Origin of the sequence: Dictyoglomus turgidum DSM 6724, from assembly GCF_000021645.1 — a bacterium.
Lineage (GTDB): Bacteria > Dictyoglomota > Dictyoglomia > Dictyoglomales > Dictyoglomaceae > Dictyoglomus > Dictyoglomus turgidum.
Map to the genome: position 1 here is coordinate 922,744 of NC_011661.1, position 113,011 is coordinate 1,035,754.

Annotated in this window: 128 protein-coding genes and 5 tRNA genes (2 of these 133 running past the window's edge); 108 read left to right on the forward strand and 25 right to left on the reverse strand. The window is 34.7% G+C overall.

What is annotated here, in order from left to right; all coding sequences use genetic code 11:
- The 7 genes from DTUR_RS04535 to DTUR_RS04565 all read left to right on the forward strand — a co-directional run.
- Window positions 1-1,152 carry the 3' end of a calcium-translocating P-type ATPase, PMCA-type gene (locus DTUR_RS04535; protein WP_012583257.1) on the forward strand. Its footprint begins 1,461 nt before the window's first position, so 1,152 of the gene's 2,613 nt are visible here — the last part of the coding sequence; its start codon lies beyond the left edge, outside the window; the stop codon is at window positions 1,150-1,152.
- A complete protein-coding gene (locus DTUR_RS04540) occupies window positions 1,118-1,531 on the forward strand; it encodes a LysM peptidoglycan-binding domain-containing protein (RefSeq protein ID WP_012583258.1) in 414 nt (137 codons plus the stop codon). The genes DTUR_RS04535 and DTUR_RS04540 overlap by 35 nt, the downstream gene beginning before the upstream one ends.
- 45 nt (window positions 1,532-1,576) lie before the next feature.
- Window positions 1,577-1,652, forward strand: a tRNA-Phe gene (locus DTUR_RS04545).
- 93 nt (window positions 1,653-1,745) lie between these two features.
- Window positions 1,746-1,822, forward strand: a tRNA-Arg gene (locus DTUR_RS04550).
- A gap of 144 nt (window positions 1,823-1,966) precedes the next feature.
- The gene (locus tag DTUR_RS04555) at window positions 1,967-3,079 is read left to right on the forward strand and encodes an ABC transporter ATP-binding protein (RefSeq protein ID WP_012583259.1); all 1,113 of its coding nucleotides are present in this window, start codon (window positions 1,967-1,969) and stop codon (window positions 3,077-3,079) included.
- A 105-nt stretch (window positions 3,080-3,184) separates the two neighbouring features.
- Window positions 3,185-4,747, forward strand: a complete 1,563-nt coding sequence (locus tag DTUR_RS04560) for a 1,4-alpha-glucan branching protein domain-containing protein (protein ID WP_012583260.1) — start codon at window positions 3,185-3,187, stop codon at window positions 4,745-4,747.
- A 3-nt stretch (window positions 4,748-4,750) separates the two neighbouring features.
- On the forward strand, window positions 4,751-6,811 hold the full coding sequence (locus DTUR_RS04565; protein WP_012583261.1) for an alpha-amylase/4-alpha-glucanotransferase domain-containing protein: 2,061 nt from the start codon (window positions 4,751-4,753) through the stop codon (window positions 6,809-6,811).
- A 7-nt stretch (window positions 6,812-6,818) separates the two neighbouring features.
- On the opposite strand, the gene DTUR_RS04570 is transcribed toward DTUR_RS04565, so the two are convergent.
- The 3 genes from DTUR_RS04570 to DTUR_RS04580 all read right to left on the reverse strand — a co-directional run bounded on the left by DTUR_RS04570 (window position 6,819) and on the right by DTUR_RS04580 (window position 8,165).
- Window positions 6,819-6,895 (reverse strand) — tRNA-Arg (locus tag DTUR_RS04570).
- Between the two features lie 15 nt (window positions 6,896-6,910).
- Entirely contained in the window at window positions 6,911-7,381 is a 471-nt protein-coding gene (locus tag DTUR_RS04575; protein WP_012583262.1) for a hypothetical protein, read from the reverse strand.
- Window positions 7,368-8,165, reverse strand: a complete 798-nt coding sequence (locus tag DTUR_RS04580; protein WP_012583263.1) for an inositol monophosphatase family protein — start codon at window positions 8,163-8,165, stop codon at window positions 7,368-7,370. The genes DTUR_RS04575 and DTUR_RS04580 overlap by 14 nt, the downstream gene beginning before the upstream one ends.
- A 152-nt stretch (window positions 8,166-8,317) precedes the next feature.
- Here DTUR_RS04580 and DTUR_RS04585 point away from each other — a divergent pair, with 152 nt between their 5' ends.
- From DTUR_RS04585 to DTUR_RS04595, 3 genes are read left to right on the forward strand one after another with little or no spacing between them, the layout of a single operon-like run.
- Window positions 8,318-11,002 (forward strand): ATP-dependent Clp protease ATP-binding subunit, encoded by a 2,685-nt coding sequence (locus tag DTUR_RS04585; protein WP_012583264.1) that lies wholly within the window; start codon window positions 8,318-8,320, stop codon window positions 11,000-11,002.
- A gap of 57 nt (window positions 11,003-11,059) precedes the next feature.
- The gene (locus DTUR_RS04590; protein ID WP_012583265.1) at window positions 11,060-11,542 is read left to right on the forward strand and encodes an adenosine-specific kinase; all 483 of its coding nucleotides are present in this window, start codon (window positions 11,060-11,062) and stop codon (window positions 11,540-11,542) included.
- 24 nt (window positions 11,543-11,566) lie between these two features.
- Complete coding sequence (locus DTUR_RS04595; RefSeq protein ID WP_012583266.1) at window positions 11,567-12,211, forward strand: cytidylate kinase-like family protein; 645 nt, start codon at window positions 11,567-11,569, stop codon at window positions 12,209-12,211.
- On the opposite strand, the gene DTUR_RS04600 is transcribed toward DTUR_RS04595, so the two are convergent.
- Window positions 12,203-13,357 (reverse strand): hypothetical protein, encoded by a 1,155-nt coding sequence (locus DTUR_RS04600; protein WP_012583267.1) that lies wholly within the window; start codon window positions 13,355-13,357, stop codon window positions 12,203-12,205. The two genes, DTUR_RS04595 and DTUR_RS04600, sit on opposite strands and share 9 nt — an antisense overlap.
- Before the next feature lie 10 nt (window positions 13,358-13,367).
- Window positions 13,368-14,024 (reverse strand): phosphate signaling complex protein PhoU, encoded by a 657-nt coding sequence (gene phoU / locus DTUR_RS04605; protein ID WP_012583268.1) that lies wholly within the window; start codon window positions 14,022-14,024, stop codon window positions 13,368-13,370.
- A 105-nt stretch (window positions 14,025-14,129) separates the two neighbouring features.
- On the opposite strand from phoU, the gene DTUR_RS04610 reads away from it, so the two are divergent.
- The 5 genes from DTUR_RS04610 to DTUR_RS04630 are packed head-to-tail and all read left to right on the forward strand — an operon-like array spanning window position 14,130 to window position 17,990.
- Window positions 14,130-14,738, forward strand: a complete 609-nt coding sequence (locus DTUR_RS04610; RefSeq protein ID WP_012583269.1) for a hypothetical protein — start codon at window positions 14,130-14,132, stop codon at window positions 14,736-14,738.
- Window positions 14,731-15,972, forward strand: coding sequence for an adenosylhomocysteinase (locus DTUR_RS04615; protein ID WP_012583270.1), 1,242 nt, complete (start codon window positions 14,731-14,733; stop codon window positions 15,970-15,972). The genes DTUR_RS04610 and DTUR_RS04615 overlap by 8 nt, the downstream gene beginning before the upstream one ends.
- A 38-nt stretch (window positions 15,973-16,010) precedes the next feature.
- On the forward strand, window positions 16,011-16,562 hold the full coding sequence (locus tag DTUR_RS04620) for a LemA family protein (protein WP_012583271.1): 552 nt from the start codon (window positions 16,011-16,013) through the stop codon (window positions 16,560-16,562).
- A 3-nt stretch (window positions 16,563-16,565) separates the two neighbouring features.
- Window positions 16,566-17,480, forward strand: coding sequence for a zinc metalloprotease HtpX (gene htpX / locus DTUR_RS04625; RefSeq protein ID WP_012583272.1), 915 nt, complete (start codon window positions 16,566-16,568; stop codon window positions 17,478-17,480).
- A gap of 3 nt (window positions 17,481-17,483) precedes the next feature.
- Entirely contained in the window at window positions 17,484-17,990 is a 507-nt protein-coding gene (locus DTUR_RS04630) for a nitroreductase family protein (protein WP_012583273.1), read from the forward strand.
- On the opposite strand, the gene DTUR_RS04635 is transcribed toward DTUR_RS04630, so the two are convergent.
- Entirely contained in the window at window positions 17,987-18,919 is a 933-nt protein-coding gene (locus tag DTUR_RS04635) for a patatin-like phospholipase family protein (protein ID WP_012583274.1), read from the reverse strand. The genes DTUR_RS04630 and DTUR_RS04635 overlap by 4 nt on opposite strands.
- 227 nt (window positions 18,920-19,146) lie before the next feature.
- Here DTUR_RS04635 and DTUR_RS04640 point away from each other — a divergent pair, with 227 nt between their 5' ends.
- The 13 genes from DTUR_RS04640 to lysS all read left to right on the forward strand — a co-directional run bounded on the left by DTUR_RS04640 (window position 19,147) and on the right by lysS (window position 31,040).
- Complete coding sequence (locus DTUR_RS04640; RefSeq protein ID WP_012583275.1) at window positions 19,147-19,506, forward strand: DRTGG domain-containing protein; 360 nt, start codon at window positions 19,147-19,149, stop codon at window positions 19,504-19,506.
- Entirely contained in the window at window positions 19,503-20,375 is an 873-nt protein-coding gene (locus DTUR_RS04645) for a CBS domain-containing protein (protein WP_012583276.1), read from the forward strand. The genes DTUR_RS04640 and DTUR_RS04645 overlap by 4 nt, the downstream gene beginning before the upstream one ends.
- The gene (locus DTUR_RS04650) at window positions 20,368-21,699 is read left to right on the forward strand and encodes a [Fe-Fe] hydrogenase large subunit C-terminal domain-containing protein (protein ID WP_012583277.1); all 1,332 of its coding nucleotides are present in this window, start codon (window positions 20,368-20,370) and stop codon (window positions 21,697-21,699) included. Before DTUR_RS04645 ends, DTUR_RS04650 begins: the two co-directional genes overlap by 8 nt.
- Window positions 21,686-22,036: a hypothetical protein gene (locus DTUR_RS04655; RefSeq protein WP_012583278.1), complete on the forward strand. Its 351-nt coding sequence runs from the start codon at window positions 21,686-21,688 to the stop codon at window positions 22,034-22,036. The genes DTUR_RS04650 and DTUR_RS04655 overlap by 14 nt, the downstream gene beginning before the upstream one ends.
- Entirely contained in the window at window positions 22,033-22,425 is a 393-nt protein-coding gene (locus DTUR_RS04660; protein WP_012583279.1) for a DRTGG domain-containing protein, read from the forward strand. The genes DTUR_RS04655 and DTUR_RS04660 overlap by 4 nt, the downstream gene beginning before the upstream one ends.
- Window positions 22,422-23,171, forward strand: a complete 750-nt coding sequence (locus DTUR_RS04665; protein ID WP_012583280.1) for a PHP domain-containing protein — start codon at window positions 22,422-22,424, stop codon at window positions 23,169-23,171. Before DTUR_RS04660 ends, DTUR_RS04665 begins: the two co-directional genes overlap by 4 nt.
- Window positions 23,172-23,173: 2 nt before the next feature.
- Window positions 23,174-23,662 (forward strand): NADH-quinone oxidoreductase subunit NuoE, encoded by a 489-nt coding sequence (nuoE, locus tag DTUR_RS04670; RefSeq protein WP_012583281.1) that lies wholly within the window; start codon window positions 23,174-23,176, stop codon window positions 23,660-23,662.
- Window positions 23,659-24,195 carry an ATP-binding protein gene (locus DTUR_RS04675; protein WP_012583282.1) on the forward strand — a complete coding sequence of 179 codons (537 nt, stop codon included), beginning with the start codon at window positions 23,659-23,661 and terminating at the stop codon, window positions 24,193-24,195. The genes nuoE and DTUR_RS04675 overlap by 4 nt, the downstream gene beginning before the upstream one ends.
- A gap of 2 nt (window positions 24,196-24,197) precedes the next feature.
- Window positions 24,198-24,569, forward strand: coding sequence for a (2Fe-2S) ferredoxin domain-containing protein (locus DTUR_RS04680; protein ID WP_012583283.1), 372 nt, complete (start codon window positions 24,198-24,200; stop codon window positions 24,567-24,569).
- Between the two features lie 33 nt (window positions 24,570-24,602).
- The gene (gene nuoF, locus DTUR_RS04685; RefSeq protein WP_012583284.1) at window positions 24,603-26,393 is read left to right on the forward strand and encodes an NADH-quinone oxidoreductase subunit NuoF; all 1,791 of its coding nucleotides are present in this window, start codon (window positions 24,603-24,605) and stop codon (window positions 26,391-26,393) included.
- A gap of 145 nt (window positions 26,394-26,538) precedes the next feature.
- The gene (gene xylB, locus DTUR_RS04690) at window positions 26,539-28,095 is read left to right on the forward strand and encodes a xylulokinase (protein WP_012583285.1); all 1,557 of its coding nucleotides are present in this window, start codon (window positions 26,539-26,541) and stop codon (window positions 28,093-28,095) included.
- 162 nt (window positions 28,096-28,257) lie between these two features.
- Window positions 28,258-29,472 (forward strand): methionine adenosyltransferase, encoded by a 1,215-nt coding sequence (locus DTUR_RS04695; RefSeq protein WP_012583286.1) that lies wholly within the window; start codon window positions 28,258-28,260, stop codon window positions 29,470-29,472.
- On the forward strand, window positions 29,466-31,040 hold the full coding sequence (gene lysS / locus DTUR_RS04700; protein WP_012583287.1) for a lysine--tRNA ligase: 1,575 nt from the start codon (window positions 29,466-29,468) through the stop codon (window positions 31,038-31,040). The genes DTUR_RS04695 and lysS overlap by 7 nt, the downstream gene beginning before the upstream one ends.
- Before the next feature lie 2 nt (window positions 31,041-31,042).
- On the opposite strand, the gene pyrE is transcribed toward lysS, so the two are convergent.
- Entirely contained in the window at window positions 31,043-31,612 is a 570-nt protein-coding gene (gene pyrE / locus DTUR_RS04705; protein ID WP_012583288.1) for an orotate phosphoribosyltransferase, read from the reverse strand.
- Window positions 31,613-31,629: 17 nt separating this feature from the next.
- Complete coding sequence (locus DTUR_RS04710) at window positions 31,630-32,652, reverse strand: radical SAM protein (protein ID WP_012583289.1); 1,023 nt, start codon at window positions 32,650-32,652, stop codon at window positions 31,630-31,632.
- Between the two features lie 68 nt (window positions 32,653-32,720).
- On the opposite strand from DTUR_RS04710, the gene DTUR_RS04715 reads away from it, so the two are divergent.
- The 27 genes from DTUR_RS04715 (at window position 32,721) to lgt (ending at window position 57,841) form a co-directional block, all read left to right on the forward strand.
- On the forward strand, window positions 32,721-33,368 hold the full coding sequence (locus tag DTUR_RS04715; RefSeq protein WP_012583290.1) for a cyclase family protein: 648 nt from the start codon (window positions 32,721-32,723) through the stop codon (window positions 33,366-33,368).
- Window positions 33,369-33,375: 7 nt separating this feature from the next.
- Window positions 33,376-34,470 carry a glycosyltransferase family 4 protein gene (locus DTUR_RS04720; RefSeq protein WP_012583291.1) on the forward strand — a complete coding sequence of 365 codons (1,095 nt, stop codon included), beginning with the start codon at window positions 33,376-33,378 and terminating at the stop codon, window positions 34,468-34,470.
- Window positions 34,471-34,504: 34 nt separating this feature from the next.
- On the forward strand, window positions 34,505-35,257 hold the full coding sequence (locus DTUR_RS04725) for a zinc dependent phospholipase C family protein (RefSeq protein ID WP_164931074.1): 753 nt from the start codon (window positions 34,505-34,507) through the stop codon (window positions 35,255-35,257).
- Between the two features lie 16 nt (window positions 35,258-35,273).
- Window positions 35,274-36,065 carry an S-methyl-5'-thioadenosine phosphorylase gene (gene mtnP / locus DTUR_RS04730; RefSeq protein WP_012583293.1) on the forward strand — a complete coding sequence of 264 codons (792 nt, stop codon included), beginning with the start codon at window positions 35,274-35,276 and terminating at the stop codon, window positions 36,063-36,065.
- The gene (mtnA, locus tag DTUR_RS04735; protein WP_012583294.1) at window positions 36,062-37,096 is read left to right on the forward strand and encodes an S-methyl-5-thioribose-1-phosphate isomerase; all 1,035 of its coding nucleotides are present in this window, start codon (window positions 36,062-36,064) and stop codon (window positions 37,094-37,096) included. The genes mtnP and mtnA overlap by 4 nt, the downstream gene beginning before the upstream one ends.
- Window positions 37,093-38,373, forward strand: coding sequence for an amidohydrolase (locus DTUR_RS04740; RefSeq protein ID WP_012583295.1), 1,281 nt, complete (start codon window positions 37,093-37,095; stop codon window positions 38,371-38,373). The genes mtnA and DTUR_RS04740 overlap by 4 nt, the downstream gene beginning before the upstream one ends.
- A 12-nt stretch (window positions 38,374-38,385) precedes the next feature.
- A complete protein-coding gene (asnS, locus tag DTUR_RS04745) occupies window positions 38,386-39,687 on the forward strand; it encodes an asparagine--tRNA ligase (RefSeq protein ID WP_012583296.1) in 1,302 nt (433 codons plus the stop codon).
- A gap of 120 nt (window positions 39,688-39,807) precedes the next feature.
- Window positions 39,808-40,938, forward strand: coding sequence for an ABC transporter substrate-binding protein (locus DTUR_RS04750; protein ID WP_012583297.1), 1,131 nt, complete (start codon window positions 39,808-39,810; stop codon window positions 40,936-40,938).
- A gap of 77 nt (window positions 40,939-41,015) precedes the next feature.
- On the forward strand, window positions 41,016-41,897 hold the full coding sequence (locus DTUR_RS04755; protein ID WP_012583298.1) for a branched-chain amino acid ABC transporter permease: 882 nt from the start codon (window positions 41,016-41,018) through the stop codon (window positions 41,895-41,897).
- The gene (locus DTUR_RS04760) at window positions 41,897-42,880 is read left to right on the forward strand and encodes a branched-chain amino acid ABC transporter permease (RefSeq protein ID WP_012583299.1); all 984 of its coding nucleotides are present in this window, start codon (window positions 41,897-41,899) and stop codon (window positions 42,878-42,880) included. The genes DTUR_RS04755 and DTUR_RS04760 overlap by 1 nt, the downstream gene beginning before the upstream one ends.
- Complete coding sequence (locus DTUR_RS04765; RefSeq protein WP_012583300.1) at window positions 42,877-43,656, forward strand: ABC transporter ATP-binding protein; 780 nt, start codon at window positions 42,877-42,879, stop codon at window positions 43,654-43,656. Before DTUR_RS04760 ends, DTUR_RS04765 begins: the two co-directional genes overlap by 4 nt.
- Window positions 43,643-44,347 (forward strand): ABC transporter ATP-binding protein, encoded by a 705-nt coding sequence (locus DTUR_RS04770; RefSeq protein ID WP_012583301.1) that lies wholly within the window; start codon window positions 43,643-43,645, stop codon window positions 44,345-44,347. Before DTUR_RS04765 ends, DTUR_RS04770 begins: the two co-directional genes overlap by 14 nt.
- Window positions 44,348-44,353: 6 nt before the next feature.
- Window positions 44,354-44,998, forward strand: coding sequence for a CBS and ACT domain-containing protein (locus DTUR_RS04775; protein WP_012583302.1), 645 nt, complete (start codon window positions 44,354-44,356; stop codon window positions 44,996-44,998).
- A gap of 91 nt (window positions 44,999-45,089) precedes the next feature.
- Window positions 45,090-46,307: an acetate/propionate family kinase gene (locus tag DTUR_RS04780; RefSeq protein WP_012583303.1), complete on the forward strand. Its 1,218-nt coding sequence runs from the start codon at window positions 45,090-45,092 to the stop codon at window positions 46,305-46,307.
- On the forward strand, window positions 46,307-46,846 hold the full coding sequence (locus DTUR_RS04785; protein ID WP_012583304.1) for a YceD family protein: 540 nt from the start codon (window positions 46,307-46,309) through the stop codon (window positions 46,844-46,846). Before DTUR_RS04780 ends, DTUR_RS04785 begins: the two co-directional genes overlap by 1 nt.
- On the forward strand, window positions 46,846-47,037 hold the full coding sequence (gene rpmF / locus DTUR_RS04790; RefSeq protein ID WP_012583305.1) for a 50S ribosomal protein L32: 192 nt from the start codon (window positions 46,846-46,848) through the stop codon (window positions 47,035-47,037). Before DTUR_RS04785 ends, rpmF begins: the two co-directional genes overlap by 1 nt.
- Before the next feature lie 20 nt (window positions 47,038-47,057).
- Entirely contained in the window at window positions 47,058-48,044 is a 987-nt protein-coding gene (locus DTUR_RS04795) for a beta-ketoacyl-ACP synthase III (RefSeq protein ID WP_012583306.1), read from the forward strand.
- Window positions 48,045-48,064: 20 nt separating this feature from the next.
- A complete protein-coding gene (fabD, locus tag DTUR_RS04800) occupies window positions 48,065-48,982 on the forward strand; it encodes an ACP S-malonyltransferase (RefSeq protein WP_012583307.1) in 918 nt (305 codons plus the stop codon).
- Window position 48,983: 1 nt separating this feature from the next.
- Complete coding sequence (gene fabG / locus DTUR_RS04805) at window positions 48,984-49,724, forward strand: 3-oxoacyl-[acyl-carrier-protein] reductase (protein ID WP_012583308.1); 741 nt, start codon at window positions 48,984-48,986, stop codon at window positions 49,722-49,724.
- A gap of 42 nt (window positions 49,725-49,766) precedes the next feature.
- The gene (gene acpP, locus DTUR_RS04810; RefSeq protein WP_012583309.1) at window positions 49,767-50,006 is read left to right on the forward strand and encodes an acyl carrier protein; all 240 of its coding nucleotides are present in this window, start codon (window positions 49,767-49,769) and stop codon (window positions 50,004-50,006) included.
- A 63-nt stretch (window positions 50,007-50,069) separates the two neighbouring features.
- On the forward strand, window positions 50,070-51,311 hold the full coding sequence (gene fabF / locus DTUR_RS04815; RefSeq protein WP_012583310.1) for a beta-ketoacyl-ACP synthase II: 1,242 nt from the start codon (window positions 50,070-50,072) through the stop codon (window positions 51,309-51,311).
- Window positions 51,308-52,024: a ribonuclease III gene (gene rnc, locus DTUR_RS04820; RefSeq protein WP_012583311.1), complete on the forward strand. Its 717-nt coding sequence runs from the start codon at window positions 51,308-51,310 to the stop codon at window positions 52,022-52,024. The genes fabF and rnc overlap by 4 nt, the downstream gene beginning before the upstream one ends.
- Entirely contained in the window at window positions 52,011-55,259 is a 3,249-nt protein-coding gene (locus DTUR_RS04825) for an ATP-binding protein (RefSeq protein ID WP_012583312.1), read from the forward strand. Before rnc ends, DTUR_RS04825 begins: the two co-directional genes overlap by 14 nt.
- Complete coding sequence (ftsY, locus tag DTUR_RS04830) at window positions 55,256-56,155, forward strand: signal recognition particle-docking protein FtsY (RefSeq protein ID WP_012583313.1); 900 nt, start codon at window positions 55,256-55,258, stop codon at window positions 56,153-56,155. Before DTUR_RS04825 ends, ftsY begins: the two co-directional genes overlap by 4 nt.
- Window positions 56,152-56,601 (forward strand): N-acetyltransferase, encoded by a 450-nt coding sequence (locus DTUR_RS04835; RefSeq protein WP_012583314.1) that lies wholly within the window; start codon window positions 56,152-56,154, stop codon window positions 56,599-56,601. The genes ftsY and DTUR_RS04835 overlap by 4 nt, the downstream gene beginning before the upstream one ends.
- Complete coding sequence (locus tag DTUR_RS04840) at window positions 56,598-56,990, forward strand: signal peptidase II (protein WP_012583315.1); 393 nt, start codon at window positions 56,598-56,600, stop codon at window positions 56,988-56,990. The genes DTUR_RS04835 and DTUR_RS04840 overlap by 4 nt, the downstream gene beginning before the upstream one ends.
- A gap of 20 nt (window positions 56,991-57,010) precedes the next feature.
- Complete coding sequence (gene lgt, locus DTUR_RS04845) at window positions 57,011-57,841, forward strand: prolipoprotein diacylglyceryl transferase (protein ID WP_012583316.1); 831 nt, start codon at window positions 57,011-57,013, stop codon at window positions 57,839-57,841.
- A 5-nt stretch (window positions 57,842-57,846) separates the two neighbouring features.
- Here the strand turns inward: lgt and DTUR_RS04850 are convergent, their stop codons facing one another.
- Entirely contained in the window at window positions 57,847-58,782 is a 936-nt protein-coding gene (locus DTUR_RS04850; protein WP_012583317.1) for a D-alanine--D-alanine ligase family protein, read from the reverse strand.
- A gap of 109 nt (window positions 58,783-58,891) precedes the next feature.
- Between DTUR_RS04850 and DTUR_RS04855 the strand changes: the two genes are divergently transcribed.
- The 6 genes from DTUR_RS04855 (at window position 58,892) to DTUR_RS04880 (ending at window position 61,758) form a co-directional block, all read left to right on the forward strand.
- Entirely contained in the window at window positions 58,892-59,671 is a 780-nt protein-coding gene (locus DTUR_RS04855) for a S4 domain-containing protein (protein ID WP_012583318.1), read from the forward strand.
- Between the two features lies 1 nt (window position 59,672).
- Window positions 59,673-60,572 carry a 50S ribosomal protein L11 methyltransferase gene (gene prmA, locus DTUR_RS04860; protein ID WP_012583319.1) on the forward strand — a complete coding sequence of 300 codons (900 nt, stop codon included), beginning with the start codon at window positions 59,673-59,675 and terminating at the stop codon, window positions 60,570-60,572.
- Window positions 60,562-60,774, forward strand: a complete 213-nt coding sequence (locus DTUR_RS09645) for a DUF1284 domain-containing protein (protein WP_164931008.1) — start codon at window positions 60,562-60,564, stop codon at window positions 60,772-60,774. Before prmA ends, DTUR_RS09645 begins: the two co-directional genes overlap by 11 nt.
- A gap of 36 nt (window positions 60,775-60,810) precedes the next feature.
- Window positions 60,811-61,518, forward strand: coding sequence for an arginase family protein (locus DTUR_RS04870; RefSeq protein ID WP_012583320.1), 708 nt, complete (start codon window positions 60,811-60,813; stop codon window positions 61,516-61,518).
- An 80-nt stretch (window positions 61,519-61,598) separates the two neighbouring features.
- Window positions 61,599-61,673: transfer RNA gene (locus DTUR_RS04875), tRNA-Gln, on the forward strand.
- Window positions 61,674-61,682: 9 nt separating this feature from the next.
- Window positions 61,683-61,758: transfer RNA gene (locus DTUR_RS04880), tRNA-Glu, on the forward strand.
- 65 nt (window positions 61,759-61,823) lie between these two features.
- Here the strand turns inward: DTUR_RS04880 and groL are convergent.
- The 16 genes from groL to DTUR_RS04960 form a co-directional block, all read right to left on the reverse strand.
- The gene (groL, locus tag DTUR_RS04885; protein ID WP_012583321.1) at window positions 61,824-63,440 is read right to left on the reverse strand and encodes a chaperonin GroEL; all 1,617 of its coding nucleotides are present in this window, start codon (window positions 63,438-63,440) and stop codon (window positions 61,824-61,826) included.
- 28 nt (window positions 63,441-63,468) lie between these two features.
- Window positions 63,469-63,759 carry a co-chaperone GroES gene (gene groES, locus DTUR_RS04890; RefSeq protein ID WP_012583322.1) on the reverse strand — a complete coding sequence of 97 codons (291 nt, stop codon included), beginning with the start codon at window positions 63,757-63,759 and terminating at the stop codon, window positions 63,469-63,471.
- Between the two features lie 160 nt (window positions 63,760-63,919).
- On the reverse strand, window positions 63,920-65,086 hold the full coding sequence (locus tag DTUR_RS04895) for a glycosyltransferase family 4 protein (protein ID WP_012583323.1): 1,167 nt from the start codon (window positions 65,084-65,086) through the stop codon (window positions 63,920-63,922).
- Window positions 65,083-66,120 carry a glycosyltransferase family 4 protein gene (locus tag DTUR_RS04900; RefSeq protein WP_012583324.1) on the reverse strand — a complete coding sequence of 346 codons (1,038 nt, stop codon included), beginning with the start codon at window positions 66,118-66,120 and terminating at the stop codon, window positions 65,083-65,085. The genes DTUR_RS04895 and DTUR_RS04900 overlap by 4 nt, the downstream gene beginning before the upstream one ends.
- A 12-nt stretch (window positions 66,121-66,132) precedes the next feature.
- A complete protein-coding gene (locus DTUR_RS04905; protein WP_012583325.1) occupies window positions 66,133-67,155 on the reverse strand; it encodes a lysylphosphatidylglycerol synthase transmembrane domain-containing protein in 1,023 nt (340 codons plus the stop codon).
- Window positions 67,152-68,156: a tRNA (adenosine(37)-N6)-threonylcarbamoyltransferase complex transferase subunit TsaD gene (gene tsaD, locus DTUR_RS04910; protein ID WP_012583326.1), complete on the reverse strand. Its 1,005-nt coding sequence runs from the start codon at window positions 68,154-68,156 to the stop codon at window positions 67,152-67,154. The genes DTUR_RS04905 and tsaD overlap by 4 nt, the downstream gene beginning before the upstream one ends.
- 9 nt (window positions 68,157-68,165) lie before the next feature.
- Window positions 68,166-68,639: a ribosomal protein S18-alanine N-acetyltransferase gene (gene rimI, locus DTUR_RS04915; RefSeq protein WP_012583327.1), complete on the reverse strand. Its 474-nt coding sequence runs from the start codon at window positions 68,637-68,639 to the stop codon at window positions 68,166-68,168.
- Window positions 68,614-69,312 (reverse strand): tRNA (adenosine(37)-N6)-threonylcarbamoyltransferase complex dimerization subunit type 1 TsaB, encoded by a 699-nt coding sequence (gene tsaB, locus DTUR_RS04920; RefSeq protein WP_012583328.1) that lies wholly within the window; start codon window positions 69,310-69,312, stop codon window positions 68,614-68,616. The genes rimI and tsaB overlap by 26 nt, the downstream gene beginning before the upstream one ends.
- Complete coding sequence (tsaE, locus tag DTUR_RS04925; RefSeq protein WP_012583329.1) at window positions 69,294-69,764, reverse strand: tRNA (adenosine(37)-N6)-threonylcarbamoyltransferase complex ATPase subunit type 1 TsaE; 471 nt, start codon at window positions 69,762-69,764, stop codon at window positions 69,294-69,296. The genes tsaB and tsaE overlap by 19 nt, the downstream gene beginning before the upstream one ends.
- 1 nt (window position 69,765) lies before the next feature.
- Window positions 69,766-71,064, reverse strand: coding sequence for an adenylosuccinate synthase (locus DTUR_RS04930; RefSeq protein ID WP_012583330.1), 1,299 nt, complete (start codon window positions 71,062-71,064; stop codon window positions 69,766-69,768).
- 1 nt (window position 71,065) lies between these two features.
- Window positions 71,066-72,289 carry an NAD(P)-dependent malic enzyme gene (locus DTUR_RS04935; RefSeq protein ID WP_012583331.1) on the reverse strand — a complete coding sequence of 408 codons (1,224 nt, stop codon included), beginning with the start codon at window positions 72,287-72,289 and terminating at the stop codon, window positions 71,066-71,068.
- Window positions 72,290-74,068 (reverse strand): aspartate--tRNA ligase, encoded by a 1,779-nt coding sequence (gene aspS, locus DTUR_RS04940; RefSeq protein ID WP_012583332.1) that lies wholly within the window; start codon window positions 74,066-74,068, stop codon window positions 72,290-72,292.
- Between the two features lie 51 nt (window positions 74,069-74,119).
- Entirely contained in the window at window positions 74,120-75,355 is a 1,236-nt protein-coding gene (hisS, locus tag DTUR_RS04945) for a histidine--tRNA ligase (protein WP_012583333.1), read from the reverse strand.
- Window positions 75,352-75,822 carry a D-aminoacyl-tRNA deacylase gene (dtd, locus tag DTUR_RS04950; protein WP_012583334.1) on the reverse strand — a complete coding sequence of 157 codons (471 nt, stop codon included), beginning with the start codon at window positions 75,820-75,822 and terminating at the stop codon, window positions 75,352-75,354. The genes hisS and dtd overlap by 4 nt, the downstream gene beginning before the upstream one ends.
- Complete coding sequence (locus tag DTUR_RS04955; protein ID WP_012583335.1) at window positions 75,819-78,002, reverse strand: RelA/SpoT family protein; 2,184 nt, start codon at window positions 78,000-78,002, stop codon at window positions 75,819-75,821. Before DTUR_RS04955 ends, dtd begins: the two co-directional genes overlap by 4 nt.
- Before the next feature lie 27 nt (window positions 78,003-78,029).
- On the reverse strand, window positions 78,030-79,196 hold the full coding sequence (locus DTUR_RS04960) for an MFS transporter (protein ID WP_012583336.1): 1,167 nt from the start codon (window positions 79,194-79,196) through the stop codon (window positions 78,030-78,032).
- 88 nt (window positions 79,197-79,284) lie between these two features.
- Between DTUR_RS04960 and DTUR_RS04965 the strand changes: the two genes are divergently transcribed.
- From DTUR_RS04965 to glmM, 47 genes are all read left to right on the forward strand, one after another.
- Entirely contained in the window at window positions 79,285-79,557 is a 273-nt protein-coding gene (locus tag DTUR_RS04965) for a TMEM165/GDT1 family protein (protein WP_012583337.1), read from the forward strand.
- Window positions 79,558-79,713: 156 nt separating this feature from the next.
- Complete coding sequence (rpoB, locus tag DTUR_RS04970) at window positions 79,714-82,926, forward strand: DNA-directed RNA polymerase subunit beta (protein ID WP_012583338.1); 3,213 nt, start codon at window positions 79,714-79,716, stop codon at window positions 82,924-82,926.
- Window positions 82,927-82,945: 19 nt separating this feature from the next.
- Window positions 82,946-87,229: a DNA-directed RNA polymerase subunit beta' gene (rpoC, locus tag DTUR_RS04975; protein WP_012583339.1), complete on the forward strand. Its 4,284-nt coding sequence runs from the start codon at window positions 82,946-82,948 to the stop codon at window positions 87,227-87,229.
- A gap of 101 nt (window positions 87,230-87,330) precedes the next feature.
- A complete protein-coding gene (gene rpsL / locus DTUR_RS04980) occupies window positions 87,331-87,717 on the forward strand; it encodes a 30S ribosomal protein S12 (RefSeq protein WP_012583340.1) in 387 nt (128 codons plus the stop codon).
- Window positions 87,717-88,187: a 30S ribosomal protein S7 gene (rpsG, locus tag DTUR_RS04985; RefSeq protein ID WP_012583341.1), complete on the forward strand. Its 471-nt coding sequence runs from the start codon at window positions 87,717-87,719 to the stop codon at window positions 88,185-88,187. The genes rpsL and rpsG overlap by 1 nt, the downstream gene beginning before the upstream one ends.
- A 21-nt stretch (window positions 88,188-88,208) precedes the next feature.
- A complete protein-coding gene (fusA, locus tag DTUR_RS04990) occupies window positions 88,209-90,284 on the forward strand; it encodes an elongation factor G (protein ID WP_012583342.1) in 2,076 nt (691 codons plus the stop codon).
- 18 nt (window positions 90,285-90,302) lie between these two features.
- Entirely contained in the window at window positions 90,303-91,520 is a 1,218-nt protein-coding gene (gene tuf, locus DTUR_RS04995; RefSeq protein ID WP_012583343.1) for an elongation factor Tu, read from the forward strand.
- Between the two features lie 18 nt (window positions 91,521-91,538).
- Window positions 91,539-91,859 carry a 30S ribosomal protein S10 gene (gene rpsJ / locus DTUR_RS05000; protein ID WP_012583344.1) on the forward strand — a complete coding sequence of 107 codons (321 nt, stop codon included), beginning with the start codon at window positions 91,539-91,541 and terminating at the stop codon, window positions 91,857-91,859.
- 14 nt (window positions 91,860-91,873) lie between these two features.
- Window positions 91,874-92,521 (forward strand): 50S ribosomal protein L3, encoded by a 648-nt coding sequence (gene rplC / locus DTUR_RS05005; RefSeq protein WP_012583345.1) that lies wholly within the window; start codon window positions 91,874-91,876, stop codon window positions 92,519-92,521.
- Window positions 92,522-92,536: 15 nt separating this feature from the next.
- Entirely contained in the window at window positions 92,537-93,166 is a 630-nt protein-coding gene (gene rplD / locus DTUR_RS05010) for a 50S ribosomal protein L4 (RefSeq protein ID WP_012583346.1), read from the forward strand.
- Window positions 93,163-93,450, forward strand: coding sequence for a 50S ribosomal protein L23 (gene rplW, locus DTUR_RS05015; RefSeq protein ID WP_012583347.1), 288 nt, complete (start codon window positions 93,163-93,165; stop codon window positions 93,448-93,450). The genes rplD and rplW overlap by 4 nt, the downstream gene beginning before the upstream one ends.
- 13 nt (window positions 93,451-93,463) lie before the next feature.
- On the forward strand, window positions 93,464-94,306 hold the full coding sequence (rplB, locus tag DTUR_RS05020) for a 50S ribosomal protein L2 (RefSeq protein ID WP_012583348.1): 843 nt from the start codon (window positions 93,464-93,466) through the stop codon (window positions 94,304-94,306).
- Between the two features lie 14 nt (window positions 94,307-94,320).
- Entirely contained in the window at window positions 94,321-94,605 is a 285-nt protein-coding gene (rpsS, locus tag DTUR_RS05025) for a 30S ribosomal protein S19 (protein ID WP_012583349.1), read from the forward strand.
- A 15-nt stretch (window positions 94,606-94,620) separates the two neighbouring features.
- Entirely contained in the window at window positions 94,621-94,965 is a 345-nt protein-coding gene (rplV, locus tag DTUR_RS05030) for a 50S ribosomal protein L22 (protein WP_012583350.1), read from the forward strand.
- Window position 94,966: 1 nt separating this feature from the next.
- Window positions 94,967-95,704 (forward strand): 30S ribosomal protein S3, encoded by a 738-nt coding sequence (rpsC, locus tag DTUR_RS05035; protein ID WP_012583351.1) that lies wholly within the window; start codon window positions 94,967-94,969, stop codon window positions 95,702-95,704.
- On the forward strand, window positions 95,691-96,110 hold the full coding sequence (rplP, locus tag DTUR_RS05040) for a 50S ribosomal protein L16 (RefSeq protein WP_012583352.1): 420 nt from the start codon (window positions 95,691-95,693) through the stop codon (window positions 96,108-96,110). The genes rpsC and rplP overlap by 14 nt, the downstream gene beginning before the upstream one ends.
- 1 nt (window position 96,111) lies before the next feature.
- Window positions 96,112-96,315: a 50S ribosomal protein L29 gene (rpmC, locus tag DTUR_RS05045; RefSeq protein WP_012583353.1), complete on the forward strand. Its 204-nt coding sequence runs from the start codon at window positions 96,112-96,114 to the stop codon at window positions 96,313-96,315.
- Between the two features lie 18 nt (window positions 96,316-96,333).
- On the forward strand, window positions 96,334-96,672 hold the full coding sequence (rpsQ, locus tag DTUR_RS05050; RefSeq protein ID WP_012583354.1) for a 30S ribosomal protein S17: 339 nt from the start codon (window positions 96,334-96,336) through the stop codon (window positions 96,670-96,672).
- Window positions 96,653-97,015 (forward strand): 50S ribosomal protein L14, encoded by a 363-nt coding sequence (gene rplN / locus DTUR_RS05055; RefSeq protein ID WP_012583355.1) that lies wholly within the window; start codon window positions 96,653-96,655, stop codon window positions 97,013-97,015. The genes rpsQ and rplN overlap by 20 nt, the downstream gene beginning before the upstream one ends.
- A gap of 12 nt (window positions 97,016-97,027) precedes the next feature.
- The gene (rplX, locus tag DTUR_RS05060) at window positions 97,028-97,345 is read left to right on the forward strand and encodes a 50S ribosomal protein L24 (RefSeq protein WP_012583356.1); all 318 of its coding nucleotides are present in this window, start codon (window positions 97,028-97,030) and stop codon (window positions 97,343-97,345) included.
- Between the two features lie 19 nt (window positions 97,346-97,364).
- Window positions 97,365-97,904 carry a 50S ribosomal protein L5 gene (rplE, locus tag DTUR_RS05065; protein ID WP_012583357.1) on the forward strand — a complete coding sequence of 180 codons (540 nt, stop codon included), beginning with the start codon at window positions 97,365-97,367 and terminating at the stop codon, window positions 97,902-97,904.
- 26 nt (window positions 97,905-97,930) lie between these two features.
- Window positions 97,931-98,116, forward strand: coding sequence for a type Z 30S ribosomal protein S14 (locus DTUR_RS05070; RefSeq protein ID WP_012583358.1), 186 nt, complete (start codon window positions 97,931-97,933; stop codon window positions 98,114-98,116).
- Between the two features lie 11 nt (window positions 98,117-98,127).
- Window positions 98,128-98,523: a 30S ribosomal protein S8 gene (gene rpsH, locus DTUR_RS05075; RefSeq protein ID WP_012583359.1), complete on the forward strand. Its 396-nt coding sequence runs from the start codon at window positions 98,128-98,130 to the stop codon at window positions 98,521-98,523.
- A gap of 15 nt (window positions 98,524-98,538) precedes the next feature.
- Window positions 98,539-99,081: a 50S ribosomal protein L6 gene (rplF, locus tag DTUR_RS05080; protein WP_012583360.1), complete on the forward strand. Its 543-nt coding sequence runs from the start codon at window positions 98,539-98,541 to the stop codon at window positions 99,079-99,081.
- Window positions 99,082-99,096: 15 nt separating this feature from the next.
- Window positions 99,097-99,465: a 50S ribosomal protein L18 gene (gene rplR / locus DTUR_RS05085; protein ID WP_012583361.1), complete on the forward strand. Its 369-nt coding sequence runs from the start codon at window positions 99,097-99,099 to the stop codon at window positions 99,463-99,465.
- Window positions 99,466-99,481: 16 nt separating this feature from the next.
- Window positions 99,482-100,012 carry a 30S ribosomal protein S5 gene (gene rpsE, locus DTUR_RS05090; protein ID WP_012583362.1) on the forward strand — a complete coding sequence of 177 codons (531 nt, stop codon included), beginning with the start codon at window positions 99,482-99,484 and terminating at the stop codon, window positions 100,010-100,012.
- Window positions 100,009-100,455 (forward strand): 50S ribosomal protein L15, encoded by a 447-nt coding sequence (gene rplO / locus DTUR_RS05095; RefSeq protein ID WP_012583363.1) that lies wholly within the window; start codon window positions 100,009-100,011, stop codon window positions 100,453-100,455. Before rpsE ends, rplO begins: the two co-directional genes overlap by 4 nt.
- Window positions 100,455-101,714, forward strand: coding sequence for a preprotein translocase subunit SecY (gene secY / locus DTUR_RS05100; protein WP_012583364.1), 1,260 nt, complete (start codon window positions 100,455-100,457; stop codon window positions 101,712-101,714). Before rplO ends, secY begins: the two co-directional genes overlap by 1 nt.
- Window positions 101,711-102,358: an adenylate kinase gene (locus DTUR_RS05105; protein ID WP_012583365.1), complete on the forward strand. Its 648-nt coding sequence runs from the start codon at window positions 101,711-101,713 to the stop codon at window positions 102,356-102,358. The genes secY and DTUR_RS05105 overlap by 4 nt, the downstream gene beginning before the upstream one ends.
- Complete coding sequence (gene map, locus DTUR_RS05110; protein WP_012583366.1) at window positions 102,355-103,107, forward strand: type I methionyl aminopeptidase; 753 nt, start codon at window positions 102,355-102,357, stop codon at window positions 103,105-103,107. The genes DTUR_RS05105 and map overlap by 4 nt, the downstream gene beginning before the upstream one ends.
- A 16-nt stretch (window positions 103,108-103,123) precedes the next feature.
- Window positions 103,124-103,375, forward strand: a complete 252-nt coding sequence (infA, locus tag DTUR_RS05115) for a translation initiation factor IF-1 (RefSeq protein WP_012583367.1) — start codon at window positions 103,124-103,126, stop codon at window positions 103,373-103,375.
- Window positions 103,365-103,478 (forward strand): 50S ribosomal protein L36, encoded by a 114-nt coding sequence (gene rpmJ / locus DTUR_RS05120; RefSeq protein ID WP_012548601.1) that lies wholly within the window; start codon window positions 103,365-103,367, stop codon window positions 103,476-103,478. The genes infA and rpmJ overlap by 11 nt, the downstream gene beginning before the upstream one ends.
- A gap of 14 nt (window positions 103,479-103,492) precedes the next feature.
- On the forward strand, window positions 103,493-103,867 hold the full coding sequence (rpsM, locus tag DTUR_RS05125) for a 30S ribosomal protein S13 (RefSeq protein ID WP_012583368.1): 375 nt from the start codon (window positions 103,493-103,495) through the stop codon (window positions 103,865-103,867).
- A 30-nt stretch (window positions 103,868-103,897) separates the two neighbouring features.
- Window positions 103,898-104,293, forward strand: a complete 396-nt coding sequence (gene rpsK, locus DTUR_RS05130; protein WP_012583369.1) for a 30S ribosomal protein S11 — start codon at window positions 103,898-103,900, stop codon at window positions 104,291-104,293.
- Window positions 104,294-104,313: 20 nt separating this feature from the next.
- Window positions 104,314-104,934, forward strand: a complete 621-nt coding sequence (gene rpsD / locus DTUR_RS05135) for a 30S ribosomal protein S4 (RefSeq protein ID WP_012583370.1) — start codon at window positions 104,314-104,316, stop codon at window positions 104,932-104,934.
- A 39-nt stretch (window positions 104,935-104,973) separates the two neighbouring features.
- On the forward strand, window positions 104,974-105,939 hold the full coding sequence (locus DTUR_RS05140; protein ID WP_012583371.1) for a DNA-directed RNA polymerase subunit alpha: 966 nt from the start codon (window positions 104,974-104,976) through the stop codon (window positions 105,937-105,939).
- Complete coding sequence (gene rplQ / locus DTUR_RS05145; protein WP_012583372.1) at window positions 105,936-106,286, forward strand: 50S ribosomal protein L17; 351 nt, start codon at window positions 105,936-105,938, stop codon at window positions 106,284-106,286. The genes DTUR_RS05140 and rplQ overlap by 4 nt, the downstream gene beginning before the upstream one ends.
- Complete coding sequence (locus DTUR_RS05150) at window positions 106,286-107,104, forward strand: energy-coupling factor transporter ATPase (protein WP_012583373.1); 819 nt, start codon at window positions 106,286-106,288, stop codon at window positions 107,102-107,104. Before rplQ ends, DTUR_RS05150 begins: the two co-directional genes overlap by 1 nt.
- Window positions 107,095-107,958: an energy-coupling factor transporter ATPase gene (locus DTUR_RS05155; protein ID WP_012583374.1), complete on the forward strand. Its 864-nt coding sequence runs from the start codon at window positions 107,095-107,097 to the stop codon at window positions 107,956-107,958. The genes DTUR_RS05150 and DTUR_RS05155 overlap by 10 nt, the downstream gene beginning before the upstream one ends.
- The gene (locus tag DTUR_RS05160; RefSeq protein ID WP_012583375.1) at window positions 107,946-108,749 is read left to right on the forward strand and encodes an energy-coupling factor transporter transmembrane component T family protein; all 804 of its coding nucleotides are present in this window, start codon (window positions 107,946-107,948) and stop codon (window positions 108,747-108,749) included. Before DTUR_RS05155 ends, DTUR_RS05160 begins: the two co-directional genes overlap by 13 nt.
- A gap of 2 nt (window positions 108,750-108,751) precedes the next feature.
- Window positions 108,752-109,489, forward strand: a complete 738-nt coding sequence (gene truA / locus DTUR_RS05165) for a tRNA pseudouridine(38-40) synthase TruA (protein WP_012583376.1) — start codon at window positions 108,752-108,754, stop codon at window positions 109,487-109,489.
- A 52-nt stretch (window positions 109,490-109,541) separates the two neighbouring features.
- On the forward strand, window positions 109,542-109,970 hold the full coding sequence (gene rplM, locus DTUR_RS05170) for a 50S ribosomal protein L13 (RefSeq protein WP_012583377.1): 429 nt from the start codon (window positions 109,542-109,544) through the stop codon (window positions 109,968-109,970).
- A 12-nt stretch (window positions 109,971-109,982) separates the two neighbouring features.
- On the forward strand, window positions 109,983-110,399 hold the full coding sequence (gene rpsI / locus DTUR_RS05175) for a 30S ribosomal protein S9 (RefSeq protein WP_012583378.1): 417 nt from the start codon (window positions 109,983-109,985) through the stop codon (window positions 110,397-110,399).
- Window positions 110,400-110,408: 9 nt separating this feature from the next.
- Window positions 110,409-110,933, forward strand: coding sequence for an AmmeMemoRadiSam system protein A (gene amrA, locus DTUR_RS05180; RefSeq protein ID WP_012583379.1), 525 nt, complete (start codon window positions 110,409-110,411; stop codon window positions 110,931-110,933).
- Between the two features lie 3 nt (window positions 110,934-110,936).
- Window positions 110,937-111,944 carry an AmmeMemoRadiSam system radical SAM enzyme gene (amrS, locus tag DTUR_RS05185; RefSeq protein WP_012583380.1) on the forward strand — a complete coding sequence of 336 codons (1,008 nt, stop codon included), beginning with the start codon at window positions 110,937-110,939 and terminating at the stop codon, window positions 111,942-111,944.
- Window positions 111,945-112,349, forward strand: a complete 405-nt coding sequence (locus tag DTUR_RS05190; RefSeq protein ID WP_012583381.1) for a hypothetical protein — start codon at window positions 111,945-111,947, stop codon at window positions 112,347-112,349.
- Window positions 112,346-113,011, forward strand: the 5' end (the start) of a protein-coding gene (glmM, locus tag DTUR_RS05195) for a phosphoglucosamine mutase (protein WP_012583382.1). The gene runs 678 nt beyond the window's last position; the window shows 666 of its 1,344 coding nt (coding positions 1-666); its start codon is at window positions 112,346-112,348; its stop codon lies off the right edge, out of view. The genes DTUR_RS05190 and glmM overlap by 4 nt, the downstream gene beginning before the upstream one ends.

A 113,011-nucleotide genomic window follows, 5' to 3' on the forward strand; every position in this document is an offset into this window, starting at 1 on the left:
GAAATTGATAATATTATTGATAAAGAAGAATGGGAAGAAGAATTAATCTTTTTAGGTTTTATAGCTTTTATTGATCCTTTGAGAGAGGGAGTTAAAGAGGCTATAGAGAAGTGTAAAGAAGCAGGAATAAGACCAATTATTGTAACAGGAGATTACCTCCTTACTGCTAAGAAAATTGCCGAAGATTTAGGAATAGATGTCAACAATGGTACTTTATATACTGGATTAGATTTGCAAAAACAGGATTTGAATGGACTTGATTGGAATAGTGTGGTTCTTTTTTCCAGAGTCCTCCCTGAACAGAAAATGAATATAGTAAAGGAGCTTAAAGAAAGAGGAGAGATAGTAGCCATGACCGGAGACGGAGTGAATGATGCTCCTGCACTAAAAATGGCAGATATAGGGGTGGGAATGGGACTTAGGGGAACAGATGTGGCAAGAGAGGCGTCTGATTTAGTGCTTTTAGATGATAGCTTTGCAACCATAGTTAGGGCAGTAGAGGAAGGAAGAAGAATTTTTGATAATATTAGGAAGGTTACTTATTATTTGTTGTCTTGTAATTTTAGTGAAATCTGGGTAGTCAGTTTAAGTGTGTTCTTAGGTTATCCTTTACCTTTAACTCCTATAGAGCTTTTATGGATAAATTTAGTGACCGATGGTTTTCCTGCTCTTGCTCTTGGAGTAGAACCTCCAGAGAGGGATATAATGAGTAGAAAGCCTCGTAAAATTAACGAGGGAATAATTAATAGACAAATGTGGAAGAATATTGTTATTGATGGAATATTGATGGGGGTAATAGGATTTGTACTTTTTATAATGGGAGTAAATAAAAATGTGAATACGGGGAGAACTATGGCTTTTACAGGGATTGTTTTTTCTCAAATATTTCAAGCCTTGAGATTGTCCTTAAAGAGAAGAAAAAATTTCTTTAAAGAAATTTTTTCTAACGAATATTTAAGTCTTGCAGTGTTCTTCTCTATTCTCCTACAAATTCTCGTAATATTTACCCCCTGGGGAATAAGGTTCTTCAATTTAGAAAGACTTAATATGGAAGAATTTTTGTTGGTTTTATTATTGTCTTTAATTCCTTTATATATGCTAATAGGAGAGAAAATTTATGAAAAGATTTTTAAGAGAAGTATTAATTTATAGTATAAGTTTCTTACTTATAGCTTTTTTGACAAGTCAGTTATTTTCTTTAGAGAAAAGACCTTATTTTGAAAACTCCGAGTTCGTAAGAGATAATAAATTAAACATAGAGAACAAGACTTTAACTCAAACCTTAGTATATACTGAAACTTTTAAAGCTGATGTAAACCAAAACAACGTATCTAAGACTGTAACTGTCCAAGAGATAAAGCAACCAGATAAAATAATTTATGAGGTAAAAGTTGGAGATACCATGATAGGAATAGCTCAAAAATATGGTGTAGATTGGAGAGAAATAGCTAAGGTTAATAAGTTAAAAGATCCAAACTATTTAGTGGTAGGGCAAAAATTAATCATACCTTTGAAATCTAAAAACCAATAGACACTTGTCTATAAGATAGTTATTTGATATAATTCATTTAAGAGTGCGGACGTAGCTCAGTCGGTAGAGCGAGGGACTGAAAATCCCTGCGTCGGGGGTTCGATTCCCTCCGTCCGCACCATAATATAGAGGGGAATAAGTTTATTAAAATTGAAAAGAATAAAATTTGATATAAAGTGTAGTTTTCTTTTAAATGTTTCAAAAAACTCCCGAAGCGCCCGTAGCTCAGTAGGACAGAGCAGCGGTTTCCTAAACCGCGTGTCGGGGGTTCGAATCCCTTCGGGCGCACCAACTTTGAATACTCGTATTCTCTCCTACCCTACGCTTCAATATATATACAATGGAGGTGGTATTTTATAAAAATAATCTGCAGCTTTTTGTCAAACTACGCTTTGTTTATTTCTTTTAATAGAAAAGTTTAGGGAGGTAGGAGAAATGGCAGAAGTAAAACTTGAGAATGTTACCAAGAGATTTGGGGATGTTATAGCGGTCAATAATGTAAATCTGGAGATTAAGGATAAGGAATTTATTGTATTAGTTGGTCCGTCGGGTTGTGGTAAGACTACCACATTAAGAATGATTGCAGGATTAGAGGAAGTAACATCAGGTAATATATATATTGATGGAAAAGTGGTTAATGATGTTCCTCCAAAAGATCGCGATATAGCAATGGTATTCCAAAACTATGCTCTTTATCCCCATATGACAGTTTATGACAACATGGCTTTTGGTCTCAAATTAAGAAAGTATCCAAAGAGTGAAATTGATCGTAGAGTAAAGGCAGCAGCAGAAATGCTTGGAATTGAAAATCTTTTAAAAAGGAAGCCAAAGGAACTTTCAGGTGGTCAAAGACAGCGAGTTGCTTTAGGTCGTGCTATTGTCCGTGAACCAAAGGTATTTTTGATGGATGAGCCTCTTTCTAACTTAGATGCAAAATTAAGGGTACAAATGAGAGCTGAGCTTAAAAAACTTCAGAGAACTCTTGGTGTTACTACCATTTATGTTACTCATGATCAAACAGAAGCGATGACTATGGGAGATAGAATTGTGGTAATGAAAGACGGAGTAGTGCAACAGGTAGACGATCCTCTAATAGTTTATGAAAAACCTAATAATGTATTTGTAGCAGGTTTTATAGGAAGCCCTCCAATGAACTTTATTGATGCCACCTTATCTTCTGATGCGAAAATTCTTGATTTAGGTAGCTTCAAACTTGGGATTCCCGCTGATATGCAAGGTTTTGTAGCAGAGCAAGCTAAGAACTACCTTGGCAAGAAAGTAATATTAGGAGTAAGACCTGAGCATATTTATGAGGTAAGCTTGATAAAGACCGAAGACCTTATTCCAGAAGCGGTGGCAGATATGAGAGTAGAAGTACTTGAGCCTATGGGAACAGAGGTATATTTGTATCTTATAAATGGTCCAGTAAGTGTGGTTGCAAGGGTAGGCTCTGAAACAAAAGCAAGGATGGGTGAAAACGTAAAAGTAATGTTTGATTTGAGAAAGATGCATCTTTTCGACCCTGTAAGTCAGGTTGCAATAATTTAAAAATTTAAGGAGAAAGGGGTATTAGGTATATGATTAAGAAGGGGGAAAGTAAATTCCCCCTTCTTTAATAATTGATAACTAACATGTGTTAATAAGGAGGTTATTATGATAAAAAAATATTTTAATTTAGTTCTTCATTCCCATCTTCCCTATGTTAAAAAAGCTGGAAGATGGCCCTTTGGAGAAGAATGGTTTTTTGAAGCTATGTTAGAGACCTATATACCCCTTTCTATGGTTTTTTATAGACTGGTAAATAAGGGTATAGATTTTAAATTGACTTTGGGAGTTACGCCTGTTCTTGCAGAACAAATGCTTGACCCTTATATGATATATGAGACAGAAAAATACATAGAAACCAAGATAGAATCTGCATATAAAGATTTAGAGAAGTATAATAAAGAAAATAGAAAAGAAACAGAAGTGATCAGATTTTATATTAATTATCTTAATGAGATTTTCGAATTTTTTAAAAATAAAATATCCATGGATGTTCTTGGTTTTTGGAGGAAACTACAAGATGAAGGATATTTAGATATAATCACATCCTCTGCAACCCATGCATATTTGCCACTATTAAAGAAAAAATCCTCCATATATGCTCAGCTTTATGTAGGTAAAGAAGTTTATATGAGAAACATGAAGAAAGAGCCTAAGGGAATATGGCTTCCTGAATGCGCTTATAAACCTGGAATTGAAAAATTCCTTGAAGAACTTGGAATACGTTATTTCTTTGTAGATACTCATACTATCCTTGGAGGAGAACCTTTAAGTTATCCTGATTTAAATGTAAAAAGAGAGAAACAAGATAAAAACATTTATAAGCCATATTTAGTTTCTGGAAGTAATGTGGCTGTTTTTGGCAGAGATAGCAGAACAGGTATGCAGGTGTGGTCAGCTGAGTGGGGATATCCGGGGGATGGAGTTTATAGAGAGTTTCATAAGAGATCAGAAACTTCAGGACTTCAATATTGGAGAATAACAGATAAAAGAAAAGACCTTGGAGAGAAGGATGTTTATGATCCTCAAATTGCGAAAGGTAGAGTTTATGAGCATGCAGAACATTTTGTAAGGGTTTTGGAAGATGAAATCAAATCTGATGGTATAATAACTGCCATGTACGATACAGAACTATTTGGGCACTGGTGGTTTGAAGGAGTATGGTTTTTAGAAAGAATTTTTGAATTATTAAATGAAAGTAAAAAGGTTAAGAGTATAAATTCTGTTTTGGCTCTTGAGAAATGTCCTCCTGATGAGAGAATTGAGCTTCCTGAGTCTTCTTGGGGTAGAGGAGGAAAGCATGAGGTGTGGTTAAATGATGAGACGGTAATGTTGTGGGAAAAGATTTATGAGATTGAAGAAGAAAATGAAAAATTTATTGACAAAGTTAAGATTACCCAATTGAATTTATGGAAGGAAAAAGTTATAAGGCAAGCTTGTAGGGAAAAGTTATTGCTTGAAAGTAGCGATTGGCCCTTTTTAATTACTACGGGTCAGGCAAAAGAGTATGGGTATAAGAGATTTGAGGAACATTATTCAAACTATAAAACTTTATTAAATTACTTTGATCTGAAAGAGGTTTCAGTAAAAGAATTTGAGTATTTAAAGAAACTTGAAAATAAAGATTCTCTTTTTAGCTTTATAGACTATAACATATTTGAAAGGAGGTAAAGAATGGAGAAAGGCATATATTTTTCTTTGGGGATTCACAATCATCAACCTGTAGGGAATTTTGATTTTGTAATTGAAAAGGCTTATGAGATGAGTTATAAGCCTCTTATTGATTTCTTTTTTAAATATCCTGACTTTCCTATAAATGTTCATTTTTCGGGTTTTTTATTACTTTGGCTTGAAAGGAATCATCCCGAATACTTTGAAAAATTAAAGATCATGGCAGAGAGAGGACAGGTTGAATTTGTAAGCGGGGGCTTTTATGAACCAATCTTGCCTATAATACCTGATAAAGATAAGGTGCAACAAATAATAAAGCTAAATAAATACATATATGATAAATTTGGACAAAATCCTAAAGGAATGTGGCTTGCCGAAAGGGTATGGGAACCTCATCTTGTTAAATACATTGCAGAGGCAGGTATAGAGTATGTGGTAGTAGATGATGCCCATTTCTTTTCCGTAGGATTAAAAGAAGAAGATCTTTTTGGGTATTATCTAATGGAAGAACAAGGATATAAGCTTGCTGTATTTCCTATAAGTATGAAGTTGCGTTATTTAATACCTTTTGCTAACCCTGAAGAAACCATTACTTATCTTAATAAATTTGCCTCGGAAGATAAAAGTAAAATTGCCCTTCTTTTTGATGATGGAGAGAAATTTGGATTATGGCCTGATACTTATAAGACAGTATATGAGGATGGATGGTTAGAAAGATTTGTGAATAAAATAAAAGAAAATTTTTTATTAGTAACACCTGTTAATTTGTATACCTATATGAAGAAGGTGAAGCCAAAGGGAAGAATATATCTTCCTACAGCTTCTTATAGAGAGATGATGGAATGGGTTTTATTTCCTGAAGCTCAAAAAGACCTTGAGGATCTTATGGAAAAACTTAAAAGTGAAAGCTTATGGGATAAGTTTTCTCCTTATGTAAAGGGCGGATTTTGGAGAAACTTCCTTGCTAAGTACGATGAATCTAATCATATGCAGAAGAAGATGCTCTATGTATGGAGTAAAGTTCAAAACTATCCTGATGGGGAGATTAAAGATAAGGCTGAAGAAGAAGTCTTTCAGGGACAGGCAAATGATGCATATTGGCATGGTATTTTTGGAGGGCTTTATCTTCCTCACTTAAGGACTGCCATATACGAACATTTGATTAAAGCAGAAAATTATATTGAAAATTATGACCTGCATTATAAGATTTTTGACTTGGATTGTGATGGAAATGATGAGTTAATTCTTGAATCTCCTACTTTTAATTTGTATCTCTCTCCTATGCATGGAGGATCACTCCTTGAATGGGATTTTAGACCTAAAGCTTTCAATCTAACTAATACTTTAACTAGAAGAAAAGAAGCATATCATTCTAAATTATCTCAGGTAAGCTCTGATGTTCAAGGAAAGAGTATACATGAAAGATGGAGTACAAAAGAGGAGGGCTTAGAAAAAATACTCTTTTATGATAACCATAGAAGGGTTTCTTTTATTGAGAGAATTTTTAAAAAAGAGCCTACCCTTGAAGATTTATGGAAGAATAGCTTAAAAGCCGAAGTTGACAGTTTTTATAAAGAATACGAATATGAAATAAGTAAAGATGAGAAGAAAATCGTAGTATCTTTTAAAGGAGATTATAAAGATTTTGAAATCCATAAAAGATATCTTCTTTATAAGAATGAGCCTTTTATTGATGTGGTTTATGAAATTAAAAATATCTCCAAAGAACCTATAACTTTAAACTTTGGATGGGAGATAAATATTAACTTTTTAGCACCAAATCATCCTGATTACTACTTTTTAATAAGAGATCAAAAATATCCTCTCTCTTCTTTTGGAGTTGAAAAAGTTAATAATTGGAAAGTATTTTCGGGTATAGGAATAGAATTGGAATGTTCTTTAGATATGGAAACTATTTTGTATAGATATCCTATAGAAACGGTGTCTCTTTCTGAGGAAGGATTTGAAAAAGTTTATCAAGGAAGTGCTCTCCTTCATTTTTATAAGATAGATTTGCCCATTGACTTTAACTGGAAGACCTCAATAAGATTTTTAGTTAAATAGTTTTTACTGGTGCGCCCGAGAGGATTTGAACCTCCAACCCTCGGCTCCGGAGGCCGATGCTCTATCCTTTTGAGCTACGGGCGCACCATTGTTTGTTATTTAATCAAAATAAATTAAATATACCATCAGACTTTCTATTATTAGGATTACAAAATAAAATTCCATTAGAACAGATATATCAATTTTTATTTTCCACCATTCACAATTTGGAATTAAGGTTATTTCTAACTTTGAAAGTTTAATGATTTTATTGCGAAGGTGGTGAGCCAATAATATGGAAGCGATAAAGAAGGGGACATAGAATTTAATTAGTAGGTTTGCATTGTGATCATATTTTATAGCCCAAATTATTTTTTTGTCTACAAAAATGTAAGCTAAGGTTGTTACAAGATAAAGAAGCATAAAAAAGGGTAAGTAATCTGTGAAACTTTTTAAAGTCTTAAGTAAAGAGTCTTTATCTTTAATTTTTAATAATAAAAGGGTAAAAAAGCCTGATGTCCCTAATATGTAACATATAGAGACAAAATGTAAAATTATATTAACAAAATACAAAAGATCAAAATTTTTCATTTCTAATGAATATTTTACCTAAATTTAAGATTTTTATCATCTCTTGGTGTATTTTACCGTTTGAAAACAAAATATTGTCTGTATGAATATCAATATTGTTTCCACTAAAATCTGTAACTTTACCTTTTGCCTCTTCCACTATTAGAATGCCTGCACTAATATCCCATGGTTTTAGTTTCTTTGCCCAAAATCCATCAAGTCTTCCACACCCTACATAGGCTATTTCTATTGCTGCCGAACCTGTCCTTCTTATACCATGAGTTCTAGAGGAAAAATTTATAAAAGGAATAAAATTTTTCTCCTCAAGACTTAATTCGTAAGGAAAGGCAAAACTAATGAGAGAATTTTCAAGACTTTCTGTTTTTGATACCTCTATTCTCCTATCATTTAGGTATGCACCTTCATTTTTTATGGCATAAAATAACTCGTCTCTTATGGGATCATAGATTAATCCAAGTATTATTTCTTTATTTTTTATGAGGGCAATACTAATTCCAAAAAAAGGGAAATTATGGGCATAATTTGTGGTTCCATCTAAGGGATCTACAATCCAGGTATATTCAGAATTTTTATTTATAAAGCCTGTTTCTTCTGTCAAGATTGAATGATCCGGAAAATTTTCTTCTATGGATTTTAGTATATGTCTTTCTGAGAGTTTATCTACTTGAGTGACTAAATTGGAAATTCCTTTAAGTTCTATTTCTTTTTCCTCGCCTATGTAGTTCAAAAGTATATTACCAGATTCTTTAATTGTTTTTATAGCTACTTCAAGTATTCTCTTCATAGCTTAATTATATATTTATTTTTTCTTTTTTGCTATTGACAAGGCAAATATATTAGAGTAATATATATACAGTTTTAATATATAGAACAAACATATCTTATATAAAAAAATGAAAAAGATAAGCTATAATAAAGATTAAGGAGGTGAATGTTATGAGCAGAAAATTATGTGACATCTGTGGGATCAACCCTGCGACTATTAGGGTCTACACCATAAAAAATGGACAAAAGAGAGTCCTTGATATATGTGAAGAATGTTATGCTAAGCAAAGGAGACAAGAAAGGTCATATTCTCCTTTGGAATCTTTATTCTTTGGTGATCTTTTTAGGGACTTTTTTGGAGAGGATATTGGTTTTCCCTTTGAAAGTCCTTTTGGAAGAGAAAGGGAATCTATAGATTTGAATGATTATTTGAGCAATGTATCAAAAGATCTTCTCCAACAAGCTGCCAAAAAAGCTATTGATTTTGGCAAGAAACAAGTTGGAACCGAACATTTGCTCTATGTTCTCTTGGACAATGATGTGGTAAATGAGATTTTAAAACAATTTAAAGTTTCACCACAAGAGATCAAAGCCTATATAGATAATAATGCTCCTAAGGGTGGGTTTAAGCCTGAAGGAGAAGAGGTGGAGGTAGACATATCTCCAAGGCTAAAAAGTGCTTTAGAGAGAGCTTTTATGGCTGCAAGAGACTTAGAGCATAACTACATAGGTCCAGAACATCTCTTGATAGGGCTTGCAGAAGAAGAGGAAGGATTTGCTGCAAATGTTTTAAGAAAGTATGGACTAAATCCCCAGGCATTGAGACAAGCAACTATTAGAGTAGTAGGAAGAGGTAAAGAGGCTGGCAAAGGAGTTAGAAGATCTAATACCCCTACTCTTGATAAATTTTCTCGTGATTTAACGGAATTAGCGAGACAAGGTAAATTAGATCCTGTCATAGGAAGGGCAAAAGAGATAGAAACTGTTATTGAGGTACTTGCAAGAAGAAAGAAGAATAACCCTGTGCTCATAGGAGAGCCAGGTGTAGGTAAGACTGCTATTGTAGAGGGTCTTGCTCAAAGGATTGTTAAAGGAGAAGTACCAGAAGTTTTAAGAGATAAGAGATTAGTAGAATTAAACATAAATACCCTTGTGGCAGGGACAAAATATAGAGGAGAGTTAGAGGAAAGAGTAAAGCAGATTTTAGATGAGATAATAGCTAATCAGGATAATTTGATCATCTTTATTGATGAGATTCACACTATTGTGGGAGCAGGTGCTGCTGGAGAAGGAAATTTAGATATTGCTAATGCTTTTAAACCAGCATTAGCAAGGGGAGAACTCCATTTAATTGGCGCTACCACTTTGAATGAGTATCAAAAATATATTGAAAAAGATCCTGCCCTTGAAAGAAGATTTCAACCTATATTTATCTCTGAGCCTACTGTAGAGCAGACTATAACAATCTTAAGAGGGTTAAGGGATAGATTTGAAGCACATCATAAAGTAAAGATTACTGACGAGGCAATAATAGCTGCTGCTGAACTCTCAGATAAGTATATAACAAATAGATACTTGCCTGATAAGGCTATAGATCTTATAGATCAAGCAGCAGCAAGGGTAAGAATTATGATGACTTCAAGGCCTGCCGAGATACAGGAACTTGAAGCCAAAATACAGTCTTTGAAGAGAGAGCAGGAATATGCATCCTCTAGAAAGCAGTATGATAAAGCTAAAGAACTTGAGGAGCAAATTCAGAAACTTGAGAAAGAATTGCAAGAAAAGACTGAAACTTGGAAGAGAGAAATTGCATCTGATGTACCTGAGGTAAGAGCTAAGCATATAGCCGAAATAGTATCCTCTCTTACAGGTATTCCTGTAACAGAGCTTACCACTGATGAAAGAGAAAGACTATTAAAGCTTGAAGAAAAATTACATGAAAGAGTGGTAGGGCAGGATGAAGCTATAAAGGCAGTGAGTGATGCTATAAGATTAGCAAGAGCAGGTCTCAGGGAGAAGAATAGGCCCATAGCTACTTTCTTATTCCTTGGTCCTACAGGGGTAGGTAAGACAGAACTGGCGAGAGCTCTTGCTTGGGCAGTATTTGGAGATGAGGATGCTATCATACGTATTGATATGAGTGAGTATATGGAGAGACATACTGTTTCAAGATTAATTGGTGCTCCTCCAGGATATGTAGGATATGAAGAAGGTGGACAACTTACTGAAAAGGTACGTAGAAGACCATATAGTGTAATTCTCTTAGACGAAATAGAGAAAGCTCATCCAGATGTGCATAATATACTATTACAGGTATTCGACGCAGGAAGACTTACCGATGGGAAAGGTAGAGTTGTAGATTTTACCAATACCATAATTATAATGACAAGTAATATAGGATCTGACATTATCCAGGCTAATTTGTCAGCTGCTGGAAGGGATAAGTTAAGCTATGAACAGCTTAAAGAAAAACTTATGGATATTCTTAAGAGGTACTTTAGACCAGAATTTCTCAATAGGATTGATGAGATAATAGTGTTCCATGCTTTGACTAAAGAACAAGTGAGAGACATTGTCAAATTGCAGCTTGAAAGGGTAAGAAGAACTGCAAGGGCTCAAAATATAGAGCTCATATTTGATGAATCAGTGGTAGATTTTCTTGCTGATATAGGATATAGTCCTGAGTTTGGAGCAAGAGAACTTAAGAGAAAAATTAGAAATGAACTTGAAACAAAACTTGCTAAGGCTATGCTTGAGGGAGCAGTTCAAGAGGGCGATAAAATTATGGTAAGATATAATAAAGAAAAAAATACTATTGAATTTGAAAAAATAGCTGAAGAGGTTAAAGCAAATTAAAAACTGGGCAGGGTTTTTCCCTGCCCAGTTAAAATAAAATTTTAGGGGGTGGAAAGTGTGGAAATTCAAATTGTGGAGATAGAAAAACCTGCTGAAGTCAATGTTATTCTTGGACAGACTCATTTTATCAAATCCGTTGAAGATTTATATGAGGCAATTATGAACACAGTTCCTGGAGCTAAATTTGGTATTGCTTTTTGTGAGGCTTCTGGTCCTGCCCTTATAAGACATGTGGGAACCGATGAAGAGATGGAGGATTTAGCAATTAAAAATCTCCAAAAAATTGCAGCAGGACATAGTTTTATAATCTTTATAAGGAATTTTTATCCCATAAATGTTTTAAATGCTATTAAACATGTACCTGAAGTGGTGAATATATTTGCTGCTACCGCTAATCCTTTGAAGGTAGTAGTGATAGATGATGGTGTTGGGCGTGGAATTATTGGAGTTATAGATGGAGTAAAGCCTAAAGGAGTAGAAGGAGAGGAGGATATGAGGCATAGGAAAGAGTTTTTAAGAAAAATAGGTTATAAGTTTTAATTAGACAAAGGGGGAGGGGCCTTTATGCCTGTAATTACCATTTCTCGCCAGGTAGGAAGCTTAGGAGACGAATTAGCAGAAAGACTTTCTAAGGAGCTTGGGTATAGATATTTTGATAAATTTCTTATGACAGAGATTGCTATTTCTTCGGGACTTACAGAGGCAGAAGTTATAGATTTTAGTGAAGACAATTATAAGGTAAAAGGTTTTTTTGAGCAACTTTTTGGAAGGAAAACTCCTGTAGGTTCAGTTACTATAAAAGAGAAGGATGAAAAAGGGAAGTTGGTTTTAACTACTAAAGTCTTTGATGAAGAAAGCTCTCTTGCTTTTGTTCAGGCAGTGATTAAGAAGCTTGTGGATTGGGGAAATGTGGTGATTGTGGGGAGAGGTGGACAAGTTCTTTTGAGAAATATCTCTCATGTATTACATGTGAGAGTTATAGCTCCTCTTGAGTTTAGAATTGAAAATATAATGAGGCAAAAGGGACTAACAAGGGAAGATGCGTTAAAGTACATCTCTGAAAAAGATAGAGCAGCTCAAGAATATCTTTACAGATTTTACAATGTAGACTGGAATGATCCCGAATTATATCATATAGTTCTTAACATGGGCATGCTTAAAATAGAACACGCAGTGAAAGTGATAAAAGAACTTGTGAATCTAATATAATTCATTTATTTTTTCTTCAATAGTTTTTAAAAGATCTTTTAGAAGAGGTTCTAATTCTTTGTAGTTTTTTATATTCTTTTCCTTCATAAAACTCTTTAAAACTTGATCTAAAGATTGTGCTTTGTCCTTCACAGCATACTCATATAAGATAAAGGCTAAGATCTTTTTATAAATCTTAATTTTATACTTAAGGGTTAAAAGGATTTCATTACTGCATTGTTTTAAGCTATAAAACACATTATAAATTGTGATTTTGTCCTCGAAGGATCCAATCTTTGTCAAAAAGCTTTCAAAGGTTTTATCTACTGTAAGAATTAGATTTTCAACGGTTTTTAACAGATATAGCTTTTGAGGTATTAATAAAGAATTTTTAATAAAGGTATTATTTTCAGGAATAAAGATAAAAGGGTGATGAGAAGAATTTAATTGTATATTTAATAATTCTTGCAAGTCATCTAAAAGTTTATAAAGGTACGAAACATACGAGAATATTAAAGGATCAATACTTCTATTTTTGTTTTTGTTCTCCGCTATAAAGAATAGATTTATATTTTCAGCTAATTTAATAAAGGGTAAATGCGGACTTGAAGCTAAATTATAGGAATCCATATAAGGGTAATTAAAATATAGTACTAAGGAAATTGTAAGGAGCTTTTTTACTAGTTGGAGATCTTCAAAGTAAGAACATATAAATCCAGGAATGTATGCAAGGCTTTTTATTAGGAGCTTCCTCTCAATAGGTGCAATATCTTTCACGTAGTTTAAGAGATAATGGTTAGGGGTTAGAGTATCTAATTTTGTAGAAAGAGAGAACTCTGGTATTTTTATGGTTTCTCTATTTTGAAACAAGTCTATTAATTTTTCTATGGTTTCATAACTTACTCCTGACCTTCCGTTAGCTAAAGTGTAAATCGTTGCAAGTATAATTCCTCTTACCTCTCTCTCATTCAACAGACCATTACCTTCAAATTCTTTATAGTTTTTAGTGTTCATGTTTTTATCTAAAACTTCAAAATGAGTCTTTAACAGATTTGAGCATAAAAAAATCTTGTTTTTTAAATCTTCAGAGATTTCAATTTCAGAATCTGAATTTAAAATCAGGGTAAAATCTTTTACCGAGAGAGAGTTTTCGTCTATGGTATACATAAGTTTGTTTTTATTTATGAAGCTCTTTTCTTTCTCCTGTCTCTATATAATAAATGAGTTCTATTATATTGGTGGCATGATCAGCGATCCTTTCTAAGTATCTTGAAATCATTATAAGTTGAACTATTTGTTGAGTAAGTATTGGATTTTTGTAGATTTCTTCTAAGAGTTCATTGGATATCTCCTGATATTTAAGGTATACAAAATTATAATATGAAGAGAGGTCTTCAAGTTGGTCTAAGTTAGGCTCAGAGTAGGCTCTTATTATGTCTTTTACCATCTTTTCTACTAAGGTAGCCAAGGAGATAATATCTGCAAGAGGTATCTCAAAGGAGTATTTTAATAAACTTGATGCAAATTTTGCAATGTCTACAGAGTAATCTCCTATTCTTTCCAAGTCTTTAATTATTTTCATGGTGGAGGCTATAATTCTTAGTTCTTTTGCTACAGGTTGATGAAGAGATAATATTTTAATACATTGGTTTTCTATATTCCAATTATAATCATCTACCAATTTGTCTGTTTCTATGACTTCCTGTGCTAAATCCAGATCTCTTGTTTTTATGGAGTCAAGAGTTTTGTGAAGCATCTTTTCTACGATGCTTCCCATTCTGAGAAGTTTTTCTTTGAGGGATTCGATTTCTTTAATAATTGTCGCTTTTTCCAAAATTAAGCCCTCTATTTTTAGATTTTGTGTAAGTATTATATAATTGTACAAATTCCTATTCAATTAATTTTTTTTTAAAGTTATCATGGTATAATTTTACATGTTATGAGTAGATGTATTTCATGTAATAAGAAAAAAGGAAAGAGAAGGTGTCCTGCACTTTCTGGGCTTATATGCACTGAGTGTTGTGGGACAAAAAGATTAAAAGAAATAAACTGTCCACCTGATTGTACTTATCTTAAAGAAGCTCAGTTGTATTCTATTGTGAGAGTTGAAGAAAAACCGGCAGATTTTCAAAGAAAACAGTGGGATTTGTTCTGGTATTTTGAGAGTTTGATATATAAATTCCTTCTGGAGTTTTCTAGCTTTACCGATGAAGAGCTCTTAGATGTAATTTCTTTAATGGAAAAGGAATACCAAACAAGAAAGAAAAATCTTTTTCTACCCTCTCTGCATCCTAGGTCTACTAGAGCATCAAAGTTGAAGTCTATTCTCGAAGAGGAATTTACTAAGCTTGAGAAGCAAGTAAACGATTTTGGTCTACCTATTTTTACCCTTGATGATTTTCTTAAAGTGTTATCCTTTGAGAAAGAAAGAATAGAGAGATACATGAGGAAAAATAGAAATGTGGGCAATAACTTATTTATACAAGTTCTGAGGAGTGAAGTAGAAGCCTTTACAGTTCAGAGGAGAAGAGAAAAAATATATGAGTAGAATTAGAGATATTAATTTATGGGAATCTGGAAAGAAGAAAATTGAATGGGTAAAAAATTTTATGCCTGTAGTTAATACCCTTGAGTCTAAATATTCTTTCTCTCAAATTTTCAAGGATAAAACCATAGGTATGTGTATCCATCTGGAAGCAAAAACTGCAAGGCTTGCTCTTGCCTTTAAGAATTGTGGTGCAAAAGTGGTATGTGCAGGAAGTAATCCTCTTTCTACGCAGGATGATGTAGCTGCTTATCTTGTTAAAGAGGGAATTGAGGTCTTTGCATGGAGAGGGGAAAGTTCTGAAGATTATGAAAGAAATTTAGAGGAGGTTTTAAAAAAGGAGCCCAACTTAATAATAGATGATGGATTTGATCTTACAGTACTTCTTTATAAGAAGTTTTCTTATTTGAAACACAAAATTTTTGGGGTTGGGGAGGAGACTACTACAGGAGTTAAAAGGGCAAAGGCTTTATTGAAAGATAGAGGACTTGACTTTCCTGTAGTTGCGGTTAATGATTCAAAATTAAAATTTCTCTTTGACAATCGTTATGGTACCGGAGAATCAGCCATATCCTCTTTTATGAGAAATACAAATTTACTTATCTCGGGTAGAACCTTTGTAGTGGCAGGATATGGGTGGGTAGGAAGAGGGATTGCTCAAAAACTTCAAGGTTTAAAGGCAAAGGTCATAATAACAGAGGTAGATCCCATTAAGGCCTTAGAAGCACATATGGATGGCTTTTCAGTTATGCCAATGAAAGAAGCTGTAAAAATTGGTGATGTTTTTATTACTGCTACGGGGAATTTCAAGGTAATAGGAGAAGAGTATTTTTATGATTTAAAAGATGGTGCTATCCTTGCTAATGCTGGGCATTTTAATGTGGAGATAGATATGGAAACTTTGGAGAAAATTGCTATTGAAAAAAGAGAGGTTAGAGATAACATTCATGAATATAAGCTTCCAAATGGTAAGAGGGTTTTTGTTATTGCTGAGGGAAGACTTTTAAATCTTGCTGGAGGAGATGGGCATCCTATAGAAATAATGGATCTTTCCTTTGGTATTCAATTTCTTGTTATGAAGTGGCTTATGGAAAGAGGAAAAGAACTTCCTAAAGTTGTAATTTCTGTTTCTGAAGACATAGAGCTTGAAATTGCAAAAATAAAATTAGATAGTCTAGGAATAAGTATTGATACTTTAACTCCTGAGCAATTGAATTATCTTCAAAGTTGGGAATAAAAAATTAAAATAAAATCTTAAAGGGGGTATTTAATTAAATGATTGGTTTAGTCATTTTAGGTGTGATCGTTTTCATTGTGGTTTTTGTTATAGTTATATATAATCGTTTAGTAGTGTTGAGAAATAGAGTAGAAAATGCATGGGCACAAATTGATGTTCAGTTGAAGAAGAGATATGATTTAATTCCAAATCTTGTAGAAACAGTAAAAGCTTATGCATCTCATGAAAAAGAAGTTTTTGAGAAAATAGCCATGTATCGAGCTCAAATGGTAGGAGCAAAAACTCCTGGGGAGGCTGCTCAAGCTAACGAAGGACTTACTTCTGTGTTGAAGACACTTTTTGCTATTGCAGAGAATTATCCTGAATTGAAGGCAAATCAGAATTTTATGATGCTACAGGAAGAACTTTCAGGAATAGAATCTAAAATTGCCTATGCAAGGCAGTTCTATAATGACGTAGTAATGATGTATAATCAATCTCTTCAAGTGTTTCCTAATTCCATTATTGCTAACTTATTCGGCTTTAAGCCTAAGGAGTACTTTGAGGTAGAAAGTCCTGAAGAGAGGAGAGCTGTGAAAGTTAGCTTCTGAGATATGAAGCCTTTTACTTTTTATGAGGCTATAGAGTCTAATAAAAGGAAGACTTGGTTTATTGTTTTTATCATTTATTTTTTGCTTTTTTTTGTTTGTTATGCCGTTGTCTCTTATTTTGAATTGGGAGAAATAGGCATAATAATTGCTTTTTTGATAGTACTTTTTACAAATTACTATGCCTACCAAAAAAGCAATGAGATAATTTTAAACTATAGTGGGGTTAGGGAGCCTACAAGGGAAGAATACCCGTATCTCTTAAATGTGGTGGAGGGATTAAGTATTGCAGCAGGGATTCCAACTCCTAAAATTTACATTATGGATGATCCCTCTCCTAATGCCTTTGCCACAGGGAAAGATCCCCAAAATAGTGTAGTTGTAGTTACCAAGGGACTTTTAGATATCCTTAATAGGACAGAGCTTGAAGGAGTAATAGCACATGAGATCTCTCATATTAAAAATTATGATGTAAGATTGCAGACTATAGCAGCAGTTATGGTAGGATTGATTGTAATATTAGGTGATGGTTTAAAAAGATCCTTTTATTATTCAAAGAGAAGAAGAGACAAGGATGAGAACATATTAGGCATAGTTTCTCTGATAATTGCAATTTTGGCGCCTTTTCTTGCTACACTTTTACGGTTTGCCCTATCAAGGCAGAGGGAATATATGGCAGATGCCAGCGCTGCTATGCTTACTAGGTATCCTGAAGGGCTTGCTTCTGCTTTAGAAAAGATAGCTAAAAATTTTCAGCCAATAAAAAGAGCTAATGTGATGACTGCACCCCTTTATATCGTTAATCCTCTAAGTAGTAATGCGGTATCTAAGCTATTTAGCACTCATCCTCCTATTGAAGAGAGAATTAGAAGGCTTAGAATGATGGGGGAAAGATGGAAAATGTTGGATAAGGAGGGGTAGGATATGGATGTTTTTGAGGCTATAAAGAAGAGAAGGAGTATAAGAAAATATCAGAATAGAGAAATAGAAGAAGAAAAGCTTTTAAGGATTCTTGAGGCTGCAAGGCTTGCTCCTTCTGCAAGAAATAGGCAAGAGTGGAGATTCATAATAGTCAAAGATAAAAAGGTAAAGGAAGAATTAGTCAAAGAAGCCTCTCCCCATCAGCCTTTTATGCTACAAGCTCCTATCATAATTGTGGCTTATGTTATTGATAAAGACTATATTATGAGATGTGGGGTTCCTGCTCATTATATTGATGTGGCTATAGCTCTTACTCATATCCATTTACAGGCAGTAGAAGAGGGTCTTGGAACTTGTTGGATTGGATCTTTTTATCAAGATAAAGTAAAAAAGGTGTTAAATTTACCAGAGGAAGCAGAGATAATTCAACTAATGACCCTTGGATATCCAGCAGAAGATCCAGCACCAAAGACAAGACTCTCTCTGGATGAGATTGTAAAAATTCTTTAGAAGAAAATGAACTTCTTTTTCTTCCTTTTTATAAGATTTAGTATCTCTTGAATTTTTTCCTTTGTTGCACTTTCGCCTTTTTCTATTAATTCCTTTGCCTTATCAAAGTCAAAAGTACCGTAATTTTGAACCTCTGGTATTATCACAATATCAGCTTCTTTTTTATTATCCTCTTCAAGTTCGTAGTTCATTATGTCTATGGTCTGCATCAAAACATCAAAAAGAGATGGATTTAGAAGAGGATTTAGCCTTTTTTGAAATTCCCTGAAGATGCTTGTTTGAGATAAAGTATAAGTAATTTTCTCTGTAATTGTATTAGGCTTGTAAGGAATGTCAATACTTATGTTATTCTTTGGTGCCCATTTAGATCTTTTGTGAAGGCTTACTGCAATTACAATATCTGGTTTGTAAAGTTTCTTTAAATCTTTCACAGGAAGAGGAGAAAGTACACCTCCATCTATTAGAAGTTTATCTTTCCATGGAAAGGGCTGAAAGATTACAGGAATAGAAATGCTACCCCTTATTCCTTCTGAGACTTTTCCCTCTTGTACATATACTTTTTCTCCCATGATAAGATCTACAGCAATAGGAATAAATGGTTTCTTAAGCTTATCAAAAGTAGTCCCTTCTAAAAGGTTGTCTAAATACTCTAAGATTTTATCCCCTTTAATTATTCCTTGAAGAGATTTTGAAAAATCAAACAATTTGTAAAACTGCTCTTTATTTTCTGCAATACTGTTGGCTAAATTTTCTAATTCCTTAGAAGAATACCCCTTAGCATATAGTCCTCCAATTAAGGCACCAATACTACTTCCAGTAATAAAAGAAATTTCAATATTGTATTCTTCTAAAACTTTGAGTACTCCTATATGAGATAGACCTTTTGCACCACCGCTTCCTAAGGCTAATCCAATTTTCACTCCTCTCATATCTTAATTATAGCATTTATTTTTATTCCCTTATACCTATTAAGGGTATAATTTTATAAAGGTATTATATAATTGCAAGAAATTGAGAAAAATTTAACAATTAATGTTTACCCACATAGGTATAATTAATAAAAATTTAAAATTATAACACATTTAAGTTTTATTGACAATAATATTGTTATTGTGCTTAAATTAAATGTGAAAATAAAAAGATGTAGGAAGAGAGTATGACTTTAGGAAAGGTCAGAGAAATTTTAAAGGCTCAGGTTTTGTGTGGAGAGGAAAATTTGAATAGAGAAATTTCTATTGTTGGAGCTACAGATCTCATGAGTGATGCACTATGTTTGTTAGAAGAGGGCGCATTACTTTTGACTGGACTTATAACTATACAGGTAGTAAGAACTGCAGAAATGTTGGATCTGGTGGGTGTAGTATTTGTAAGAGGAAAGATTCCTCCTAAGGATGTTATTGACCTTGCTCGTAAGTCTAATTTACCTCTTCTCTCAACCAAGTACCCTATGTATGAGGCTTGTGGATTATTGTACACCGCTGGATTTAAAGGAAAGAAGGTAGATGTTGATTCTTGAAAATTCCCAAAGAATATCTTGAGAAGATAAAGGTTAAAGATATTATGAATACAGACATTGTAAGGCTTAGGCCTTACCAGGATATGCGTTCTATTCAAGAAATAATGAGAATTAAGAGAATTGATGCTATTCCTATTGTTGATGATTTAGAAAATCTTATTGGTCTTGTGACTGTAGAAAATGTAATTAATGCCCTCGCAAAAGGTGATATAAATGTTCCTTGTGAGAAATATATGGTGAGAGATCCTAAGTGTTTAAAGCCTGACGATAACCTTTATGAGGCGTTAATAAAGTTTAGGCGGTTTAGATTTGGAAGATTTCCTGTAGTAGACGAAAAAGGCAAGGTTCTTGGAATATTGAGCACAAAGGATATAGTATTAAATCTTGTAGATGTTGAAGATATTGAGGGAATAAAGGAGGAAAAGAAAGAAGAAGCGGTTCTTATTCTTGAATATCCAGTAATGGGTGGAGATTTTGCCTTAGCAGGAGTGGCATCTAGTAATGTGAAAAAAGTGCTTCAACAGCTTGGAATAGGTCCTGATATTATAAGAAAAGTTGCGGTAGTAACCTACGAGGCAGAAATGAATATTGTGATACATGCTTATAGAGGAGTTTTAAGGGTAAAAGTGACCCCTGAGTATATTGATATTGTAGCTGAGGATGAAGGACCAGGAATACCTGACATAGAATTGGCTATGCAACCTGGTTATTCTACTGCTCCCGACAACATAAGGGAGATGGGATTTGGAGCAGGGATGGGACTTCCTAATATAAAGAATTCCTCTGATGAGCTTCATATTGATTCTATAGTGGGAAGAGGAACCACAGTTCATTCAAGAATTTATTTAAAGAGGGAAAGGAATGTCTGAAAAGTATATTCATTCCGTTGCTATAAATCTTCAAAGATGTAGGGGATGTATCCACTGCATAAGGCATTGTCCTACAGAGGCAATGAGAGTAAGAAATGGTAAGTCTTTGATAATTCCTTATCGTTGTATAGATTGTGGAGAATGTATTAGAGTTTGTCCATATCATGCTCCTTTTGGTTTTACTCATACCCTTGATAGTATTGCCTATCTTGATAATATAGTAGTTATTATCTCTCCTGAATTCTATTCTCAATTTTCCACAAAATATTCTGTTGGCGATATACAGGAAGCTGTCAGAAAAGTTACTAATGCAAAAGAAGTATGGGATACCACTTATGCTATCTATCTCCTTGAAAATGCTTTATTAGATTATGTTAATTCTTCCCATAATCTGCCTCTTATTTCCACATATTGTCCTGCAATAATTGAGCTGATTCAGGTACGTTTTCCTACTCTTATTCCTAATTTATCTCCTTTTAAGTCTCCCATTGAGATTATGGGGCAAATTATAAGAGAGTATTGGAGCAAAAATTATTCTAATGAGAAATTAAATTTGGTTTACATTACTCCCTGTCCTGCTCTTGCAAGTTATTTAAAGGAAAATAAAGAAGAGGGAGTAGATTTTGTAATAGGCATAGATAACATTTATTTGAGAGTCAAAAAGGAACTTCAAGAAAATAAATCAGAAATATTAAAATTGTTTTATCCTAAGGGTATTCTTTGTGGAACTTTAGGGGGAGAATCTCAGATTTTTAATGAAGAAGAAGCAATAAGTGTAGGTGGTATAGAGAAGGTTGTAAAGGTATTGGAGGATTTGGAGAGAAATAAAATTCAAGAGATAAAGTTTTTGGAACTTAGAGCCTGTGAAGAAGGATGTGTAGGAGGAGTTTTAAATCCTGAAAATTATTACCTGGCAAAGAAGAGAATGCACTCTATTTATAAAAATTTAGACAAAGAAAAAATTGAAAATACGAATCTGTTAAAAGATATTGCTGAAGTACATATTTCCAAAATAGTAAGGATGTCTCCTATTTCTCCAAGACCTATATGGAAATTAGATGAAGATATTAATAAAGCTCTAAAGAAAATGGATGAGATGAAAAAAATCCTTCAGATTTTGCCTGGGCTTGATTGTGGGTCTTGTGGGGCACCCACTTGTGCATCTTTAGCAGAAGATATTGTAAGAGGTAATGCTCAGGTATATGATTGTATCTTTCTTTTAAAAGAGAAATTATGGGAGATGGCTAAGGAAATGGAAGAATTATCAAGGAGATCTTCTTCAGTTATTTTAAAGCGGAGGGAAGAGGAGAATGAAGATCAGTGAATTGATAAATAAACTTGGGCTTGAGCTAATCTTTCCCTATGATGAAGATTGGGAGGTAGAAAATGGTATAGTATGTGATTTACTTTCCTTTGTAATGGCAAATGCTCCTGAGAATTCTGTATGGGTGACTATACAAACACATGTAAATACTATTGCTGTTGCAACCCTTGCAGGAATAAAAGCAATCATATTTGTTTCTGGTCAAAAACCTGATGAGGAAACTATAAAAAAGGCAAAAGAAGAAAATATTATTCTTGCTCGTACTGAAGATACCGCTTTTAACATTGTAGGGAAGTTATATGAGCTTGGAATAAAAGGAGTAAAGAGAATACAATGAAAGGTAGGAGACTGGTTGAATTGATTGAAGGTAAAGCTTTAGTAGGTGAAGAAAAGCTTGATGAAATTGGTATCAAAAGGGCTTTTGCTGCTGATCTTATGAGCGATGTACTTGCAATGGTTACTTCTGAAGAGAGAGATGTGGTACTTATTACTGGTATTACAAATTCACAAATTGTAAGAACTGCTGAGATATTAGACATTCCTATGATAATAGTATGCAGAGGAAAAGTAGTGCCAAAAGATGTTATTGATCTTGCGAAAGAGAAAGGGATAATTTTAGTAAGTACTGAAAAAATAGTTTTTGAAGTAAGCGGGATTTTGTATTCTCATGGTATTGAATCTGCAGTTATGAAGAAAAAGGTAAAGGAGGAGTACAAAAATATTTGACTTGGATTGGAGTAGATCTTCATATTCATACCATACTTTCTCCTTGTGGAGACTGGAATATGAGCCCTAAAAAGATAGTTGAAAAAGCAAAAGAAATTGGATTAGGAATAATAGGGATAACTGATCACCACATGGTAGAAAATTTCCCTGCAGTTTCCTATTGGGGAGAGAAAATGGATATTTTAGTTATTCCTGGAATGGAAATTCAAACAAGAGAAGAAGTTCATGTACTAGGATTGTTTAAAAATTACAGTTCAGCGTATGAGTTTCAAAAAGAAATTTGGAATCATTTACCTGATAAAAAGAATGATGAGAATCTTTTTGGAGTTCAAGTAGTGGTTAATGAAAAAGATGAGGTAGAAAGAATTGAAGAAAGGTTATTGTTAACCTCAACAAATTTATCCTTAGAAGGAGTGACGAAGTTAATAAGAAAGTTTGATGGATTTATAATTCTTGCTCATATTGATAAACCTAATTTCAGTGTGCTTTCTAACTTGGGATTTATACCAGAAAATTTAGACTATGATTTACTTGAATTATCGAAGGAAGTAAAAATTGAGAAATTTTTGAGGGATAATTATGGTTTAATATCAAAAAAAAATAACTTTATAATTTCTTCTGATGCTCACTATTTAGATGATATTAAAAAACCAAGAACTTTCATAGGTGTAGAGGGTTTAACAATTGAAGATGTCTTCTTTAGCTTAAAAAATAAAATTATAAAAATAGAAGAAATGGAGGTATAGTTATGGCAGTAGAGCTAAAGTTTTCAGATTATGCCCAGAGAGAATTGGAAAAAATCTTAGATCAATTTTCCTCTACTAAAGGTTCACTTATTATGATATTGCATGCAATTCAAGAAAAGTTTGGTTATCTTCCTAAAGAAGCTTTAGAGATGGTATCTGAAAAACTAAAGATCCCGTTAAGTGAGATCTATGGAGTAGTGACTTTTTATTCCTTCTTTAGGTTGGAGCCTCAAGGTAAACATGTGATTAGACTCTGTATGGGTACTGCCTGTTATGTTAAAGGAGCAGCAGATCTATTAACAGCTTTAGAGCAGATAGGACTCAAAGAGGGTAAAGTAACTGAAGATGGTTATTTCTCTTTGGATCTTGTAAGGTGTATTGGTGCTTGTAGTATGGCTCCTGCTCTTATGATTGACGAAGAAGTATATGGAAAGCTTACTCCTGATAAATTGAAAAAATTGATAGAGAACTTCAGAAAAGAACATCAATGAAAGAATTGTCTCTTCATTTGTTGGATTTGGTGCAAAATTCTATAGAGGCTGGAGCTAGAAATATTTATATTGAGATGAAGAAGGATTTGGAAAATAAAAAATTGTTTTTAAAGATAAAGGATGATGGAAAAGGAATTCCTCCTGAGGTTTTGGAGGAATTAAAGAATCCCTTTTTTACTACAAGAAAAACCAGAAAGGTGGGTTTAGGGATTCCTTTATTCTGGGAATTAGTAAGAAGTTGCAATGGAAATCTAAATGTTAGATCAGAAATAGGGAAAGGAACGGAAATTATTGCAGAAGTTCCTTATGATTGCATTGATCTTCCTCCTTTGGGGGATATTTCAGGCACCATTTTGTCTCTTATAGTAGCAAACCCTGATTTAAATTTAAACTTTAAATTTGAAAAGAACGGAGACATTTTTGAATTTTCTACCGAAGATTTGAAAAGGGAATTAAATGGTATTCCCTTAAATAGTTTAGAAGTTATCTCCTTTTTAAAAAAATATATTTATGAAAATTTGGGAGGTTGGTAAAAATGAGTAAAAAACTTACTATTGAGGACCTCAAAAAAATTAAAGAGAAAGCTCAGGCAGACCTTGAGGCAAGGAGTGCTGAGGGTAAAGACAAAATAGTGGTACATATGGGGACATGTGGAATTGCTGCAGGTGCAAGAGAAACTTTACTTGCAATCCTAGATGAAATAGAAAAGAGAAATTTAAAGAATGTAGTAGTGACCCAAGCTGGGTGTATTGGTCTTTGCGAATACGAGCCTTTAATATCAGTAGAAAAAGTAGGAAGCTCTAAGGTTTTATATAAGCATGTCACCCCAGAAAAGGCAAGAAAGATTATTGCTCAGCATATTGTTAACGGACAAATTGTTACTGAAGACGTACTTTCTACAGAATAAGATTAACACATCATAGGATAAGGAGGTTTAAAGATGCCAGAGAGAGCGCACATTTTAATATGTGCAGGAGCAGCATGTATTTCTGCAGGAGAGGAAAGTTTTAAGTCTGCCCTTGAAAGGGAGCTTAAAGAGGCGGGAATTTACGATGAGGTAAAGATAATTGAAACGGGCTGTTTTGGGACCTGCGATTTAGGTCCTGTGATGGCTATTTATCCTGAAGGTACTTTTTACATAAGATTAAAGCCTCAAGATGCCAAAGATATTGTTCATGAGCATCTCCTTAAAGGTAGAGTAGTAGAAAGACTTCTTGTTAAGGAGCCAGAATTAAAGAAAACAATTCCTACTATTAATGAATTACCTTTCTTTAAAAATCAGGTAAGAATAGCATTGAGAAATGTGGGCTTTATTGATCCGTTAAATATTGAAGAGTATATAGCTAGAGATGGCTATTCTGCCCTTGCAAAGGTTCTTACAGAGATGAAGCCCGAAGAGGTAATAGAAGAGGTGAAGAAGTCAGGCCTTAGAGGTAGAGGTGGAGCAGGGTTTCCAACAGGCTTAAAGTGGGAGCTTGGAAGAAAAGCAAAGGGAGAAGAGAAATATATTGTTTGTAATGCCGATGAGGGTGACCCTGGAGCTTTCATGGACAGAAGTATTATGGAAGGAGATCCTCATTCGGTAATTGAGGGAATGTTAATTGGGGGATACGCGATTGGTGCTAAAAAGGGATTTGTTTATATAAGAGCAGAGTATCCTCTTGCTATCAAAAGGCTTACAGTAGCACTGGAACAAGCAAGGAATTACGGAATTTTAGGAGAGAATATTCTTGGAACTGATTTTTCTTTTGATATTGAAATAAGAATAGGAGCAGGGGCTTTTGTATGTGGTGAAGAGACAGCTTTAATTGCCTCTATTGAAGGTAAGAGGGGAATGCCGAGACCAAGACCTCCTTTCCCTGTTAATTCAGGTCTTTGGGGTAAGCCTACTGTTATTAACAACGTGGAAACTTGGGCAAATATCCCTCCAATAATTTTGAACGGAGCAGAGTGGTTTAGTAGTTTTGGAACAGAAAAAAGCAAAGGCACAAAGGTTTTTGCTCTTGCAGGAAAGATAAATATGACTGGTCTTATTGAGGTTCCCATGGGTATTACCTTAAGGGAAGTAGTATATGATATTGGTGGAGGAATTCCTGGGGGTAAGAAATTTAAAGCGGTGCAGATAGGAGGTCCTGCGGGAGGCTGTATTCCGGCAGAATATCTTGATACTCCAATAGACTACGAATCTATAACTGCTCTTGGAGCCATAATGGGTTCTGGTGGTCTCATTGTGATGGATGAAGATAATTGTATGGTGGATGTAGCTAAGTTCTTCCTTTCTTTCACTCAGGATGAGTCCTGTGGAAAATGTGTACCTTGTAGGGTGGGTACAAAGAGAATGTTAGATATTCTTGACAAGATTACTAAAGGTGAAGGTACAGAGGAAGACTTAGTAGAGTTAGAGGAGCTTGCTTATACGGTAAGAAATACTTCTCTATGTGGTCTTGGTAAGGGGGCTCCGAACCCTGTACTTACTACTCTTAAATATTTCAGAGATGAATATTTAGCCCATATTAGAGATAAAAAATGTCCTGCTAAGGTATGTACCGCATTAATCCATTATGAGGTGATAAGAGAAGAATGCAGAAAATGTTCCATATGTTTTAGAAACTGTCCTGTAGGAGCAATTTATAAAGATGAAGATGGAACTTATGTAATAGATCAATCTAAATGTACAAAGTGCGGAATCTGTTTCCAAGTGTGTCCATTTAGTGCTATTAAGAAGGAGTAAAAAAGGGGGGGGGATTATTTTTTCCCCCTACTTTTTTAATCTTCTCTAATCTCTAACTTTTGCGTAGCTATTTTTAAAAATTTAATATATTGACAAATAGAAAAACGTTTTTATAAACTAATAAAAAATCATATTGAGAAGTGGGGTGAATAATTTGCTTTTAGGAATTGATATTGGTACATCTGGTACTAAAGCTTTACTTATTGATGATGATGGTAGAGTAATTGGAAGTTCTACTGTAGAATATCCCCTTTATACTCCTTTTCCATCCTGGTCAGAACAAGAGCCAGAAGATTGGTGGAAGGCAACAAAAGAGGCTGTGGTTAGCGTAATAGATAAGACAGGAGTATCGCCTAAGTTAATCAAAGGCATAGGCTTATCTGGTCAGATGCATGGTTCGGTATTTTTGGATGAGAAAGGAAATGTAATAAGGAGAGCAATATTGTGGAATGATCAAAGGACTGCTAAGCAATGCGATGAAATTGTAGAGAGGGTTGGGGGAGTAAAGAGGCTTTTAGACTTTACTTTAAATCTTGCTCTTACTGGATTTACAGCACCAAAAATATTATGGCTTAGAGAGAATGAGCCAGAAAATTACTCTAAAGTACATAAAGTACTACTTCCCAAGGATTATATAAGATTTAGATTAACAGGAGAATATGCCTCTGACGTTTCTGACTCCTCGGGAACTTTGCTTTTTGATGTAAAGAACAGAAAATGGTCAAAGGAGATGTTAAATTTATTGGAAATTCCAGAAGAGTGGATGCCAAAAGTATATGAATCACCAGAAATTACTGGTACTTTACTTCCCAGCGTAGCTGAGGAATTAGGTCTTCCTTCTGGGATTCCTGTAGTGGGCGGTGGTGGTGATAATGCTTCTCAAGCAGTAGGAAGTGGTATTGTCAAAAGTGGAATTCTTTTTGTAAGCTTAGGAACTTCAGGGGTTATATTTGCTCACTTGGATACTCCTGAGGGGGATCCTGAGGGAAGACTTCACACTTTCTGTCATGCAGTACCTGGTAAATGGCATACTATGGGAGTAATGCTTTCTGCAGGTGGATCCTTCAGATGGTTTAGAGATTCTTTTGGAGATGTAGAAATAGAACTCTCTAAGTGGACTGGTAGAGATCCATACGAATTTTTAACTATGGAGGCAGAAAATGTGCCTCCTGGCTCTGAGGGTCTAATTTTTCTGCCATATCTTACAGGTGAAAGGACTCCCCATGCAGATCCCCTCGCGAAAGGTGTATTTGCTGGGATCAGTTTGAGACATAAAAAGCCTTATTTTGTGAGATCGGTTCTTGAGGGAGTAGCCTTTGGACTTAGAGATTCCTTAGAACTTATGAAGAATCTTGGGATAGAAATGAAGGAAATAAGAGCCATTGCAGGTGGTGCAAGAAGCAAATTGTGGAGACAAATTCTTGCAGATGTATTTAATACTCCTATAACTACTATAAATGTAACAGAAGGCGCTGCGTATGGAGCAGCACTTCTTGCAGGTGTTGGTGTGGGTGTCTATAAGAGTGTAGAAGAGGCTTGTGATAGAGTTGTTAAAGTGATGAGCTTAGAAGAGCCTAATTCAGAAAGGGCAAAGATGTATGAGGAAATGTATGGATTATATAGGGAACTTTATCCACTATTAAAAGAGTATTATAGGAAGCTTTCTAACTTCATTGATAAATATTATTCCAATAAAAAGTAAAAAAGGAAATTTTTGATTTAAAATTTATTTTAAAAAAAGGGAGAAGATAAAATTCTTCTCCCTTTTTTTATTGAAAATTTTCCTTAATTTATTGTAATCTTTATTAGCTTATGATATTATTTTTTTGCTTGTTTATTAAAAAAAAGAAGGAGGATAGGAGAGATGAGAAACATTGTAGTAGAGAAGCTAAATTCTTTGCCAGTAGAAGAACATGGTGTGGAACTTGTAGAAAGAAAAGGAATAGGACATCCTGACTCCATTTGTGATGCTATTATGGACCAGATATCTGTAAATTTATCACAGGAGTATATAAAGCGTGTAGGAAATATTTTACATCATAATATTGATAAGAGTTTGCTTGTAGCTGGAGAGGTGGAAAGAAAACTTGGAGTAGGCGGCGAAGTTAAAAAGCCGATGCTTCTTGTCATAGGAGACAGAGCAACCTTTGAAGTGGATGGTATAAGGATACCTGTAGAGGAGATAGCTATTGAAACAGCAAAGGAATGGTTTAGAAAAAACCTGAGATTTGTCGATCCAGATAAACATGTAAAATTTCAGGTAGAACTTTATCCAGGTTCTCCAGAACTTACAGATATTTTCAGAAGAAGAAAGGGATTGCTTCCTGCCAATGATACCTCAGCAGCTGTGGGATATGCGCCTTTAACTTCTACAGAAAAGATCGTATTAGAACTTGAAAGATATTTAAACTCAAAAGAGTTTAAGGCTATTCATCCAGAGGTAGGAGAAGATATTAAAATAATGGCATTTAGACAAAAGAAGAATTTGCAATTGACTATAGCAATGCCCCTTATCGATAGATATGTAACTAGCGTTAAAGATTATTTTGAAAAGAAAGAAGTTATCAAGAGTATTGTGGAAGATTTTGTAAGTGAGAAAGCTCAGAATTTTGAAAATATCACTATTGATATCAATACCTTGGATGATCCAGAAAGAGGCATGGACGGTATTTATGTAAGTGTGCTTGGAACTTCAGCGGAAGATGCAGATTCAGGACAGGTAGGAAGAGGAAATAGGGTAAATGGTGTTATTGCATTAAATCGTCCAATGGGGACAGAAGCTGCAGCTGGAAAGAACCCTGTAAGCCATGTTGGAAAGATCTATAACATTCTTACTCATAAGATTGCCAATGAGATCTATCAAAAGGTACCAGGTATTAAAGAGGTCTATGTGTGGCTATGTAGCCAAATTGGAAAACCCATTGATCAACCTAAAATTGCTACAGCTCAATTAATCTTAGAAAATGGAACTTCAATATATGATGTGGCAAAACCAGTAGAAGATATAATTGATCAAGAGTTGGCTAATATTGAGAAATTCTGTAACGAGCTTGCCGAAGGGAAGTATTCTGTATGGTAGAGAAGGTTCCTCATTGGGCTGATTTAGCCGCAGAAGAGATAATCCGTCTTAAAGGCAAAAAAAACGTGGTAGCTACAGGGATTACTCCCTCAGGTCCCATTCATCTTGGGAACCTGAGGGAGATCCTTACTGGTGATGCTCTTTATAGAGCCTTGCAAGATAAAGGCTCAGAAGTAGAATTTATTTATATTGCTGATACTTTTGATCCTTTAAGAAAAGTATATCCTTTTCTTCCTGATTCTTATGCTGAACATGTGGGAAAGCCCATCTCTGAAATACCAGATCCCGAGGGATGTCATGAAAACTATGCTGAACACTTTTTAGAGCCCTTCTTGGAAGCAATCAAAATTTTAGGAATAGAGCCCAAAGTTATAAAGGCTCATGAAAGCTATAAAAACGGACTTTATACAGAGATCATTGATTTAACTTTACAGAATAACGAGAAGATAACTCAAATCCTCAATGAAATTGCAGGAAGAAATCTGGAGAAAAACTTTGTTCCCCTTCTTCCTAAGTGCGAAAAGTGCGGAAGATTGACCACTACAAGTATAGTCTCCTTTGACGTAAAAAAGCATCAGGTAGAATATCAATGTAAATGTGGACATACGGGAATTGCAGACTATAGTAAAGGAGAAGCAAAACTCCCTTGGAGATTAGACTGGCCTGGAAGATGGAAGATATTTGGAGTTACTGTTGAACCTTTTGGTAAAGATCATGCTACTACAGGGGGTTCTTACGATACTGGCAAAGTAATTACAAAAGAAATATTTGGGTATGAGCCACCATATCCTTTTATATATGAATGGATATATTTAAAAGGAAAAGGTGCAATGTCAAGTTCAAAAGGTATTGCCATACCTATTAATGAAATATTAGAGATTCTTCCCCCTTCATGGGTAAGATATCTCATATTGAGATACAAACCCGATAAACATATAGATTTTGATCCAGTAAATGGATATATTCTCTTGGCAGAGGATTATGAAAGATTAGAAAGAATATATTATAGATTAGAAGGTACTGAGGAGGAATGGGCTGAGCTTGCAAGAGTTTATGAGCTTTCTCAAGTTAAAGGGGTACCAAAGGAACCTGGTCCTCAAGTACCTCTAAGGCATATTATCACACTAACGCAAATTTCCTTAGGAAATAAAGAGCTCCTAAAAGAAATGCTTATAAGGAGTGGGTATGAAAAAGAACTTGAAAAATTTGATGAGATATTAAAAAGGGTAGAATATGTTAAAAATTGGCTTGAAAAATTTGCACCATCTCAAGTAAAGTTTAAGCTTCAAGAAGAAATTCCAGAGATTGTAAAAAGTTTTTCTCCTAAGGAGAAAGGGTTTTTAAGAGACTTAGCTCAAAAAATAAAAGAAAAAGATTGGCAAGGAGAAGAACTTCAAAATTTCATATATACCTTAGCTCAAGAACATAATATAGAAGGAAAAAGAGCTTTCCAATTAATATATTTGGCTTTTTTAAACCAAACTTCAGGACCAAGGGCAGGACATTTCTTGGTTTCCTTACCAAAGGACTTTGTGGTTAAAAGGCTTGAGGAAGCAGGAACTTTATAAATTCATTTTAGGTTCCTGCTTCCTGGCTTTACAAGGGGTACCCCCTCTTTACACAAGGGACATTCCTCGGGTTTATAAGTATCAAGTTTCAATTGGATCAAAGAGTATAAAGGTTCATCAAAGATTTTTTTTCCGCCACTTCTATCCACAATACAGGCAAAAGCTACCACTTCTCCTCCATACTCCTTTACCAACTCTGCCACCTCTAACGCAGATCCTCCTGTAGTTACTACATCCTCACATATAAGAACCTTTTCACCAGGATTTATATTAAAACCTCTTCTTAATTTCATTTTTCCCTCTTCTCTTTCTGCAAAAATTCCTCTCACTTTTAATGCTCTTGCAAGTTCATAAGCAACAATTATTCCTCCAAGAGCAGGTCCTACTACTACATCTATCTGTAAGTCCTTTGGAATTTTTTCAGCAATTTCTTTGGCAATTTTTTCAGAAAGGTCAGGATATTGAAGAATAAGAGCACACTGAAGATAGTTTGGACTGTGAAGTCCTGAGGAGAGTAAAAAATGCCCCTCTAAAAATGCTCCTTTTTCTTTAAATATCTCAAGCCAATTCATAAAAGTTCATTCCCTCCCTAAATAAGATATTTATAAAAATTCTTTGGATTTAGCTCTTGAGAGAAGGGGAAGATTTCATTTATATATCTTCTTACATCTACACATAAGTGACATTTGCCTACATATCCCTCTTGTGATTTTTTAAATCCAAATTTTTCTGCATATTTCATAAGTCCATAGGGACCTTCTTCTACTAAGATTTTTACAAAAGGAAGTTTTTCCAAGTCAAAGTTTTCATAGAATTCTTCTAGGTCTTCTATTTTGCCTAAAGATAATCCTCCACAAAAATATGGAATATAGTTTCCATAGAGATCAAAATGAGCATGTTGAGATTCTAAGATTTCAAATCTGCAATTTTCTTCCCTAAAAACTTCTGCCGAATATTTTTTAAATAAATGTCCTAAGTAGAAGCCTGATCTTCCTCCTGGAATTAACGCATAACCTTCCCAAAAGATATACCCAGCCATTTTCTCCCCATAAATTTCTATCCATTTTTCTAATGGTATAGAGTTTTCAATATCAATTTTTGCAATCTCTCCTAAAAAGTGCTCCATGTATACAATAACGTTTTTGGGTCCAAATACTTCTAAGGCAGTTTCTATAGCAAGAAGAGTTCTCTTTAATGGAATTTTCTCTGCGTGAAAGGGAGAACAGCTTATAAATATTTTAGGAAGGCCTGATGATTTTAGAAGGGAGAATTTTTCATATACATCTTCTTTGTTTATACACCAGCTGGCATTGGTTTCCACATAACCTATGTACAAACCAAGTTCTTTTGCTTTTTTTACTGCATAAAGTAGGAGAGGGAAATTTAAGAAGGGCTCTCCTCCTGCAAAATGAATACCATGGAATAGTATATTTTTATCGGGGGGAGGAGTATAGTCCTTCCATATTTTCTTAGTTCCATTGAGTAGCGAGTCTAAGTATTCTCTACTTATAAAGTCCGTCCACTCGGGACCTGAAGCATATAAACAATGTCTACATCTTGATGAGCACTTATATGTAAGTATTATTCCTAAGGAATCTATAGGAAGAAGCATATTTTAATAATACCATAATTTTTGCTATGATTATAGTATGACTATATCTTAGCAGGGAGGATTTTGAAATGAAAATTTTTTGGGATAAGCCCATAGATGTGAGTCTTTTAATTCATGAGGATATGCTTTTTTGGCCCAATGATCCTAAATTTCAAAGGGAATGGGTAGCAAAAATATCGGAAGGTAAGAATGCAAATCTTTCAAAGATAACTTTAGGGTCTCACACAGGAACCCATATAGATACGCCTTACCATTTTCTTGACCATGGCAAAACTCTTGAAAATATTGATATATCCAGATTCTATGGTTTTGCTAAGGTCTTTGAAATAAAAAATCCTAATAAGATTCTCTTACAAGATATTGAGACTTTGCCTATTGAAGAGGGAGACATTATTCTTTTTAAAACAAAAAATTCTTTACTTTTAAAAGAGAACATTTTCCACGATGATTATGTTGGTTTGTCACTTGAGGCTGCGAGATATCTTGCGGACAAGAATGTAAAGACCATAGGAATAGACTATTTATCTATAGGTCCAAGAGGAGATGAGGGCAGAGAAGTGCATAGGATACTTTTAGGTAAAGAAATAGGGATTATAGAAGGTTTGAATCTTTTAGAAATAAAAGAGGGAAGGTATTTCATGATGGCTCTTCCCTTAAAGATTAAGGGTGGAGAGGGCTCTCCTGTAAGGGCTATTTTATTTCCTATAGAGGAATAGATGTCTTATGAGAGTTGCAGTTGTCCATGATTGGATCGTTAATATAGGTGGTGCTGAGAAGGTATTAAAGGCAATTTTAGAGCTTTTTCCTGATGCTGATGTTTATACTCTTGTTTATTTAAAGGATACCCTCAGAAAATTAGGGATAAATAATAAGGTTTATTCTTCCTTTATTAGTGGACTTCCTTTTGCAAAAACAAAATATTCTTACTATTTACCTCTTATGCCCTTAGCTATTGAGCAATTTGATTTGTCTAAATATGATCTTGTTATCTCTAGTAGTCATTGTGTAGCAAAAGGAGTATTAACGAAATCTTATCAGATCCACATTTGTTATTGTCATACTCCCATGAGATATATTTGGGATCTATATTTTCCGTACTTAAAGGAACATAAATTAGAAAATGGTATTAAGGGTATATTTGTGAAGCCTATTCTTCATTATCTAAGAATATGGGATGTTTCAAGTGCTAATAGGGTAGATTATTTTGTTGCCAATTCTCAAAACGTAGCAAATAGAATAAGGAAAATATATAGAAGGGATTCTGTAGTAATATATCCTCCTGTGGATGTGGAAAGGTTTCTTCCTTCTTATAAGAAAGAGGATTATTTTATGGTGCTTTCTCGTCTTGTTCCATATAAAAAAGTAGATTTAGTGGTAGAAACTTTTAACGAGCTAAATCTTCCTCTTGTAGTGATTGGTGATGGGGAAGAAATGGGGAAGATTAAAAAGATGGCAAAGGAAAATATAAAAATTTTGGGTTGGCAAGAGGATGATGTGGTAAAGGAGTATCTTGCAAAGGCTCAAGCTTTAATCTTTGCCTCTGAGGAAGATTTTGGTATCGTATCTGTGGAGGCTCAAGCATGTGGTACTCCTGTAATAGCCTATAATAGAGGTGGTGCTAAGGAGACAGTAATTGATGGAGAAACAGGGATACTCTTTGAGGAACAAAATGTAGAAAGTCTAAAAAAGGCTGTTTTGAGATTTTTAAAAGAGAGGGATAATTTTCAAAGGGATAAAATTATGGAGAATGCTAAAAGATTTTCTGAGGATCGTTTTAAAAGGGAATTTAAATCCTATATAGAAGGGATAATAAGGTAGAAAATTGAAAATTTATGATAAAATAACTAATGTTATGAGAGGGAAATTAACAATCCGAAAGACAGTTTTTTTAAGTTTTTTAATTATTTTTATTTTATTTTTAAATCCTATATTTGGATGGTCTGCCAAGACTCATCAAAAAATTGTCAAGGAGGCTCTTTATTCTTTGCCAAAAGAATATCAACGAAAACTTGTGCCATATTTAGATGAGCTTCTTGAGGGTAGCGTAGCTCCAGATAAAGTATATAGAGATTTTGATAATCATATATTCCATGTTCATGGGAATAAGGGTAGAGGTCCTGAAAAGGTGAGAGAAAAGTATTATGAGATTATTAGTCTAATTCAGGAAAGGAAGCCTTGGAGACTTATTGCTTTTCAGCTTGGAGTTCTATCCCATTATATTGCTGATTTAAATCAGCCTCTTCATACCGATTCAAGTAAAAAGGAAGATCAGTTTCATAGCAAGTACGAAAAAGATGCCGAGGTGATAAATCCTAAAATTACTTCTGATTTGACCTTTATTAAGTATCCTACAAGGCATATTTTAGATAGTATATTTAATGCGAATCGCTTTTATAAAGCTATAGAAAAAGCTTATTTAGAGGGAGACCAGTTTAAGGATGTTTCCAAAGTTACCCAAAAACAGATAAATAAGGCAACCTACGATACTGCATCCTACTTCTATAGTATCCTTACAAGAGGAAGTAGGGGCACCACATTGATGGATCTAATTTATGATTTTATTGACTATATTTTTTCTTTGTTTAGGATCAATTTTAAAATGTAGTTGGGAGGAATTTCCTATGAGAATTGCAATAATTGGAGGAACGGGTGTTTATGATCCAAAATTTTTGGAAAATCCTGAAGAGATTAAGGTTTCTACTCCCTATGGGGAGGTAAAGCTTTTAAAAGGGATATATCAGGGAGAAGAAGTAGGATTTCTTGCAAGACATGGGGCAGGACATACAGTTCCACCTCATAGAATAAACTATAAGGCGAATATGTGGGCTTTAAAAAGCCTTGGGGTGGAAAGAATACTGTCAACTACTGCTGTGGGGAGTTTAAAGCTTAATTTAGTTCCAGGTGATTTAGTAATTCTTGATCAGTTTATTGACTTTACTAAGAATAGAGATCATACTTTTTATAACGGTGATGATGGTAAAGTAATTCATATAGATTTTACTAATCCTTATTGTCCTGAATTAAGAAATATTTTATATGAGACATCTAAGGAAATAGGAATAAAGGCTCATCCCTTTGGGACTTATGTATGTACCGAGGGACCTCGCTTTGAGACTCCAGCAGAGATTAAAATGTATTCTTTCTTCGGAGACGTGGTGGGTATGACCAATGTGCCCGAGGTTATTCTTGCAAGAGAACTTGAAATCTGTTATGCATCTGTATCCTTAGTGACTAATTATGCGGCCGGTATATCTCCTAATCCTTTAACTCACAGTGAGGTTCTTGAGGTTATGACACAAAATATTGAAAAAGTAAGAAAATTATTTGCAGCAGTGATCCCTAAGATTCCTAAGGAGAGAAATTGTATTTGTAAGAATGCACTAAAGGAGTATAGGGAGAAGGGATTGTTATGAATCCAATTGAATGGAAGAATAATATCTTATACATTTTAGATCAGACAAAACTTCCTTGGAAAGAAGATTATATTCTTTGTTTCAAGTATCAACAGGTAATAGATGCAATTAAAAAGATGAAGATTAGAGGGGCACCAGCTATTGGAGTTGCAGCTGCTTATGGTATCACTTTAGCTGCTATAAAGTATACGGGTTCGAATCTTGCTGACTATGTTCACGAAGTTATAGGAGAGTTTGCAGTATCAAGACCTACTGCGGTAAATCTTTTCTTTGCTATTGAAAGAATGGCAAAGGTGGTCAATTCTAATAAAAACTTATCTCCATCGGAATTAAAAATTTTGCTTCTTGAAGAAGCTAAAAAAATAGAGAATGAAGAAAGAGAGAAATCCATAGCAATATCAAATTTTGGAGCTGAAATACTACCAGATGGTGTAAAGGTTCTTACCCATTGTAATACAGGGAGTCTTGCAACAATTGGTCCTGGAACTGCTCTTGGAATTATTAAGGAAGGATGGAAGAGAGGAAAGATATCTCATGTGTATTTCACTGAGACAAGACCTCTTCTTCAGGGAGCAAGACTTACAGGTTGGGAGCTTGCTAAGGAAAATATTCCAGCTACCATGATAACTGATAATATGGTAGGATATGTCTTTTCTAAAAAGATTGTAGATTTGGTAATTGTAGGTGCTGATAGGATTACCTTAAGAGGCGATGTGGCAAATAAGATAGGCACTTATTCTTTCGCTATTCTTGCTAAATATCACAATATTCCATTCTATGTGGCTGCGCCTATTTCTACCTTTGATTTTAATCTTGAAGCTGGTAGTGAAATACCTATTGAAGAAAGAGAACAAGAAGAAGTACTCTCCTTTGTTAATAAAAGAATAACCCCAGAAGGGATTTCGGCTTTAAATCCTGCCTTTGATGTTACTCCCGCAGAACTAATTTCCGGCATTGTTACTGATAAAGGTGTGATTTATCCTCCCTTCAAGGAGAATATTCAGAAATTAAAGGAGGAACTTAAATTATGAGAATCTTGATTGAGAATGTTAGTGTTTTCCAAGAGGGTGATATTCTTAATAATAAAAATATTCTTATTGAAAATGATATTATAAAAGAAATCTCAGAAGATAAAAATTTTGAGAAAATAGATTACGTGATTGAAGGAAAAAATAAAATAGCTTTGCCTGGACTTGTTAATACTCACACTCACCTTGCCATGACTCTTTTTAGAGGATTTGCTGACGATCTTCCCCTTAAGGAGTGGCTTGAAGAAAAAATCTGGCCTCAAGAGGCGAAATTAACGGCCGAGGATGTTTATTGGGGAAGTCTTTTAGGAATATGTGAGATGATTAAAGGGGGAACTATTGCTTTTGCTGATATGTATTTCTTTATGGATGAAGTGGCAAAAGCAGTAAGTGAAAGTGGTGTAAAAGCTTCTTTGTCAGTGGGTATGATAGGAGTCTCTGGGAATGAGAATGAGATATTAAATAGAGGGGTAAATTTTGCTCAAAATTGGCACAATGCTGAAAATGGAAGAATTAAGGTTATGCTTGCACCTCATGCTCCTTATACTTGTCCACCTTCTTTTTTAGAGAAGGTCATAAACAAAGCTGTGGAGATGAATTTAAGTATTCATACTCATCTTTCAGAGACATACTTGGAGGTAGAAAATATCAAAAACATTTATGGTCTGACTCCAGTAAGACTTATGGATAGAATTGGACTTTTTAATGTTCCTGTTCTTGCAGCCCATTGTGTCTTTGTAGATGATGAAGAAATAGAGATACTTTCTGAAAAAGGGGTAGGTGTGGCTCATAATCCTCAAAGTAATTTAAAACTTGCATCGGGAGTTGCTCCTGTGAAAAAGATGGTAGAAAAAAGGGTAAAAATAGGTCTTGGTACTGATGGGCCTGCAAGTAATAATAACTTGGATCTATGGGAAGAGATAAGGTTAGTAGCTACGTTACATAAGGGAGTAGAAAAGGATCCTGTTTGTATTCCTGCTAAAGAAGCCTTAAATATGGCTACTAAAAATGGAATGGAGATTTTAGGTTTTGAGAATTCTGGAATTATTAAGGAGGGATATAAGGCAGATTTGATTCTTGTGAATATTAATAAACCTCATTTTTATCCAAGGCATAATCTAATTTCTCACCTGGTTTATTCTGCTTTATCTTCAGATGTGGATACGGTAATTGTGGATGGAAAAGTTTTGATGGAAAAGAGGGAGCTAAAGATTCTTGATGAGGAAAAGATCATGTTTGAGGCTGAAAAAAGAGCCTTTGATTTAATTAAAAAAAGATAGGAGGATGAAGCTATGGCAGCTTCTTGGGTTTATATCGAAGATATACCAAGGATCCAAGAAGGAGAAGTTGAGATAAGAGGTTGGCTTTTTAACAAAAGATCTAGTGGCAAAATTGTATTTCTTATAATAAGAGATGGTACAGGATATATTCAAGGAGTAGCTACTTTGGATAATTTCACCGAAGAGGAGTTGGATAGTTTTGAGAAAATACCTATTGAATCCTCACTTATTGTGGTTGGAGATTTGAGGAGAGAGCCTAGAGCTCCGGGAGGATACGAATTACTACTTAAAAGAGTTAATATAGTTTCTTATTCTGAAGATTATCCTATACAGAAAAAGGACCACTCTGTAGATTTCCTTCTTGAGAGGAGACATCTTTGGATTAGATCTCGTAAACAAAATGCCATTTTAAGAATAAGAAGTGAAGTAGTTAAAGCTATTAGAGATTTTTTGGACGAGAAAGGATTTGTTCTGATTGATGCTCCCATACTTACCCCTTCTTCCTGTGAAGGTACAACTACTCTCTTTTCTCTAGATTATTTTGATCTTGGGAAGGCATATCTTTCTCAAAGTGGACAATTATATATGGAAGCAGCTTGTATGGCTTTTGGGAAGGTGTACTGTTTTGGTCCTGCTTTTAGAGCTGAGAAGTCGAAAACCAGAAGGCATTTGACAGAGTTTTGGATGGTTGAACCTGAGATGGCTTTTTGGGATTGGCAAGATAATATGAAACTTCAAGAGGAATTAGTAAGCTATATAGTCCAGAGGGTTTTGGAAAAGAGAAAAAGAGAATTAGAGATTTTAGAGAGAGATACAAAACCTCTTGAAAAGGTTGTGCCTCCTTTCCCAAGGATAACTTATAGGGAAGCTATAGAGATTCTTAAGAGGAATGGACAAGATATAGAATATGGAGATGATTTTGGAGGTGACGAAGAGACCATAATATCAAATCAGTTTGATAAGCCTGTATTTATTCATCATTATCCTGCTAAAATAAAACCTTTCTATATGCAACCAGATCCAGAGAATCCCAATGAGGTTCTGAATAATGACCTTTTAGCTCCTGAAGGATATGGAGAAATAATTGGAGGTAGCCAAAGGATACATGATCTGAAACTTTTAGAGAAAAAGTTAGAAGAATACAATTTACCAAGAGAGGTTTTTGAGTGGTATTTAGATTTGAGAAGATATGGAAGTGTTCCTCATTCGGGATTTGGGCTTGGGATTGAAAGAACTGTGGCTTGGATATGTGGATTAAAACATGTAAGAGAGGCAATTCCTTTCCCAAGAATGATATATCGAATTTATCCATAGATAATTAAGTTGACATTACTACATAATGTGGTTATACTTGAATTACTAAGAACAGGGATGTTCTGTGAGAGGAGCATCCCTGTTTTTTATTAATACATATAATTTTAGGGAGGTGAAGAGATGAAGCGTTTTGTTAAAATTTTCGTTATTGCACTTTTAGTTCTTGCCCTTTTTGTTCTTCCTTTGCAAGCTGCAGGAACAATTAAAATTGGGGGAATCTTTCCTATCACAGGACCAATTGCAACCTTTGGAATTTCCTGTGCTAATGGGGCTAAGATGGCTGTAGAAGAAGCTAATGCAAGAGGTGGAGTATTAGGAAGCAAAATAGAGCTTATTATTGAAGATGATCAATATAAGCTTGAAGAGGCTGCAAACGCAGCTAAGAAGTTAATAGAGAGAGACAAAGTTGTGGCTATTGTTGGTGGTGTTACAAGTTCCGAAGCTCTTACCATTGGACCCATAGCTCAAAGTGCAAAAGTGGTGCTTGTTACAGGTACCGCTACAAATCCGAAGGTTACCCAAGTGGGAGACTTTATTTTCAGGGTATGCTTCTTAGATGATTTCCAAGGTGAAGTAATGGCTAATTTTGCATATAAAAACTTAAAAGCCAAAACAGCTGCAGTACTTACTGCTGTAACCAGCGATTATAGTAAAGGTCTTGCCGATTCTTTCAAGAAAAAATATGTTGCTCTTGGAGGAAAAATTGTAGCAGACGAATCCTATTCTGAAGGAGACACTGATTTTAGGGCACAGCTTACTAAAATTAAAGCTTCAAAGCCTGATTTTGTCTTTGTTCCAGGATACTATTCTGATGTAGCTCCTATTTTAAACCAGGCAAGAGAGCTTGGTATTACAGTACCTTTTGGTGGTGGTGATGGTTGGGATTCTCCAGAACTTTTGAAACAAGCAGCAAAAGCAGCCGAAGGGTGTTTCTATACAAACCACTTCACTCCAGACGCAAAAGATCTTTTGGTTCAAACTTTTGTGAAGAACTATACAAAGAAATATGGAATGGCTCCTGATGCTCTTGCAGCTCTTAAATATGATGCTATGAAGTTCTTATTAGAGGGTATTAAGAAAGCAGGAACAACTGATCCTGTAAAGATAAAAGAAGCTTTGGCTTCTATGAAGACCTTTAGAGGGGTAACTGGAAGTATGACCTTTGATGCTAACAGAAATGCTATAAAGAGCGCATTTATACTTCAAATTAAGGGTGGAAAGGTAGTATACTATACCACTGTAAAACCTTAATAAGGTATGGGGGGATAGAAAACATCCCCCCTTTTATGTATAATTTAATCTTGATTAGAAAGGCTAAATAGGAAAATATGCTTGAAAATATATTACAGCAGATTATAAATGGAATATCTTTGGGTAGTATATATGCCCTAATAGCTTTGGGTTACACTATGGTATATGGGATACTAAGGCTGATAAATTTTGCCCATGGGGATATATACATGCTTGGAGCTTTTATTGGATTTTTTGCTCTTGGAAGCTGGAATATGCCTTTTGCGTTCGGCTTAATAGTGGCCATGTTGCTTACTGCAGTTATTGGTATCTTAGTTGAGAAATTAGCTTACAAGCCTTTAAGAAATGCTCCAAGAATTTCTCTTTTGATAACTGCAATAGGAGTATCTTTTTTTCTTGAAAATATAATGGTTCTTTTGGTTGGAGCAACTCCTCGAGCTTTTCCTCAAAAAATTCCTACCGAAATTTATTTTATAGGTGAACTTATAATTACTAACAAGCAAATAATTATTCTTTCTGTTTCGATCTTACTCATGCTGTTTTTACAATTTATTGTGAATAAGACAAAAATTGGTAGAGCCATGAGGGCAGTTTCTCAAGATAAAGAAATGGCACAGATGCTTGGTGTAAATATAGATAATGTTATAAGTTTCACTTTTGCTTTGGGCTCTGCTCTTGCTGCAGCAGGTGGTGTTCTAGTAGGGATGTACTTTAATAAGATTGAGCCTTATATGGGAGTTATGCCTGGTTTAAAAGCTTTTGTAGCTGCTGTTTTAGGTGGTATTGGAATTATTCCAGGAGCTATGTTGGGAGGATTTATAATGGGAATTGCTGAAGTTTTGGTATCGGGTTTTATATCCTCCACTATAAGGGATGCAGTTGCCTTTGTAATACTGATAATCATTCTTTTAATTAAGCCTACGGGAATATTAGGAAAATATATGAGGGAAAAGGTATAATGAAAAGGAATATTCTTACTTTAATTGCTCTTATAATTTTATTAGTCCTTGCAAGGCTTAGCCAAGGGCTTAATCCTTATTTTTATCAAATTCTCATTTTTTGGGGAATTAACTCTATCCTTGCTATGAGTTTGAACCTTATTAATGGTTTTACGGGGCAATTTTCTATAGGACATGCAGGTTTTATGGCTGCAGGTGGATATTTATCAGCTGCTTTGACCATTTATCATGGAGACAAGATTATAAAACTTTTAAGTTTTATGCCTGAAAGTATTAGTAAAAATATAGCCTTTTTTATTTTTCTTATTGCAGGAGGACTTTTCTCAGCATTATTAGGAATTATAATTGGTATTCCTACTTTGAGGTTAAAAGGAGATTATCTTGCCATTGCAACCTTAGGATTTGGAGAAATAATAAGGGTAATAATTTACAATATGGATGTAGTGGGAGGTGCTAGAGGTTTTCCTGGCATTCCTCAGCTCACTAATAGCGTTTGGGTGATGTTCTGGGCTTTTATTTGTTTTATTGTTTTATACAGGATGATAAATTCATCTCATGGTCGTGCCATAATATCTATTAGGGAAGATGAAACCGCATCCGAGGCTATGGGAGTAAATACAACTTATTATAAGGTTCTTGCCTTTTCCATTGGAGCATTTTTTGCTGGTGTAGCAGGGGGTCTTTTTGGACATTATTTAATGCTTCTTCATCCTGCAAGTTTCACCTTTATGAGATCAGTTGAAATTTTGCTTATGATAGTTCTTGGGGGACTTGGAAGTTTAACAGGCTCTATTATAGGAGCTTTTGTTTTAACAGTACTTCCTGAAGCTTTAAGAGGATTTTCAAGCTTAAGGTTAATTATTTATTCTTTGACTTTGATTGTTTTAATGCTTATTAGACCCACAGGTCTAATGGGGAATAAGGAAATATCATTGGGTAGTATTGTGAGAAAATTAAATAAAAGGATAGGGAATGTAAGATGAAAATCCTTGAAGTAAAAAATCTTTCTTGTGCTTTTGGAGGATTAATGGCAGTTTCAGACTTATCTTTTGAACTCCATAAGAATGAGATCTTAGGAATAATAGGTCCTAATGGGGCAGGGAAAACTACGGTTTTTAATTTAATCACTGGCTTTTATCTTCCTTTAAAAGGGGAGATAATATTTAATGGAAAAAATATAGTGGGACTTAAACCTTATCAAATTACTAGGTTAGGTATAGCAAGAACCTTCCAAAATCCGAGATTGTTTAAGAAACTTTCGGTTATGGAAAATGTCATGATAGCTATGCATAAAGTATACAATGCTCATATGCTGGATGCTATTTTACAAAACAAAAGATATAGCGTAGAAGAAAGTCTTCAAAAAGAAAGGGCAGAAGAAATCCTGGAGTTTTTTGGATTGTATAGGAGAAAGAATGATACTGCAGAAAATTTACCCTATGGTGAGCAAAGAAAACTTGAGATTGCAAGAGCATTGGCTACAAATCCTACTCTTCTTCTCTTAGACGAGCCTGCAGCAGGAATGAACCTAAACGAATCTTTAGAGCTTGTGGATTTGATAGCAACTATTAGAGACAAATTTGATTTAACAGTCTTATTAATAGAGCACCATATGGAAGTAGTCATGAATATCTGTAAAAGGATTATTGTACTTGATTTTGGAATGAAAATAGCAGAGGGAAATCCAGAAAAAGTAAGAAATGATCCTCGAGTGATTGAAGCTTATTTAGGTAAGGAGGTAAAAGGTGTTATCCATTAGAGATCTTCATGTTTATTATGGTGGAATAAAGGCTCTTCAAGGTATAAATATTGATGTAAACGAAGGAGAAGTGGTAGCTCTTGTAGGAGCAAATGGAGCGGGAAAGACCACTACTTTAAGGTCCATATTCCGCCTTACGCCTATTGTTAAAGGAGATATTTTCTTTTATGAAATAAATCTAACTAAGGTTCCTACTCATAGAGTAGCTTCTCTTGGAATAGCTCATGTTCCTGAGGGAAGAAGAGTTTTTCCTAATATGACTGTTAGGGAAAATTTGGAGATGGGAGCGTTTCTAATAAAGGACAAGAATATAATCAAAAATAATCTTGATTTTGTTTATTCTTTATTCCCAAGACTTAAGGAAAGGGAAAAACAGCTTGCCGGAACACTAAGTGGTGGAGAACAACAAATGCTTGCAATAGGGAGGGCGTTAATGTCCAATGCAAGACTTCTTCTTCTTGATGAACCTTCCATGGGACTTGCTCCTCTCCTTGTTCAGGAAATCTTTTCTGTTTTAAAGAAGATAAATGAAGAAAAAAGAACTTTGCTTTTGGTTGAACAAAACGCTAATATGGCCTTTTCCATAGCCCATAGGGTTTATGTAATGGAGACCGGAAAAATAGTGCTTTCTGGGACTACTCAGGAAGTTGCCAATAATGAGGCTGTTAAGAAGGCCTATTTAGGAGGTTGATTTAAAATGCTTGTTAGAATGAGAATGACAAAAAATCCTATAAGTGTTTCTCCAGAGACATCTATTTTGGAAGCATGGAAGATTATGCAGGATTCTCAAGTGAGAAGACTGCTTGTGATGGAGAAGGGGAAGCTTGTGGGAATTGTTACCGAGAGGGATTTAAGATCAGTCTCTCCCTCTCAGGCTACTTCTTTAAGTATTTTTGAAATAAATTATTTATTAGAGAAGTTGAAAGTAAAAGATGCCATGACCCCTAATCCTATTACTGTTGATGCTGATGCTCCTATCGAGGAAGCAGCTTTAATTATGAGAAATAACAAGATAAGTGCTTTGCCGGTTATTGAAAATGATGAGGTGGTAGGTATAATAACTGAAAGTGATATTTTTAGAGCGTTCATTGAGATGCTTGGTAATGGGAAGAAGGGGTTAAGATATACTTTAAGAATAAAAAATACTCCTGGCGAGATAGCTCATATTGTAAGCCTTATAGCTAAGGAGAATATAAACATAATGAGTATGGCTACTTTTCCAGCGGAAGACACGGAAGATTATGGTTATTTAGTTCTTAGATTAGAGACCGAGGATCTTACTTTTGTAAACGAGATATTTAGAAAAAACAATATACCGGTAGTGCATATACGTAAAATTTAATAAATTATTAAAAACTCTTCCAAATGTTGTTAAAAAAATATCACCATAGTATAATTACGTGGAGAATTTCAAGGTAGAAAAGGAGGTAGCTATGAAGGTACTTGTTTTGAACTGTGGAAGTTCATCAGTTAAATATCAGGTTTTTGACATGAAGAATGAGAGTGTGTTAGCGAAGGGGCTTGCAGAAAGGATAGGGCTTGAAGGCTCAAGGATAGTTTATCAAAGGGGTTCAGAGGCGAAAAAAGTTTTCGAAATTCCTTTACCTACTCATAAAAAAGCTATTGAAGAAATTTTCAAATTATTAGTAGACAAGAACAATGGGGTTTTACAATCTTTAAATGAGATTGATGCGGTAGGGCATAGAGTAGTACATGGAGGGGATAAATTTGTAGAGTCTGTTCTTGTGAATGATGAAGTATATAGTATCTTTAAAGGGATACTTGATTTGGCACCTTTGCATAATCCTTATAATCTTCAAGGAGTTGATGCATGTTCAGAATTGATGCCAGGGGTCCCACAGGTTCTTGTATTTGATACATCTTTTCACCAAACCATGCCTGAAGAAGCATATATTTATGCTTTACCTTATGAGTGGTATGAAAAATATAAGATAAGAAGATATGGTTTTCATGGTACTTCGCATTACTATGTATCAAGAAGAGTAGCAGAACTAATAGGAAGACCTGTGGAAGAGCTAAAAATTATCTCTTGTCACTTGGGAAATGGAGCAAGTATAACTGCTATTAAAAATGGTAAATCTATTGATACCAGCATGGGATATACCCCGTTAGAAGGACTTGTAATGGGAACGAGATGTGGAGACATTGATCCTGCTATCCCTATTTTGTTAATGGAAAAAGAAAATTTAACTCCAAAACAGATGGATGAAATTTTAAATAAGAAAAGTGGTATTTTAGGAATATCCGGAGTAAGTAGTGATTTTAGGGATGTGGGTGAGGCGGCTGAAAAAGGCAATAAGAGGGCTGAATTGGCCTTAAAAGTTTTTGCTTATAGGGTAAAGAAGTATATTGGTGCCTATTATGCAATTCTTGGTGGACTTGACGTGCTAGTGTTTACAGCAGGCGTTGGAGAAAGGGGACCTTTGGAGAGAAGTTTAATATGTAGTGGTTTAGAGCATCTTGGTATAAAGCTTGATCCTGAGAAGAATAAAGTTAAAGGAGAGGAGTTAAGAATTAGTGCTCCTGATTCTAAGGTGGAAGTTTGGGTTATACCTACCAATGAGGAATTAATGATTGCAAGGGAAACAGTAAGAGTAGTAGGTGAAAAAATAATTAAGAAGGTGATATAGTGGAAATTTATCTTGCTGATTTACACTCAGAAGTAGGAAAGGTTTTTCATTTTGAGGAGGATTTTATTCCCCATTGTGAAGATATTTCTTTTATAGAACCTGTACATGTAAAGCTAAAATTAGTGAATTTGGGAAAAGAGGTTTTAATAAAAGGGTCTTTAAAAACAAAAATTAAACTTGTATGTAGTAGGTGTTTAAGAGAATTTCCTTATGAGCTTGAGGCAAAGATTCAGGAGATATATTTATGGGATATTCCTATACAAAGAAATATTAGCCCTGGAGAAATTATAGAACTTAAAGATGAGGATTTTAAGTTTGTTCTTGAAAAAGAAAGTTTATTTTTAGATCCCTTGGTGGAAGATATTATAAGATTGAATATTCCAGTTAAGCCTCTCTGCCGTCCCGATTGTAAAGGTTTGTGTCCTGGTTGTGGTCAAGATTTAAATTTAGGTGAATGCGAGTGCTCAAAGAAGATACAAGTTGACCCTAGGTGGGAGCCATTAATGAAGTTTATGGATAAAAAGGAGGGAAATAGGTAATGGGACTTCCAAAGAAAAAACTTTCAACTACAAGAAGAGATAGAAGATGGGTAAGGTATAAACTTAGTGGCGTGGCTCTTGTAGAGTGTCCTCACTGTCATAAGAAAATTAGACCTCATAGGGTATGCCCCTTTTGCGGGTATTATGAGGGAAGGGAAGTTATAGCTGTAAAGTCAGAAAAGGAAGAATAATTTTTTAAGGAGATTTGAAAATGGGTGTAGGGATAATAGGAATTGGGACGGCAGTTCCCTCTCGTGTTTTAACTAATTTTGACCTTGAAAAAATGGTAGATACATCTGATGAATGGATCACAACAAGGACGGGAATAAAAGAAAGGCGAATTGCAGATAATAAGACAACTCCTTCAGATTTAGGAGCAGAAGCAGCGTTAAAAGCTATAGAAATGGCAAAGATATCACCAGAGGAAATAGATTTGATTATTGTAACTTCTGCCTCACTTGAAATGGTTTTTCCTTCTATGGCTGCTATAATTCAGAACAAAATAGGAGCAAAAAATGCTGGTGGGTTTGATCTCTTGAGTGCATGCACAGGGTTTGTATCTTCGGTAATAACTGGTGCTCAATTCATAAGAACGGGAGATGTAAAAACTGTATTAGTGATAGGTACAGAAGTCCTTTCACGTTTTATTGATTGGGAAGATAGAAACACATGTGTTCTTTTTGGAGATGGTGCGGGAGCAGTAATTTTAAGAGAGGTCGGAGATAATTATGGTTTACTTTCTTGGAGTCTTCATTTAGATGGGTCTGGAGCAGATCTTTTAGCTATTCCTGGGGGTTGTGCTAAATATCCTTGTTCTGAAGAGGTACTTAAGAATAAGCTTCATTATATAAAAATGAATGGAAGAGAAGTATTTAAATTTTCTGTAAGAGTAATAGGTGAGGTTACTGAGGAAGCGCTATCAAAAGCAGGTTTGAGTTCAAAAGATCTTAATTGGCTTGTTCCTCATCAAGCAAATATAAGAATAATTGAGGCTGGTGCAGAAAGATTAGGTATACCCCTTGATAAGGTGGCTATTAATCTACAAAAATATGGAAATACTTCTACCGCTTCTATTCCTCTTGCTTTGGAGGAGCTAATAAAGGAGAAAAAATTAAAAGATGGGGATATTGTAGCGTTGGTAGGTTTTGGAGCTGGATTATCCTGGGGTTCAGCCGTAATGAGGTGGAAGGAAATTTAAATTTTATTGAGGGTGAGGTTATGAGTGTATTTGTTTTTCCAGGACAAGGTTCTCAATATGTAGGTATGTTCTCAGAATTTTTAGATAAGGAAGAATTTAAAGATTACTTTGAAAGAGTTAAAGAGGTAGTAGGAGAAGATTTTATTAAAAAAGTACAAGAGGGTCCTGAGGATGTTTTGAGAGATACAAGAATATCTCAGCCAGGGATTTTTATTGTTAGTGTAATTTTATCTGATTATCTTATGGAAAATGGTGTAATTCCTAAATATTTAGTTGGCCATAGTTTAGGAGAGTATTCTGCATTTTATGCAGGTAAGGTTTTTAATTTTGAAACTGGATTAAAGCTTATAAAAAAGAGAGCTGAGGTTATGAACAGTGTGGCTGAGAGAGTAGATGGGGGAATGTGGGCGGTAATAGGAGATTTAAGTGAGATAGAAGAGAGTCTTATGGAATTGCAAAAAGAAGAGATACCTTTATGGGCTGCGAATTATAATGCACCATCACAGTTGGTATTGTCTGGGAAAAAAGAAGCCTTTGAGATATGGTATTCGAAGATGAAGAATAAGGTAAAAAAGGTTGTGCCTCTTTCTGTGAGTGGTCCTTTTCATTCACCATTAATGAGAGAGGCTGAAGAAATTTTTAAAAGTTATTTAGAAAACATAGAATTTAGTGATCCTAAAACTTATATTGTAAGTAGCACTACTGGTGACGTGGTTAAGAGTAAAGAAGAAGCAAAAGAAATACTTGTTAAACAATTTACATCTTCAGTAAGATGGATAGATGCCATTAATAAGCTTACTGACTTGGGAGAGAGGATTTTTATAGAGGTTGGTCCTGGAAAAGTTCTTCAGGGATTGATAAAAAAGATAGATTTCAATGTAAAAGTTTTAGGCGTAGAAAAGGTAGAGGATCTTGAGAAAATAAGGGGGGAGTTATAATATGTTGAAAGATAGAGTAGCTTTAGTTACAGGAGGTAGTAGAGGAATAGGAAGGGCTATTGTGCTCTCTTTTGCAAAAGAGGGGGCAAAAGTTTTAATAAACTATAAGGGTAATGAAAAAGCAGCTATGGAGACTTTAGAGGAAGTAAAGAAGATAGGGGGTGAGGGAGAGGTATTTAAAGCTGACGTTAGTATAGAAGAAGAAGTTGATAAGATGTTCAATTTTGTACTTGAAAAATGGGGAAGGTTAGATATATTAGTTAACAATGCAGGAATAACAAGAGACAATTTACTAATAAGAATGAAGAGTGAAGAGTGGGACCAGGTGATAAATACAAATTTGAAAGGTGTTTTTTACTGTACAAGGTCGGCAGTGAAGATCATGTTGAAACAAAGATACGGTAGAATAATAAATATTTCATCAGTAATAGGTTTGAGAGGGAATATAGGTCAAGCAAATTATGCTGCTGCTAAGGCAGGTATAATAGGCTTTACAAAGGCTGTGGCAAAGGAGGTTGCTTCAAGAGGGATAACAGTAAATGCGGTTGCACCAGGATTTATTTTGACAGATATGACTGAGGTTTTGTCTGAGGAGATGAAGAAAAAAGCCCTGGAAGAAATACCTATGGGAAGATTTGGAGATCCTAAAGATGTGGCAAGTGCTGTAAAGTTTCTTGCATCCGATGAGGCAGGGTATATAACTGGAGTAGTTTTAAGTATTGACGGAGGACTTTCTATTTAGTATTTTCTATAAAGTTAACATAGGAAGGAGGTGAAGGGATAAATGGATGAGAGCACCATTTTTGAAAAAGTCAAAAAAATAATTGTGGATCAACTTAGAGTAGATGAGAATCTTGTTACTATGGACTCAAATATTCAAGAAGATTTAGGAGCCGACTCTTTGGATGCAGTAGAGCTAATAATGGCATTAGAAGAAGAGTTTGGTATTGATGTGCAAGATGAAGAAGCTGAAAATTTTAAGACTGTGGGTGATGTAGTAAGGTATATAGAAAAGAGGCTATAATATTCGTAAAAGGGTACTGGTAAAAATCCAGTACCCTTATTTTTAAAGGGGGTATTTCGTTTAATGAGGAGAAGAGTTGCGATTACAGGTTTAGGTGTTATTTCTCCTGTTGGAATTGGAAAAGATGTTTTTTGGGAGAATATTAAGAAAGGGGAATCAGGAATTTCTTTTATCTCAAAATTCCCAACTGATGATTTTCCTACAAAAATTGCAGGTGAAGTAAAAGATTTTAACCCTGAGGAGTTCATAGATAAAAGAGAAGCAAGAAGACTTGATAGATTTTCCCAATTTGCTATTGCTGCTACAAGGCTTGCTCTTGAAGACTCAGGATGGAATCCTACAGAAGAGGAGAAGGAAAATACTGCTGTTATTGTTACATCTGGAATAGGTGGTTTTGAGACCTTAGAGAATCAATTTAGATCCTTATTTGAAAAGGGACCAAATAGGATTAGTCCTTTTCTAATACCTATGGTTATCATAAATATAGCCTCTGGAAATATTTCTATCTTCTTTGGATTTAAGGGGCCTAATTATTCTCCTGTTTCTGCTTGCGCCTCTTCTGCTCATGCTATTGGTATTGGCTATAGATTAGTCTCTACAGGAGAAGCGGATTTTGCTATTGTTGGAGGAAGCGAAGCTTCCATAACTCCAATGGGAATTGCTGGTTTTTGTGCTCTTCAAGCTTTATCTACTCGAAACGATGAGCCAGAAAAGGCAAGCAGACCTTTTGATGCAAAGAGAGATGGCTTTGTCATGGGAGAGGGAGCAGGAATTCTTATTCTTGAGGAACTTAATCATGCTATAAATAGAGGTGCAAGAATTTATGCAGAAATAGTTGGTTTTGGTGCGTCGGATGATGCATATCATATTACTGCTCCAGATCCCGAGGGGAATGGTGCAGTTTTGTCTATGAAAAGAGCGATTAAAGATGCAGGTATAAATCCAGAAGATATTAATTATATAAATGCTCATGGGACTTCTACAAAATTAAATGATAAAATTGAGACTCTTGCTATAAAGAAGGTTTTTGGAGAGTATGCATATAAAATCCCTGTAAGCTCAACCAAATCTATGGTTGGACATCTCCTTGGAGCAGCAGCTTCTGTAGAGTCTATAGCTACAGTGTTGTCCATATATGAGGGTATAATTCATCCTACTATAAATTATGAGGAGAAAGATCCAGAATGTGATTTAGATTATGTACCTAATGTAGCACGTAAATGGGATATAAAATATGCTTTAAAAAACTCCTTTGGTTTTGGAGGACAAAACGCTACGCTTATATTTAAGAAGTATGAAGGATGAGAGACAGGAATATAAGAAATGTAAAAGTAGAAGATATAGTAGAAAGAGTAAAGGAGAAAACTAGGGTTTCTTTTAATGACAAAGACTTATTAATAGAGGCCTTGACTCACCCTTCTTTTAAGCATGAAAATCCTAATTTCAAACAGGATAATCAAAGGCTTGAGTTTCTTGGAGACGCAGTTTTAAATATGATAATTACCGAAATTCTATTTCAAAGATATAGAGAGGCATCAGAGGGATTTTTAACTCAAAAGAGAATTTATCTTGTGAAAGAAGAGACTCTATATAAAAAGGCAAAAAGCCTTGATCTTGGAGAATTGATTTTGTTAGGGGTAGGAGAAGAAAAACAAGGTGGAAGAGATAAAATTTCGATTCTAAGTGATCTTTTTGAGGCTTTTATTGGAGCTCTCTATTTGGATAAAGGATATGAGTATACCAAAAATTTTGTGGAGGAAATTTTTAAAGAAGAGATAGAAAGTATAGAGATGGAGGTTGACTGGAAAAATCTTTTACAGACTTATCTTCAAAAAGAGGGTAAAAAGCCTCAATATATCGTGTCTCGAGAAGTAGGACCTGAACATGACAAGACCTTTTATGTGGAATTATGGATTGATGATGAGAAGATATCAGAAGGAGAAGGAAAAAATAAAAGAGAAGCAGAAATTAAGGCAGCCCAAAAAGCTTTGGAGAAGATAAAAAATGATCTATCTTAAGAGTTTAGAACTTACTAATTTTAAATCTTTTATTGGAAATAATAAAATTCCTTTTTCTCAGAAATTCACTGTTATTACAGGTCCTAATGGGAGTGGTAAGAGTAATATACTGGATGCTATTCGGTGGGTGCTTGGTGAGCAAAGAATAAAGGCGCTAAGGGCAGAAAAAACTGACGAGATTATATTTGGAGGAAATAGGTTTTATTCTAAGGCTAACTATGCAAAAGTAGAACTCTGTCTAAATATTTTCAACGAAGATTATTTTATTAGTAGGAAGCTGTATAGGGATGAGGATAGCGAGTATTATCTAAATGGTAAAGAGGTTAGGTTAAAAGATGTACAGTTTTTCCTTAATAATTTTGGGCTTGGTAAGTATAGTTTTGTTTTTTTAGGTCAGGGAGAGATCGACGAGTTAATTTTAAAGGAAAATGGAAGAATAAGAGAATTGATAGAAAATATTGCAGGTATTTCTGGATATCATGAAAAGGTGAAAGAGTTGTTGCTTAAATTAGAAGTAATCGAAAGCAAATGGCAAGAGCTGGAGGAAAAACGAAAAGAGCTTTTAGGGGTAATTGAGGAGTTAAGGGCGGAGGTAAGAATTGCTGAAAGATATAATGAATTGAAAAATAAGTTGGAAGATGTGAGAAAAACTTTAGCTTTTATTAATTTGAGAAAGATAAAGGAAAATATTGAGAAGTACTTAATAGAAAAAGAAAAAGTTGAAAAAAGACTTTTGGAACTGAACGAATTAATCTCTGAAAATTTAGCTAAAAGAGAAAATCTTAATAAAGGGTATGAAAAATTAGTGGAAAAGGTATCAAGCTTGGAAGAAGTTTTAAAGAGCATAGATCAAAGAATATACGACCTTAGCCTAAGGGAGAACATCTATGTTGAAAAGAAAAAAATTCTTGTTGAGAATCTAAAGAATATTGAGAAGGAAAAAATTCTTTTAAAAGATAAAATCTTGGAATTAAAAAAGAGAGAAGAAGAGATTGGAAATCTTTTTCAGGATTTTAATCATGATGAGTTTTCAAAAATTGAGATAGAGCTTAAGAAGAAGGAAGATTATCTTCAAGATCTTATTGTAAAAAAAGGAAAGATAGAGGATAAAGTAAAATCCTTTGAGGTTTTGAAAGATCAGCCAGATATTGAAGAATTAAAGTTCGTAAAGGAGAAATTGGAAAACTTTATTGTTAAATATAGGAAGAAACTTGAGACTTTAGAAAGGTATAGGGAAGAGATAGAAAGTAAACTTTTAGAGGAAAGTAAGATTTTGAAAAAGAAAGAAGATACTTATGAAAAGAATAGAATAGAGATACTAAAGCTCAACAATATTCTTGCCGAGTTAAAAGAAGCCACTCTTGAGAATCTTCCCCGTGGAGTTAGAGAACTGTTAGTATATAAAAAGAACAAAATTCATGATATCTTAAAAAATCTCATAAATATACCTAAGGAATACATGGTGGCTCTATATAACTTTTTGGGGAATACTATATACGACATTGTTGTTGACGATGAAAATACTGCAAGAGAATTGATAGGCTATTTAAAAGAGAGAAAACTTGGCTGGGCCACTTTTAGACCTCTTACCTTATGTAGAGATGAAAGAATAAGAGAAATCCCTCAAGAAATTTCTAATGTTTTAAGAGCCATAGATGTGATTGAATATGATCCCAAATATGATAGATTAATCAAAAATGTATTAGGGAATGTATTAATCTTTACAGATTTTCAGACAGCCTCAAATTATAAGAATCTTCTTTGGGAAGGCTGGAGGATTGTTACTGTTCAAGGGGAGGTATTTCATCCTTCAGGGACTATAAGTGGAGGAGTTAGGTTTGGAGTTGAAGTGGCTCTTAATACGGAGAGAGCGATCCTTGATGCTGAGGAGAAAATAAGAGATTATACTGAGGCAAATAACTTTTTAAAGAGGGATATAGAAGAATTAGGAATTAGCATTGAGAAAAATAGGAAGCTAAAGCAAAAGTTAGAAAGTTTAATGTTAAGAATAGAAAATAAAATAAATGAAAAAGAGAAGGCTCTTGTGGAACTTGAAAAGAAAATTAATTTATACGAGGATTATCTTAAAGAGGGAAGGATTGTCTTAAGAGAATTTGATTCCCTACTCAAGGAAATTGAGAAAGAAAAGTTGGAAGTTGAAAATCTCAGGAAAAGTTATGACGAAAAGAGAATTAGAAAAATTGAGGTTGAAAAAGATTTAACATTAGTTAAGGAAAATCTTAATGGCTTAAAAGAAAGATTAGAAGATTTAGAAGAAGAAGAGAAGAGAGTTAGAGATGAACTAATTTTGTTGGAGAAGGCTTTGGATGAGTGCAAAGATGAATATGAGAAAATAAATAGTGAGAAAGAAAATTTTGTAATTGAAAATAAAAAATTTCTTGAAGAAGGGGAAAGAATTAAGAACGAGATAAAAAGGCTTGAGAGAGAATGGCAAAAATTGAGAGAAGAACTTGTGATTCTTGAGGAGAGAAAAAAAGATTTACAAGAAAGGATCAAAGAATTAGAAATGGAGTATGATAAAAACTATAAAGATGGATTAGATGTGAAGATAAATCTTTCTGAAGAGGAATTAAAGAAATTGGAATCAGAAATAATTCAAGAGATGGAATCTTTGGGTCCAATAAATTTCCTTGCTGAGACTAAGTTGAAAGAAGAGGAGTCAAAATATAAATCTCTTCTTTTCCAGATAGAAGATATTGAAGGTTCTATTAATTCATTAAAAAAGATTATAAAAGATACAAGGGAAGAAGCAGAAAGAAGATTTTTAAACGCTTTTAGTTCATTCAGAGATAGGGCTAAAAACAATTGGAAATTATTCTTTCCAAATGCGGAGTTTGATTTGTTAATTGAAAATGAGAAGGAGGTCCTTGATTCAGAAGTAAAGTTAAAAATTTCTTCTCAGAAAAAGAATTGGAAAAGTTTGTTGATGCTTTCAGGTGGTGAAAAGAGTATAGTAGGGATTGTACTCCTTTTATCGGCTGTAGAACTTGCTCCTGTAAACTTTTGTTTTTGGGACGAGATAGATGCGGCTTTAGATAATCAGAATGCTCAAATTTTGGGAAAGAAGATAAAGGAGCTTAGTGATAGAAATCAGTTCATTCTTATTAGTCATAATCCTGTCTTGATGCAGCATGCAGATATAATATATGGAGTAACTTTGAATGAAAAGGGAGCATCTCAAGTTTTATCTTGGAAGGTAAAAGAGGAGGTATGAAATTGAGTTTCTGGGATAGATTGCCAAAAATAAAAGGATTTGCAGAAAGACTGCAAAATATTTTTAAATTTTCAAGAGTTGATACGGAACTTTTAGATGAACTTGAAATGGAACTTATTCAGAGCGATTTAGGGATAGAACTTACTAATGAGATAATAGGCGAAATAAAGAAAAGAAAGATATCAGATATGCAAGAGCTTAGAGATTTTCTATTTGATTTCTTCAAAAGTATATTGGATGGGTTAGACTATAAGCTAAGGCTTTATGATAATAGGTTGAATGTAGTGATTTTCATAGGAGTAAATGGTACAGGAAAGACAAGTACTGTGGGTAAATTTGCATATTATCTTAAGAACTTGGGCTATTTTCCTATTATAGCTGCTGCTGACACCTTTAGAGCTGCTGCTATTGATCAAATAAAAAGATGGGGTGAGAGAGTAGGAGTAGATGTTGTAGCTCAAAAAGAGGGTGCTGATCCTGGAGCAGTGGTTTTTAATGCTATTGAAGCTGCAAAGGCAAGAAATAAAGATGTTCTTCTTGTGGATACTGCTGGTAGAATGCATACCAAAAGTAATCTGGTTGAGGAACTTAAAAAGATAGAGAAAATAGTGGAAAAAACCTTAGGATATCCCCCCTCAGAGAATCTTGTAGTGATAGATGCTACCTTAGGACAAAATGTGGTAAGACAGGTAGAGATTTTTCATAATGCAGTAAATTTAACAGGAGCTGTACTCACTAAGTTAGATGGAACTGCTAAAGGAGGAGTGATATTTAACGTGATAAAAAGATTTAATATACCTGTAAAGCTGGTTACCATTGGTGAGGAGTTGGATGATTTGAAGCCTTTTGATCCCAATGAATTTGTTGAGTCCTTTATACCGGAGGTAAAGATATGATAAGAAAAGCAAAGATAGAAGACATACCCGAGATTCATAAAATAATCAACGAATTCGCAGAAAAAGGTCTGCTTCTTCCCAGATCCTTAAGTGATCTTTATGAAAATATTAGGGATTTTTACATTCTTGTTATTGATGGAAAGGTAGTTGGAACATCCGCTCTGCATATTATATGGGAAGATTTGGGTGAAGTAAGGTCGGTCATTGTAAAAGATGAGTATAGAGGTAGGGGATATGGGAAGAAGCTTGTAGATACATGTTTGAGAGAAGCTAAATTTTTAGGCCTAAAAAGAGTACTTGCTTTAACCTATATTCCAGAGTATTTTAAAAAACTTGGTTTTGTTGAAGTAGACAAAAGAACATTACCTTTTAAGGTATGGAGTGACTGTGTTAAATGCCCAAAATTCCCTGACTGTGGGGAAATAGCTCTTCTTTACTACTTATGAAATACTTGTTAGTTCTTTTGATTTTTCTCTTAGACAGGATCACTAAAGAGCTCGCAGAAAGAGGCTACTTTAGCAGATTAAATATTGATTTTTTCTTGAATTTTTACCTTACTCATAACTATGGTGTTGCTTTTGGAATTGATATTGCACGAAAAATCATTTTAATCTTTAATTTTTTAGCTCTAATTGTCCTTGTTCTTTTGTATAGAAAATTTGGATTTATAGGACTTGCTTTTATTTTAGGTGGACTTCTTGGGAATTTATATGATAGAGTTTTTTATGGATATGTGATAGACTTTATTCATCTGAGGAACTTTTTTGTTTTTAATTTGGCAGACCTTTTTATTAGCTTAGGAGGGGTATTAGTATTTTTTAAACTAATAAAGTGAGAAGGAGGTAGAGAGAAGAGATGTATCCAAAATTACTTACAATTCCACAATTCCAGTTTTTGAAGTACAAAATAGGACCAATTGTTATTTACTCATGGGGAACATTTGTGGCTCTTGGTTTTCTCATCGGTATACTCCTTGCTATGAGATGGGCTAAAAGGGAGAATATTGATCCAGATCATGTGCTCAATGTGGCGGTATGGAGCATAATCTCCTCCATAATAGGAGCAAGAGCGGTCTATGTAATTAAGTACTGGAATGCTTATAAAACTAATCCTATCACTATCTTGCATCTATGGGATGGCGGATTAATATTTTTTGGAGGGTTCCTTGTAGCATTAGTTGTAGTTTTGCTTTATTTGAAAAGGTATAAGATTGATTATTGGAAGTTTTTAGACATATTAGCCCCTGCTGTTGCTATAGGAAGTGCTATAGGTAGAATTGGATGTTTTCTTAATGGTTGTTGTTATGGGTATGAGACTCCTCTCCTTTGGGGAGTAAAGTTTCCAAATGTTTATGGATATAGACATGCAACAGAACTTTACTATACAATAGCTTTTCTTATTGTGTTTATATATCTTTTGAGAGTTAAAAGTAGAAAGACCTTTGACGGAGAAGTAGCAACTAATTTCTTTATTTACTATTCTTTTGCTTTTTTCCTTGTAGAAATCTTTAGAGATAATCCCCGTAATTTCCTTTATTTAACAGGTTCTCAGACTGTTTCTTTACTTTTAATTGCTTTTGGTATCTACGCTTATAGGAGAAGAAGAGCAGGGCGTCCTATTATTCCAGAGCAATGCTTATTCTGGAAGATTATGACTACAAAGCCTAAGGTCAGTAAAAAAAGATAATTCATTTATATGACTTTAAGGGTTGCTTTTATGAAATTATCTATAAGGTCAGGAAATTCTATACCAAAAGCTTTTGCAGCTTCTGGGTATAGGCTTGTTTCTGTCATTCCAGGAATGGTGTTTACTTCTAAGACGTAGATATTGTTTGTGTTTTCTTCTACGATCATATCTACTCTTGAGAGGTGTCTACATCCGAGGGCTTGGTGAGCTAATATGCCAAGCCCTTGGGCTTTTTCATAGACTTCCTTAGGTAGCCTTGCGGGAATTATATGATCTGAAAGTCCTGGGGTATATTTGGTTTTATAATCGTAAAATCCTGTTTTAGGTATGATCTCTATGAGGGGTAAACATATGGGCTTGTTTACATCATAAATTCCTGCAGTAATTTCTATTCCTTTTATGTATTCTTCCACAATAATATTTTCATCGTATTGAAAAGCAAGTTCTATACCTTTTAATAATTCTTCCTCTTGGTTAACTAATGAAAGACCAATAGTGGATCCCTGGGTTGCAGGTTTTATAATCCACGGTTTTTTAAGGTAGGATAAGTCTTTTAAAATTTCATTTAAATCTCTTGTTTCAATTTCTTTCTTAGATAGCTCTTTCCATTTAGGAGTTGGGATTTGATGGAAGGTGAATATCTTTTTTGCCATCATTTTATCAAGAGCAAGAGCACTTGCAAGGACGCCGGATCCCACGTAAGGAATACCTAAAAGTTCAAGTAATCCTTGAATAGTTCCATCTTCTCCATATTTACCATGAGCAGATATAATAGCCACATCAATTTTTGATTTTTTAATATTTTCAACCACATTTTCATCGATAGGGATTTCAATATAATCATATCCCTTTAACTTTAGGGCATTTATAATATTGCGAGCTGTTTTTAAAGCAATTTCTTTTTCACTTGACTTTACGCCAATAAGAACCCCAACTCTCATACTGTAAGAGTCTCCTTTCTTTTTCTTTGTTTTATTTAAAGATTTTACACGCAATTTTGGGTTTTATAAAGAGAATCTTGTATAATAAAACCAAAAAAAGGAGGACTCTATGGGACAAAAGATTGATGAACTTTTTTTAGAAATAAAGGATAAAAAGATTAAAGAGAAAGTAAGAGAGTTATATGATGTATTTCAAAAAGTAGCACAGAAGGGTGGATTATATGTCACTGGGTTTTTAAGTTTGACAGAACAATATTATTTCCAAAGAATAAGTGGTTACTTTACTAATGAATTATACACATCTCTTTATGGTGGTGTAGATGGAGCAGAGAGAAAAAGAGGATTTATTTCAGATAAAATAGAACTGATTGAATACATTGATTACAATAAATATTTAGTAGGTATAAGTATAAATCCTGAAGAAAAGATATCCATCTCCTTTTTAAAAGAGATTTTTGAGAAAAATGTTCTATTGGATAAGGTAGGTGACATATGGTATTCTGATGGAATAAAAATGGTTCTGGCAAGCGAGACTTTGTTCGAGGTTCAAAAGATTTTGGGGGAGAATAATATAAATTTTGAATTATTGACCTTAGATCAACTAAAAACCTATTCAAAAGCTACTAGAATCATACGCACTACTGAAAGCTCTAAAAGGTTAGACTCTATTGGTGGTGCTGCTCTTGGAATTTCAAGAAGTAAGATGCAAACTTATATAAAGGCAGGCGTTGTTACGGTAAATGGAAAAAAAGTAGCTGATACTCACTATGAGCTTGAAGAGGGAGATGTGGTAATAGTCCAAGAACTCGGAAATTTTAAGATAAATAAAATTAATGTAACTCCAAAAGGTAAATTCTATATGGAAATTGAGAGGAGTTTAAGAAGATAAAGTGGAATACTTTGAGTTGATGTTTAAAACAGCAAAAGAATTAGAAGAGTCTATAGTGGCTATTTTGGAGGATGTAGATTCCATAGGTATAGCTATAGAAGATAACTTTTTTGATGAATCTATTCTTTGGGATTATATAGATAAAAGTTTTTCAGAGAGAAATTATATTCTTATAAAAGCTTATTTTGATCGGAATGTAGATATAGATAGAATAATTGATAAAATAAGAACAAAAATTAAGGAGATATTTGGAGAAGCAAAGGTGGAGATAGAGTATAGGATTATTAGAGAAGAAGACTGGACTAATAAGTGGAAGAAATATGCAAAGCCAATATATTTAGATAGAATTGTAGTTCTACCCTCTTGGGAGGAAATAGGAAACGTTGAAGATAGAATCCTCATTAGAATAGATCCTGGAATGGCTTTTGGAACAGGAAATCATCCCACTACTATTATGTGTATTGAGATGCTTCAAAAATATCTAAAAGAGGGAATGGATGTTTTAGATGTAGGAACTGGATCAGGAATTCTCTCTATTGTTGCTAAAAAGCTTGGAGGAGATAAGGTTAAAGGGGTTGATATTGATGAAAAGGCTATAGAGGTTGCAAAGAAAAATGCAGAAGGGAATCATGTAGAAGTGGAGTTTCAGAAAAATGATCTAATAGATGGAATAAATGAAAAATACGATATAGTTGTAGCAAATTTAATTGCCGAGATTATTTTAAAACTAAATGCTAATGTAAAAAGGGTTTTGAAGACAGATGGAATATATATTGTTTCGGGAATTGTACAAGAAAAGTTAGACATGATTTTAAACTCTTTAAGAGAAAGTGGTTTTAAATTGTTAGAAGTAAAAGAAAAAGAAGATTGGTACACGGTTGTGGCTCAAAATGAAGATTAGGGGACATCATTTACTTTGTCTTTTACATTTTGAAGGAAAGGGATATTCAAGAGATTTTATAGAGAATATGTATAAAATAAAGGAAGCTCTGGAGAAGGGAAAAGTTTTCTTCGTGCTAAACAGTTGTGATGATATATGTAGGAAATGTCCTTATATGGAAGGTGGTCTTATGTGGCGATTGTTCTTGGTTCTTTATATGTAAAGAGAAGAACTTGTTCAAGTAGGAGGGCAGGAAATTATGTATAATAAAGAAAATTTTCCTGCCTATTTTTTATGTTTTGATGATACCTATTTTAATCAGAGAAATCTTATAAAATTTGGAAAGATCATAGATTTAAGAGCTTTTACTCAAGTAAAGTATCTTTGCTCATATGATAAGTTAGAAGAAATTGGAAAGTTTGTTGGTTCTGAAAAGGGAATTAAATTTTTAGGAAAAAGCGATTTTCATTATCTTACCTATCTATTTGTGAGGAATATTAAGGTTAAGTTTAACTTTATTGTAATAGATCATCATCTAGATTTTAAAAACACTTTTGATGGATATATTAGCTGTGGCTCCTGGTTAAGAGATGTTCTAAAACTTCCTTTAGTTGAAAAAATTTTTTTAATTACTTCCGATAATAATACCATGAAGGTACCTAATAAACTAATAATAGTGAATAAGTTTAGCATTTTGGAAGACGTATTAAGAAGGTTGCCTATTTATATAAGTATAGATAAAGATATTTTGGACAAGAAATATTTAAGTACTAACTGGGAGCAAGGCAACATGAATCTTGATGAGTTTTTGAATTTATTAAATTTTCTTTCTCATTTTAATGTTATTGGTGTGGATGTTTGCGGAGAACCTGATTTTAATTTAGCTGAGTATAAAAAGAGTGAACAATTAAACTTGATGATTTATAGTATTTTTGCTAAAAATATCTCTCTTAAAATTTCTGCTTAAGGTTTTTTTACAGCTTCTCTTAACCTTGACAAATACAATTTTATCTAATAATATAAACTTAGCTAATTTGATTAAAAGGTTGGGGAGTCGTCTAGCTGGTAGGACGCCTGACTCTGGATCAGGTAGGGATGGTTCGAATCCATCCTCCCCAGCCAAAAATAAGTGGCCCTATCGTCTAGTGGACTAGGACGTTGGGTTCTCAACCCAAAAACCGGGGTTCGAATCCCCGTAGGGCCACCAAATAAAAAATAAAAGCCCCAAGGTTTTTACCTTGGGGCTTTTTGTTTTCTAGTTCTTTAGATATTTTAGTACTCGGGTGGTGGAGGAGGTGTTTGTTTTTCTTTTTCTGGTTTTTCAGCTACAAGCCCTTCAGTGGTGAGTACTAATGCAGCTATACTTGCAGCATTTTGTAATGCAGATCTTGTTACTTTACATGGATCTACAATTCCAGCATCAAACATGTTTACAAATCTGTCTCTTGCAGCATCATATCCCATTGGGCCATCCATTTCTTTAACCTTTTCTGCGATAATGGATCCTTCTTTACCAGCATTGTTTGCTATTAACTTTAATGGTACATCTAAGGATCTTCTTACAATTTCTACTCCTATTCTCTCATCCTCGTTGTCTACTTTAATGTCATCAAGAGCTTTTATTGTTCTTATAAGGGCTACGCCACCTCCAGGTACGATACCTTCTTCTACAGCAGCCTTGGTCGCAGATAAGGCATCTTCGATCCTATGCTTCTTCTCTTTAAGCTCTACTTCGGTAGCTGCTCCAACTTTTATTACAGCAACTCCACCAGCAAGTTTTGCAAGTCTTTCTTGTAATTTCTCTCTGTCAAATTCAGAATCGGTCTCTTCTAATTGCTTCTTAATTTGAGCGATTCTAGCTTCGATGTCTTTCTTGTTCCCTTTTCCTCCAATAATGGTGGTCTTATCTTTATTAGCTCTTACTTTTTCTGCTCTTCCGAGCATGTCTAAGGTTACATTCTCAAGTTTGATTCCAGTCTCTTCAGAAATAAATTGGCCACCAGTTAATATGGCTATATCCTGAAGCATGGCCTTTCTACGATCACCAAAGCCAGGAGCTTTTACAGCAAGGGATTGTAATACTCCACGTAGTTTATTGACTACTAATGTGGCAAGAGCTTCTCCTTCAACATCTTCTGCTATTATTACCAATGGTTTACCAGTTTGTACAACTCTCTCAAGAATTGGTAGTATTTCACTTACTGCACTGATCTTCTTATCAGTGATAAGGATGTATGGTTCTTCTAATACTGCTTCCATTCTTTCTGGATCTGTAATCATGTATGCCGAGAGATATCCTCTATCAAATTGCATTCCCTCAACAAGCTCCAACGTAGTTGTTATTCCTTGAGATTCTTCTACAGTTATAACTCCATCTTTTCCTACTTTATCCATTGCTTCGGCAATAAGATTTCCAATTTCTTCATCGTTATTTGCAGAAATTGCTGCTACATGAGCAATATCTTGCTTGGTCTCTACTGGTTTTGCGATCTTCTTTAGTTCTTCCACTACTTTTTCAACAGCTTTTTCTATTCCTCTTTTTACATACATTGGGTTTGCACCAGCAACTACATGTTTCATTCCTTCATGTACTAATGCTTGAGCAAGAACTGTAGCAGTAGTAGTTCCATCTCCTGCTACATCGTTAGTTTTGGAGGCAACCTCTTTTACTAATTGAGCACCCATATTTTCGAAGGGGTCTTCAAGATCAATTTCTTTTGCAATGGTTACACCGTCGTTAGTTATAACTGGAGCACCGAATTTCTTCTCAAGAACTACATTTCTTCCCTTTGGCCCTAAGGTAATCTTTACAGTATCAGCAACAGTGTCGAGACCTTTGATTAGTGCGGTTCTTGCTTGCATATCAAGGCTTACTAATTTGGCTGCCATACTTTATCCCTCCTTTTCCTAAGATTTTTTATTCTTCAATAACAGCTAAGATATCTCTTTCACTGAGGATAAGATATTCTTCACCTTCAATCTTTACTTCTGTACCTGCATACTTAGCAAATATTACTCTGTCTCCCTCTTTGATCTCCAATGGTACTTTTTGTCCGTTATCGAGGATTCTACCAGTCCCTACGGCAATTACTCTTCCTTGTTGGGGTTTTTCTTTTGCAGTGTCGGGTAATACAATACCTCCCTTTGTTTTTTCCTCTTGCTCAATCACTTTAACCACCACACGATCACCAATAGGACGCAATTTCACTTTTCCCAACCTCCTTTCGCAAATTTTTTTTGTTAGCAATCTAACCAGGTGAGTGCTAAAACCAAAAAATAATATATATTAATTTTTAATTTGGGTTCAATGAATGAAAATAAGCAAAAAATGGAGAATATCCAAAAAAAATTGACAATATCCTAAAATATCATTGTTTTTCTTTAATTTTTGCCAATTCTTTGTAAAATTCTACTAATTTCATAGCACTTTTATCTATGGAGAATTCTCTTGCTTTGATTTTTGCATTGTTTTGCATTGTAGCTAAAAGATTTCGATTATTTAATAAGAGTTCTACTTTATTTGCAAACTCTTCTGGATCCTCTTTTACAAGAAATCCCTCCTTTCCATCTTCTATTAGACTCATAGAACCTGGGGCTTTTATTGCTACTATTGCACAACCTCCAGCCATAGCTTCTAATGTAACAAGTCCCTGGGTCTCTGTGGTGGATGCAAAGACAAAAATTTCAGCTATTTTATAGAAGTTTACTAATTCTTCTCTGGGATGCCATCCCATAAATACTATTTTATCTTCTAAATTCAGCCTCTTGACTAAATTTTCTAAGTTTTTTCTTTCATCACCATCTCCTACTACAAGAAGAATTATGTCCTCTCTTTTCTTAAGTAGCTTTTCTAAGGAAGTAAATATAAATTCTATGTTTTTTTCCTTTGCAAGTCTTCCTGCATAGAGTAGAATTCTTTTTTCCTTCCATGGAAAATTTCTAAGAAACTCTTCTTGAATAGGTTCCTCCCACATGGAAAGATCAATTCCTGTAGGCAATATTTCAATTCTTGTCTTTACTCCAAAATTTATTATCATGTCTTTTATTTCCTTTGTGGGAGCTATGACTAAATCTACTTGATTTGCATATTTGACACTTTCTTTAATGGCAATTTTTGCTGAGATTTTTTCTGGAACTAATGGTATATAGTGGACATATTTGTGATATTGAGTATGATGGGTAAAAACTATAGGTATATGATATTTCTTTGCAAGTTTGAGGGCTGTTTTTCCTATTACAAAGGGATGGTGAGAATGTACAATATCAAATTTTTGTTTCTTAAAAAAATCTTCCACTAAAAAAGCAAAATATATAGGAATAGGTTGAGGGGTAATAAACTTTATGGCAAAAGATGGAAATCTCCAAATTCTTTCGCTGACATTGTCTTTATATTTAGGGAACCAAGGAGGATACTTAGGAGCGAAAATGTATACTTCATGGCCCAGTTTTTCGAGAGCATCTCTATAACTTTCTACTGCTATTGCCGCTCCTCCTGTGTTGGGAAGATAATTATTAGTAAAAAAGGCTATTTTCATGACACCCCTAAAAGTTTTTTATACAAATTTACTGTAGCTTCTGTAGTTTTTTCTATATTATAGGTTTCTGCTATAACCACTGCTCTTTTTGAATATTCTTCTCTTAAATCTTTATTTTCTGCAAGCTGAACTATTTTTTTGATCACATCATTTTCGTTCCAAGGGATATAATTCGGAGCTAAAGGTGCTTTGTATTCCTCAAGGTCTCTTAGAAGTAAAGGAAGACCAACCGCAGAAGCCTCTAAGACAGCTATACTGAAGTTTTCTTGTCTCGAGGGAAAGAAAAAGATATCCGCCATGTTATAAAATTTGTTTAGTTCTTCGTGGGGGGATGGACCAGGGAGGATTAAATTTGATGGAGGATTTTTTAAAATCTTTTTTATCTCTGCGTATCCACCACTAAGGAAAGAAAATGGAACACCTCCAACCCATAGGAATTTATATTGGGGAAGAGACTCCGCTGCTTTAACAAAGGTATCAAAACCCTTCCTCTTTATAATGTGTCCTACACTTAACAAAACTATATCCTCGTCAGATAAATTAAATTTTTTCCTCATTTCTCTTCTTAGATCTTCATCTTTTTTAAACATGCTTAAGTCTATGCCATTAGGGATAAATACGATTTCGGTTTTAACTCCCATCTCTTTTAGTTTTTCTACCTCCAAAGGGGAAACAGCGATAACAACGTCTGCTTGATTGTAAAATAGAAGAAGATATTGAGCAAAGATAGATTTCCATTTTTCAGCAAGGATGGCACTACCAAGCATCGTATCAGCTATTACATGGGCTGTAAAAACAATTTTACTCTTGTTACTTTGCTTTACATATCTGAAAAAAATATCTCCTAAGGAGTGAAAATGAAGTATATCATATGGTCCTTCTTTTAACGTTCCATTATAATAAACTTCTATGTCATTTCTCCTTTTAAGGGCTTCATATAGCATTTTACAGGCTGTTTGATCTCCACCGCCCTTTTCTCTTGATGAGGGAATTCCCGGCTTGAAGATTAAATTAACTTTTATTTTCTTTTCCATAATTCACCCCAATTACCAATTTTTGACACCTAAAATATATACTAAAACAATTGCTCCTGCAAGGAGGGTTAAATAGTGGGTAAGAGTTCTCCAAAGAATTATAAATATACCTAAGATATATTTGGGTACAAACGGAGCAAAGCCAAGAGATATCAAAATTTCTATAGCCCCACTTCCCCCAGGAGATGGTACGTAGAACATCATGAAAAAGATTGGAATTTGTACTAAGACTACAGAAAGATAATTAACTTTAAGGTTAAATGCAGACATAAGTACAGGGGCAATAAGAAAATAGGTAATCCAAGAGAGGAGATTAAAAAAGAAAAATCCTAAGATTGTGAGCTTTTTCTCTTTTAAGAAGAACCATAAGGTATTATGAAAATCTCTCACAGTCTTGTTTACAACCCTTAATATCTTAAAGGGATGGATTCTTTTTAGGAACGGTATTCTTCTTAGTTTTATTAATATATAAGAGACCAACCTAATTATGGGTCTTGGTTTGAAAAGTGCAAAAAGAAAACCCCCAACCACTAGTAAGAAAAGGATAGCACTGTACTGGACTAATTTTCGAACTATGTTTTGGGGGAAGAGATATGAGTAGAAATAAATTATTAAAGGGGAAGCAATAGCAAAAGTAAGGGTGTTTATTACATATCTGAACAAGCTTAGAGCAGTAGCCTGGCCAATTTTTATATTTTTCTTGGAGAGGAGATAAATCTCTAAAGGCTCTCCACCTGCAGAGGTTGGAGTAATACTTGATGCAAAATAATAAGACAAATGAATTTGTAAAGCTTCTATGAGATTTAAATTAACCCCTTCTATACCTCTAATTAAGATGCTATATCTAATTCCAGACAATATCCAGCTTAGTGTGTTAAGCAAAATAACATATATTAAGTATTTTCCATTTATAGACTTAAGGGCTTCCCAAGTTCTTGAGTCTGTGGTTATAAAAAGGATTACAACAAACACAATAGTAGTTATGATTAGTGATATTTTTAAACCTGATTTTATGGTACTGCTTAAGTCTTTCATCTTTCTCCCAATAAGAGATCAGGATTTGCTGAAAGATAAAGATCACTTTTATAACCCTTTTGGTAAAGATGGTATCCCGCACAAGCAATCATAGCGCCATTATCGGTGCAAAGATAAGGTGGTGGGATGTACAATTTTATACCTTCTTTTCGGCTTTCTTCTTTAAATCTTCTTTGAAGATAACTATTAGAAGCTACGCCTCCTGAGACTACTAAGGTTTTAATATTAAATTTATTTAAAGCTAAGAAGGCTCTCTCTAATAGTTCCTCGACGACCCTTTCTTGAAAAGAGGCTGCTATGTCTGCAACAGGTATTTCTTTACCTTCTTTCTTCAAGTCTCTTACAAGATATAGTACTGCGGTTTTTATTCCGCTAAAACTTATATCTAATTCCCTATCACATTTTATTTTTGGAAAATTAAATATGGGTTTTCCCATCTTTGATATTTTATCAATTTCTGGTCCTCCTGGATAATTAAGACCTAATATTCTTGCTACCTTATCGAAAGCTTCTCCTGCTGCATCATCAAGGGTTTGTCCAAGGATTTTGTAAACTCCAATATCCTCCACAAGGATATATTCGGTGTGTCCACCAGAAACTATTAAAGCAATAAAAGGAAAAGTAGGAGGGTCTTCTCCTAAAAAGTTTGCAAAAATGTGTCCTTCAAGATGGTTAACTCCAATTAGAGGCTTATTTAAGGCAAGAGACAAGGTTTTTGCTGCCATTATTCCAATCCATAATGCTCCAATAAGACCAGGTCCCTGGGTTACTGCAATCAAGTCTATATCTGTGAATTCTTTTTTTGCCTTTTCTAAAGCAAGTTCTATAAGTCTATTTAATACTTCTACATGAATCCTTGAAGCAACTTCAGGTACTACTCCTCCAAAAGTTTTATGTATTTCTACTTGAGACGAAACTAAATTACTCAGTATTTTGTTCCCATCTTCTAATAAGCTTACACTGGTCTCATCACAAGAAGTTTCAATACCAATAGTAATCATTCTTTCACCTTATAATGTTAATTTTTTGACCATAACCAAAGCATCTTCCCCATCTTTATAATACCATTTTCTTACGCCAACTTTTTTAAATCCTTTTTTGTAATATAAATTTTGGGCAATAGTATTGGAAACTCTAACTTCTAAAATTATATTTTTGACTAAGTTTTTTTGACAATAATCTATGATAAAATCAAGGAGCTTTTCTCCAACTTTTCTTCCTCTATAATTAGGATGTACAGCTATGGTGGTTATTTGAGCTTCTTGAAAGATTATCCAAAGTCCAACAAATCCTATTATTTTGTTTTCATGAATTGCTACAAAATAATGAGCAATTCTATTTGAGGAGAGCTCTCTTTCAAAACTTTCCCGACTCCAAGGATTAGAGAAGGAAAGTTTATTGATCTCATCTACTTGATCAATATCTTCAAATTTCATAGGTCTTATTTCAACTGAGAGTTCATTGCTCTCTTTCTGGTCTTGCATTTCTCCTCTCCCAATTAATTTCAGCACTGGATTTTTGCCTATAATCTGGAAGAAGATTCAAGTAATCTAACGTATCTCCCTTTTTATATTTTTCAAGTGAGAGATAGATGATGGCTTCTCCCCGTGGAGAATTTTGATGTTCAGAGGAGATTATAATATCTTCAGGGATTAAAAATTTAAGATCGTCTGGTATTTTTCCTATAATTATTACAGGTTCCTTCTTGAGAGTACTGAGTAGATTTATAAAGTCTTGATATGAGAAAATTCCTTCATTATAGATTCTTTCATTTTTGGCATTATAAAAGCCTGCATGTATCTCTCCCCTTCTTGCAGGCATTATGGGTACCTTCATACCTAAAAAGGGTGTTTGGTAGGCTAAACATTCTAAGTAAGAAATTCCTATTATAGGTTTTTTGAATATTTGAGCAAGAGTTTTTACTGTAACTATTCCAATTCTAAGTCCAGTGAAGGATCCAGGACCTGTTATTATAGTGTAGAGATCAATATCTTCTAACTTCCATCCTGATAAGTCAAGCAAAGTTTTTATATTTATTGTTAGAGTCTCCCCATAAGTCTTAGAATCTGTAGAATAGAACAGCTCATATAATTTGTTATCTTTCCATAGTATTATATTACTTTTTTCAAAGGCAGTGTTTATTCCAAGGATAAACATTTTTTCAATTCCAAAAGTAGATTTTCATATTTTTCTCCGTAAGGCTTAAATTTGATTAGTCTTTCATTAAAATCTACGTGTTCAAAAGTAATTTCCATCCGTTCTTTAGGAAGTAGTCCTCTTATTTTGTCAGCCCATTCTATCACTATTATAAAATCACTGTTCAAGTATTCTTCAAAACCTATGTTTTCTAACTCTCTTTCTGGAATCTTTAATCTATATACATCTATATGTAGCATTCTATGTTTTCCCTTGTATTCTTTTATTATTAAAAAAGAAGGACTATTCACAGGTATGGTTATATGAAGGGCCTGAGAAATTCCTTGCACAAAAGTAGTTTTTCCACTTCCCAAATCTCCTATAAGAGCTAATATATTCCCTGGATTTAAAAGATTTCCTAAGGCTTTACCTAACTCTTTAGTTTCTAAAGGACTTTTGCTTAAAACTTCCATATTATTCCCAAGGATCTTTTAGCAATATTATTTCGTCCCTTGCAGGTCCTGTACCTATTATGGTAATTTTTGTTTCAAGTTCTTTTTCAATTCTTTCTTTATATTTTATTACATTTTCAGGAAGATCATTATAATTTTTTATGTTTTTCAAAGACTGTTTCCAACCAGAAATTTCTTCAGTTATGGGTTCACATTTTTCAAGAATATTTAGAGATGATGGAAATTCATCAATAATTCTTCCTTTGTATTTATAAGCTACCACAAATTTCAATTTTTCCAATCCACTCAGAACGTCAAGCTTAGTTATTGCAAGCTCTGTAAAACCGTTAATTCTTTTTGCATATCTTAATGCTACAAAATCAAGCCATCCTACTCTTCTTGGTCTTCTTGTTACTGTGCCATATTCTTGTCCTTTTTCTCTTATAATTTCAGCAAGCTCATCTTTTATTTCGCTGGGAAATGGACCCTCGCCAACCCTTGATGTATATGCCTTTATAACGCCTATAACTTTGTTTATGCTTTGAGGTGGTATCCCAGCCCCAACACAAACTCCACCGGAGATAGTAAAGGATGAGGTTACGAAAGGATAAGTTCCAAAGTTTATATCTAATAAGGTTCCTTGTGCACCTTCAAAAAGTATTTTTTTACCTGCTTTTATGTGATCATAAATTAATTTTGATGTATCCGTAATAGTAACTCCCTTTTCCATGAGTTTTTCGAAAGTGTTTAATTGAGAGTTGTAAACTTCCTCAAAGGGGGGCAGTTGAAAATCAGAAGAGAGAGTAGCTTTTTTTAAAGAATAAATATAATTTAATTTTTCTTTGAAGACTTCTTTATCAAAAAGATCTCCTACATGTAAAGTATCTCTTGAGAAGTGATCCGTATAGGCAGGGCCAATTCCTCTTGCTGTGGTTCCTATCTTTTTGTTTCCTCTTTTTTCCTCGTAAAACTTATCTAAGAGTATATGATAAGGAAGAACTAAAGGAGATCTATCACTTATATATAAATTTTTTATCAATAATCCATTTTTTTCTGCTTCTTCAATTTCTTCCAAAAGCCCATTAAGGTTTATAATCACTCCTGTAGCTATCACATTCAAAGTTTTTGGAGATATGATACCTGAGGGAAGAAGACGAAATCTATAAGTTTTGCCATCTACGATTACAGTATGTCCTGCGTTATTTCCTCCATTAAATCTTACCACTACTTCAGCATTCTGAGATAGGAGATCTATAATTTTTCCTTTTCCTTCATCTCCCCATTGAGCACCTATTACCACAAGGGTTTTTTCATTGGTCATTCTATTCGCCTCCTAAAGCTTGTTTTATATCCTCTATTATTTTATTATCATCCTTAAAAATTTTTGCTACTTTTGTTTCTATAGCTGCCTTAGCTACAGAAAAAGAAACTGCAGGAACCACTCTTTCATCAAGAGGGGAAGGTATAAGATAATCCTCTTGTGGTTCTTCTACTAAAGAAGCAATAGCTTTTGCAGCAGCAACTTTCATTTCATCGTTTATTTCTTTAGCTCTAACGGTAAAAGCTCCTCTAAAGACTCCTGGAAAAGCAAGTAAGTTATTTATTTGATTGGGATAATCAGATCTTCCAGTACCTATTATTTTTACTCCCTCTTTTTTTGCCTCTTCAGGCATAATTTCAGGAATAGGATTTGCCATCGCGAAAATTATAGGATCTTTGTTCATCAATCTTATGTATTCGGGGGGAAAGAGATTTGCCTGAGAAACTCCTATAAATACATCGGCTCCTTTTAAAGCGTCTTTTAGTTCACCTTTTTCTCCTTCGGGATTAATTGTACGAGCTATCTCCTCTTTTATTTCATTCATATTTTCTTTTCTTCCAGGGTAAATGATTCCATTTCTATCAAGGATCCTAATATTTTTAGCACCTTCTCTCAGGAGAAGCTTAGTTATAGCGATACCAGCGGCTCCTGCTCCTAGTATTACTATTTTTACCTCATGAATTTTTTTGTTTACAAGTTTTAAAGCATTTATTAATGCAGCATAGACTACGATTGCAGTACCATGTTGATCATCATGAAACACAGGGATATCTAAGATTTTTTTTAATCTCTCTTCTATTATAAAACATTTAGGGGCAGCAATATCCTCTAAATTAATTCCCCCAAATATTGGGGCTATCATATAGGTTATCTCAATAATCTTCTCTGGATCTTGGGTATTCAAGCATATAGGGAAAGCATCTATATTAGCAAATCTTTTAAAAAGTAAAGCTTTTCCTTCCATAACTGGTATGGCGCTTAAGGGCCCTATATTTCCTAATCCTAATACTGCAGATCCATCACTAATTACTGCAACAGTGTTTGCTTTAATGGTTAGATTGTAGACTTCATCGTTGTTTTTGTATATCTCTTCGGAAACCCCTGCAACTCCAGGAGTATATGCTAAGGAAAGATCATACTTATTCTTTAAGGCGATTTTTGAATCTATTTTTATTTTCCCTTTATGTTTTCTATGAAGCTCAATAGATTCCTGATAAATATTCATCTAATCCTCCTCTTTCTTCTCCTCAGGGTAAACTACCTTTATATGGACTTCTTCTAATTGCTTAGGATCAACCTCTGATGGGGCACCAGTAAGTAAACAAGTTCCACTTTGAGTCTTAGGGAAGGCTATAACCTCTCTTAGAGAATTAGAGTTGGTCAGTATAGCTATGATTCTATCAATACCCAATGCAATTCCTCCATGGGGTGGTGCTCCATACTCAAAAGCTTCAAGTAAAAATCCGAACTTCTTTTTAGCATCCTCCGGGGTTATGCCTAAAATATTAAATACTTTTTCCTGTATTTCTTTTTTATGTATTCTTATACTCCCACTTCCAAGTTCTGTTCCATTTAGTACTAAATCATAACATTTAGCTTTTACCTTTAATGGATTAGTATCTAATAGGGGTATATCTTCATCTTTTGGAGATGTAAAGGGATGGTGTTCTGCAACAATTCTTCTTTCTTCCTCATCATATTCAAATAGTGGGAAATCAGTAATCCATAGAAAGAAAAGTCCCTCTTTCTTTTCCATATTAAAAAGTTCTGCTACTTCCAGTCTCAAGATTCCAAGAATTTTGACCACATCTTTCCAAGTGCCTGCTATGCAGAAGAAAGAATCTCCTGATTTAAGATTGAGATTCTTAATTAATTTATCCTTGATGTTTTCATCTAAATATTTACTTATGGAAGATTTCAGTTCTCCATCGGCATATGTAAACCACATAATACCTTTTCCTTTTAATTCTCTAACTTTATTTTCAATAATAGACCACTCTCTTCTTGAAGGCACTATATTTTTAAGTACGATTCCTTTTATTACACCATCTTTTTCAATGGTAGATCGGATAAATTCCAAAGGAAGATCTTTTAAAATATTGGTAACATCCACTATCTTTAAATCATATCTTAAGTCTGGTTTATCACTTCCGTAAGTGTTCATTGCATCTTCGTAAGAAAGTCTTGGAAATGGAGTATTTATCTCTATATTCATTACTTCCTTTAGTACGGTTTTAAAAAGCTCTTCTATTATAGTAAATACATCTTCCACTTCTATAAAAGACATCTCCATGTCAAGTTGAGTAAACTCTGGTTGTCTATCAGCTCTTAGATCTTCATCTCTAAAGCATCGAGCAATTTGGAAATATCTATCAAACCCTGCAACCATAAGAATTTGTTTAAATAGTTGAGGGGATTGGGGAAGGGCATAAAATTTTCCTGGTTGAAGTCTGCTTGGAATTATGAAATCTCTTGCTCCTTCTGGAGTACTCACTATAAGGTAAGGTGTTTCAATTTCTATAAATCCATTTTTAGCTAAGAAGTTTCTAATGGATAGGATAAAATTGTGTCTAAATATTATGTTTGATTGCATTTTATCTCTTCTAAGATCTAAGTACCTATATTTAAGTCTTACTATTTCATCTATTTCCTTGTTTGTCCACAAATTAAATGGTAAAGGCTTTGCAGTGTTTTCTATTTTTATTTTTTCTACCTCAATTTCGATCTCTCCTGTTGGTATTTTTGGGTTTTCCATTCCTTCTGGTCTCTTTCTTACCTTTCCTTCCACTGATATGACCCATTCATTACCTACTGTATCTGCTATATCATAACTTTCTTTGGATATAGAAGGATCAAAAACTAACTGAACGATTCCACTGCGATCTCTTAGGTCAATAAAAATTAGTCCCCCATGATGTCTTATTCTGTGCACCCAACCACTTAAATATACTTTTTCTCCTATATTTTTAGCATTAAGCTCTCCGCAATAATGAGTCCTCCTCAAAGTAAGCCCACCTTTCTTTTTGGAAATTCTTCGTAATTATAACACGAGAGTTTATAATTCTTTAAGATTCTCTATTCTAATTTCTTTTTCTTCTCCTGTTTTAAAATTTTTAATTCTTAAGATATCTTTTTCTATCATTTGGTTTATAAAAATGACATAGTCAGAATTCAGTTTATCTGCCCACTTAAGTTGAGTTCTTAAAGGTTCATTAGGAGAGCCTATCTCAACTCTGTGATTTATGCGAAGAATTTTTGAAATTTCCACAGCTTTTTTAATATATTTTTCATTCTCAATTGCTAAGAAGAAAAGAGAGGGTTTTTCTATCTTGATTTTGTCTTGTTGCTTTATAAGAAGAATTAGTCTCTCCATACCTAAAGCAAAACCAAGTCCTGGGGTTGATGGTCCACCATAAGTTTCCACTAAGTTATCATATCTTCCTCCGCCTACCACAGCATTTTGAGCTCCAAGAGATGTAGTGGTTATCTCAAATACTGTTCGAGTGTAATAATCGAGACCTCTTACTAATTTTGGACTTATCTTAAAATTTAAGCTTGCTTCTTGGAGGTATCTAAGTACTTTGTCAAAGTGGTCTTTACAATCATTACACAGAAAATCAAGGGGTTGTGGAGCGTTCTCTTTGAGAGGAATAATTTTTTCATCCTTTGAATCTAAGATTCTTAAAGGATTTCTTTCCAATCTTTCCTGATCTATAGGAGATAGAAGATCCTTGTATTGGTAAAAATAGTTTTTAAGAGCTTCCCTATAAGCTGGTCTGCATTTGAGACACCCCAAAGAGTTTATCTCGATTTCTAAATTTTCAAGTTTTAAGCTCTTTAGAATTTCTACTGCTAAACTTATAACCTCAAAGTCGATGTAAGGGTCTTTTCTTCCTAAGACTTCAACTCCTAACTGGTGAAATTGTCTGTATCTTCCTGATTGAGGTCTTTCATATCTGAACATAGGTCCTATGTAATAGACTTTCCATATTGGTTTTGTTGTATAAATTTTATTCATAAGATATGCTCTAATGACCCCAGGTGTTCCTTCAGGTCTCAAGGTTAAAGATCTTCCTTTTTTATCTTGAAAAGTGTACATTTCTTTCATTACTATATCTGTAGTTTCACCTGTTCCTTTTACAAAAAGTTCTGTGAATTCAAATATAGGAGTTCTTATTTCTTCATAATTGTATTTTTCAAATAAACTCCTTGCGATATTTTCAATAAGATGCCAAAAAGGTATTTCATCGGGAAGTATATCTTGTACGCCTCTTGGAAGTCCTATACTCATTCTTTTCTCCTCCTCGGTTTTTTAAGATCTTCAGTGTCAAGGATAATAGTAACAGGTCCATCATTTATTAGCTCTACTTCCATGTATGCTTGGAATATGCCTTCTTCTACTTTTTCACTCTTGTTTTTTAGATATGCTACAAATTTTTTATAATAGTCAAGAGCTTTCTCTTTATCGGCAGCGTCTGTAAAATCTGGTCTTTTCCCTCTTCTGCAGTCAGCAAATAGGGTAAATTGGGATACTACAAGAATGTCTCCATTAACCTCTTTTATACTTAGGTTCATTTTTCCATTCTCATCGGAAAAAATTCTCAAATCAGCTATTTTATCTGCAAGAATTTTTATATCCTCTTCCTTATCTTTCTTACTTATTCCAAGAAAGATAAGTAAACCTTGTGAGATTTGGCTTATAAGTTCTCCGTTTACTTTTACCGATGCCTTTTTTACCCTTTGTATTACTGCTCTCATCGGAATTCTTGTAATCTTTTTACCGAAATAATATCAGATAATTTCTTAATCTCTTCCATAAGATAATAAAAGGCAGGAGGGTTGTCAATCTCCACAATGAGTTTTATTCTTGCTATTCCATCCTTTCCTACTTTAGTTGCTAAATCTAGTATGTTAATTCTTGCTTGAGAAACTCTTTCAATAAGATCTTTAAGTAGTCCTACCCTGTCTATGGCCTCTATTTCTATCCCAGTTTTATATTTTCCTCCTTTAATTTTTTGCCATTCTATAGGGACAATTTTCTCAGGATGAGTCTTTTTTAGGTTTATCAGGTTAGGACAATCGGTTCTATGGATAACAATCCCTCTTCCTTTGGAGATATATCCTATTACTTTATCTCCTGGAATTGGATGACAGCATTCAGCAATTCTCATCATTATATTGTCCAGTCCTGAAATCTCTATTCCTTCTACCAATTGTTCCTTCTTTTCTTCAGGGGATATGGTTACTACAATTTCCTTTTTATATTCTCTTCGAAATCTTTCTATGAATTGCTGAGGAGTAATATCTCCTGTGCCAATGCTTAGCAAAAAAGATTCCGTCTCTTTAAATCCACTCTCAGCTAAAAAGCTTTTTCCTAAGGAGTGTTCAATTAAATCATTTAGGCTTATCTCTGTCTTTTGGAGAAACTCCTTTAACCAGTCTTCGTTTCTTTTTATTTCATTTTCCAAAAGTTCTTTAGCCTTTTCTATAGTTTCTTCTCTAGCAATCTTTTTAAAATATTGTTTGATTTTATTTTTAGCTTGAGTTGTTTTTACAATATTAAGCCAATCTCTACTTGGTTTACCCTCTTCTTTGCTTGTAATTATCTCTACAATATCCCCATTTTGAAGAATATAGTTCAAAGGAACTATTCTTCCGTTTACTTTTGCACCTCGGCATCGATGACCAACTTCAGTATGTATGGCATATGCAAAGTCAATAGGTGTAGAACCTTGAGGAAGAGCAATTACATCTCCTTTAGGAGTAAAAACATAAATCTCCCTCTCAAAGAGATCACTTTTTATGGACTCTAAAAACTCTTGATCATCGGTTAATTCTTTTTGCCATTCAAGGAGTTGTCTTAACCATGATAATTTTTCTTCAAAAGAATCAGGCTTTTTAATTTCTTCTTTATAGAGCCAATGAGCTGCTATACCATATTCTGCTATTCGGTGCATTTCCCACGTCCTTATTTGTACTTCTAATGGTTTTCCGTCCATGGCGATCACTGTTGTATGTAAAGATTGGTAATTGTTTGATTTTTTATTAGCAATGTAATCTTTAAATCTTCCAGGAACAGGCTTCCAAAGGTTATGAATTATACCTAATACTTCATAGCATTCCTTTTCCGAGTTAACAATTACCCTTACTCCTAAGAGATCATACATCTCTTCTATTTCAATTCCTCTTCTTAGCATTTTTTGATAAATACTATATAGATGTTTAGCTCTGCCTGTTACTTCTGCATTAATACCTGCTTTTTTCAATTCTTCTTTTATTATCTCAATGGCTTTCTCGATGAATTTTTCCCTTTCTTTTCTGGTCTCTGCTACTTTTTTAGCTACGTAATGATATTTTTCAGGTTCTAAGTATCTAAAAGCCAGATCTTCCAATCGCCATTTTATATCCCAAACTCCAAGCCTATGAGCGAGGGGAGCATATATTTCCAAGGTTTCTTTTGCAATTCTTTTTTGTTTTTCCTCTTCATGATATTGGAGAGTTTGCATATTGTGAAGTCTGTCAGCAAGTTTTATTATTATTACTCTTATATCTTTTGCCATTGCTATGAACATTTTTCTCAAATTTTGTGCTCTATAGGCTTCTGTAGGATAGAAACTTAGCTTTTCTAACTTAGTTATGGCTTCAACCAAAGAGAGTACATCTTTTCCAAATTCTTTTTCAATCTCTTCTTTTGTTACATTAGTATCTTCAAGAACGTCATGAAGAAGTCCAGCAATAACCACAGTTTCTTCCATGCCTAAATTCATTAAGATCTTAGCCACCTCAACAGGATGAGTAATATAAGGTTCACCAGATTTCCTTACTTGTCCTTTGTGGGCATTTTCAGCAAAAATAAAGGCTCTCTTCAGATTTTCAGAAGAATACTTTTCTTTACCTTGCTCTAATAACTCTTGTAATAGAATGGTTGCATCTTTCATAATTTTATTAATTATACAACAATCTTTTTATAGTATAAACATCAATCCTATAGCTGCTCCTATTCCCATTATTCCTCCAAATATAAAAGGTGCTTGGGGCCCTAATATGCTCCATAGCAATCCTGCTATGAAAGATGCTGGGAAAAGCCCTATTCCTACTAAAGTAGCATGAAGACCTATTACTGTTGCCCTTAAATGTGCTGGTGAAAGATCTGAAATTAATGCTTTTTCGACGCCTTCTGTGAAGGCAGTGTAAAGTCCGTAAAGAGTAAAAAGCAACCATAATTGACTGAATTTTGAGGCTATTCCAAACCCAAAATATACTAAACCATAGAAAATATAGCCTAAAATAATAATTCTTTTTCTACCTATTTTGTCGGAAAGAAATCCTGCAGGATAGGAAAAGATGGTATAAACTAAGTTATATAATAGGTAAAGAAAAAGTACATCTAATAAAGATGCTCCAAGATTTTGAGACCTCAAAAATAGGAATTGGTTTGATGAGTTTCCTAAAGTAAATATAAGAGAAATAATTAGAAAACCCTTTAGTTTACGATCTAAAGCTTTCCATTGAAATTTTATTCTTTTCTTTTCATTTAGAGCTCTGCTAGGAGTAGTCTCTTTAACAAGAAATAGCACTAATACTCCTAAGATAGCTGGTATTAAGCTTATTAAGATTATGGTTTTAAAAGTTGGAATATAGCTTGAGAGATTGCTACTTGCTTCTGGCAAATTTAGGCTTTTTATTATTAAGATAGAGAGTAATACTCCTAAAAAGGCTCCAAGGGTATCCATAGTTCTATGAAGTCCAAAGGCTCTCCCACGGTTTTCGGGTACCGATTCAGCAATTAATGCATCCCTTGGGGCTGTTCTTATTCCTTTTCCAAATCTATCAGAAATTCTTCCTATAAAAACTCCAATCCAACTATTGGCAAAATACAAGAATAATTTTCCTATAGCAGAAAGGCTATATCCTAAAATTGTAATTGGTTTCCTTTTTCTGATTTTATCGGAGACATATCCAGAATATACTTTTAAAAGTGAGGCTATGCTCTCAGCAAGTCCTTCCACTATACCTAAGATAGCAGGACCAGCTCCTAAGGCTAATAGATAGAAAGAAATTAAAGGATAAAACATTTCCGAACTTACATCAGTTAAAAAACTTGTAATTCCAGTGATTATTACATTCCACATTTTTTTATCCTCCTTGTTGATCTTTGATTTTCTTGATATTATACTACTTTTCTGTTTACATTATATTCTTTGATTGTGAGGTGATTTTATGGATAAAATTAAAATCCTGCTCTCAGTTTTTGGAGTTATTTTCTTGGCAGAGCTCGGGGATAAAACTCAACTTGCAGTATTAACTCTGTCTGTAAAAACAAAGTCCCCTTTTTATGTTTTTTTAGGCGCTTCTTTAGCCCTGGCTCTTGTAAGTTTTATTGGTGCATATCTAGGAGAGGCATTGACAAGATATATTCCAAGAGATACACTTGAAAAAATTGTAGGATTGATTTTTATATTGGTTGGAATTTGGACAATTTTTAAAGATTAAAAAGGTAAAAAGGTAGAATTTTAACAAAAATTCTACCGAAAGCTTTTTATATTGCTTATTTTTTTCTTTTCTCTTCATTTTTTAATATTTCATTTTTATCTTCCTAGTATATAAAATATAAATTTGTCTAATCTCTAAGAAAAAAGGAGATGAGGTATGAAGGGTAGAAATTTCAAAACAGAGATTTTCTGGAGTGATGATAGGCCTGTTTTTCAAAATATTCCTGATTTATTAAAAATTCAATATGATTCCTTTAACTGGTTTTTGAAACAAGGTCTTAGAGAGGTTCTTGATGAAATAAACCCTATAGAGTCTATACGTCAAGGTCTTTCTTTGGAATTTGTTACCACTGAAGATGGTATAAAAATCGAGCCTCCTACAAAAACTCCTGACGAGTGTTTAGAAAAAGGACTAACGTATGAGTCATCTATTTATGTAAAGACAAGATTGTATTTTAAAGATGAGAATAGGAATATTAAGGACATCAAAGAACAAATGGTTTTTCTTGGAAATATTCCTCAAATGACTGATAGGGCGACCTTTATTGTAAATGGCACAGAGAAAGTTATAGTGAATCAGATCACCAGATCTCCAGGGGTATTTTTTCAAGAAGAGGGGAATCGTATTATTGCCACTCTAATACCTACAAGGGGTGGATGGATAGAGTTTGAATTAGATGGCGGAGGCATTATTTATATTCATCCTAATGGAATTAAAAAGTTTCCTGTGTCTCTTATTCTTAGAGCATTAGGATATGACCTGGATTATTTCAAAGAAATTTTAGGCCCAGAGGAATTAAGTTATTTAGAAATTACCTATGCAAAGGATAATGTAAGCGATAGAACACAAGCAATTTTCGAGGCTTGTGGAAGATTGAGACCTGGGGATGTTCCAAGTAGAGAAGAGGATGCCTTAAGGGTAATAAGGCAGATGTTTTTTGATGTTAGAAGATACAATTTAGGTAAAGTGGGAAGATATAAATTAAATCAAAGATTAGGTTTGAGCATTTCTCTGGATAATTATGCTCTTACAGAGGATGATCTCATTGAAATAATAAAGAGATTAACCATGATTAAAACAGGAAAAGATGAGACTGATGATATAGACCATCTTGGCAATAGAAGAATAAGGTCTGTAGGAGAACTTTTGCAGATGCAATTTAGAGCTGGGCTTGCAAGGGTAGAAAAGTTGATAAGAGAGAAGATGGCTTTAACCGATCCTGAACAAGCAAGTCCTATTGCTCTTGTAAGTACTAGACCTTTGATGGCAGCAGTCAAAGAATTTTTTAACAGAAATCCTCTTTCTCAATTTATGGATCAAACTAATCCTCTTTCAGAGCTTGCTCATAAGAGAAGAATAAGTGCATTAGGTCCTGGAGGGTTGACTCGAGAAAGAGCCACTTTTGAGGTAAGAGATATTCATCCCTCTCATTATGGAAGGGTCTGTCCAATAGAGACTCCAGAGGGACCTAATGCAGGATTGATAAACTATTTGTCCACTTTAGCCATAGTAGACGAGTATGGATTTTTAAGGACTCCATATTATAGAGTAAAAGATGGGAAAATAACCGATGAGATTGTTTATTTATCAGCCACAGAGGAGGACAAATATACTATAGCTTCTTTCGATGTTCACATTAATGAAAACAGAGAAATAATTGATGAATTGGTTCATGCTAGAAGAAAAGGAAAGTTTATACTTTGTTCTCCTAAGGAAATAGATTTTGTAGGAGTATCACCATACCAGACAGTAAGTATATCTACAGCCTTAATTCCTTTCCTTGAGCATGATGATGCAAACAGAGCATTAATGGGAGCAAACATGCAGCGTCAAGCAGTACCCTTAATAAACACAGAACCTCCTCTTGTGGGAACAGGAATAGAAGAAACTGTGGCAAGAAATACAGGAGTTATGGTTATATCTGATGTGGATGGAGTAGTTAAAAAGGTATCATCTTCGGAGATTGTGATTGAAACTGATAATAAAGAGGAGAAGAGATATCAACTTATAAAATATAGAAGGACTAATCAAGGTACTTGTTGGAACCAGAAACCCATAGTTGAAGTAGGACAGAGAGTCAAAAAGGGAGATGTTTTGGCTGATGGTCCTGCTACTTCCAATGGTAAGCTTGCCTTGGGAAGGAACGTACTTGTCGCTTTTATGCCTTGGGGTGGATATAACTATGAGGATGCAATAATAATAAGTGAAAGATTGGTTAAAGAAGACATATTTACCTCTATTCATATTGAAGAATATGAGATAAAGGCAAGAGATACAAAACTTGGTCCTGAAGAGATAACCAGAGATATTCCTAATATAAGTGAAGATGCTATAAGGTATTTGGATAAAGATGGAATAATAATGATAGGAGCAGAGGTTGGTCCTAACGACATTTTAGTAGGTAAGGTTACTCCAAAAGGTGAAACCGAACTTACTCCTGAGGAAAGGCTTTTGAGGGCAATTTTTGGAGAGAAATCTCGAGAGACTAAAGATACATCTCTAAGAATGCCTCATGGTGAATGGGGTAAGGTTATAGATGTAAAAGTGTTAACCAGAGAGAATGATGATGAGCTCCCACCAGGAGTGAATAAGATTGTAAAAGTTAGGGTTGCTCAAATAAGAAAAATCTCTGTAGGAGACAAGTTGGCAGGAAGACATGGAAATAAAGGTGTAATTGCTACTATCTTGCCTGAAGAAGATATGCCATTTCTTGAGGATGGGACTCCTGTAGATATTATATTGAATCCCTTAGGTGTTCCCTCTCGTATGAATGTGGGACAGATTTTGGAAACCCATTTGGGGTGGGCAGCTAAGGAATTGGGTATATATGCTATAGTACCTCCTTTTGATGAAGTATTAGGAGAAAATAGATCTGCTAATTTGGTAAAGGAGATGTTGAGAAAAGCTGGACTTCCTGAGGATGGTAGAGTGGTTTTATACGATGGAAGAACAGGAGAACCTTTTAATCAAAAGGTTACTGTTGGTTATATGTATATTTTGAAACTGATCCATCTTGCCGATGATAAAATCCATGCAAGATCTGTAGGTCCTTATTCATTGGTTACTCAACAGCCTCTTGGTGGAAGAGCTCAGTTTGGCGGTCAGAGATTTGGAGAAATGGAAGTATGGGCTTTAGAAGCTTATGGTGCAGCTCATACTCTTGAGGAAATGTTGACATATAAATCCGATGATGTGGCTGGAAGAACTGAGGCTTATTCTGCTATCGTTTCTGGTAATTTGATAAAAGAACCTGGTATTCCTGAGTCTTTTAAGGTTCTTGTCAGGGAATTACAAGGTTTAGGCATAAAAGTATCTGCTTATATTGGAAATAGATTAGTTAATCTCTCTAAGATTGAAGATGAATCTTAAGGAAGGGGAGGAATAAACCTTGAAGATAAAAGATTTTGATAAATTAGTTTTTGGTTTAGCATCACCAGAAGATATTTTAAGTTGGTCTTACGGTGAAGTTAAGAAACCGGAGACTATTAATTATAGAACCTTCAAACCTGAAAGAGATGGACTTTTTTGTGAGAAGATCTTTGGACCTGTGAAGGATTATGAGTGTCATTGCGGTAAGTATAAAGGGCAAAGATATGAAGGTATAACTTGTGATAGATGTGGTGTCACAGTAACTAAGAGCTCAGTGAGAAGAGAGAGAATGGGACATATAAAACTTGCTGTACCTGTAGTACATATTTGGTATTTTAAAAATGTTCCTAACTATATAGGGCTACTTCTTAATATAAGCAGTAAACAACTTGAGGAAGTAATTTATTATCATTCATATATTGTGTTAGATCCAGGGGATACTCCTTTACAGAAAATGCAGGTTTTAACAGAAGACGAATATGAAAAAGCTCTTAATGAGTTTGGTAATAGTTTTAAAGTAGGAATGGGTGCAGAAGCTATTAAAAAGCTTTTGAGAGATTTAGATTTAGAAGAATTGTCTTACGACTTAAAAAAACAAATCAACGAAATACAAGGTCAGAAAAAGGCGAAACTTATCAAAAGATTAGAGATTGTAGAAAGTTTTAGGCTTTCTGGTAATAAACCTGAGTGGATGGTACTTGAGGTACTTCCTGTTATTCCTCCTGATTTGAGGCCTATGGTACAACTTGAAGGTGGCAAATTTGCCACTTCTGATCTTAATGATCTTTATAGGAGAGTTATTAACAGAAATAACCGTCTTGCAAAGCTTTTAGAAATAAATGCCCCAGAGATTATTGTTAGAAATGAAAAGAGAATGTTGCAAGAAGCAGTAGATGCTCTTATTGATAATGGAAGAAGGGGTAAGCCTGTGACTAACGCTAGTGGAAGACCCTTGAGGTCTTTATCAGATATCTTAGAGGGTAAACAAGGAAGATTCAGACAGAATCTTTTAGGAAAAAGAGTTGACTTTTCTGGAAGAGCGGTTATTGTGGTTGGACCTGAATTAAAATTACATCAATGTGGACTTCCTAAAAAGATGGCTTTAGAATTATTTAAACCTTTTGTAATAAACAAGTTAATAGAACATGGATATGCTACTAACGTAAAGAATGCAAGAAAAAAAGTTGAAAGAGAAGCCTCTGAGGTATGGGATGTTTTAGATGAAATTATTAAGGAAAAATTAGTACTTTTAAATCGTGCTCCTACTTTGCACAGAGTTAGTATACAGGCATTTGAGCCTAAGTTAATTGATGGTAATGCAATTCAATTACATCCCTTAGTATGTCCACCGTATAATGCTGACTTCGATGGGGACCAGATGGCGGTTCATGTGCCACTATCCCTTGAGGCCCAAGCAGAAGCAAGAATTTTGATGTTGTCATCCAATAACCTTATATCTCCAGCTCATGGAAAACCTCTTACCTTACCAACTCAGGATGTGGTTCTTGGACTTTATTATTTAACTATAATGGTACCCGGAAGAGAGATTGAGGATAAAAGATTTGCGACCCCGGAAGAGGTTTTGTTGGCTTTAGAGGAGAAAAAAGTTGATCTACATTCAAAGATATATGTCCACAAGAGAGGAATAGAAGAAACATATAATATATCTTTACCTGAGAGCCCTATGTTTATAGAGACTACACCAGGAAGGTTAATTTTGAATGAGATTGTTCCTGAGAAGTTAAGATATTACAACGTCACTATGAATAGAAGAGAAATTAGAAAAATTGTCGAAAAATGTTTTGAGATTTATGGTTGGAGCAAGACAGCAGAATTCTTAGACGAACTTAAAAGACTTGGGTTTGAATATGCTACAAAAGCAGGTGTAAGTTTTTCCATAGTAGATATTGAAATACCTAAGGAGGCAAAAGAGAAGGTTATAAAGAAAGCGGAAGAGGAGTCTATGCTTCTTCAAAAAGCTGTAGAGAGTGGTTTGTATTCTGAGGAAGAAAGATATCAAAGAGCTATTGAGATATGGACAAAGGCAACTGAAGAAGTAAAGGATATAATGCTTGCTAATTTTGGTATTTTAAATTCTGTGTATATGATGGCGTTTTCTGGTGCTAGAGGTAATGTGGACCAGGTAAGACAGCTTGCAGCAATGAGAGGTTTGATGGCTGATCCGTCAGGACAAATTATGGACATACCTATTAAGTCAAGCTTCTACGAAGGTTTAACTGTATCAGAACATTTTATTTCTTCTTATGGAGCAAGGAAGGGAGTAGTGGACACAGCATTGAGAACTTCTGATTCAGGATACTTAACCAGAAGACTTGTAGATGTAGCTCAAAGTCTGGTTATTAGAGAGGAAGATTGTGGTACTGAGGATGGGATATATGTAGAGCCTCTGGAGGATGAAGGGAAAATAGTATTAAGCTTGAAGGATAGAATCATAGGAAGATTTGCTGCTGAAGATGTTTATAATGATAAAGGAGAATTAATTATTGCTAAGAATGAGTATATAGATGTGGAAAAAGCAAAATTAGTGGAGAGGTTTGGTATAAAGAGGGTAAAGATCAGATCTCCTATGACTTGTAAGAGTGAGAAAGGGATATGTCAAAAATGTTATGGGGAGGATTTAGCAACTCATAGGCTTGTTAACATAGGAGAAGCGGTAGGAGTAATAGCTGCCCAATCTATTGGAGAGCCTGGAACTCAGCTTACTATGAGAACCTTCCACACAGGTGGTGTTGCTTTAACTTCTTTGAATTATCAGAATATTCAATTTAGAGTGACAGGAAGGGTTGATTTTTTGAATTTAAAGTTAAAAGAAAGATTTGAAGTCTTGGGTAAAAAAGAAAAAATGGTAGTTGGACGTAATGGAAGAGCAGTTGTTAAAGGAGAAGGCGAAGAAGAAATTGTACTTCCACCAGGAACCATTGTGTCTATAGATTCTGGAACCGATGTTACTAAGGGAATGAGTTTAGGATATATAGATCCTAATTTAAGATATATAGCTTCACCATTTACTGGAAAGGTTATAAGAGTTGAAAAGGTAGGAGAAAGTTACAATAAAAAATTTACTTTTCTCAATGTGAAATACGATAGAGATCTTAATAATTATGAGTTGTCTTATAACGAAGAAGCACATCCGATTTTCTGTTCTGTAGTGTTGTTGGATGAAACTGGTAATGAGAAAAGAATAGAATTACCGGAAGGTGTGGCATTTCTCTTTAAAATTGGAGACTTTATTAATGAAGGAGATATAATTGCCGAATATAGTAGAGAGACCATGAAGATTCAGGCTTGCGAAGAAGGAAAAGTGGTAGATATTCTTGAGAGAAATGGAGAAATAATAGATCGAATTGTGGCAACAGGTGAAGCTGTAATTATCATAAGAAATAGCGAAGGAAGAGAAGTTGAATATAGAATTCCTCGTGGACTTAAATTACATGTAAATGCAGAAGATAATGTAGAATTTGGCACTATTCTTGCTTACTTCCCTGCATACCAACAGAAAACTGCAAAAACAGAAGATATCGTTCAAGGTCTTCCTCGTGTAGAGGAGTTGTTTGAGGCAAGGAAACCAAAAGGAAAATCTATTATAGCTGGTGTTAGTGGTATTGTGAAAATAACAAGGACTAAATCAGGAGAAAAGATAGTGATTGAAGGAGAAAATGGAAAAGATGAGCATATCTTGCCACCTAATGCTCAACTTTTGGTTAAAGAAGGCGATTATGTAACAGTGGGACAAGAGTTGACTAAAGGATATAGAAATCCTGCGGAAATTCTTGCTAATGAAGGTCTTGCTGCTGTACAGAGATATATTGTGGATGAAGTGCAAAAGGTTTATCTCAAACAAGGAGCAGAGATTAACGATAAGCACATAGAAGTAATAGTTAGACAGATGACTAATAGAGTAAGGATTGAAGATCCAGGAGATAGCAACTTCTTGTTTGGTCAACTTGTTAACAAAGTGACCTTTGAAAAGGTGAAACAGCAATTAGAAGAAGAAGGAAAAAGACCTCCTATAGCAAGAGAGGTTGTACTTGGTATTACAAAAGCAGCCTTAACCACAGAAAGTGTAATATCTGCAGCTTCTTTCCAAGAGACTACGAGGGTTTTAGCTGAAGCAGCAGTTAAAGGAAAAGAAGACTACCTGGAGGGATTAAAAGAAAATGTGATAATAGGCAGATTAATTCCTGCAGGCACAGGGCTCTTTAGGAAAATTATTCCTCAAAAAGTCTCCGCTAAGAAAGTAGAGGTTTTGGAAGATGGTGGAGAAATTGAAATTAACTCTTGACAAAAATAATTCTATAATGATAAACTTGTTTTCGCTTGCCTTTAGGGGCTTTGTATTATATTTAAATAATTTTCAATAACTAAGATGTAGGAGGTGTAATTTTGCCTACTATAAATCAGCTTATAAGAAAAGGGAGAGAACCAAAAGAAAGGAAAAGTAAATCTCCTGCTCTTATGGGGAATCCTCAAAAGAGGGGAGTATGTATCCGTGTAACTACAATGACTCCTAAAAAGCCTAACTCTGCTTTAAGGAAGGTTGCTAGGGTTAGGTTAACAAATGGGATTGAAGTATGGGCTTATATACCTGGAATAGGTCATAACTTACAAGAACACTCTGTAGTTCTTGTGAGAGGAGGCCGTGTTAAGGATCTACCAGGTGTGAGGTATCATATTATTCGTGGTGCTTTGGATGCTGCAGGTGTTGAGGGCAGAAGACAGGGAAGATCCAAATATGGAGCAAAACGTCCAAAAGAGGGAGGTAAGAAATAATGCCACGTAGAGGACCAGTTACTCCAAGAGAAATACCTCCTGATCCTGTATATAATAGCGTTCTTGTGCAAAAGCTTATTAATAAAGTTATGCTAGATGGTAAAAAAAGCATAGCTGAAAAAATAGTTTATGGTGCGATGGATATAATAAGGGAAAAAACAAAACAAGATCCATTAACTGTCCTTGAAAAAGCAGTGCAAAATGTAACACCTCTTTTAGAGGTAAGGCCAAGAAGAGTTGGAGGAGCAACCTATCAAGTGCCAATAGAAGTTCCTCCAAGAAGAGGACTCTCTCTTGCTTTAAGATGGATTGTTAGAGCTGCAAGAGAGAGAAAAGGTATGCCTATGAAGGAAAGGCTTGCTTTAGAGATTTTAGATGCCTTTAACAATACTGGTGGAGCAATTAAGAAGAGAGATGAAATGCATAGAATGGCAGAAGCTAATAAGGCATTTGCTCATTATCGTTGGTAATTAAAAAGGAGGAAGATAAACGTGCCGAGATGTCCATTAGATAAATTAAGAAATATAGGAATAGCTGCTCATATAGATGCAGGTAAGACTACTCTTACCGAAAGGATACTTTTTTATACTGGTAAAACTCATAAATTAGGTGAAGTCCACGAAGGAACAGCAACCATGGACTGGATGGAACAAGAGAGAGAACGTGGTATTACTATAACAGCTGCAACAACTACCTGTCAGTGGAAGGATCACATTATTAATATAATTGATACTCCGGGGCACGTGGATTTTACTGTTGAGGTAGAAAGATCCTTAAGAGTATTAGATGGTTTAATAGCGGTGTTTTGTGGGGTTGCTGGAGTTCAGCCTCAATCGGAGACAGTATGGAGACAAGCTACAAAATATAATGTTCCAAGAATAATTTTTGTTAATAAGATGGATAGAGTTGGTGCAAACTTTTTCAGGGTAGTGGAGATGATAAAAGATCGATTAGGGGTCAACGCAATACCTATTCAAATACCAATTGGTAGTGAAGATCAATTTAGAGGTGTCATAGATCTTTTTGAGATGAAGGCAATTGTATATCATGATGATCTTGGGATTAAATGGGAAGTTACAGAAATTCCCGATGAGTTAAAGGATCAAGCTAAGGAATATAGGCATAAACTAATAGAGACTATTGTGGAGCTCGATGATGAGCTCTTAATGAAGTATTTAGAGGGTGAAGAGATTCCTATTCCTGATTTGAAGAGGGTTTTGAGGAGGGCTACTATTGAAGGCAAGTTATATCCAGCACTATGTGGCTCGGCTTTTAAGAATAAAGGTATACAGCCTTTACTTGATGCTGTTATAGACTATCTTCCCTCGCCGTTAGATTTACCTCCCGTTAAAGGAATAAATCCTATTAGTGGTGAGGAAGAAATAAGATTAGTAAGTGAGGATGAATCATTTACTGCTTTGGCCTTTAAAGTCATGACTGATCCCTATGTGGGTAAACTCACTTATTTTAGGGTTTATTCAGGAAAATTAGAAAAAGGTAGCTATGTGTATAACTCAACTAAAGGAAAAAAGGAAAGAATTGGTAGATTGCTTCAGATGCATGCCAATCATAGAGAAGATATAGATGCAGTATATGTGGGAGACATTGCTGCTGCGGTTGGTCTAAAGTTTACTACTACAGGAGACACTCTTTGTGATGAAAATAGACCTATAATTCTTGAAGGTATGACATTCCCAGAACCTGTGATTTCTGTTGCTATTGAACCAAAAAGTACTGAGGAGCAGGATAAATTAAGTATTGCTCTTCAGAGACTTGCTGAGGAGGATCCAACATTCCGAATAACTTATGATGAAGAAACAGGACAAACTTTAATCCATGGAATGGGAGAGCTTCATTTAGAAATTATAGTGGATAGATTAAAGAGAGAATTTAAAGTAAATGCTAATGTAGGTAAGCCACAAGTCTCATACAGAGAGACTATTAGAAAACCTGTAAAAGTGGAAGGAAAGTATATTAGGCAAACAGGTGGAAGGGGTCAGTATGGTCATGTATGGCTTGAATTAGAGCCTCTTCCAAGAGGTAGCGGTCTTGAATTTGTGAATAAAATTGTGGGAGGAGTCATTCCTCAACAATTTATTCCAGCTGTGGAAGCTGGTGTTAGAGAGGCTGCAGATCGTGGGGTGCTTGCTGGTTATCCTGTAACAGATGTAAGAATTACTCTCTTTGATGGATCATATCACGAAGTAGACTCTTCGGATATGGCTTTTAAGATTGCGGCATCTCAGGCTTTTAAAGATGGAGTATTAAAAGGTGATCCTGTTTTATTGGAGCCTATAATGAAGCTTGAAATAATTGTCCCTGAAGAATATATGGGAGATGTTATAGGAGACCTTAACAGTAGAAGGGGCAGAGTAGAAAAGATTGATTTTGTAAATAATACAAGAGTAATAAAAGCTTTAGTTCCTCTTGCAGAAATTTTTGGATATGCTACTACTTTGAGATCTTTAACTCAAGGTAGAGGTATATTCTCAATGGAGTTCTCTCATTATGAAGAAATGCCTCTTAATATTCAGGAAAAAATTCTATCTTCAAATCTAAAAAAATAAAATAGGAGGAGATAAAGGATGGCGAAGGAGAAATTTGTAAGGACGAAGCCACATGTGAATATAGGTACGATAGGGCATGTAGACCATGGGAAGACGACATTAACTTCAGCCATAACGATGGCATTAGCTGCGGAAGGGTTAGCGAAGCCATTGAAGTACGAAGACATAGACAAAGCGCCTGAGGAGAGGGCGAGGGGAGTGACGATAAATTTAGCGCATGTGGAGTATGAGACGCCCAACAGGCATTATGCGCACATAGATGCGCCAGGGCATGCTGACTATATAAAGAACATGATAACGGGTGCTGCGCAGATGGATGGAGCCATATTGGTAGTATCAGCTGCGGATGGTCCGATGCCCCAGACGAGGGAGCACATATTACTTGCGAGGCAAGTTAATGTTCCATACATAGTAGTATTTTTGAACAAGATAGACATGGTAGATGATCCGGAGATAATAGACTTAGTGGAGATGGAGGTAAGGGACTTACTGACGAAGTATGGATATCCAGGGGATGAGGTACCAGTTGTGAGGGGGTCAGCGTTAAAGGCATTAGAGGTATTATTTCAGAATCCCAACACGAAGAGAGGGGAGAACAAGTGGGTAGATGCGATATGGGAATTAATGGATGCGGTAGACAATTACATACCGATACCAGAGAGGGATGTAGACAAGCCATTTTTAATGCCAATAGAGGACATATTTAGTATAACAGGGAGAGGTACAGTAGTTACAGGTAGAGTAGAGAGAGGAAGGGTGAAGGTAGGGGATGAAGTAGAGATAGTAGGATTAAGTGATGAGATAAAGAGGAGTGTAGTGACTGGGGTAGAGATGTTCAGGAAGCAATTAGATGAAGCGATAGCAGGGGATAACATAGGGATACTATTAAGAGGGATAGACAAAGACGAAGTAGAGAGGGGGCAAGTAGTAGCGGCGCCGGGTACTATAAAGCCCCACACACATTTCAAAGCGCAGGTATATGTATTGAAGAAGGAAGAAGGAGGGAGGCATACGCCCTTTTTCAGTGGATACAAGCCCCAATTTTACTTTAGGACGACAGATGTAACAGGGGAGATAAAATTGCCAGAGGGTGTACAGATGGTGATGCCAGGGGACAACATAGAGATGGAGATAAAATTAATCAAGCCAGTAGCATTAGAGGAAGGTTTAAGGTTTGCTATAAGAGAAGGTGGAAGAACAGTTGGTGCAGGTGTCATAACTAAAATTATTGAATAATGGGGGCGATTAAGGGATATGAGTAGTTATCTGGAAAAACAAAAGATAAGAATAAAATTAAAGGCATTTGATCATAGAGTTCTTGATCTTTCTACTAAAAAGATTATTGATACAGTAAGAGGGACTGGGGCTAAGATCTCTGGTCCCATCCCTCTTCCTACTAAAGTAACTAGATATTGGGTACTTCGTTCTCCTCATGTTAATAAGAATTCAGGAGAACATTTTGAGATAAGAATACACAAAAGACTAATAGATATTATTGAACCAACAGCAAAGACAGTGGAAGCTTTAATGAATTTAGAGCTTCCAGCTGGTGTTGAAGTTGAAATTAAAACATAGAGAGGGGAAACGCTATGGCAGCTCCTACGACAAAGGCAATATTAGGAAGAAAAATTGGAATGACTCAAATATTTACTGAAAATGGTGAGATGGTCCCTGTTACTGTTATTAGAGGGGGACCTTGTCTTGTGCTTAATGTGAGAACAAAGGAAAAAGATGGGTATGATGCTATCCAATTAGGTTTTGAACGTTGTAAGGAGTCAAAGCTCAATAAACCTCAGCTTGGTATATTTAAAAAATTAGGACTTCCACCTTTTAGAATTATAAAAGAAGTAAGAGTAAAGAATCCTCTCGATTATACAAAGGGGCAGGAAATAAGAGTTGATATCTTTCAAGAAGGTGAGTTTGTAGATATTACTGGCAAAAGTAAAGGTCATGGTTTTACTGGGCACATAAAGAGATGGAATTTCTCGAGAGGAAGAATGTCACATGGTTCTAAGTTCCATAGAAGAAGAGCTTCAATTGGTGCTGGTGGTGTCCAACATGTGATGAAGGGTCAAAAGATGGCTGGTAGGTGGGGTAATGAGACCATAACCGTTCAAAATTTAAAAATTGTCAAGGTAGATAAAGAAAAGGATCTCATCTTAGTAAAAGGTGCTGTTCCCGGTCCTACTGGAAATTTGTTGATTATTAGAAAAGCTGTTAAGAAATTAAATGCCTAGGAAGGGGATAAGGATATGATACAAGTACCTGTATATAACCAAAAAGCAGAGAAAGTTGGAGAGATAGAATTAAAGGAAGAACTTTTTGGCGTGGAAAGAAGGCCTGATCTTTTTTATACCTGTGTTGTTATGCATCTTGCTAATGGAAGACAAGGGACTCATTCTACTAAAAGAAGAAGTGAAGTAAATAGAAGTGGTAGAAAAGTTTGGCCTCAAAAAGGTACAGGGCATGCAAGACAAGGAGATAGAAAAGCTACTCATTGGGTTGGTGGTGGAAGACCTTTTGGTCCAAAGCCAAGGGATTATTCTTATAAGATTCCTAAAAAGATGAGAAGACTTGCTATAAGATCTGCCTTATCTACTAAACTTAAAGAGAATAATTTAATTATTTTGGATAAAATTGAATTACCTCAACCTAAAACTAAGGAGTTAGTGAATATTTTAAATAATTTTGGTTTAGCTGATTCAAAGGTACTTATAGGCGTTCCAACTAAGGATGAGAACTTAAAAAAAGCGGCAATGAATCTTGAAAGAGTTAAGACAATGATAGCGTCAGTTTTAAATGTATATGATTTGCTAAAATATGATTATCTTATACTTACTGTTGATGCGATACCAGTCTTAGAGGAGGCATTTTTGAAATGAGAGATCCTTATACTATAATTTTAAAACCTATATTAACAGAAAAGAGCCTTAATCTTGCCAAACAAAACAAATATGTATTTGAGGTTGATAGAAATGCAAATAAAATAGAAATAGGAAAAGCTGTAGAAGAAATATTTAAAGTAAAGGTAAAAAGTGTAGCAGTTATTAATGAAAAACCTAAAAAGAGAAGATTAGGAATCTCTCAAGGATTCACTTCTACTAAAAAGAAAGCTATAGTTACCTTGGAGCCGGGTCATAAAATAGAGCTTATCAGTGGAGTATAGGAGGTAGAAAGATATGGGTCTTAAAAAGTTTAAACCAATTACGCCCGGATTAAGACATTTAATATTGCCTGATTTCTCTGAAATAACAAAAGAAGAACCAGAGAAATCGTTATTAAGGCCACTTAAGAAAAGTGGTGGTAGGAATAATTTTGGACATGTAACCACTAGATTTAGAGGTGGTGGGCATAAAAGACTTTATAGAATTATTGATTTTAGAAGAGATAAAGATAATATTCCTGCTAAAGTTGCAAGTATAGAGTATGATCCTAATCGTACTGCAAGAATCGCTTTACTACATTATGCTGATGGCGAGAAGAGATATATTATTGCTCCAGAGGGGTTAAAGGTTGGAGATATTGTCATGTCTGGAGAAAATGTGGATATTAAAGTTGGGAATAATTTGCCCTTAAAGAATATACCTGATGGTACGCTAATCCATAATTTAGAGCTTTATCCTGGAAGGGGTGGGCAATTGGTAAGGGCTGCGGGAACAGCAGCTCAGATTCTCGGTAAGGAAGGCAAGTGGGCTTATGTGAGGCTTCCTTCGGGTGAAATAAGGTTATTTGACTTAAATTGTAGAGCTACTATTGGTCAAGTGAGTAACGTGGATCACCAAAATGTTTCCTTAGGAAAAGCAGGAAGGAGTAGATGGTTGGGTAGGAGACCTCATGTTAGAGGTTCTGCAATGAATGCTGTGGATCATCCTCACGGTGGCGGTGAGGGTAAGGCTCCTATAGGGCATCCAAGTCCTCTAACTCCATGGGGCAAACCTACCCTTGGATATAAGACAAGAAAGAAGAGAAAACCCTCAGACAGATTTATAATTCAAAGAGCAAATGATAAAAAAGAGAAGTAAAAGGGGAGGAGCACATGGGTCGTTCACTTAAGAAAGGTCCTTATGTAGATCCTAAGCTACTTAAAAAGATTAGAGAGCTAAATGAAAAAGGAGAAAAGAAGATAATTAAAACCTGGTCAAGAAGATCAGTTATAGTACCAGAAATGGTAGGACATACTATTGCTGTATATAATGGTAGAAAGCATATACCTGTTTATATTACAGAGAATATGATAGGACATAGGCTCGGTGAATTTGCACCAACCAGGACATTTACAGGACACAGAATACCAACAGCTCGTATTACGGCTATTAAATAGGGAGGTTAGATTTTTATGATTGAAGTAAAAGCAGAAAGTAAATATTTAAGAGTCTCTCCCTATAAAGCAAGGAGAGTTATTGATCTTGTAAGAGGGAAAATGGTAGAAGAAGCAGAAGCAATATTAGAAAATCTTCCTCATAAATCTGCTCGTTTAATATTGAAATGTCTTAGATCTGCAAAGGCTAATGCAGAACATAATTATGGTTTAAGAGCTGATAGACTCTATATATCTAAAGCCTTTGTAAATGAGGGTCCTAGGTGGAAAAGATTAAATCCTAGGGCAAGAGGAAGAGCTGATATTATACAAATTAGAAATAGCCATATAGTCATTTATGTAAAGGAGAAGGAGGAAGAATAAAATGGGCCAGAAAACACATCCTTATGGATTTAGGTTGGGTATAACTAAGGATTGGAAAAGTCACTGGTATGCTGAAAGGTCTGATTATTCCTCCCTACTACATGAGGACTGGGCTATAAGGAATTACATTAAGAAAAACTACTACCAAGCTGGAATTTCATTGATAGAAATTGAAAGAAAAGCAGCTAATAGAGTGGATATTACTATACATACTGCAAGACCTGGAATGTTGATCGGACGTGGAGGAAGCGAGATAGAAAATATAAGAAAGAATTTGGTTAAATTAACAAACAAGAGTGTATTTGTTAATGTTCAAGAGGTCAAGAATCCAGAGTTAGATGCTCAACTTGTTGCGGAAAATATCGCTACTCAAATTGAAAAGAGAATTAATTATAAGAGGGCTATGAAACAGGCAATAAATAGGGCATTAAGAGCTGGAGCCAAAGGCGTAAAGGTTATGTGCAGCGGTAGATTGAATGGTGCTGAAATTGCACGCTCTGAATGGTTTAGGGAAGGGAGAATACCTTTACAAACCTTGACTGCGGATATTGATTATGGTTTTGCAGAAGCCTTTACTATATCGGGTGTAATAGGGGTTAAAGTTTGGATATATAAAGGCGATGTTCCAGAGTTACATAAAGAACCTATTCAAGAGCTTCCTGAAAAGGCTGTACCAAAGAAGATAGAGGATGAAGATCTTTACGAGAAAGATGAGGTGAACTACGATGTTGATGCCTAAAAGAGTAAAATATAGAAAGCAACATCGTGGGAGAATGAAAGGAAAAGCCTCACGGGGAAATCGTGTGGTTTTTGGGGATTATGGTATTCAAGCTTTGGCTCCTGCTTGGATTACCAGTGAACAAATAGAGGCTGTAAGAAGAACTTTAACAAGACATGCAGGGAAAAATGGTAGAGTTTGGATTAGGATTTTTCCTGATAAATCGGTAACTGCAAGACCAGCTGAAAGTAGAATGGGCGGAGGAAAAGGAGATGTAAAAGGATGGGTAGCAGTGGTAAAACCAGGAACCATACTATTTGAGATTGGAGGAGTATCTAAAGAGATTGCTATGGAAGCCATTAGAATTGCTGGTAGTAAACTTCCTATTAAAACTAGGCTTGTAACAAGAGAAATAGGTGGTGAGTGATATGGCAAGAAGAACTTCTGAGCTAAGAGAAAAAACTGATTCAGAACTTCTGGAAGAACTTAAAAATTTAAGAGCGGAGCTTTTTAATTTGAGGCTTCAGCAGACAACAGGAGGACTTACTAATCCCCATAGAATAAAAGCAGTTAGAAAGGATATTGCTCGTATCCTTACTATTCTTCGTGAGAGAGAGTTAAAAAAATCTTAAATTTAAGGAGAGATGTTCATGAGAAGTAATAGGAAAGAGATGATAGGAAAAGTAGTAAGTGCAAAAATGCAAAAAACTATTGTGGTTTTGGTAGAGCAAACCTATACTCATCCTTTATATAAAAAGACTGTAACGAGAAGAAAAAAATATAAGGCTCATGATGAACATCAAGAAGCTAGAGAAGGAGATATTGTTCTTATCAGAGAGACAAGACCTCTCTCTAAGGAGAAGAGGTGGAGATTAGTCAGAATCATAAAGAGGGGAGAAATAGCTCCAACTATTTCTGAAGAAGAAAACTTGGAAAATAATGAAACTACAGTTGGGGTAGGTGATATAAATGATAATGCCTCAAACTAGGTTAGTTGTTGCAGATAATACTGGTGCAAAAGAAATAATGTGTTTTAGAATACTTGGGAAAAAGAAAGTTGCCCAAGTAGGGGATATTATTGTTGCTAGTGTTAAGGAAGCAGTTCCACGTTCTAACATAAAAAAAGGTGATGTGGTTTATGCTGTGGTTATAAGAACGAAGAGAACTATTAAGAGGAAGGATGGTTCTTGTGTGAGATTTGATGATAATGCTGCAGTGATTATAGATAAAGAAGGAAATCCAAGAGGGACAAGAGTCTTTGGTCCTGTTGCAAGGGAGCTCAGAGACAAGAACTTTATGAAGATTATTTCTTTAGCAACAGAAGTTATATAGAGGTGAAGTAATATGGATATCAAAAAGGGAGATCTAGTATTAGTTATTTCTGGTAAAGATAAAGGGAAAAGAGGAAGGGTTATTTCTGTTCTTCCTTCAGAAGAGAAGGTTGTAGTAGAAGGAGTGAACATTGTTAAAAAACATACAAGACCTACAGCAAAAATGAGACAAGGTGGAATTATAGAAAAACCAGCTCCTCTATATAGATGTAAAGTAATGTTAATATGTCCACATTGTAATCAACCTACAAGAGTTAAACACACTTTTCTTGAAGATGGAAGAAAAGTAAGGGTCTGTTCTAAATGTAAGGAAATCATTGATCGGGTCTAATTGAAGGAGGAAGATTAGTATGGAGGTTTTAAGAGAGAAATATATTAAAGAAGTAGTCCCTGCAATGATGAGGAAGTTTGGATATAAAAATCCAATGGCTGTACCTAAGATAGAGAAAATTGTAGTTAATATTGGCGTGAGCGAGGCTGTCCAAAATCCTGGAGCAATAGAGGCTGCGGCAAGAGATTTAGCAATAATTACAGGGCAGAAACCTATTGTAAGAAAAGCACGTAAATCTATCGCTAATTTCCATTTAAGAAAGGGAATGCCTATTGGATTAAAAGTTACTTTAAGAGGAGAAAGAATGTACGCCTTTTTATATAAGTTAATAAATCTTGCTCTTCCCAGGGTAAGGGATTTCTCTGGAGTTTCTCCTAATTCCTTTGATGGGAGAGGAAACTATTCTTTAGGTTTAAAAGAACAGTTGGTTTTTCCAGAGATTGAATATGATAAGATTGATAGGATTAGAGGTATGGATATTACTATAGTTACTACTGCTAAAACTGACGAAGAAGCTAAGGAGCTTTTAGCTCTTTTAGGAATGCCCTTTAAAAAATAAAATAATGAAAAGCGAGGGAGGTTATTGTGGCAAAGAAATCTCAAATAGTAAAGTGGCTCAAGCCTAAGAAATATAAAGTAAGAGAGTATAATAGATGTAGAATTTGTGGAAGACCAAGAGGTTATATTAGAAAATTTGGGTTGTGCCGTTTATGTTTTAGGGAGTTGGCTCTAAAAGGTGAAATACCAGGTGTAAGGAAAGCAAGTTGGTAAGGAGGGTTGCTATGACTGTAACAGATCCTATTGCTGATATGCTGGTTAGAATAAAGAATGCTAATATGCGAAGGCATCCTACTGTAGATGTTCCTTACTCTAAAATGAAGGAAAAGATCATAGAAATTCTTTTAAGAGAAGGGTATATTGCTAAATATGAGGTTATTGGAGAAATACCTCAAAAATACATAAGAGTTTATCTAAAATATAAAGGTAAAACTCCTGTAATTCAAGATGTTAAAAGAGTAAGTAAACCGGGAAGAAGATATTATGTGAATAAAGAAGAAATTCCAAGGGTGTTAGGTGGACTTGGAATTGCTATTTTATCTACCTCTAAAGGTATAATGACGGATAAAGAGGCAAGGCTTTTAGGTATTGGCGGAGAACTTATTTGTATGGTATGGTAGAAGGAGGAATAAATTATGTCTAGGATAGGAAGAAAGCCAGTTCCGATACCACAAAATGTACAAGTTGAAATAAAAGACGGAAATTGTGTGTCAGTAAAGGGACCCTTAGGACAGATTGAAAAAACTTTTAGTCCTTTACTGACTATTAAAAAAGTTGATAACCAAATAGTTGTAGAAAGGCCTAACGATGAGAAATTTGTGAAAGCTTTGCATGGTCTAACAAGAGCATTAATTAATAACATGGTATTAGGTGTGACTCAAGGATTTGAAAAAAGATTGGAATTACAAGGAACAGGGTATAGGGCAAGAGTTCAAGGTAATAAACTTGTTTTGGAAGTAGGTTTTTCTCATCCTGTAGAGTTAGAAATTCCTACAGGGTTAACAGTGTCGGTTCAAGATAATACTAAAATTAGTGTTAAGGGAATTGACAAGGAACTTGTAGGACAGTTTGCGGCTATTGTTAGGAGTGTAAGGCCTGCAGAACCTTATAAAGGCAAGGGAATAAGATATGAAGGCGAGAAGATAAGGCAAAAAGCTGGTAAAGCAGGTAAAAAATAGGAGGTTTGACAGGGTATGATTATAAAAAGATCTAGGAAAGAGCTTAGAAGAATAAGACATTTAAGAATCAGAAAAAAAATAACAGGTACTCCAGAAAGGCCCAGGTTAGCAGTTTATAAAAGTTTAAGATATATATATGCTCAGATTATTGATGATACAAAAGGGCATACTTTAGTTGCAGCTTCGTCTTTAGAAAAGGAATTGAGGAGTCAGTTGAAATCTACTAAAAATATAGAAGCAGCAAAATTGGTAGGTGAGGTTATAGCTAAGAGAGCTTTAGAAAAAGGCATTAAAAGGGTTGTATTTGATAGAGGTGGATTTTTATATCATGGGAAGGTAAAAGCTCTTGCCGATAGTGCAAGGGCTGCAGGACTTGAATTCTAAAAAAGGAGGGAAAACCTTGAAAGAGTTAGAACCGGTATTAAAAGAAAGGGTTATTGAGATAAGAAGGGTAGCAAAAGTAGTTGCTGGAGGTAAGAACTTAAGATTTAGGGCTCTAGTAGTGGTAGGAGACGAACAAGGAACAGTTGGGGTTGGAATAGCAAAAGCTGCGGAGGTTCCTGATGCTATTAGAAAAGCTATAAGAAAAGCAAAAAAGAATGCTGTTAAGGTTTCTATAAGTAAGGGTACTATTCCTCATGAGGTTGTAGGCAAGTTAGGTGCTTCTAAAATACTACTTAAGCCTGCAGCTCCTGGTACAGGTGTGATAGCAGGAGGAGCAGCAAGGGCTGTATTAGAACTTGCTGGAATCAAAAATGTTTTAGCAAAGGCTCTCGGTTCTACTACTGCTGTAAATCTTGCTCAGGCAACTTTTGAGGCTCTTAAAAAGTTGAGATCTCTCCCTGAAGTAGCTGAGATGAGAGATAAGAGAATTAATGAAATAATCGGCTTAAAGACTGAGAGTAAGGGAAATGAGGAGGGAGAAAATTGAAACTGTTTGAATTAAAACCTAAATTAGGTTCCAGAAAGAAGCCTAAGAGAGTTGGCTGTGGTTATGCAGCCTCTGGAAAGTATGCTGGAAGAGGAATGAGTGGACAAAATGCGAGAACAGGAGATGGTGTAAGACCTGGTTTTGAGGGTGGCCAAACTCCTCTTACAAGACGTCTTCCAAAGATGGAAGGTATCCCAAGAGCTCCCAGAAGAAAATATACTGTAGTGAATTTGTCTACTTTAGAGAAAAAATTTGAGGCAAATGAAGTAGTTGATCCTAATATTCTTTTAGAAAGAAAAATTATAAAAGAAATAGGATTTGGGGTAAAAATTCTTGGAGATGGTGAATTGACAAAACCTCTTGTTGTAAAAGCACATGCTTTTTCTGAAAAAGCCCGTGAGAAGATTGAAAGTGTGGGCGGAAAAGCTGAGGTGATTGAATAGTGTTTGATACTTTGGTTAGAGCTTTTAGAATACCTGATTTAAGAAAAAAAATATTATTTACTCTTTTTATTTTTGCCGTTTATCGATTGGGAGCTCATATTCCGGTTCCAGGAGTAGATAGAGTAGCATTGGCTAACCTCTTTAGGAGCCAAGGAGCTTTGGGCTTTTTGGATCTATTTACAGGGGGAGCTCTTTCTCGTTTTTCAATTTTTTCCATGGGAATTATTCCATTTATTAATGCTTCCATTATGATGGAGCTTTTAACTGCGGTGTTTCCCTCCTTAGCTGAATTAAAAAAGGAAGAAGATGGGAGAAAGAAATTAACAAGATATGCAAGAAATTTATCAGTTCTTCTTGCTGCTATAGAAGCTTTTGGCTTAACTATATTTATGCATAATTTCAAAGTAATCCCTAGCTTGAGCCCACTTTACGTCATAAGTAGCGTAATAACTCTTACTGCTGGAAGTACTTTTATTATGTGGCTTGGAGAGCAAATATCCCAATATGGTATAGGAAATGGAGTTTCACTTTTAATATTGACATCCATAGTTGCCCGTTTTCCTACAGATCTTGCTAGGACCTTTGCGCTGCTCAGTAGGGGTGAAATTGGAATACTTAACGTAATAGCATTCTTTGCTTTATTAATCCTTATAATAATTGGAGTTGTCTGGGAGGAAAGCGCAGAGAGGAGAATTCCAGTTCAGTATTCTCGTAGAATAGTAGGGAGAAGAGTTTATGGAGGTCAGAGCACTTATCTTCCTTTAAAGCTGAATCAAGCTGGAGTTATACCAATAATCTTTGCAATAACCATCTTAATGGTACCTCAAACTTTTATCCCTGTAGCTAAGGTTAGTTGGCTGAAAGCAATTCTTGGTATCTTTTCTCCTAATTCTGTTTTATATCCCATAATATATTTTCTGTTAGTTTTGGGGTTTACTTATTTTTATTCCTCTATAGTTTTTGACCCTGCAGATCTTGCGGAGAATTTTAAAAAGTATGGAGGATTTATTCCTGGAGTTAGGCCCGGAAAGCCTACTGAAGAATATCTTGCAAAGACTTTAAATCGTTTAAACTTTTTTGGTGGTGTCTTTCTTGGTATTATTGCATTGCTTCCTACTTTTATTGAAAGGCTAACTGGAGTAACGGAGTTTCAGCTTGGTGGAACAAGTATATTGATTATGGTCGGAGTAATCCTTGAGACTATAAAAACCTTAGAAGCTCAAATGATAATGAAAAGTTATGAGGGGTTTTTAAGATGATGAAAGCAATAATTTTCTTAGGACCTCCAGGTGCGGGTAAAGGTACTCATGCTAAAGAAGTAAGTCAGATTTTGAACATTCCTCATATCTCTACAGGTGATATTTTTAGAGAACATGTTAAAAATCAAACTGATTTGGGAATTAAAGTAAAAAGCTATTTAGATGCTGGAAAGTTAGTTCCTGATGAGGTGGTTTGGGAAGTAGTAAAAGATAGAATAGATAAAGAGGATTGTAAAAATGGTTTTATTTTAGATGGATTTCCAAGAACGATTCTGCAGGCAGAGATGTTAGAAAAGTATTTAAAGGAGAAAAATGCAGACATAAAAGTAATTTATCTTGATGCTCCTGATGAGTTAGTAATTAGAAGGCTTTCTGCAAGAAGAGTCTGTAAAAATTGTGGAGCAATATATAATTTAATATCCATGCCTCCTAAGAAAGATGGTATTTGTGATATATGTGGGGGAGAATTATATCAACGAAGCGATGATAAACCCGAAGTTATAAAACAAAGATTAGAAACTTATTATAAAGAAACGCAACCCTTAATTGATTATTACAAGAATAAGGATATTATGTATACTATTAATGCCGAAAAAGAGAGAGAAGAAGTACTAAAAGAAATTCTAAAGGTGATTAACGAATGAATATTTTTCTTAAGAATAAGGAAGATATTGAAATAATGAAAGCAGGAGGAAAGATATTAGCAAAAATATTAAAAGATATGGAAAAGGAATTAAAAGAAGGAATGACTACATATGACTTAGCAAGGATTGCAGAAAAACTGATGAAGAATTATGATGTTAAACCTGCCTTTAAAGGATATAGAGGTTATCCTGAAGTTATTTGTGTTTCTATAAATGAAGAGGTAGTTCATGGCATACCAAGTAAAAATAAATATATAAAATCGGGAGACATTGTTAGCATAGACATAGGTATAGAATATGAGGGGTTTTTTTTAGACGCAGCTAAGACTTATCCTATAGGCGAAGTATCTCCTTTAGGATTGAGATTGATTCAAGTTACGGAAGAAGCACTATGGAGAGGTATTACAAAGGCACAAGTAGGTAATAGGCTTTCTGATATTTCCTGGGCAATTCAGGAGTATGTAGAGAAGAACGGGTTTAATGTGATTAGAGATTTTGTTGGACATGGTATAGGTAGAAGTTTACATGAGCCTCCTAATGTATTAAACTATGGTCCTCCTGGAATGGGGCCTATATTAAAAGAGGGACTTGTTATTGCTATTGAGCCTATGGTAGTGACAGGAAGTTATGAGGTAAAAATCCTTGAAAACGGATGGACTGCAGTTACTAAAGATGGTGGATTGGCAGCTCATTTTGAGCATACTGTAGCAATAACTCCAAGTGGACCTCTTGTATTAACAATGGAGTAGAAGATTGGAGGGCCATATGGATAAAAAGGATAGAGAGGTAATTGAGGTGACTGGTACGGTAAAAGAGGCCTTGCCAAATGCAACTTTTAAAGTACAATTAGATAATGGTTTAGAGATTTTGGCTTATATATCTGGTAAGATGAGAATGAATTTTATAAGGGTAATGCCTGGTGATAGAGTAAAAGTAGAATTATCCATATATGACCTTTCTAAGGGCAGAATCATATACAGATATACTAATAAGGAGGGTAATAAGGATGAAGGTTAGATCCTCAGTAAAAAAGATATGTGAAAAATGTAAAATAGTAAGAAGAGGCGGTAGAGTCTTTGTAATATGTGAGAATCCAAGACATAAGCAGAAACAAGGATAGGAGGTGTTTAGTAAATGGCACGTATTGCAGGAGTAGACTTACCAAGTAATAAAAAAGTGGAGATTGCTTTAACATACATATACGGTATTGGACGTACCACAAGTAAGAAGATTCTTCAAGCTACTGGGGTGGATCCAAACAAGAGAGTTAAGGATCTTACTGAAGAAGAAATAAGTAAATTGAGGGAAGAAATTGAGAATAACTATAAAGTGGAAGGGGATCTAAGGCAAGAAGTGGCAGCAAATATTAGAAGGCTTATTGAAATAGGTTGTTATAGAGGTATAAGGCATAAGAGAGGACTTCCAGTTAGGGGACAGAGAACTCGTTGTAATGCCCGTACTAGGAAGGGCCCAAGGAAGACTGTGGGGGCTAAGAGAAAGGAAAAATAAAAATTAAGGTTTAGGAGGGAAATAGGATAAATGGCTAAAAAGAAGAGAACAAGAGGTCCTAAGAAGGAAAAAAGAATAGTTCCTGTTGGAGTTGCACATATCAATTCTACTTTCAATAATACTATAGTAACCATTACTGATCCTGAGGGAAATGTGTTAACATGGGGAAGTGGTGGGACAGCAGGTTTTAAAGGTACAAAGAAGGGTACTCCTTTTGCTGCTCAACTTGCTGCGGAAATGGCAGCGAAAAAAGCTATTTCAGAGTATGGAATGAAGAAAGTTGATGTTTTAGTAAAAGGGCCGGGACCTGGAAGAGAAACAGCTATTAGAGCTTTACAAGCTGCTGGATTGGAGATTTCTCTTATTAAAGATGTTACACCTATTCCTCATAATGGGTGTCGCCCACCACGTAGAAGAAGAGTGTAGTTTGAAAAGGAGGAGAGACGATGGCAAGATATACAGGACCAGATTGTCGTTTATGTAGAAGAGAAGGTATGAAGTTATTTTTAAAAGGGACAAAATGTTTTTCCGAAAAGTGTCCCTTTGAAAGAAGACCATTTCCACCTGGTCAACATGGTAGAGCTCAAAGAAAATTAACTGAGTACGGATTAAGGTTAAGAGAAAAACAAAGAGCAAAAAGAATATACGGAGTATTAGAAAGACAATTTAGGCGATACTTTGAGATAGCCTCTAAGGGTAGAGGTGTTACGGGAGAAAGGTTATTGCAACTTTTGGAAACAAGACTTGATAATGTAGTGTACAGGCTGGGTTGGGCTTTATCTCGAGCTCAAGCAAGGCAGATTGTGTCTCATGGTAAAATTGCTGTGAATGGTAAAAGAGTTAACATACCCTCTTATAATTTAAAGCCAGGAGATGTGGTAGAGCTCCTTGATAAAGATTTAATTCCTGTACAAGAAGCCATATCAGTTTTTGGAAATAAGAGTGTTCCAGCCTGGTTAGAATTGGATAGGGAAAACCTTAGAGGAAAAGTTTTGAGATTACCAAAGAGAGAAGAAATAGATACTCCTGTCCAAGAACAGCTTATTGTAGAGTTCTACTCCAGATAATTTTTGGTGGCCTTTGGGCAGGGTAAGGAGGTAGATAATTTGTTAGAGGAAAATGTAAGGGTTATTATTGAAAAGAGATCAGATGAATATGGGCGTTTTGTAATAGAGCCCTTAGAGAGAGGATATGGGTGGACCATAGGAAACTCTCTAAGGAGAATACTACTTTCTTCTATTGAAGGAGCAGCTGTGGTTTCGGTTAAGATTGAGGGAGTAAGACATGAGCTTGAGGTATTACCAGGCTTAAAAGAAGAGATTTTAGAAATTTTAATGAATCTAAAAAAGCTTGTAGTTAAAATAGAAGATAACAATTCTCATATTTTGGAACTTGATGTGAGAGGGCCTAAAGTAGTAACAGCAGGTGACTTTATAGTTCCAGCAAATGTTAAAATACTTAATCCAGATCTTGTAATTGCAACTTTGGTGGATGATATTCCATTTCATATGGAAGTAGAGGTAAGAAAAGGTAAAGGATATGTCAGTGCAGAGGAGAATAAAGATCAAAGTTATCCCATTGGAGTATTAGTATTAGATTCCATATTTTCTCCTGTAAAAAAGGTAAGTTATACTGTAGAGAAAACAAGGGTTGGTCGAAGAACAGACTTGGATAGATTAATAATAGAGATATGGACTAATAAGTCTGTAACCCCTGAAGAGGCTTTTAGAGAAGCTTCAAGAATATTAATGGAGTATTTTAAACTTTTAAGTGAAAGGGAGTTTCAACTTCCTCATGAGGAAGTAGGACAAGAGATTACATCCTTAGAAGAGGAAAAGAAAGGATTAACCCTTGAAGATTTGGGACTTTCTACAAGAGCTTATAATTCTTTGAGGCATGCAGGTATACACACTATTGAGGATCTTTTATCAAAAAGTAGAGAGGATTTAATGAAAATCAAAAATTTTGGGCAAAAATCCCTTCAGGAATTGGAAGAGAAATTAAGAGAAAAGGGACTGAGTTTGAGAGATGGTGGAAATCCTGATACGGAGAAAGGAGAGGGCTTAGAATGAGACACCGTAAAGCATATAGAAAATTAAGTAAACCAACTCCCCAAAGAAAAGCTTTATTTAAAGCTCTTTTGATATCATTATTTAAACATGGAAAGATAGTGACCACTTTACCGAGAGCAAAAGAAGTCACGAGAATTGCAGAAAAGCTTCTTACTATTGCTAAAGAAGATTCTGTTCATCATAGAAGATTAGTATATGCATGGCTTCAAGATAGGGAGTTAGTTAGGAAAGTTTTTGTAGAGATTGCTCCTAAATATAAGGATAGAAATGGTGGTTATATCAGAATATTAAAACTGGGTATGAGAAGAGGAGACGCAGCAGAGCAGGCAGTTATTGAATTCGTATAATGATAAAAGTTGAAAATTTATCTTATATTTATCAACCCGGCACCTCACAGGAGAAGGTAGCTCTTAAGAATATTAATTTAGAGATACCTTCTCCTTCTTTTTTTTGTATTGTAGGAGCTAATGGTTCAGGCAAGTCTACCTTCGCAAGGCTTCTTAATGGACTTTATACTCCAACTTCTGGTGATGTAATAGTAGATGGAATGAATACAAAGGATGAGAAAAGAATATGGGAAATAAGAAAAAACGTAGGTTTAGTTTTTCAAAATCCAGATAATCAGATAATAGGAATGACTGTGGAAGAAGATATAGCTTTTGGTTGTGAGAATTTAGGACTTCCCCCAGAAGAGATTGAAGAAAGGATTAATTTTGCTTTAAAAGCGGTAGGAATGGAAGAATATAGAAAGTATCCACCTTACTTACTTTCGGGAGGACAAAAACAACGGGTTGCTATAGCAGGAATTTTAGCTATGATGCCTAAGTACATTGTTCTTGACGAACCCACTACGATGCTTGATCCTAAGGGTAGAAAAGAGATAATAAATATAATAAGAAGGCTTTACGAAGAGGAAAAGAAAACCATAATTTTGATAACCCATCATATGGAGGAGGTAATTTGGGCAGAAAAGATTGTGGTCTTTTTTAATGGGGAGATTGTAGATTTAGGAACTCCAAGGGAGATATTTTCTAAAGATGAAAAATTAAATGAATGGGGATTGAATTTGCCTATAACTACAAGAATATCAAAGTGTCTTTTAGAGAGAGGCTTTAATATACCACATCCTATCTTAACTCCCGAGGAATTATCTCTATGGCTTTAATTAGTTTGAAGAGTGTATCTTACACATACTTAAAGGATACTCCTTTAGAGAAAGAAGCTCTTCTTAATGTTTCTTTAAATGTTGAACATGGAGAAAGAATAGGAATTCTTGGGAAGACGGGTTCGGGAAAGTCTACTTTAATTCAACTTATAGGAGGTCTTATTTATCCAACATCGGGAGAAGTGTATGTAAAAGATAAGGAGATCAGAAAATGGAATTCAAAAGAGCTATGTAAAATCGTGGGAGTAGTATTTCAATATCCCGAATATCAATTTTTTGCTGAAACAGTATTTGAAGAAGTAGCTTTTGGACCTAAAAATGTTGGTATTTCTGAAGAAAAAATTGAGGATTGTGTGAAGTCTGCTCTTATCTCAGTAGGTTTATCTTATGAAGAAATCAAAGATAGATCTCCCTTTCATCTCTCTGGGGGAGAGAAAAGAAGGTTAGCTATTGCAAGTATATTGGCCATGGATCCTGAAGTTCTCATTTTGGATGAGCCTACAGCAAATCTCGATCCAAGAGGTAAATTGCAGATAATGAACTATATAGATAGATGGGTGGATAAAAAACAAAAGACTCTTATCATAGTATCTCACGATCTTGATGAGGTTATGAGATTGGTGAGAAGAGTTATAGTTTTGAAAGCAGGAGAAATAATTTTTGATGGTCCCTCTGAAAGATTATTTATGAGCTATGATAAATTAGAAGAGGCGGAATTGGACTTGCCTGAGATAGTTAGGCTTGTAAAAATACTCCAAGAAAAAGGATATCCTATAGAAGGCGCTTTTACTGTTCAGGAGATTGTAGAGAGAATACTTGCTTATAAGGGATATAAGAGTTTATGGAAGTGTTAAAAACTTTTCCTATTGGGCAATATATACCTGCAAATTCCATACTTCATGGTTTGGATGCTAAGGCTAAAATTATAGCATCTTTTTGGCTTATCGTATTTATATTTCTAATAAGATTAAACCTCTCTTATTTGTTTTTCTTTCTTCTTATTATGTTAGGGATCTTTCTTTCTTCTCTACCTTTAAAGTATTTTCTTAGGTCTCTGAAACCTGTTTATTTTCTTGTTTTATTTACTTTTATTATTCATTTCTTTTTTGGGGAAGAAGGAGGAAGGGTTTTTTGGAGATTTGGAATTATACACATTACGGAATTAGGAATTAAAATGGCTATTTTTATGTCTTTGAGGCTCATATTTATAGTTATGATAACTTCTCTGCTTACTTTAACCACATCAGTGTTGGAACTGGCTCAAGCTTTAGAAGATCTTCTGAAGCCTCTAAAGTATTTCAAATTTCCTGTGCATGAGTTTTCTATGATGATGACTATAGCTATTAGATTTGTACCAACCCTTTTAGATGAGACAGATAAAATAATAAAAGCCCAAAAAGCAAGAGGAGCAGAATTTGGTAAAGGTAATATTGTAAATCAGGCTAAGAGTTTACTTCCCGTAATAATTCCTCTCTTTGTAAATGCTTTTAGAAGAGCAAATGAGCTTGCTGAAGCTATGGAATCAAGGTGTTATAGAGGGGGAGAGGGAAGAACAAGGTATAGAAGGACTTATTGGACGCTGAAGGAGACTTCTTTTATATTTTTCATAGGAATCTATTCTGCTCTTTTACTTATATTTTTTTGATAATGACTAACTGGAAGCTTGAGATCTCATACATTGGTAAAGATTTTTATGGATTTCAAAAACAACCTGGAAAGCGAACTATACAAGGGGAGTTAGAAAAAGTATTGAGTTTCTTATTTGATGAAGAAATAAGGGTAATAGGTGCAGGAAGAACCGATACGGGAGTTCACGCTTTGGGTCAGGTGGTTAATTTTAAGAGCAGGGGACATAAAGGTTTTTCCTGTGATAAGCTTCATAAAGTTTTAAATAGATTACTGCCTGAGGATATAAAGATAAAAAAGGTTGAAATTGTAGATGATAGTTTTCATGCTAGATATTCTGCAAAAAGAAGATGGTACATTTATGTGGTTTACAATAATGATGAAAGGGATTTGTTTTTAAAAGACTACTCCTGGTGGATAAGTAGAGAAATTAATAGAGAATTATTGATTTTTTCTGCAAATCTATTTAAAGGAGTTCACGATTTTAAAAATTTTTGTGTAACAGAGGATGAAGATCAAACGGTTATTGAAGTCTATGAATCTTTTTGGTATTTTAAGAAAGATCTGTTAATATATTTTATATCAGCCCCATTTTTTTTGAGAAAAATGGTAAGATTTATAGTAGGTAGCATGGTAGAAATAGCTTTAGGAAGAAAAAGTTTAATTGAGTTAGAAGATTATTTAAAGGAAGAAAGAAAAGAAAGGTTTTCAGTTCCTGCCCCTCCTTGGGGACTTTATCTTTTTAGAGTAGATTATTGACATTGTAAATAAAATTATATTAAAATGCTACGGGAAAGGAGGAAAAAGAAAAATGAAAACTTTTATGGCAAAAAAAGAAGAGATAAAAAGAGAGTGGTATGTAGTAGATGCAAAGGGAAAGGTGCTTGGTAGATTGGCTTCTGAAATAGCAAAAATATTAAGAGGAAAGCATAAACCAATTTATACGCCCCATGTAGATACAGGCGATTTTGTGATTGTTGTAAATGCGAAAGATGTGGTGTTGACTGGAAAGAAAGAGGATCAAAAAATATATTTCTTCCATTCAGGATATCCAGGTGGACATAGACTTATTACTGCAAGAGATATGAGAGCTAAAAGCCCTGAAAAGATGATTTACCTTGCTGTTAAAGGGATGCTTCCGAAGGGTCCCCTTGGTAGAAAAATGTTAAAAAAATTGAAGATCTATGCTGGACCTGAACATCCTCATCAAGCTCAGAAACCAAAAGAATTGAACATATAGTGGGAGGGATAAATGTTGGAATTTACTTCTCAAGATGTAAAAGTGATACATGAAGTTGGTGGAAGAAAGACTTCAAGGGTAAAAGTATGGTTGCGTTTTCCTGGAGAGGGTAAGATTATTGTTAATGATAAGCCTTTAGAGGAATATTTTGGAGGAAGAATATTTTTCCATAAAATAGCGAAGAAACCTCTAGAACTGACAGGGATGTTAAATCAGGTAGATGTGATAGCTCAAGCAATTGGTGGAGGAGTGAGTGCTCAAGCACAGGCTCTTGCTCATGGGATTTCAAAAGCTCTTGTAGCATTAAAGGAAGATTGGAAGACTCTTCTTAAGAAAGAGGGTTTGTTGAAGAGAGATCCAAGAGAAAAAGAAAGAAAGAAATATGGTTTGAAGAGAGCAAGAAGAGCACCACAATATTCAAAGCGATAATGGATTTTTATGGATTTAAGAGAATATATTGTGGGGCTTGCTCGTAAAGCCATAGAAACTTATTTAAAGGAGGGGAGAGTAATAACTCCACCTCCTGATATACCTGATTATCTAAAGAGAAAAGCAGGAACTTTTGTATCTTTGCACAGGAAATCAACAGGTGAGTTAAGAGGATGTATAGGTACTATAATACCTACTACTTCTAATATTGCTGAAGAAATTATAAGAAATGCTATAAGTGCAGCTACTGAAGATCCCAGATTTCCACCCCTTGATTTAGATGAACTTGACGATATAGAAATTTCAGTTGACGTTCTTTCACCTTTAGAAGAAATAAAAGATATTAAAGATCTTGATCCCAAAAAATATGGTGTAGTAGTAGAGAAGGGATGGAGAAGAGGAGTTCTTCTTCCTGATCTAGAAGGAGTGGACACTATAGAGGAGCAACTTTCTATTGCTTTGGCAAAAGCAGGAATTTCTCCTTCTGAAAATTTTAAAGTTTATAGATTTTCGGTGGATAGATTTAAGGAATGATTAATGAGAGAGGCTTTATATTATCAAAAATTAGAGAATCAGATAGTTCAATGTTTATTATGTCCTCATCATTGTATTATTCCCTTAGGAAAAAGGGGAATTTGTGGTGTAAGAGAAAATATTGAAGGAACTTTGTATTCTTTAGTTTATGGTAAGGCAAGCTCTATTGCCTTAGACCCTATTGAAAAAAAACCCCTTTATCATTTTTATCCAGGATCTGCTATTCTTTCCATAGGTACTGTAGGTTGTAATTTTAAGTGTCCTTTTTGTCAAAATTGGACCATATCTCAAGTTGGACCTGAAGATATTTTTCTTGAAGACGTTGATAAAGAATTGCTTTTGAAACTAGCCAAAAAAAATGGTTCTATTGGTATCTCATACACTTATAATGAGCCCTTTATTTGGTATGAATTTGTTTTAGAGGTAGCAAAGCATTTTAAGGAACATAATCTTAAGAATGTTTTTGTGACTAATGGTTTTATAGAAGTAGAACCTTTTTTGGAAATAGCTCCGTATATTGATGCTATGAATATTGACCTAAAATCAATAAGAGAGGAATTTTATAATAAGTTATGCAAGGGAAGCCTCAAAGGCGTAAAAAGAATAATAGAGTTTGCATATGAGAAGGGAATACATATAGAACTAACCAATTTAATTATCCCTGGTTATAATGACAATAAAGAAGAAATTGTAGCTTTAATTGATTATGTAGCAAGTATAAGCCCTAATATCCCTCTACATTTTACAAGATATTTTCCTGCATATAAATTCACAGTTCCTCCAACTCCCATAGAGATATTAAAATTTGCTTACAGTGAGGCAAGAAAAAGGTTACATTATGTTTACTTAGGAAATATATGGGATACAGAAGGAAGCACTACTTTTTGTCCTAACTGTGGTAATGAGCTTATTGTAAGAGAAGGATATTTTATTAGAAAAAATCTTTTAAAGAATTCTAATAAGTGTCCCTATTGTGGTACTTCTATCCCAGTACACACAGGGGGAGTTTAAATGAGAGAGGTATTAAGAAACAAAAAATTGAGAAACTATCTTATCCTCTTTTTGACACTATTAATATTTTTAGCTTATAGTTACTATGATTGGTTAAAAGATTCTCCATGGAGAGAAAAATGGAAGAATTTAGAGAAATATGTAGGAAAAGAAGTTACTTTGAAAGGAGAGGCTGTAAGCCCTTATGGAATATGGGGTAGTATATATTCTGCTTATTCTTTAACTTTTGAAAACTTTCAAATTACTGTGCTGAGTACTACAGGAATTCCAGCAGAAGGAGAAAATTTGATTGTTACAGGAGAAATTAAGAAAAATTTCGAAGTGGTTGGTTTTTGGCAAGGAAAGGAAGTAAGAGAAAGTTATCCTATGGTGTTAATTGAGAAAGAAAGGAGAGAAATAAGGTGAGAAGATTTTTTGGAACTGACGGAATAAGGGGAGTGGTAAATGAAGATCTTACTCCTGAACTTGCTTACAAGCTAAGTAGGGCAATAGTTGGATATTTTGGTAATGTTAAGGGAAAAAAAGTTATTATTGGGAGTGATACAAGAAATTCTAAAGACATGTTGAAATCTGCTCTTGTTGCTGGTTTTACTTCGGGTGGAATGAATGTGTTAGATGTTGGTGTTATTTCGACTCCTGCTTTGTCTTATTTGGTTAAAAATCAGGATGAGGTTTTATTAGGGGTTATGATTTCTGCTTCTCATAATCCGGTAGAGTATAATGGGATAAAAATATTTAAAAACGATGGATTTAAACTTGATGATGATGTTGAGGCAGAGATAGAAAATTACCTTTTAAAGGAGGATAACTATTATAGAGCTAATCCGCGGGAGATTGGAGTAATTTATGATTTTTCTCATATAAAAGAAAAGTATAAAAACTATCTTAGAGAGATAATTAATGGAAACTTTGAGGGGTATAAAGTTATGTTAGATTGTGCTTTTGGTTCTCTTTCAGAAATAGCACCTGAAGTTTTTAGAGAGTTAGGAGCAGAAGTTGTGGCTTATAATACCAAATATAATGGGTTAAACATTAATGAGAATTGTGGAGCAGTTTATCCTGAAACT

Bases quoted from the DNA above. Each gene is read 5' to 3' on its own strand.
- DTUR_RS04540 (WP_012583258.1), top strand. From the start codon at position 1,118: ATGAAAAGATTTTTAAGAGAAGTATTAATTTATAGTATAAGTTTCTTA.
- DTUR_RS04555 (WP_012583259.1), top strand. From the start codon at position 1,967: ATGGCAGAAGTAAAACTTGAGAATGTTACCAAGAGATTTGGGGATGTT.
- DTUR_RS04560 (WP_012583260.1), top strand. From the start codon at position 3,185: ATGATAAAAAAATATTTTAATTTAGTTCTTCATTCCCATCTTCCCTAT.
- DTUR_RS04565 (WP_012583261.1), top strand. From the start codon at position 4,751: ATGGAGAAAGGCATATATTTTTCTTTGGGGATTCACAATCATCAACCT.
- DTUR_RS04575 (WP_012583262.1), bottom strand. From the start codon at position 7,381: ATGAAAAATTTTGATCTTTTGTATTTTGTTAATATAATTTTACATTTT.
- DTUR_RS04580 (WP_012583263.1), bottom strand. From the start codon at position 8,165: ATGAAGAGAATACTTGAAGTAGCTATAAAAACAATTAAAGAATCTGGT.
- DTUR_RS04585 (WP_012583264.1), top strand. From the start codon at position 8,318: ATGAGCAGAAAATTATGTGACATCTGTGGGATCAACCCTGCGACTATT.
- DTUR_RS04595 (WP_012583266.1), top strand. From the start codon at position 11,567: ATGCCTGTAATTACCATTTCTCGCCAGGTAGGAAGCTTAGGAGACGAA.
- DTUR_RS04600 (WP_012583267.1), bottom strand. From the start codon at position 13,357: ATGTATACCATAGACGAAAACTCTCTCTCGGTAAAAGATTTTACCCTG.
- DTUR_RS04610 (WP_012583269.1), top strand. From the start codon at position 14,130: ATGAGTAGATGTATTTCATGTAATAAGAAAAAAGGAAAGAGAAGGTGT.
- DTUR_RS04615 (WP_012583270.1), top strand. From the start codon at position 14,731: ATGAGTAGAATTAGAGATATTAATTTATGGGAATCTGGAAAGAAGAAA.
- DTUR_RS04620 (WP_012583271.1), top strand. From the start codon at position 16,011: ATGATTGGTTTAGTCATTTTAGGTGTGATCGTTTTCATTGTGGTTTTT.
- htpX (WP_012583272.1), top strand. From the start codon at position 16,566: ATGAAGCCTTTTACTTTTTATGAGGCTATAGAGTCTAATAAAAGGAAG.
- DTUR_RS04630 (WP_012583273.1), top strand. From the start codon at position 17,484: ATGGATGTTTTTGAGGCTATAAAGAAGAGAAGGAGTATAAGAAAATAT.
- DTUR_RS04635 (WP_012583274.1), bottom strand. From the start codon at position 18,919: ATGAGAGGAGTGAAAATTGGATTAGCCTTAGGAAGCGGTGGTGCAAAA.
- DTUR_RS04640 (WP_012583275.1), top strand. From the start codon at position 19,147: ATGACTTTAGGAAAGGTCAGAGAAATTTTAAAGGCTCAGGTTTTGTGT.
- DTUR_RS04650 (WP_012583277.1), top strand. From the start codon at position 20,368: ATGTCTGAAAAGTATATTCATTCCGTTGCTATAAATCTTCAAAGATGT.
- DTUR_RS04655 (WP_012583278.1), top strand. From the start codon at position 21,686: ATGAAGATCAGTGAATTGATAAATAAACTTGGGCTTGAGCTAATCTTT.
- DTUR_RS04660 (WP_012583279.1), top strand. From the start codon at position 22,033: ATGAAAGGTAGGAGACTGGTTGAATTGATTGAAGGTAAAGCTTTAGTA.
- nuoE (WP_012583281.1), top strand. From the start codon at position 23,174: ATGGCAGTAGAGCTAAAGTTTTCAGATTATGCCCAGAGAGAATTGGAA.
- DTUR_RS04675 (WP_012583282.1), top strand. From the start codon at position 23,659: ATGAAAGAATTGTCTCTTCATTTGTTGGATTTGGTGCAAAATTCTATA.
- DTUR_RS04680 (WP_012583283.1), top strand. From the start codon at position 24,198: ATGAGTAAAAAACTTACTATTGAGGACCTCAAAAAAATTAAAGAGAAA.
- nuoF (WP_012583284.1), top strand. From the start codon at position 24,603: ATGCCAGAGAGAGCGCACATTTTAATATGTGCAGGAGCAGCATGTATT.
- DTUR_RS04695 (WP_012583286.1), top strand. From the start codon at position 28,258: ATGAGAAACATTGTAGTAGAGAAGCTAAATTCTTTGCCAGTAGAAGAA.
- lysS (WP_012583287.1), top strand. From the start codon at position 29,466: ATGGTAGAGAAGGTTCCTCATTGGGCTGATTTAGCCGCAGAAGAGATA.
- pyrE (WP_012583288.1), bottom strand. From the start codon at position 31,612: ATGAATTGGCTTGAGATATTTAAAGAAAAAGGAGCATTTTTAGAGGGG.
- DTUR_RS04710 (WP_012583289.1), bottom strand. From the start codon at position 32,652: ATGCTTCTTCCTATAGATTCCTTAGGAATAATACTTACATATAAGTGC.
- DTUR_RS04715 (WP_012583290.1), top strand. From the start codon at position 32,721: ATGAAAATTTTTTGGGATAAGCCCATAGATGTGAGTCTTTTAATTCAT.
- DTUR_RS04720 (WP_012583291.1), top strand. From the start codon at position 33,376: ATGAGAGTTGCAGTTGTCCATGATTGGATCGTTAATATAGGTGGTGCT.
- DTUR_RS04725 (WP_164931074.1), top strand. From the start codon at position 34,505: ATGAGAGGGAAATTAACAATCCGAAAGACAGTTTTTTTAAGTTTTTTA.
- mtnP (WP_012583293.1), top strand. From the start codon at position 35,274: ATGAGAATTGCAATAATTGGAGGAACGGGTGTTTATGATCCAAAATTT.
- mtnA (WP_012583294.1), top strand. From the start codon at position 36,062: ATGAATCCAATTGAATGGAAGAATAATATCTTATACATTTTAGATCAG.
- DTUR_RS04740 (WP_012583295.1), top strand. From the start codon at position 37,093: ATGAGAATCTTGATTGAGAATGTTAGTGTTTTCCAAGAGGGTGATATT.
- asnS (WP_012583296.1), top strand. From the start codon at position 38,386: ATGGCAGCTTCTTGGGTTTATATCGAAGATATACCAAGGATCCAAGAA.
- DTUR_RS04750 (WP_012583297.1), top strand. From the start codon at position 39,808: ATGAAGCGTTTTGTTAAAATTTTCGTTATTGCACTTTTAGTTCTTGCC.
- DTUR_RS04755 (WP_012583298.1), top strand. From the start codon at position 41,016: ATGCTTGAAAATATATTACAGCAGATTATAAATGGAATATCTTTGGGT.
- DTUR_RS04760 (WP_012583299.1), top strand. From the start codon at position 41,897: ATGAAAAGGAATATTCTTACTTTAATTGCTCTTATAATTTTATTAGTC.
- DTUR_RS04765 (WP_012583300.1), top strand. From the start codon at position 42,877: ATGAAAATCCTTGAAGTAAAAAATCTTTCTTGTGCTTTTGGAGGATTA.
- DTUR_RS04775 (WP_012583302.1), top strand. From the start codon at position 44,354: ATGCTTGTTAGAATGAGAATGACAAAAAATCCTATAAGTGTTTCTCCA.
- DTUR_RS04780 (WP_012583303.1), top strand. From the start codon at position 45,090: ATGAAGGTACTTGTTTTGAACTGTGGAAGTTCATCAGTTAAATATCAG.
- rpmF (WP_012583305.1), top strand. From the start codon at position 46,846: ATGGGACTTCCAAAGAAAAAACTTTCAACTACAAGAAGAGATAGAAGA.
- DTUR_RS04795 (WP_012583306.1), top strand. From the start codon at position 47,058: ATGGGTGTAGGGATAATAGGAATTGGGACGGCAGTTCCCTCTCGTGTT.
- fabD (WP_012583307.1), top strand. From the start codon at position 48,065: ATGAGTGTATTTGTTTTTCCAGGACAAGGTTCTCAATATGTAGGTATG.
- fabG (WP_012583308.1), top strand. From the start codon at position 48,984: ATGTTGAAAGATAGAGTAGCTTTAGTTACAGGAGGTAGTAGAGGAATA.
- acpP (WP_012583309.1), top strand. From the start codon at position 49,767: ATGGATGAGAGCACCATTTTTGAAAAAGTCAAAAAAATAATTGTGGAT.
- fabF (WP_012583310.1), top strand. From the start codon at position 50,070: ATGAGGAGAAGAGTTGCGATTACAGGTTTAGGTGTTATTTCTCCTGTT.
- rnc (WP_012583311.1), top strand. From the start codon at position 51,308: ATGAGAGACAGGAATATAAGAAATGTAAAAGTAGAAGATATAGTAGAA.
- DTUR_RS04825 (WP_012583312.1), top strand. From the start codon at position 52,011: ATGATCTATCTTAAGAGTTTAGAACTTACTAATTTTAAATCTTTTATT.
- ftsY (WP_012583313.1), top strand. From the start codon at position 55,256: ATGAAATTGAGTTTCTGGGATAGATTGCCAAAAATAAAAGGATTTGCA.
- DTUR_RS04835 (WP_012583314.1), top strand. From the start codon at position 56,152: ATGATAAGAAAAGCAAAGATAGAAGACATACCCGAGATTCATAAAATA.
- DTUR_RS04840 (WP_012583315.1), top strand. From the start codon at position 56,598: ATGAAATACTTGTTAGTTCTTTTGATTTTTCTCTTAGACAGGATCACT.
- lgt (WP_012583316.1), top strand. From the start codon at position 57,011: ATGTATCCAAAATTACTTACAATTCCACAATTCCAGTTTTTGAAGTAC.
- DTUR_RS04850 (WP_012583317.1), bottom strand. From the start codon at position 58,782: ATGAGAGTTGGGGTTCTTATTGGCGTAAAGTCAAGTGAAAAAGAAATT.
- DTUR_RS04855 (WP_012583318.1), top strand. From the start codon at position 58,892: ATGGGACAAAAGATTGATGAACTTTTTTTAGAAATAAAGGATAAAAAG.
- DTUR_RS09645 (WP_164931008.1), top strand. From the start codon at position 60,562: ATGAAGATTAGGGGACATCATTTACTTTGTCTTTTACATTTTGAAGGA.
- DTUR_RS04870 (WP_012583320.1), top strand. From the start codon at position 60,811: ATGTATAATAAAGAAAATTTTCCTGCCTATTTTTTATGTTTTGATGAT.
- groL (WP_012583321.1), bottom strand. From the start codon at position 63,440: ATGGCAGCCAAATTAGTAAGCCTTGATATGCAAGCAAGAACCGCACTA.
- DTUR_RS04895 (WP_012583323.1), bottom strand. From the start codon at position 65,086: ATGAAAATAGCCTTTTTTACTAATAATTATCTTCCCAACACAGGAGGA.
- DTUR_RS04900 (WP_012583324.1), bottom strand. From the start codon at position 66,120: ATGGAAAAGAAAATAAAAGTTAATTTAATCTTCAAGCCGGGAATTCCC.
- DTUR_RS04905 (WP_012583325.1), bottom strand. From the start codon at position 67,155: ATGAAAGACTTAAGCAGTACCATAAAATCAGGTTTAAAAATATCACTA.
- tsaD (WP_012583326.1), bottom strand. From the start codon at position 68,156: ATGATTACTATTGGTATTGAAACTTCTTGTGATGAGACCAGTGTAAGC.
- rimI (WP_012583327.1), bottom strand. From the start codon at position 68,639: ATGCAAGACCAGAAAGAGAGCAATGAACTCTCAGTTGAAATAAGACCT.
- tsaB (WP_012583328.1), bottom strand. From the start codon at position 69,312: ATGTTTATCCTTGGAATAAACACTGCCTTTGAAAAAAGTAATATAATA.
- tsaE (WP_012583329.1), bottom strand. From the start codon at position 69,764: ATGGAAGTTTTAAGCAAAAGTCCTTTAGAAACTAAAGAGTTAGGTAAA.
- DTUR_RS04930 (WP_012583330.1), bottom strand. From the start codon at position 71,064: ATGACCAATGAAAAAACCCTTGTGGTAATAGGTGCTCAATGGGGAGAT.
- DTUR_RS04935 (WP_012583331.1), bottom strand. From the start codon at position 72,289: ATGAATATTTATCAGGAATCTATTGAGCTTCATAGAAAACATAAAGGG.
- hisS (WP_012583333.1), bottom strand. From the start codon at position 75,355: ATGAGTATAGGACTTCCAAGAGGCGTACAAGATATACTTCCCGATGAA.
- dtd (WP_012583334.1), bottom strand. From the start codon at position 75,822: ATGAGAGCAGTAATACAAAGGGTAAAAAAGGCATCGGTAAAAGTAAAC.
- DTUR_RS04955 (WP_012583335.1), bottom strand. From the start codon at position 78,002: ATGAAAGATGCAACCATTCTATTACAAGAGTTATTAGAGCAAGGTAAA.
- DTUR_RS04960 (WP_012583336.1), bottom strand. From the start codon at position 79,196: ATGTGGAATGTAATAATCACTGGAATTACAAGTTTTTTAACTGATGTA.
- DTUR_RS04965 (WP_012583337.1), top strand. From the start codon at position 79,285: ATGGATAAAATTAAAATCCTGCTCTCAGTTTTTGGAGTTATTTTCTTG.
- rpoB (WP_012583338.1), top strand. From the start codon at position 79,714: ATGAAGGGTAGAAATTTCAAAACAGAGATTTTCTGGAGTGATGATAGG.
- rpsG (WP_012583341.1), top strand. From the start codon at position 87,717: ATGCCACGTAGAGGACCAGTTACTCCAAGAGAAATACCTCCTGATCCT.
- tuf (WP_012583343.1), top strand. From the start codon at position 90,303: ATGGCGAAGGAGAAATTTGTAAGGACGAAGCCACATGTGAATATAGGT.
- rpsJ (WP_012583344.1), top strand. From the start codon at position 91,539: ATGAGTAGTTATCTGGAAAAACAAAAGATAAGAATAAAATTAAAGGCA.
- rplC (WP_012583345.1), top strand. From the start codon at position 91,874: ATGGCAGCTCCTACGACAAAGGCAATATTAGGAAGAAAAATTGGAATG.
- rplD (WP_012583346.1), top strand. From the start codon at position 92,537: ATGATACAAGTACCTGTATATAACCAAAAAGCAGAGAAAGTTGGAGAG.
- rplW (WP_012583347.1), top strand. From the start codon at position 93,163: ATGAGAGATCCTTATACTATAATTTTAAAACCTATATTAACAGAAAAG.
- rplB (WP_012583348.1), top strand. From the start codon at position 93,464: ATGGGTCTTAAAAAGTTTAAACCAATTACGCCCGGATTAAGACATTTA.
- rpsS (WP_012583349.1), top strand. From the start codon at position 94,321: ATGGGTCGTTCACTTAAGAAAGGTCCTTATGTAGATCCTAAGCTACTT.
- rplV (WP_012583350.1), top strand. From the start codon at position 94,621: ATGATTGAAGTAAAAGCAGAAAGTAAATATTTAAGAGTCTCTCCCTAT.
- rpsC (WP_012583351.1), top strand. From the start codon at position 94,967: ATGGGCCAGAAAACACATCCTTATGGATTTAGGTTGGGTATAACTAAG.
- rplP (WP_012583352.1), top strand. From the start codon at position 95,691: ATGTTGATGCCTAAAAGAGTAAAATATAGAAAGCAACATCGTGGGAGA.
- rpmC (WP_012583353.1), top strand. From the start codon at position 96,112: ATGGCAAGAAGAACTTCTGAGCTAAGAGAAAAAACTGATTCAGAACTT.
- rpsQ (WP_012583354.1), top strand. From the start codon at position 96,334: ATGAGAAGTAATAGGAAAGAGATGATAGGAAAAGTAGTAAGTGCAAAA.
- rplN (WP_012583355.1), top strand. From the start codon at position 96,653: ATGATAATGCCTCAAACTAGGTTAGTTGTTGCAGATAATACTGGTGCA.
- rplX (WP_012583356.1), top strand. From the start codon at position 97,028: ATGGATATCAAAAAGGGAGATCTAGTATTAGTTATTTCTGGTAAAGAT.
- rplE (WP_012583357.1), top strand. From the start codon at position 97,365: ATGGAGGTTTTAAGAGAGAAATATATTAAAGAAGTAGTCCCTGCAATG.
- rpsH (WP_012583359.1), top strand. From the start codon at position 98,128: ATGACTGTAACAGATCCTATTGCTGATATGCTGGTTAGAATAAAGAAT.
- rplF (WP_012583360.1), top strand. From the start codon at position 98,539: ATGTCTAGGATAGGAAGAAAGCCAGTTCCGATACCACAAAATGTACAA.
- rplR (WP_012583361.1), top strand. From the start codon at position 99,097: ATGATTATAAAAAGATCTAGGAAAGAGCTTAGAAGAATAAGACATTTA.
- DTUR_RS05105 (WP_012583365.1), top strand. From the start codon at position 101,711: ATGATGAAAGCAATAATTTTCTTAGGACCTCCAGGTGCGGGTAAAGGT.
- map (WP_012583366.1), top strand. From the start codon at position 102,355: ATGAATATTTTTCTTAAGAATAAGGAAGATATTGAAATAATGAAAGCA.
- infA (WP_012583367.1), top strand. From the start codon at position 103,124: ATGGATAAAAAGGATAGAGAGGTAATTGAGGTGACTGGTACGGTAAAA.
- rpmJ (WP_012548601.1), top strand. From the start codon at position 103,365: ATGAAGGTTAGATCCTCAGTAAAAAAGATATGTGAAAAATGTAAAATA.
- rpsM (WP_012583368.1), top strand. From the start codon at position 103,493: ATGGCACGTATTGCAGGAGTAGACTTACCAAGTAATAAAAAAGTGGAG.
- rpsK (WP_012583369.1), top strand. From the start codon at position 103,898: ATGGCTAAAAAGAAGAGAACAAGAGGTCCTAAGAAGGAAAAAAGAATA.
- rpsD (WP_012583370.1), top strand. From the start codon at position 104,314: ATGGCAAGATATACAGGACCAGATTGTCGTTTATGTAGAAGAGAAGGT.
- rplQ (WP_012583372.1), top strand. From the start codon at position 105,936: ATGAGACACCGTAAAGCATATAGAAAATTAAGTAAACCAACTCCCCAA.
- DTUR_RS05150 (WP_012583373.1), top strand. From the start codon at position 106,286: ATGATAAAAGTTGAAAATTTATCTTATATTTATCAACCCGGCACCTCA.
- DTUR_RS05155 (WP_012583374.1), top strand. From the start codon at position 107,095: ATGGCTTTAATTAGTTTGAAGAGTGTATCTTACACATACTTAAAGGAT.
- DTUR_RS05160 (WP_012583375.1), top strand. From the start codon at position 107,946: ATGGAAGTGTTAAAAACTTTTCCTATTGGGCAATATATACCTGCAAAT.
- truA (WP_012583376.1), top strand. From the start codon at position 108,752: ATGACTAACTGGAAGCTTGAGATCTCATACATTGGTAAAGATTTTTAT.
- rplM (WP_012583377.1), top strand. From the start codon at position 109,542: ATGAAAACTTTTATGGCAAAAAAAGAAGAGATAAAAAGAGAGTGGTAT.
- rpsI (WP_012583378.1), top strand. From the start codon at position 109,983: ATGTTGGAATTTACTTCTCAAGATGTAAAAGTGATACATGAAGTTGGT.
- amrA (WP_012583379.1), top strand. From the start codon at position 110,409: ATGGATTTAAGAGAATATATTGTGGGGCTTGCTCGTAAAGCCATAGAA.
- amrS (WP_012583380.1), top strand. From the start codon at position 110,937: ATGAGAGAGGCTTTATATTATCAAAAATTAGAGAATCAGATAGTTCAA.
- DTUR_RS05190 (WP_012583381.1), top strand. From the start codon at position 111,945: ATGAGAGAGGTATTAAGAAACAAAAAATTGAGAAACTATCTTATCCTC.